Raw genomic sequence first — 115,343 nt, forward strand, 5'->3', positions numbered from 1 at the left:
GGAAAATCATCGAAATCCGGCCGCCGCGGATCGCCCGCATATCAGAACCGGCACGATCAAGCATGGCGATATCAACTCGCGTTCCGGGCTTCTTTGGGTCAGCAAAGATGATCGACCCATTGGTAACCTGTGCAATTTTGGGCAACAATCCCATGATCGCCTGAGAGATGGTGCTTTTGCCCGACCCGGACTCGCCAACAAGTGCCACGGTTTCCTGCGCACCGATTCGAAAGCTTACATTCTCGACTGCCTTGACACGCATGTGCGGCAGGACGAACTCCACTTTCAGATCCTTGATACGCAGAATATCGGTCATCGTTTTTTCAAGCCACCCTCTGTGCGTTCGGACGCTGCTGCCTTGACCAGCGTTTGCGCCTCGTCCATCCGCATCAAGTTTGTTCTTGTGATGTCATCCACAAGAAGCTGGTTATCTTTCGCCCAATCGCGAGAAATTTCAAGGAGATCGTCAAATCCGTCCAGTGTTGATTCTGCGACAATTTTTGCTTCCCCTGCCTGAAGGGTCAGTTCAAACCACCCTTTGTTGCCATCGCGCTTGGTACTGAAGTAACGCAGCCGGAACTTGGAAAGTTCCGGCCAGGCAAAGGCTGTCCCGCCGCGCAGACTGGAAAGACGGATACCGTATTCTGATACGTAAATCTTGGACTGGAACCGGACAACCGTGCGCGCAAAATAGAAAACAAACAGCAGCGCCAGGCCTGCCGAGGTCCACTGGATGATCTCAAGCATCTCGGGGATGAGCGCAATCACACCGCAAATCAGCAAACCGACAACCGATTTTGCCAGATCCGGCGCCATCAGCTTGGATGGGTAGCCCATCGTCTGAACTTCACTTTCGCCAACGCCAACCGGCTTTACAGGATCCACTGCACTGGGCACTGCGCCAGCAACAGCGGCGTCATCCGGCGCCAGGTGTTCTTTTGGACTTACTGCCATGGAAATACTCCGGGTATTCTCAGCCAGTTCAAAGCTGAATGATCCATCGAAAACAGGTTATCAAGAAACTTCGTGGTGGCTTCATCATGCACAAGATGATGGGTCAGAATGCCGGTCGGTTCTTCAGGATCAACTTGGCCTGTCCGTCTGGCTGCAAGATGACCTATCATCGCGCCAAGGGCCACATCTTCACCAACAAAGCTACGGCTCCCGCGCCAATCGATAACATCGACATGCGTGTTAACCTGCATAACACCTTTGTAAGGTTCTGCTGCCTTGCGCGGATTAAAAGTACTGATCCCGCAAAAACCAAGTGAATGCAGGGTAGCGACGACATCATCAGCCACCCGGTTCCACGGCGGCACCAAAACCGGCAGAAAACGATTGCCAAATCTTGATTGCAAGACAGAGAACCCGTTGCGCAGATCGGCAACCACGTCACCCAGATCACGCACGTCATCAAGTTCCTGTTTCTTCCGGCCTTCGGGCATGTGGTTCTGATGCGACCAGCCATGCTGCAAAACCCGGGTATCCAGTGTCTCGACCAGACGTTCGGCCAGATCGTCCTGCAAATCGGCGGGAATAACGGCAAGTGCAAGCGGAACCTGATAGTCCTGCTCAAATGCCAGAAGTGTTTCAAGCTCAGGTGTCACAGAGACGGCATCATCATCACGCCACCATGCCGTGGCGGTCCGTTCCTCGGACTGCCACAGATCAAGCTCCGCGCGCAAACGATCCCAACTGCTCATGCCTGCCCTTTAATCTTGTCTGCGATGATACACGCAGTTCTTTCCGCCCCATCCAGTGCGATATTAATCCCGACCGGATGCCTAGCGTTATCTATTTGTTTTGCTAATGATTGCGCAGACAGGCCATCAAGATCAAGCAGGGAAATAACCCCTGCTTTTGAAAGAAGTTCAGCACGTTCTGTTTGTTCGCTTTCACCACCTTCTGCAAACGGCACCATGACCGCCGGGGTTCGCGTCACCAAAACATCCATCAACGTGTTGTATCCCGCCTGTGAGACAGAAACGGCGGCACGTGCCATTCTTTCGCGAAAATCAGGCAAAAACCGGTGCAAAACGATACCATCAGGCAACTGGCTACGAAGCAATTCGAACTGATCTGAAGGAAAATGCGGTCCGGCGACGATATCCCAAGTCGCTTCTTTGAATTTTTGCGAGTGCGCACGGGCAGAAATGGCAAGCTTGATCAGGTCTGCGCCAACAGCACCACCGCCAGCAGAAACAAGAACACCTTGCCGACCCACCTCAACAGGTTTCGACAAGTCATTGTCCATCGTCGGCGCAACATAGCCGGTGTAGGTTATCAGATCAGCAATATCGTTCGCGAAGTCGAAACTGCGATCAAAACCAAACAGTTTCTGATCTCCATGCACCAAGATGGCATCAAGATATTCACGTGCCATATCGCGCATCCATTGCGCTTTGCGGATGTCCTTTTTACGCACCAAAAGGTCTCTTACAGAACAAATAATCGGAACACCGGCTTCTTTCGCAGCTTCAAACAGCGGGATCAATTCAAACCGAAAGGCCCGACGTCCAAACGGAAACATTTCGATCAAAAGAAGCTTTGGCGAGCTTTCTGCAAACGCTGCCAGCAGCTGTTTCTTGCGTGTTTTCTGCCAGTCATCACCCAATTCGTTTCCCTGTGGGTCAACAAGACCTGAGAAACCGGTATCTGATGTCTTGCACGGCGAAAGCTGGACCACTTCGTCCGCAGCAAAATCAAGATTGTCGTCAGGCACACCACCACTTGCGACGGTAATACTAAGTCCCTGATCACCGAGCGCCTGATTGATCAGCGCCATGCGGCGCACGTGACCGATACCAAGCAAGTGCTGCACATAAACCATGACGTCGCTCATCGCGCGGTCTCCTGCGACGGCACGAGGGGAACATTCACTGCCTCAACAGATAGTCCTGCTTCTTCGGAATATTGAAACACCTGCAAACATTTCCAGTCGAGTTTGTCAGGTATCTTGCCCATCATGTCCCATCCACGTGCAGCGGCATAGACGGCACGAATAACGCCTTTGTGGGTTATCGCCCCAAATTCCTGCATTTCGCAATCCTTCAAGAACGTCGTAACCCGCCCAAGAACGTCGCGCGGGCTCTCACCATCATCGGGACGAAAATCCCAACCACGATCTTCATTCTGACGAAGGCTGTCCCCCATCCTCAAACGAAGGTCAGGCAGCTTTTCGCCTTCCCATGCCCCCCAGTCCATCTCGATAAAAGCGGGCTCGGTGCCAACTGTTCTGATCCCCAAGGCATCTGCGGTTTCACGCGTCCGGGCCAAAGGAGAAGAAAACCAAGGCACGTTGGCCCAGGCAAACGGCAAACGGTGTTGACGATACCAAGTCGCTGTCTCCGGCAGGATTGAGATATCCGTCCGCCCCTGAATGCGTTTTTCGCTGTTCCAGGCGGTTACTCCGTGGCGAAGCAATGCAAAACGGATTTGTGTCATGCCTGTCCCTGCCCGTTTGGTAGTGCTCCGCGATCCAAGAGGATATTATTGATCGTTACAGACAACAGATTGGCTGCGGCTTCAACAGTATGATGCTGCGTGGCTTTCGAGGCGCCTGCTGCACCCATATCGCGTAAAACGGCGATGTCCGCCTTAAGACATTCTCCCAGACGGTTTGAAAAAGCATCAACATAACCAACCGGCACCAGCCACCCGGTCACACCGGATGAAACGATACCCGATACCCCACCTGCGTCCCCCGCCAATACAGGAAGCCCCGCAGACTGAGCCTCAAGCAAGGCCATACCAAAGGCCTCATTAATGGCGGGCCATACAAATAGATCTGAGTTGGCAAGGATGTCATTGGTTTGTTCTGGCGTTTTCAGACCGACAAGTGAGACCGTATGTTCGCCGAGTCCATGTTCTTCAAAAAGGTCCTCGACGTTCTGACGCGCTGGGCCATCGCCGATCACTGTCAGATGCCAGTTATGGACACCTTTGCGTTGCAAGCGCCCGAGCGCCTCAGCCAAAAGCGTATAGGATTTCAGTTTGTCGCCTTCACGCATCATCGCGGTCGTTACCAACCTAACGCATTCGGGATTGATCGCATTCCGCTGGCCTACAGTCCATGCCGCGACACACGTAAAGGGCGGCAGGAAATGCAATCGGTCTGGATGGCAAACCTGTTTGAGGCATTCCATATCGACCCGATTAAGCGAAAAAACGGCATCAGCCTGCTTAAGCGCTGTTTCAACGGCCAGATGGCTTTGCCCCCACGGACCATTTGCGCGCTTGGGGGCGAACGATGCTTCGGCCACCACATAGGGAATATCAAGCGCATCGGCGACAATCGGTCCGATCCAGTCCGGTGCTTTGTAGTAAAGATGATATGTAAACCAGACATCCGGCTTTGGACGAAACCCTGACTGGTATTGACGCAGGAGCCTTGCAGCCAGCTTTGTTCCCAGTTCCGACAACCGCGTTTGTTTAAGAACATTGCCATCGGCAACCCGACTACGAAGACGTGCAGCGATATCAACGTTCATACCCGCCGTTCGCAGAGCCTCGCACAGCATGCGTGCAATAAGCCTGTCACCGGATGGTACGGGATGGTCAATCGGTTTTAACGGGGCGTAAAAGGCAACCTGCAAATGCGTGCCTCCTACTCTGCAGCGGGTTGTTTCGTCTGGCTAGGGCCTTCAGCGTCGAGCTTTTTCTCGATACCAAAGCGCTCTGCCAAATCTGTCATACCACGATAGAAGGAGAAATCACGACGCACGATTTCACTGCCCTTGCGTCCCATGGCATCGCGCAGCTTGGGATCGACAATCATATCTTCCAGTGCCGTTGCAAGTGCAACCGGATCACGTTCAGGCACAAGCTTGCCATTAACGCCATCTTCGATCAGTTCAGGAATGGCAGAAATCGCGGTCGAAACAGCAGCAAGACCGCAAAGCTGCGCTTCCATCAATACGTTTGGCAAGCCATCGCGGTCGCCATCCTTTTCAATCCGGCTGGCCAGCACAAACAGGTCTGCGTTCTGACAGGCGGCAATCACTTCTTTCTGATCGCGGGCCCCTTGCCAGTCGCAGTGGTCTGCAATGCCAAGCTCTGTCGCAAGCTGTTGGTATTTTTCACCACTGCCACCCCCAATATGAACGAACCGCCAGTGAAGACTTTCAGGCAATTTCGCCAAGGCGCGCAGAAGGTCGTCATAGCCCTTTTTACCCACCAGCCGACCGACAGACAGGATTGTCACCGGGGTTTCCGGATCACTGCCCTCTCGCATGGGTCGTTCTGGCAACTCTTCCGGGAAACGCGAAAAATCAAGGCCGTGATAAAGCAGATTGACCTTATCCGGGTCCTCGGCAAGGTTGCGCAGGTAGTCGACATTTGCCTTGGTACAGGTCACCAGCCAGTCCATATCGCGCAGCTTTTCGCGCATATCCCAGTCCTGACTGGTATAGATGTCCTTGGCATGCGCCGAACAACACCAGGGCAAACCACGCATAATGGCGCAATAGCGGGCAACGGATGCCGGTGTATGCAGGAAGTGGGCGTAGATGCGGGTCACGTCATCAGGCAATTCGGCCGCCATGACCATGGCCTGGGCAAATCGGCGTGCACGATTGGCTGTCCGGTCCCGGCGATAATCCTGCCACCAGATATTCACCGCACGACGATAGCCCGGCATTTTTCGCGCCTTGAGCCAGCCGCGCAAAACCCGCTTCGGTTCCTGATAGACATATTCCGGCAGATAATCGACCGTGCCCTTGATGCGGTCATTGATCGGATGGCGTTTTTTATCGGTTGGATGGCGCAGCGAAACAATACGATAGGGAATGCCCGCCTGCTGAATACCCAGGATTTCTTGCGCTATGAAGGTCTCCGACAATCGCGGGTATCCCTTCACCACGATTGCCAGATTGTCGCGTGCCATCAAATTTGTTCCCGATGATTATTCTGCAGCCATCTGCGGCGGAAGCCAGCGATCAACCAATTCGCCAACGCGTTCCAGTCCCCCCATAAGGTTCGGGACGGTTACGTGGGACGGTTTTGGTTGATTGATAAGGCCACGAAGGGCATTTGCCATCTCGCGCGGGTCACGGCCGCCATCGTCAGTCAGCATTCTGACCAGACCAAGCTTTTCAGCCGCCGCGGCACGAACATATTGTTCCAGACGCGGCACCGTGCGCGGCACGATAACGGCCGGCTTGTCAAAGGACAGGATTTCGCAAAACGTGTTGTACCCGCCCATACCAATCACGCCAGCAGATTTATGCATCAGCACTTCGACATTGGCATCAAAGGTAATGACCGACAGCTTGTCGATCTTTTCGGCGCGCTTCATGAATTCATTTTGCTGTGTCGGGCCCATGAATGGTCCAAGAACAATCAGCGACGGTACCGGAATGTCCGGATCAGTTTCATAGGCACTGATCACCCAATCAACCAGATTGACCCCATCCCCACCGCCGCCGGTCGTCACCAGATAGTAGGGTTCTTCAAGACCCAGGGCGCCATGTTCAGGTGCTGGTCTGCGGGTCGCAGTGCGCGGCAGGTATCCGGTATAGGACATCTTTTCTTCAACGCCCTGGGGCAAATCAATCCCTTCGAGCGGATTGCAGATTTCCTTAAGGCCATAGACCCAGATTTCATCATAAAGCTCTGCTAGGGCTGGAACGCATTGCTTGCGATCCCATTCCTCACGAAGGTTGACCGGATCATCCATCACATCGCGCAGGCCCATCACCAGACGGGTGCGCCGATGCCGCAACATCTGCAGCGTAGACTCGACCTCACCGCGCAACCCAAGCGGTTCCTTGTCGACAATGAAGATGTCCGGGTTAAACACATCTGCTGTATGCTGAATAATGGATTCCCGCATCGCCAAAATCTGGTCGACATCGATATTAAGGTTAAGGGATGTGTATTCACCATTAGACAGCTTGATCACGCCCGGAATACGAACGAAGTCGACGCGCGACCGGAACTCGAAGCTGCCAATGATTGGCGAGCCCGACAAAATCAGGACGGAAACATCGTCGCGATGCGACACCAGCGCGTGCGCAATGGTGCGGCAACGGCGCAAGTGGCCAAGCCCAAAGGTATCATGGCTGTAAATCAGAACCCGATATCCGGAATTCCCTACGATTGACATATGCTCGCCCGTCTGCGTAGTGGTCTCACACTCCTGTACAACCCACTAACAGGGTGACAGGTTCTTTGTTGATGGCAAGTGAATCCTTGAATTCGGGATTTGTGCCCTTCTTTCGGCTTCCGGACAATTGCTCTCATACTGAACCGATATCGTGCAAGACTTTTTCGAGCATCTCTTTTCTTTCTTCCGCTGTTTTGAGCGAACGGAGCTTCTCGGAAAGCGCTGTGACCGTACCGGCATAAAGATTGTGCCAGTCATCGCGTGACAGCTCTTCACCCGACAGCCGCGCTTCGGGAACCGCCGGGCGTGCCTTGCCTTTTTTGAGTGTCACCGTGTCATCAAGCATCGGCATGGAGATCAGTTTTTCATCAATACCCTGTCCGAGCAATATTTCACGAAATGCAGTCCGTGCCCCCTGTTCACCATGGGTCAGGAAAATACGCCGCGAAACCGGCAGTCGGCTTTTTGTCCAATTCAATAGCATATCCTGATCGGCGTGCCCGGAATAGACATCAAGCGTTCGAATGCGCGCGCGGACTTCAATCTCTTCGCCGTGGATACGAACATGTTTTGCCCCACCTTGCAGCACGCGACCAAAGGACCCGGCCGCCTGGAAACCGACCAAAAGAACGGTGCAGTTGGATCGCCACAGATTGTTCTTCAAATGGTATCTGATACGCCCGGCATCACACATGCCGCTTGCAGAAATAATGATCGCACCGCTGGAAACTTGCGCCAGCTGTTTACTGGCCTGCACATCCGGCACCATATGGAATTTCGGATGCGATAGCGCTTGTGCATCGCCCCGCTTCAGATGCTTGGCAAACACATCGGTCGCACGTTGGGCCAGTGGACTGTCGACAAACACGTTGGCTGGCGGCAATTCGCCGCGATTAAACAAATGAGCCAGATCAACAAGCAGTTCCTGCGTTCTGGCGACTGCGAAGCTCGGAATAACCAAGTTGCCACCATTGCCAAGCGCATCGTGAACTTCCTTGCGCAACAAGTCGCGGCGCTCTTCGTCAGTGATAACCGGACGGTTTCGGTCGCCGTAGGTCGTTTCGACAAACAGGTAATCGATATCGGTCGGGGCCTCGGGCGCTTCGTTGAACACGGCCTCGCCCGTCCCTACGTCACCTGAAAACAGCAATCGTGTCGGTTTGCCGTCGTCATCGCCGTCTTCAATTTCGACCTCGATCGAGGCAGAGCCAAGAAGATGCCCTGCATCCCAGAAACGAGCACGGACACCATCGATCACTGGCAGCCATTCGTGATATTCGACCGTTTTTAGCTGCGAAAGCGTGTTTTCTGCGTCTTCGCGGGTATAGATCGGCGTGACTTCAGGGCGCCCTCGGCGTGCATTGCGACGATTAAGCCGTTCGACTTCGCTTTCCTGAATGTATCCCGAGTCCGGTAACATATAGGTCAGAAGGTCACAGGTTGGTTCCGTCGCATAGATCGGACCATCAAACCCGGCCTTGACCAGCTTGGGCACAAGACCGGTATGGTCGATATGCGCGTGCGTCAGCAAAACAGCCGATATCCGGTCTGCCTCAAACGGGAACTTTCCGTAGTTCAGTTCGCGCACCGTTTTGCTGCCCTGGAACATCCCACAATCAACAAGGAAATTGCCGCGATCAGTCTGCATAAAATAGCAAGACCCTGTCACACCGCCAGCAGCACCACAAAACGTCACCGATATCGTCATTCTATTCACTTTCGCGGATTGGAAACGATCCAAGAGTCTGGCAAACCATGTTCGTTTGCAATGATGTGGATCATTTTTGATGAAGTCACTGCAAGCCTTGCAGCGGCAGATAAAGAACCTGATCGCCCTTTGCGACCTGGGCACAATTTTCCGGCAATTCAATCAGGCCTTCGGCCCAGACCATTGATGACAACATCCCCGAACTGGTCGAGGAGAAAGCAATTGCTTCAAATTCGCCGTCATCATTCTGCACCAGACGGGCCCGCAGCCATTCCCTGCGCCCTGTGCCGCGCTTGAAGTCAAATCCTGCGCGGATTGGAATACGTGTGGGCGCCAACTGTCCATGCGATGCCCCCATCGCATGACGCAACAACGGCAAAACATACAGCAAACCGGAAACCAGCACAGATACCGGATTTCCCGGCAGTCCGATTACCAGACAATCCCCGATCTTGCCCCGCATCAGGGGCTTACCCGGTTTGATCGCCAGTTTCCATGCCGTAATTTCGCCCAGACTTTCAACAACAGGTTTCAGCAGATCAGCTTTGCCGACTGAAACACCGCCGGATGTCATGATCACATCATGAGACGTTGCCGCATCCGCTAGTGCGCCTTGCAACACATCAAAATCATCGGCAAGCAATTCAAGATCGGTTACCTCGCACCCAATGGATCGCAACATCCCGATCATGGCAAACCGGTTGGAATCATAAATCCCACCCGATGGCAGTGGCTCACCCGGTATGGCCAGCTCATCACCAGTCGAGAAAACGGCGACCTTTAAAGCACGAGCAACCGAAAGCGATCCAAATCCCTGCCCGGCAGCAATTGCGATGTCCTGCGGGCGCAGGATTGACCCCGCCTGCAAGACTGTATCACCGGCTTTTATGTCTTCGCCTTGCCAACGGATATTCTGATGCAGGCTTGTTCGCGCGATCACGTCTTTGTTAATTTCAATGACCGTTTCATCGGCGTTGGCGATGACATTTTCCTGAATGATCACGCAATCAGCCCCATCAGGGATTGCAGCGCCGGTCGCAATACGGATGGCAGCGCCTTTTGGCAAAGTTCCCACATAAGGATGACCGGCGAGTGAAACACCAACCACTGAAACAGGACCGGCAATTGCGGCGAGATCCGCATGGCGTAGCGCATAGCCGTCCATGGCAGAGTTATCGACCGAGGGCACAGAAACATGTGCCTGCACGTCCTGACGCAGGATCGCACCGTAACAATCGCTGATCGGGCGTTCTTCAGCGGGCGTGATCACCGGCACTTCGGCAAAGGCAATGTCGAGCGCATCGGAAAGTTTGGTCAGTCCCGGTTTGGTAGATTGCATCTGGAGAGGTTCCTGCCCGCCTTGATCTTGTTTTGTATTGCGTGTCTCAGATCAGGATAGCCTGATCACGGGGCTTGCGCATCAGGATTGTCCGCTATGCCCCGGACGGGATTTCGAAATCGCGCGGCTCAGCATAATCACCGGAACGACACCAACAAGAACAATGGTCAGCGCACCAAGCGCGGCACGTTCAATCATTTCATCCTTGGCGAACTGATAGACATAGGTCGCCAGCGTATCGAAATTGAACGGGCGCAGGATCAGGGTGGCTGGCAATTCTTTCATACCATCAACAAACACCAGCACCGATGCGGCCAGAATGCCACCACGCACCATCGGGAAGTGAATGCGCTTGAGCGTTCCCCACGGGCTTTCGCCAAGGGTGCGCGCCGCGTCATCCATGCTCGGACGCACCTTGCCAAGGGCAGCCTCGATAGAGCCATAAGAAACCGCCATAAACCGCACCGCATAGGCAAAGACAAGTGCAAATACGGTTCCGCTTAGCAGCAATCCGGTGGATATCCCGAAGGTATCGCGCATGACGGCATCCAATGCATTGTCAAACCGCGCAAACGGGATCAAAACCCCGATGGCCAGCACAGCACCCGGCACGGCGTAGCCGACCGATGATAGTCGTACGCAGAACTTCAAAAGCGGTTGCGGAAACAGACGCAGCGCATAAGCCATGAAGATCGCACAACTGACCGCGACCAGTGTCGCAAGCCCAGACACCAAAAGGCTGTTACCGGCAAACTCAAAGAAATCCGCCGTCCAGCTTTGATCGAAATAGCCGATGGAATAATAAATCAGCACCATCGACGGCACGACAAAGCCCAGCACAATCGGCAGAATACAAACCGCCAGTGCCCCGGCCTTGGCAAGCGGCGCCAACTCATAGCCCGGCAATTCCTGAAAACGACTGGTGGTATCATGGAAACGTTGACGACGACGCGAATACCGTTCGATCACCATAAGTGCGATGACAACAGCCAGCATGGTCAGCGCAATCTGTGCCGCCCCACCGGCATTGCCCATTCCGAGCCAGACATTGAAAATGCCCGCGGTCAGCGTATGCACCGCAAAGAAATCAATCGTGCCAAAGTCATTGAGTGTTTCCATCAGCGCGATCACGACGCCAACAACGATTGCGGGCCGTGCCAGCGGCAAGGCCACGGTAAGAAACGAGCTCCAGGCACTTCGACCCAGAATACGGGCTGCTTCAATCGCGCAGACCGATAGCGACAAAAACGCCGCGCGCGCCAGCATATAGACATAGGGATACAGCGTCAGGCTAAGGACAATAATCGCACCGCCCTTGGTGCGGATGTCTGGAAACCAGTAATCGGCCGCGGATTGCCAGCCAAACAGATCCCTTAGCATGCCCTGCAAGGGACCGGCATATTCCAGAAGGTCGGTATAGACATATGCCACGATATAAGCCGGCACCGCCATGGGCAACAGCATCGCCCATTCAAAGAACCGCTTGCCCGGTATTCGGCACATGGTCACGACCCATGCCGAGCTGACCCCAATCAGGGTCACCCCGATACCAACGCCCAGCATCAGAATACCAGTGTTTTTGAGATACCTTGGCAGCATGGTGGATGCCAGATGCGGCCAAATATTTTCGGTCGGGAACAGGGCAATCCACGCAACCGCAACCACCGGGGCTGCCACCATAGCCGCAACGATAAATGCCCCGATCAGCCAGACGGCGGATTGGCCACGCGGCAGCCACAGCATCGCCGTTCGTCCGGTCGGCGTACGCATCGGATCAAACGTTTCCGCCATGGCACTCGGCCGAATGTCGTCTTCCTGTTGCGTTTGACAAGCGTTGTTCAAGGCTTTTTCCGTTTCATGCGTCGCCGATCATTCCACCCGATACGGGTTATCCGGTCTTGATACCTTGGGGCTGGCTTGTGGTCTACTCGTTAAAGCCGACTTCATCAATCAGGCGGATCGCCGCCCCGCGATTGGCCGCGACCGTATTAAGCGGCAAATCATCCTGAACAAAGGTGCCCCATGCCCGAACCTGTTCGGACCAGGCGACCCCCGGCTTGACGGGATATTCAAAATTAATATCGGCGTACATATGCTGGGCTTCGTCACTTGACAGGAACTCCACCAGTTTGATGGCGTTTTCCTTATTCGGTGCATGCTTCATCAACGCAACACCGGAAATGTTCACATGCGTGCCACGATCACCCTGATTGGGAAAAACAATCCGCACCTGTTTGGCAGCGTCGGCCTTGTTCGGATCATCAAGCATCTTGCCGTAATAGTATGAATTGCCGATTGCGACATCACATACGCCTTGTGACACCGCCTCGATCTGATCGGTATCTGCCCCTTGGGGTTTGCGCGCCAGATTGTCTTTGACTGCGGTCAGCCAGGTTTTGGTTTCATCTTCGCCATGATGGGCAATCATCGAAGCAATCAGGGCGATGTTATAAACATGCATGGCCGAACGCACACAAATGCGGCCTTTCCATTTCGGATCAGCCAGTTCCTCGTAAGTGGTGATGGCATCCGGCTCAACGCGATCAAGTGATGTGTAAAGGACACGCGCACGCGTTGTCATTCCGACCCATAGCTTGTCCTTGTCGCGGAACTGATCGGGAATGTTCGCATCCAAAACAGGACTTTCGATCGGCTGGGCGATGTCAGCATCAACTGCATCCTGTATACGCCCAATATCAACGGTCAGAAGCAGATCGGCCGGTGTATTGCGCCCTTCGTGTTTAATGCGCTCCACCAGACCGCTTTGCGAAAACAGTGTATTGACGCGAATACCAGTTTCCTCGGTAAAGCGCTTGAACATCGGCTCAATCAGGAACGGCTGCCGGAGTGAATAGACGTTGACTTCCTCTGCTGCATGGACGGACGGAACCATGGAAAGCCCGATTGCGGAAACGACAAGACCAAGAACGGTTTTGCGCAGAGAAATCATAAATGCCTCATTTGGATCAGCTGCAAGAGTTACAGCAATTAGGAATGATTTGTATTTGCTGCGGCCGAAATTAAAGGCCCCGCACCGCCTTTTGCAAGCAAGAAAACCACATAAGAGCCATACGAAGGGTCACAAGTGCGAGACCACATTCGTCCCGCGGGCGAAAGCCAAAAATGAAAAAGGGGCGGCATTACACCACCCCTTTTCAAAAATCCGTTCACTGTCAGTCGGTTTGACTATTCGTTATAACCGATCTCATCGACCATCTTGATCGCATCGGGACTAAGGCGCGCGATTTCCTCCAACGACAATTCATCGGCCTTGAACGTGCCCCAGGATTTTACGTTATCGGCCCATTCGACACCCGGCTTGACCGGATACTCGTAATTGACCTCGGCATAGATTCCCTGCGCAACATCATCGGACAGGAATTCCATCAGCTTGATCGCATTTTCACGGTTCGGTGCATCGGCAATCAGGCTCATGCCCGAAATGTTCATCGACATGCCGCGACCATCCTGATTGGGGAAGACAAGGTTGACGGCATCCGCCCACGGACGCTGTTCCTCGTTATCAAGCATCTTGCCATAGTAATAGGTGTTGCCGATCGAAAGATCACAAACGCCTTCCTTGATCGCCTTGACCTGCGCACGGTCATTACCCTGCGGCTTGCGCGCCAGGTTGCTCTTAAGCCCTTCAAGCCATTCCTTGGCCTTTTCTTCGCCATGAACTGCAATCATCGAGGCAAACAGGGCAACGTTATAGACGTGCGTGCCCGAACGGGTGCATATGCGCCCTTCCCATTTCGGATCGGCAAGATCTTCGTAGGAGTTGATTTCACCCTCTGCGACGCGGTCCTTGGAAGCATAAATCGCACGGCCACGCTGAGTCAGGGCAAACCAGTGACCTTCCGGGTCACGCAGATGGCCCGGAATATTTGCAGACAGAGTGTCGTTTGAAACCGCCTCGGTCACACCGGCATCAACTGCCTGTTGGATGCGGCTGATATCGACGGTCATCAGGATATCGGCCGGGCTGTTCGCACCTTCCTGTTTGATGCGCTCCACCAGACCTTTTTCAGCAAAGATGACATTAACGTCGATACCGGTTTCAGCGGTAAACTTCTCAAACAGCGGCTCGACCAGAAAGGCCTGACGCAGGGAGTAGACATTAACTTCCTCTGCCGTCGCTTTTGTCGCCGCCATGGCGGTTGCGCCAAATACGGCTCCGCCAATGAGTTTTTTGATATCCATCTAAACGATCCCTGTTGAATTTAGGTCAGGCGTCAAGCGCCATGTTGTTGCAACTTATTTGCATCTGCAATGCAATTAAGATCAACTCGCATTTAATTCAACAGTTTTTCGCCCTGCCCAACAGCAAGTGTGAACCACTTCACTTATGATAATGCGCGCTTAAATCGGAATAATCTTGTCGTCACAGAACGTTGAACGACCCGTCGCTTGAGTGTCGCCAGGCATCAAGGAATTCCTGATAGGCGGGAATATCCCCTGCCCGTTCTTCAAGCCAACCCACGGTCAGATTGATCGCGTGGTTATAGCCATCATGATCGGTCAGCCCGGTATGCAATGCATGACGCAGATACAACAAATAAGTATTCAGAACATCTGTCTCGCAATAGCGGCGAATGCCATCAATTTCGCCATTGTCATACATGTCTGAAACCTTGCTGCCATCGACCCCGGTCTTGCCCGGAAGGTCAAGGGCGGCACAAACTTCATTCATCTTGGTACGCGCCGACGCACCATAGTCAGACAGGACTTCCGCCAGATCGCAATGCCAGTGCGGCGCGTAGCGCGCGGTGTAGTTTTCCCATTTGTTGGACGCCTGATGTAGCCAGCGTGCCGAAACGCCATGTTTCATCGCGCGGTACTTCAACACTGGCAGATCAAACCCGCGCCCATTGAAACTGACCAAACGCGGATAGAGCTTACCGCAATAGGCGAAGAAGCCATTCACAAGGTCCTTTTCCTCGGACGCCAGTTCCCCACCTGATCGCAGCTCTTCGATCTCGTACATCTCGGTATCGCCGTCACGCTGGATCGTGGCGCGCAGAAAGCTGATCGCCACCACCTTGTGAAACGGCTGCCGCGGAAAGCCATTACGCCCACTGGTGATTTCAAGATGATAGTCTTCCAGCATCTTGCGACCGGCTTCAGGGTCGGGTGCGGTTTCGCCAGTTAATTGCGGCAGCACATCAATATCGGGCACGGTCTCGATATCAAAAACGAACAGGCTGGAATGCATCATGACGGCCTCTGAATATGTGTGCCCGATTAAGTTGTGGACTCAACATAACGATGTTTATCGACAAATTCACGGGCAGAGTTAAACCGATCACGTCGGCAACCGTAAATCACATTACCTGACATCTCCTGCCATTCCTGTCAGGAGCATTCTGCAATGATATCAGGATGAAACCGACATCACGTCGACGTTACATTCCATACCCGGGGTTGCGCCCGTTCGACAGCCATGTCTAGAATTGGCGCACCTGTATCAGGGGCACGGTCATGATCAAGTTGGGACAAATCAACCCCCAACCCTTGCGGTTTATCCGCACGGACCATGCATTTGATGCGATTCCGGACCGCAACAACGAAGGGACAGAAGGATGAAAACCCTGCCTACCGGAGCCGCAATGCTGATGGCCGCTGGCCTCGCATTTACCCAAATTCCGTCAAGCGCGCAAGCACAGGATGCCACTTGCGAAATTGATCGCCCGGTGATGTTTGCCGGGCTCAATTACGACAGCGCGCTTTTTCATAACGCCGTTGCCCGCTTCATCATCGAGAAGGGCTATGGCTGTCAAACCGATGCCCTGCCCGGCGATGTCATTCCACTTCTGACCGGCACAGGCAAGGGTGACATTGATGTCGTCATGGAAATCTGGCGCGACAACGTTGCCGAAGCCTGGACCAAGGCCGAAGAAGCCGGCAATGTCAGCCAGATCGGCGTTAATTTCGATGACGCCGTCGAAGGCTGGTTCGTGCCAAGCTATGTGATCGAAGGCGATGCAGATCGCGGCATTGAACCGATGGCACCTGACTTGAAATCGGTTGATGATCTGGCGAAATACACCGAACTGTTCGAAGACCCGGAAGAACCCGGCAAGGGCCGCTTTTACAACTGCCCGTCAGGCTGGGTCTGTGAAAAGGTCAACTCGGCCAAACTTGGTGCCTATGGGCTTGATGGCGATTTCACCAACTTCCGCCCGGGCACTGGTGCGGCACTTTCGGCTGCCATTGCATCGGCCCATAAACGCGGCAAGCCGGCCCTTTATTACTATTGGGGGCCGACCTGGGTGATGGGTCTTTATGACAGCACACGTCTTGAAGAACCCGCCTATGACAAGGCGATCTTTGATGCACTGAAAACGGAAGAAAACCCGACCAAAGCAACCGCCTACCCGCAAAGCACGATCACAATTGGTGTGAATAACGACTTCAAAGCCGCCGCACCAACCCTGATCACTTTCCTGACCAATTACGAAACCAGCAACGCGCTGGTCTCGGAAATGCTGGCCTATATGCAGGAAAACAACGAAAAGCCCGATGGGGCTGCGATGCATTTCCTGAAATCCAAGCCGGATGTCTGGAAGGCGTGGGTGCCGGGGGATGTCGCAGCACGGGTTGAAAACGCGCTTTAGATCCAGATCCCATCCCACAACACATTTAAGCGGTTCCGGCTCCACTGTGGACCAGAACCGCTTTCGTTTGGTTTCTGATTGAAAACAATCACTGAATGCTTTCGAGAAACTTGTTGGCATTTTTGTGCAGGTTATCTGCCTCGCCGGACAACTCAGACGAGGACTGACGCACACTTTCTGTAATTTCGCTCGTTTGTTTGATGGATGTTGCGACATCGTCAATATCAACATTCATTTGTTCGAATGTCTGATCTGCGCGTTGAATTGTCGCAACAATTTCATTTGCTGCGTCAGATTGACGGTCAACAGCATCGGCGATATCGCCCGAAACGACCTTTACTTCGTCAATGCATTTTCGGATTTCAGCAATCGCGTTGGCTGTGTGACCCGAAATAGACTGAACCGACGCAATTTGACGGGTGATGTCTTCTGTCGCCTTCGCGGTCTGATTGGCAAGTGCCTTAACCTCGTTGGCAACCACAGCAAAGCCCTTGCCTGCGTCACCTGCACGTGCAGCTTCGATGGTTGCATTCAGGGCAAGCAAATTCGTCTGCTCTGCAATATCCTGGATAAGCTTGACCACATCACCGATTTTTTCCGCCTCAGAGGCAAGACTGGTAACCGTCTCATCCGTGTGACTGGTTTGATCTACCGCCGTATCAATCACACCACGCGCCCCAAAAACTTGTTGGGAAACTTCTTCAAGAGCAGACCGCAAAATACCAGATGCCTCGGCAATCGAACGCATGCCGTTCGTTGCCTCAGCGACACATTCCAGCACTTTCTCTGTCTTTTGATGCGATTGCGTTGTTGTTCCGAAGAGCATCTGGGCATCCCCGCTAAGTCCGCTCGCAGATCTGCGAACGCTTTCGACAATTTCCCCAACGGTGCTTCGGAATGAAGAAGAGGTATTTTTAAGTCGCTGCGCATTTTCAGCACGGTTGCGCTCCTCTAGTTCTTCTCGTTCATTGCGCATCCGCTCCATTCGGACGGCGTTGTCTTTGAAGATCAACAATGCATGCGACATTTCACCAATCTCGTCATTGCGACCCGTCGCCGGTATATCAACTTCAAGACGCCCGTCCGCCAGCGTGGACATTACGTTGGACATTGATTTAAGAGGGGCCGCGACGATTTTTTGTACGGTCACAACCAGGACAAGCAACAGAATTGCCAGCAAAACAAATGCAACCGCCGCAAGCTGCAAGGCGTTGTCACGCATATCAGCTTCCAGCGAAGCAAACCCCCAGTAGGAGACAACAACGCCATTCGGTGCATCTGATTTGCCAAAGAATGAGGGAGCAACAACGACTTGAAATCCATCGACCATCGTTTCGCGCATTTCACCATCAGAAATAACATCGCCGACAATGGTCTGAAGGTCTGCCGTAGTTGGTAATGCCTGATCAGGTTGGACAACCCTTGTAATTTCAGCACCACCAGCATCAAAAATCAGCGCAGCAGCCAGACCACTGTTGCTGTTCTCAATCAAAGAACCAAAGCTTCCGACAATCGCATCTTCCTTACGGAATTTAACCGCCCCGCCAATCTGTGAGGCGATAAGATTTGTAATAACACGATTGCTTTCGGAAAGTTTCGTTCGGGCAGAATCAATGGAAAACGCAATTCCCAAATAAATCACAGCCAGAAATGCCACCGTCACAACAGCCGCTACCATCGCCAGTAATTTACCCCGGATAGACCAACCGCTTTTTTTGAACTCCGGCATCCCGGAACCTTGCGCTGCCAAACTCATTATTCCACTCCGCTAGCGTTGCCAGAACCGATGTCAGATGATGCTTGATTGGCCATCCGACACCGGTCAGGCTCATTTCTTATTGCAGTAGTTCAACATTGATTCCGACCGTTACCGCACCAACGACGCTTCCGTCTGCGGGATCGACAACTGGCAAACTCAATTGTGATTGATAGGTTTGAGTCGACTCATCAAGTTCGACTTCACCAAAATGGACGGCATCCGGCCCCACGCTATAGGTCTGCTGCCACTTGGCTTCATCGCCCTGCCAGTAATCACTCGTGACGCCACTTTGCCCAACATTCAGGCCTTTATTGTCCATGACAAATATTTCAGTCATCAGGCCTTCCGACTCTTCGGATTTCTGCATGAGGAATTTTGACAAGTCATTGGCCAAAACTTCATCGATCATTGGCCGGCTTGCAGCGGATGTTTCCGCCCGCCATTGGGCGTCAAGCGCATCAATATCTGCCTGACCAAGACCTGCATTTTCAGCGTTTTGCGCCTTGATCGCGTCAATAACAACCGGATCAGAGATCCAGCCTTTGACATCACCTGCAAACGCCATCAGTTCGGCCTCGTACTCGTTGGCGCTCACTGCATGTACCCCAATGAACGAAGACATAGACAGCGCACACACCGCCGCCATGATAGTTGACTTTAATGACATCAGTTCCTCCCACGTCATTTCACACTCGACGGATCAGCCATTTTTTCTGGCGAAACTTCGGACAGCTTTGACGTGGGCACGCAGCAAAAAAATTCAATCAAAAGTGTTGCCAAAAAAAATAGGATCATCCCTCTTGATTTCGAATGACAACTACCCAAACGAATAGCCGGCAAAAAAACCATTAGCCCAACCCAAAACTGGCATAAAATATGACACACATAGAGATTTACGGGTGCATCCGAAAAACATCTGCGACGCACATATACCATTGTATGATTTGGGCAAACCAGTGACAGCACCAACACATTTCAAGACCATTTGAATGTGCTGTTGGACCTTTGGAACAAAGCGATGCAAAACCTGGCATCCACGATTGTTGCCGCACGCGTTGAAAGTGCGATGTAAGCAACACAGAGCGGAAAGCGATCAAACACCCCGCAGGAGAAATCTTGTGGGGTGTTCTGCGTTTGGGGACAAGCCCGCCACAATTGCCGATTGCAAAGCAGAACCAAGGCACGTTTAATCAGATAAACAGCATAGACCGCCGATGGCATTGGGGAGCCAAATGAATCAGGAAGAAACACTCGCGCTTTGGCAACAGGGCAAAGAGGCATGGAATGCATGGGCCGAAAAGATGCTGGCGGAACGCAAGGCGCTGGAGGACAAAGGCGAGTGGGAAGTCACCATTATGCCTTGGGGAGAAAAACGCCAAAGCGAGACAACCAAGAAATGGCTCAAGAACGCCCGTGCAGTCTTTTCCTCAGAAAAAACGCCACATGTTTTTCCGGACGCGACCACTTTCGAAGGCTGGCTGTTTCCATCCGTCTCTGAATGGAATGTAGCGACCTTTAATGGTGACACGTGGTTCGATAGCGCGACCTTTAAGGACGTCGCGCTGTTCAGTGGTGCGACCTTTGAGGGCGTCGCGAGGTTCAGTGACACGACCTTTAAGGGCGTCGCGGGGTTCAATAGCGTCTGTTTTGAAAAGCCAACCCATTTTTCGCGCACACGATTTAATACCAACGCTTCCTTTAACTCTTCCCAAATCAAACAAGCCTTTGACCTGAGTGGGGCACGGTTCAAGGAAGTGCCCGACTTCCGACAAACCCATTGTGAAGAAGCGCCGTTGCTTGATGATGTCCACATTGACAGCACCATCATCAAGCAACGACAATCTTCTGATGAACCGGACTTCACAGTCACTGCAAATTATCGTGCGCTCAAACGTCTTGCCATTCTGGGGCATGATCACAAACACGAGGTAGAATTCTTTGCTGAAGAACTGCGCTCAAAACGATTAATGGTTGATAGAAACCGGCCTTTGGAATGGATGTTGAACGGTCTCTACCAAATTACTTCAGACTACGGACGGTCCATTTTTCGACCCGTTCTTTGGTGGCTGCCGGTTATGCTAGTCTCAACAGCACTATACTTGTCTTCGTCTACGACCAATACAGCCCCCAGCTCAGCCTTGAATGCCGCAAAATACATGCTTTTAGATACAGCATGGACGATAGCTGACCCTATATTGTGATTGCCTGATATTCCAAAAGCACCAACAGTGCAGTGCCACAATGACCTTGGATCAGGAATATCTGCGGCGTATCAGCTATCGACCAGTAAAGGATTAATCATCCCAGGGTTTGCAGATAGAAAACTGATCGACCAAGCTTATAGGTGCCTTTACGGCAGCAACTTACCATTTGGTATTTCTTGGATTATAGGTATTCAAACGCTGTTTTCCGCGGCACTGCTTTTCCTGTTTCTGCTCGGCATCCGCAACCGCTTCAAACTGAAATAGGCCAAACCGTTCACTGCTCTGGGTTATGCACCGCTGCCAGCTGACAATGCGTGAGGCGTTTGAAGCGCCATGCGGCCCACAGGCGATAAACAAGATTTGCAATCTGTCGAATAATCGGCAGCGCGACGATCGCTGCAAAAACCCGCCATCGGCTAAGCTGCCGCCAGATCAGAATGAAGGCATCAGCACCGGCATGCCATTGCCCATCTGAATCCAAGGCGCGCATTTGTTTTAAGCCTTCGACAAGGGAAATGCCGTGCTTTTCAAGATCACCGGCATGTTCCGTGACGTCCCGCCATTCGAAAACGCCGCTGGGTGCTATGTTGCGGTAGTAATTGATTTCGCGCGAACACAGCCCGCATTTTCCGTCATAGAACACCGTGATCATCGAACCCTCGCAAACGGTCGCGTTTCCATTTTCAATACGATGTCCCCTGCCCTTTAGATTAGAAGCCAAACGGATCGGATCATGTGCGATTAACGGTCGCGCCTGAGGATTGATCTTGTTAGGCTCTTACGCTCATTGATTTTTTGAGCAGATCGGGCCTGTTGCGCCATGTTTCCAGAACAGTTGAATGTGCCGTTGGGCAAGTGGGTCAATCAGTTTGTTGATTGGCTGGTGATCAATTATGGCGCGGCGTTTGAGGCCTTTGCCGACAGTTTACTGACCGTTCTGGTCGCGCTGGAGCAGGTTTTGCGTGGTACACCCTGGTGGGTGGTCTTGATCGCCATTGCGGCCATCACCTGGCATGCCAGCAAGAACTGGAAGCTTGTGGTTGGTCTGGTTGTTGCGATGTTTATCATCGGCACATTGGGCCTGTGGGACAAAGCGATGCAGACCTTGGCGCTGATGATTGTCGCCACATCGCTTTCGGTTTTGATTGGCATTCCGGTCGGCATCGCCATGGCGATGTCCAATCGTCTGCGGGCCGTCATGTTGCCGATCCTTGATACCATGCAGACCATGCCGAGTTTCGTCTATCTGATCCCTGCCCTGATGCTGTTTGGCTTGGGCAAGGTTCCAGCGATCCTTGCCACCGTGATTTATGCCGCCCCGCCCGTCATGCGCCTGACCGATTTGGGCATACGTCTTGTTGATCAGGAAGTGCTGGAAGCATCCCGGTCGTTTGGCGCCAGCCGCAAGCAAATCCTGTTTGGGGTACAGTTACCGCTGGCACTTCCCAACATCATGGCCGGGATCAACCAGACGACGATGATGTCGATTTCGATGGTGGTGATTGCATCCATGATCGGTGCGCGCGGGCTTGGCGAGCAGGTCCTGATGGGTATTCAGCGCCTGGACGTCGGGGCTGGCATGGAAGCCGGCATTGCGATTGTGCTTCTGGCCGTGGTGTTTGACCGGATCGGTCAGGCCTATGGCAAGCGATCCCAACGCAATCCGAATGCGGAGGATGCGTGATGAGCTATATCGAAATCCGCAATATTTTCAAAATCTTCGGCCCCGACCCGAAATCGGCACTTGAACTGGCAAAGGGTGGCGCGGACAAGGATGAAATCCTGTCGAAAACAGGTCACACGGTCGGCCTGCATGATGTGTCCCTGTCAATTGAACAGGGCGAAACCTTTGTCGTCATGGGTCTTTCGGGATCGGGCAAATCAACCTTGATCCGCCATCTTAATCGGCTTATCGATCCGACGGCCGGCAGCATTTCCTTTGGCGGCGAAGACATCCTTGCCATGGATATCCCGGCCCTGAATGCGTTTCGCCGCAAGCGGCTTGGTATGGTGTTTCAACGCTTTGGCCTGCTGCCCCATCGCAATGTGATGGATAACGTGGCCTATGGACTGGAAATCCAGGGCACCGCGCGCAAAGACCGCGAAGCAGCCGCTTCAAAATGGATCGAGCGGGTTGGCCTTGCGGGATATGAAACCAAATTCCCCGATCAGTTATCGGGTGGCATGCAGCAACGCGTTGGCCTTGCCCGTGCATTGGCGACCGATCCGGAAGTTTTGCTGATGGATGAGGCGTTCTCTGCCCTCGATCCGTTGATCCGGTCTGACATGCAGGACGAGTTGATGAAGCTTCAGGCAGAGCTTCACAAGACGATTGTCTTTATTACCCACGATCTGGATGAGGCGCTTAAGATCGGGGACCGGATCGCCATCCTGAAAGACGGCAAGCTGGTGCAGGTCGGACGGCCAGAGGAAATCGTGCTTAAGCCCGCCAATGACTATGTGCAGGCCTTTACCCACGATGTGAACCGGTCGAGGGTCTTGCGCGCCAAATCGATCATGGCACCGATCAGCGAAACCGACAGTGCCGCGACCACACGCGACCTGCCAACCATTCAGGCCAATGCCCTTCTTCGCGATATTCTGCCGATTGCGCTTGCAAATGGTACGGCGATGACGGTGCTCGATACCAACGACACGCCGATTGGCACCCTGTCACCGCAACAGATTGTTGATGCACTCAACGGCTAAAGCGCGCTAGTCGGGCAGTCAGTCCTCAATGATCTGGCAGCGTCGGAAATAGCGGAGCTCGGTATTCTCAGCATTGGCGTCATCTGTATGCTGATGAATGATGCGATACATTCTGCTATCGACCGCACCGTTATGTTCGGTGGCGATGACCAGCCACAGAAAGCCGTTTTCATCAGCACGGGCGCGATCTGTCGGAGATGGCAGCGCCTTGCCATTGGGGTGGGAATGAAAACATCCGACAACCCGCTCGCCCTTATGCCGGGCAGTGCGATGGCACTCAATCAGGGTTTGCGGATCGATCTCGAACGTGGTCAGGGGATCTTCCGCGACGTTGCGGGCAAAGACGACGCGCCTGATCTTGTTAGGCGTATCAATGGCAGCGATCAATAGGCCACAGGCTTCTTGGGGCCATTGCAGGGCGCAGAAATCATGAATTTCGTCACGCAGGGCATTGGCGAGTGCGATTTGGGTCTGGTCTTGCCCACCTGTTGGTCTATCGCTTGTCATCCCCTGCCCATCCCCATCACCGCAACTGTCTTTGTCCTTATCGACTACTTTGCATCCTGATTGAGGATGATGCGTCCGAGAACTTTTTTCTCCGTCAGCGACACAATCACAAGGCGCGCACTTTCACCGTGGTGGCCTTCGATATGAAGGGTTGCCCGATTGCCGTCGACGGTAAAGCCGACAAGGCGTTCATCGTCATCCATGTCGATGGTGATGTCACCGAATGCGCCAAGGGCGGCTTGCGGTGTGTTGCTGTTGGTTCCTGCAACAGGGACAGATGGCGTTACAGTTGGTTCGTTCGTCTCGGCCACGGTGTCCGGGTTGTTCTTGTCGAGTGACAGACCATAGACGACAAGTCCGATGCCCACCACGATCAGAATACCCATGAACGCGACCAAAGCCTTAATTACACGCATCGTATTTCCAACTGACAAAGCTTGATGAAACCTGCATGCTCGCCAAAAGCGCGATCATACGAACCCTAATCCAAGGCCATAGCGACAAGCACGATCAATTGCAAGGCAACAAACACCGCATGATGTCGCAATTGATTGCAATCGCCCGATAAAGCGCTACAAGCTGGCCAGACCAATATGACCCTGATCACTACCGAAACTCCATCGCGATAGCCAAAGATGTCTGACAATCTGAGTTACACTGCAACTGCCGATGACGAAGGTGCGCGCCTTGACAAGGTGCTGGCAACCGCCTGGCCTGAACAGTCACGCTCGCGCATCAAGGCTTTGATCGAAGAAGGTCAACTCAGCGTCAATGGCAAGCCTGCGACCAAGATGTCGGCCAAGGTCAAGGCTGGCGATGTTTTTGATCTGATCGTACCGGAACCGGAAATGGCCGAGCCCCTCCCCGAAGACATCAAGCTTGATGTTCTCTATGAGGACGAAGACCTTCTGGTGATCAACAAGCCCGCCGGTATGGTTGTTCATCCGGCTGCCGGCAATGAAAGCGGCACGCTTGTAAATGCGCTTTTGGCCCATTGCGGCGATAGCCTTTCGGGTATTGGTGGTGTGAAGCGCCCGGGTATCGTCCATCGTCTGGACAAGGATACCAGCGGTGCAATGGTCGTGGCCAAGAACGACACCACCCATCGGGCGCTTTCCAAGCTTTTCTCCGAGGACAAGGAAAATATTGATCGCGCCTACCTTGCTGTTGTGTGGGGTGTCCCCAAACCTTTGAATGGCGATATTGAAGGGAATATTGGCCGTAGTCCGCATAACCGCAAAAAGATGACTGTGGTCAAAAATTCCGGGAAATATGCGCTTACGCACTACAAGACCCTGCAATTTCGAGACGACTCGTTGGCATCACTGGTTGAATGCCGCCTTGCAACCGGACGTACACATCAAATTCGTGTTCATATGAACCATATTGGCCACTCAATTGTGTGTGATCCTGTTTACGGCAGAAATAGAACTGTTCTAAAGCTCAACCCTGAGACGCAGGATATTTTGAACGCATTCAACAAACAGGCCCTACATGCCCGAACGCTAGGATTTCTGCACCCTCGGACAGGAACCTACATATTGACCGAGGCACCCGTCCCGGAAGACCTTTTGGGCCTAATGGACGCCTTGGAACTATACTATTGAATAGTTTTTACTATCCATAAAGTCTAATTTTCCATTGACGGTTTCTAATACCCCCGTATAAGCTCCTAGAAAGTGCAAGGGGATAAATGCACTTTTTGAAAGCAATACGGGAGGCTTCAATGAAACAGGGAAACGCTCTTCCAACTATCTCTCAGGATGGTCTGACGGTATACCTTCAACGTATACGCCGATACCCGATGCTTACCCCGGAACAGGAAACAACCTATGCCTACAACTTCCGGGACAAGGATTGCGACAAATCCGCTGAAAAACTGATTACCAGCCATTTGCGCCTGGTCGCCAAGATCGCGATGAGCTATCGCGGGTATGGCCTACCCATCAATGAACTGATTTCCGAAGGCAATGTTGGCCTGCTGCAGTCGGTCAAACGCTTTGACCCGGACAAGGGCTTCCGCCTTGCGACCTACGCCATGTGGTGGATCCGTGCGGCCATTCAGGAATATATCCTGCATTCCTGGTCGCTTGTGAAAATGGGCACGACGGCCGCCCAGAAAAAACTCTTCTTCAATCTGCGTAAGCTCAAAAGCCAGATGCAGGCAATTGACGAAGGCGATCTGCAACCTGAACAGGTCGAACTGATCGCAACCAAGCTTAATGTATCCGAAGATGACGTCATCATGATGAACCGCCGTCTGGCGGGTCCGGATCACTCGCTTAATGCGCCGGTACGCGTTGAAGGCGATGGTGAATGGGTCGACTGGATCGAAAGCGATGACGAGGATCAGGAAAGCCTCTATGGCAAGCGCGAGGAATTCGTGCAGCGTATGAATATGCTCAAAAGCGCCATGTCGCACCTTAATGATCGTGAACGCGACATCCTGACGCAGCGTCGTCTTCTGGAAAGCCCGGTGACGCTAGAAAACCTAAGTGTCGCCTATGGCATCTCGCGCGAACGTATCCGGCAGATCGAAGTTCGCGCCTTTGAAAAGGTCCGCAAATCAATCCATACGGACCTGCCCCACTAGGATACTGGGCATCTTCTCCCCTCTGAAATGACCTGCGGCGGACAATGTCCGCCGCTTTCTTTTGTGGGGAATGAAGCTATGAGGCTGTCCGGTCAATTTCCGGATCGATCCACTTCCTTGATCAGGCTGTCGCCCCAGGTTTTGATCAATCCACGCTGCTTTTTGCGCAACTCGCTGACACGACGCTGCGCAGAAAGGTTCAAAACGTTCGCGACTATTGGCGGCATCGCAAGATAAAGCAACCAGCCAAGACCTGCGGCACCATACATGATCGACAGTGCGAGTGGCTGAAACACCGCCTGGGTTGCGCCGCCAACGGTTTGTGCCGGCTGCATCCAGACTTCAAGGATGTATGGCGCAACACCGGAAAAATTAAGGCCGAAAACACACCGGGCCATCGTCCTGCCCGGACTGCGGTCAAAGATGAAGGCCACAAGGGATGGCAACAAGCCAACCGTCAGCGTAATGAAGGTCGGCAGGGCCACCATGAACAGCAAAACAGCAGATGCAACAACCGACAAGCCGGAAAATGCGCTGCGTCCGCCCTTGGAGCCTGAACCTTTACCCTTTGCCATGTCTTTCCCTTAAAAGATGTGCATCAAGAACAGTGCTGAAACTGTCAGCAATGCAATCATGGTTGACGCAAATGCAGCCGCCTGCTGGCCGACTTTTTCAGCCAGTTCCATACGCGCGGGACCGGAGGATTCCAGATCAAACACTTCGCTTTCGGCTTCTGAATATTCCGCCACCGCCTCAACAAATTCGGACTGGTCCTTGCGACGTTCCTGTTCGTCATTGATCAGGTTGTAAAGCTCGACCAGATTGCCGCGCTTGGCCAGTTTTGGAATTTCTGTTTCTACACGCTCACGACGTGCTTTGCTGTGGAACACCTTGATCGCGGGCTCCATCAAACGCGCCACCCAGTGTGACAGGTTTTGCAGATTGTCCGGACCATGACGCCACTGGACGATCGCCAGCATGCTGATGATTGCGCGGCTGTATTCCACCTCGTCAGACGGGTTTTGCATGGCCATCAACTGGCCTTCAACGTCATCTTCAAGACGCGTCGCGATAAATGCGGCAATGTGCCGGTCCACAGGCCAGCTTTCTTCAGATGCTGTTTCGGCTGCCTTTTCAAGAGCCGGCAGAAGATCGGCGATGTCGACCACAAACTCTTCTTCGACCATCGGACTTAAACAATGCTGGTTGCGCACTGTCGCATAGAGGCAACGTTCGTAGCCATAACCGGCACTTTGTTGCTGAATATAGTAGCGAAGGTTTTTGTAAAGCTGCTGCTGTTTCTGGACATCCGGGCGATAGCCTTCCTGACGGCCAAACCAGAAGGACGGAATATCGCGGACAATCACATCAGCAAAACGTTGCGGGCCCCGACCATGTTGCACATCGTAGGACAACATAAACCCAAGCCCGTCGATCATTGCCGAGAACCCTTTGAACCGGACGGGTCCGGACGGGTCCAAAATCAGGATCGAACGCGCCACCAGCACATCCTCGGCCGAGCGTTTGTCAGTGCCAGCCCATTGCAACTGGCGCATGGCATCTGAAAGCGCCTTTGCCCGTTCATTATCGCCCAAACCACGCCGCAGCCAGATTTCAACCGTGCCATCACGCAAAGGGCCAAGCGCCGTTACCCAGTTCTTGGAAATCCCTTGCGCCAATGATCGCACGGTATAGTAATCCCGACCGGCAAGGTTCTGGGACCGGGCAGCCCGTTTTTCCGTATTGGCCTGAACGGGCTTCGTTCTGCGACCATCCAGCCAGGCATTCAGTTCGGAAAAGCCCCAGCGTTCTTCCGGATCATCACACAAAAGTCCACGCACGGGTTCAATCAGGACAAGCGGCAGCTTTTCCTGTGAGGCAATTGCCTGAAACGATCCCTTGGAGAGTTTGAGCTCCATGATTTCCTGATCATTGAGCTTCTTGAGCGGTTGACGCCCGATGCCGAGTTCGGCCAGCGTCATGCCAAGCGCGTAAAAGTCATCGGTAACGTTGCCAGATCCGCGACCGGCAGGCTCGGCGCTCATTCTGGCCGTGGTTTCATAGACCGGAGGTTGGTCATAGCCCGGCGGGCCGCTGGCACAGTCGCCAAGAACGATCTTTTCACGCATTGGGTCGGCAAAAAACAGGTTGTCAGCACGAATATTTCGATGCGCCAGCCCTTTTTCACTAAATGCCTGCATGACATTCATCAACGGCTCGACGACAACCGTCGCGATATCGTGCTCGTCAATGGGGAGTTTCTTGCTTTCCTTGGCGATAACTTTACCGCCGGATGGCTTTTCATAGAACAGCACCATTGTCTTGCGCCCAATGGGCGGCCAATAGGCTATTTCGTAATCAAGCAGATCAATCTGCCCGGCCATATGCATGCCGGCAAGAAACGTCAGGTGGTCATGGCGCGTAGGCAAAACCGGGTCGGTGACCAGTGCAAAGGCACTGCCCTCGTCACGGCGCAGATTATCCGCAGAATAGGCCTTGCAATGGCCCATGTCGAATTCCGGCATCCGCAAATCCAGAAAGACACGGAAGTTGCCGATCTCGACACTTTTGCCGCCAGCATTAACCGCGACGTCATCACTATCAGGGGTTTCTACAGGTTCTTCAGGCGCAGGTGCGCCGCCACCCGGTGCATCCATCACCGGCTCGGTCGCAGCACCGTTCGAAACGTCCTGTTCCTGATCTTCTGCTTGCTCTGCCATGATCCCGATATTCTTTATACGTTATCATTCCCTGAGTGACGCGCAGCCCACTGACTGACAGTCCTCCTGACCTATCTACCAGAACGCTATCCTCAAAAGGTTGATAAAACGATACTTGTGATCCCCCTTACGGGCAAGCTGTTATCCGCTGTGCCTGTCAGTGAATGGCCAACAAGCCATTCTGGCACAAACAAAAAAGCCACCAGTACGTAACTGGTGGCTTTTGAAATCGGGAATATTCGGCAATCAGCCGCTAAACGGGTCATGCACCAGAATGGTGTCATCACGTTCCGGGCTGGTCGACAGCAACGCAACCGGTGCTTCAATCAGTTCTTCGATCCGGCGGACATACTTAATTGCAGAGGCAGGCAAATCAGCCCAGCTACGCGCGCCCATGGTCGTTTCGGACCAGCCATCAATGGTCTCGTAAACCGGCTTGGCTTTTGCCTGCAGGCGCTGGTTGGCCGGCAAGTGGTCGTAGATCTTACCATCAATGTCATAACCGGTGCAGATCTTGATTTTGTCAAAGCCATCAAGAACATCAAGCTTGGTCAGAGCAATACCGGTAATACCGTTTACCTTGACCGACTGACGGACAAGCGCCGCATCGAACCAGCCACAACGGCGCTTGCGCCCGGTCACCACGCCGAATTCATGACCACGTTCACCAAGACGGGTGCCATCTTCGTCAAACAGCTCGGACGGGAACGGACCTTCGCCAACACGTGTGGTGTAGGCTTTGGTAATGCCAAGAACATAACCAACACCTGACGGCCCCATGCCGGAACCCGCAGCCGCCTGACCTGATACGGTATTCGACGAGGTCACAAACGGATATGTCCCATGATCAACGTCAAGCATCGTGCCCTGCGCGCCTTCGAACAGAATGCGCTTGCCGGCTTCCTTGAACTGGTTCAGTGACTTCCAGACGGTGTCGGAGAACGGCAGAATTTTGGGTGCAATTTCCTTGAGCTGATCAAGCAGTTCTGCGCCATCTACTTCCGGCTGACCAAGACCACGCAGAAGCGCGTTATGGTGGGTCAGAAGGTTTTCCACTTTTGCTTCGAGCAAATCAACGTCAGCCAGATCGCCAACACGGATAGCACGACGGCCAACCCGGTCTTCATACGCCGGGCCAATGCCACGACCGGTGGTGCCGATCTTGTTGTCACCAGATGCGGCAGCTTCGCGCGCACGGTCAAGGTTGCCATGCAGCGGCAGAATCAGGCAGGCATTTTCCGCCAGACGCAGGTTTTCCGGGGTGATATCGACGCCCTGCTCTTTCAGGCGGTCGATTTCGGCCAGAAGCGCCCACGGGTCAACGACAACGCCGTTGCCAATCACGGACAGCTTTTTCTCACGCACGATGCCCGATGGCAGCAAGCTGAGTTTGTAAGTCTTTCCGTCGATCACCAAAGTATGACCGGCGTTGTGACCACCCTGGAAACGCACAACAACGTCTGCCCGTTCGGACAGCCAGTCGACGATCTTGCCTTTACCTTCGTCCCCCCACTGGGAACCGATCACGGCAACATTGGTCATCGCAAAACTCCTTGCGCGATAAAAAGTTCGTTCGATTAGGCGTTCAGCGGCACAACCTGTCCGCCAATATAAATATGATTGCAGCCCATGCCTTGCGCCTCGATGCGCGCAGCGGCTTCTGTTTTGGCTTCGGCCGCACCTTCAAGTGCGGCGACCGTATAGTGGCCTTCGGTACGCAGTTTACGCGCTTCACGCTGCGGCGTGCCAAGTGGCAAATAAACCCGATCAACAGGCTCCGCATCCGGAAGACCGCGCAGAATGCTGTCCATATAAAGCGACATGCCCGTTGCTGCCTCGCCTGATGCACCACCAGCGCGATAACGACCCCCACGGCCGATCTCGCCGCGGACATTGCGCGCAAACAAGGTAAAGCTGACACCGGTCTGATACCGGAAACCGGCCATCTCGACCGGATCAACGGTAAGGGAAGCATCCAGGCCCGATGCCAGAACCCGTTCTGCGACATCAATCAGACGATACAGTTCTTCTGATGCACCAAGCGGCAGTTCAAGCTTCTTGAGTTTCGGCAAAGCTGAATGCGCCGGGCCTGCGGCCTCAAGCAGTGCCACCAGAACACCGGTCACCTTGCCATCTGCAGCACGCAGTGCCGCAACATCGCGACGCTCAAGCGCCTCGGTAAGTGCTTCGCGCTCATCACGTGACACGCCAAACGCATCAAACAGACGTACAGGCAAAGTCGGCAAATTGAGGTCGACCGACACATCTGCCAGACCGATGCTATCAAGGGCTTCAAGAGCAAGAAGAACGATTTCAGTATCGGCTGCGGCACTTGAAACACCGATCAGTTCTGCACCAACCTGTGCGAACTGGCGTTCCGGACGCAGATGCGATCCTTTGATCCGAAGCACGTCCCCCGAATAGGAAAGGCGTAACGGACGCGGAGCATCAACCAAGCGGGTCGCGGCGATACGACCAACCTGCGGGGTCATATCCGAACGCAGCCCCATCATGCGGCGCGATTCCGGATCCATCAGGCGAAATGTCTGGGTGGCCAGTTCAGGTGCCGCACCTTCAAGCAGGCTTTCTTCAAACTCGACCAACGGCGTTTTTACGCGGTCATAGCCTGCATGCGCCAGACTGGCCATCAGCTTTTCACGGATTTCAGCTTCCCGTGCGGCGGTTCCTGGCAGGACATCCTGCAGGCCGGCGGGCAAAAGAGCTTTCCTGGCGAGTTCGGTCATTATGTATGCTTTCCCGGACGAGGCGCGCAAATTCAAATTGATAATATCCCGAGCAACGCTCAGGGCTCACTATCCGGTAGCGGTTACTACCGCGTTGTGCCGGACAGGGCAACGGGGAAAACCCCTGTAACGCAAATAATACGTACGAATTATTTTCTATCCAGCTTCGAATTCGTCTTTCACCACCGAATACGCCCAATCGAGCCACGGCAGCAACGCCTTGATATCGTTGGGCTCAACGGTAGCCCCACCCCAGATACGAAGCCCTGCAGGTGCATCACGATATCCATTAATATCAAGTGCAACATTTTCTGCTTCAAGCAGCTGCGAAATCTTCTTGGGTAGCGCTGCCTGCTGATCGGACGACAAAGCAAGTGCCCAGGGATCGACAATTTTGATGCACATCGACGTATTTGATGCCGTCACAGGGTCCTCGGCAAGGTCAGCCGCCCAGTCACTGTCGGCAAGCCACGCATCAAGATGCGCACGGCTTTGACGCGTCCGTTTCAGAAGGCCCTCCAGCCCGCCAATATCCCCGGCCCATTTCAAGGTATCAATGGCATCTTCAACCACCAGCATCGAAGGGGTATTGATGGTTTCACCACGGAAAACACCGTCAATAAGCTTACCGCCCTTGGTCATGCGGAAGATTTTTGGCAAAGGCCAGGCTGGGGTATAGCTTTCAAGCCGTTCAACGGCGCGCGGGCTCAGGATAATAACCCCGTGGCCGCCCTCGCCGCCCAGAACCTTCTGCCAGCTATAGGTGACAACATCGAGCTTGTCCCATGGCAACTCCATGGCAAAGATGGCCGAGGTTGCATCGCAAATGGTCAAACCTTTGCGGTCATCGGCAATCCAGTCACCATTGGGTACGCGCACACCGGCCGTCGTGCCATTCCAGGTAAAGACAACGTCGCGGTCAAAATCGACAGCTGCCAGATCAGGCAATTTACCGTAGTCGGCATCAAGGGTTCGAACATCATCAAGTTTGAGTTGCTTGATAACATCGGTGACCCAGGTAGAACCAAAGCTTTCCCACGCCAGCATATCAACACCGCGCGCCCCCAACATCGACCAAAGCGCCATTTCAACGGCACCGGTATCGGACGCCGGAACCACACCCAACAGATAATCTTCTGGCAGGTTGAGGATGGCGCGCGAACGATCAATCACCTCTTCAAGGCGCTGCTTGCCAAGTTTGGAGCGATGAGAACGACCAAGAACTTCCGTTTGCAATGCTTCTGCGGACCAACCCGGGCGTTTTTTGCACGGGCCCGACGAGAAATTCGGGCTGGTCGGACGAAGGGTTGGCTTTGCAAGCGCGGCAGTCTGGGCCATCTGTAAGTTCCTGAGAAAGAAGAATAACCGATAAAGATCACGTCACATCAATTGAGGCCCCTGATCCTATTGCCCAAAAGGCAAAAGTCAAACGCCTTCCACACAGAGATGACAGCCATTTTTGCATGGCTAAACGCGACCGCCGAACGAATGAAACTTGGCAGGATTACTGTGCTTAGAACGGGATATCGTAATACCACGGTGCAAACAGGCTGAACGCGATCCAAAGAACTATAATCAGCGGGCTTCCGGCCTTCAGGAAGTCGATAAAGCGATAGTGCCCCGGCCCCATGACAAGAAGGTTGGTTTGATACCCGACCGGTGACGCAAACGAACAGTTTGCCGCCATGACCACCGCAATCGCGAACACATGCGGCGGCACACCAAGTTGCTGGGCCATGCCAATCCCGATAGGTGTAAACAGAACCGCACAGGCATTGTTCGACAGAACGTTGGTGAAGCCGGCAACAATCAGGAAAAACAGCGACAGAATAACCGGCGCAGGTGCGCCGCTGGTTGCCGCCAGCAACTGATCGGCAACAAATTCTGCGCCGCCCGTCAATTGCAACGCATTGCCAAGGGCGAGTGCGGCTGCAACAAGCAGAACAATCTTTCGATCAATCGCACGCGAGGCCTGACGCAAGTTAAGCGCACCCGATGCGATCATCAGCCCGGCACCGATAAAGCTTGAGACCATGATCGGCACAATCCCGGTTGCGGCAAGCGCAATCACCCCAAGGAAAATCGCGGCAGCCCGGCGGGCATGGAACGGGCGCGGCAAGGTCCGCGTCGACCATTCCAGTAAAACGACATCACGAATGGTGCGAAGTGCTTCGACATCTTCTGATCGCCCTTGCACCAACAAGACATCCCCTGCCTCAAGCCGGATTTCGGTCATCTGGCTGCGGATCATGCGCGAACGCCGCTGAATGCCGAGCACAAGGCACTTGTATTGATAGCGGAAACCGATCTGCTCAAGGTTAAAGCCAATCAGGCGTGAGCCCGGTGGCAACATCACCTCTGCAAGAAGCTGGGTTGATTTCTGTGGACCGTCTTCATTCTCAACTGCGGCAGCATCGGAATGCAGCAAGCCGGGATCTTTTTGCAGGGCTTCGGTCAGCGCCTTACGCGTGGCAGCAACGACCAGAACGTCTCCCGCCTGAATTTCCATATCATCTTCGAACGGCGGCAATTCGGCATGTTCGCGCCGAACAATCATCTGAACGGTGATATTGGGTAGGTTCTTGAAAAACCCGGCAACTGGTTTTGTGCCAATCATGTTGGCGGACGGTCCAACCGTGATCTGGGCGATGAATTGTTTGCCGCTGTTGTCGGGATTGGCAAGCTTGCTGCGCATGGAGGCCAACGCCGGCAGCAGGCGCGGTGCAATCAACAGGACATAGACAAACCCGGTCAGGGCCAGCACGCTGCCAATCGTCGTGAATTCAAAGAACTCAAGTCCTGGCATCCCCAGTTCGATCAACGAGCTCGATACCAGTAGGTTGGTCGAAGAACCGATCAGGGTTGTCATGCCACCGAGGATCGCCGCATAGGAAAGCGGGATCATCAGGGCTGATGGTGAACGTTCAATACGCTCGGCAAGTGCCTGAATAATAGGGATAAAGATAACAACGACCGGCGTATTGTTCAGAAACGCCGACATGACCATCACGACGAAAAGACCAATGAAAATCGCAACAGAGGCGTTCTTGCCGCCGTGTTCGGTAATCAAGCCGGCGATGTAACTGACCCCGCCGGTCAGAACCATCCCTTGCCCCACGACCAGCAACGACAGCACCGTCAGCAAGGCCGGGTTGGCAAACCCCGACATGACAGTTGCCGGCCCCATCAGGTTGTCACCATCGGCATCAAGTAACGGGAAAAATTCAAAGAAAAGCAAAAGCGTTGCGATAAGCGCAATACTGGTCAGTTCGAGCGAAATACGCTCCAACCCATACAGAACAAGCGATCCGGCAACGAGTGCGAGGACCACCCACATCTGCATCGGCGTTGCAGAACTGGCAACAACACTTTCGAGCACGATAAACTTTCCCCTGTAAAGTCTGCATTCTTGCGGTTATCGCGCACCTTTAAGCTGGCGAGATCTGCCCACAATCGTTTCATTTTGTCTTTTACTTAGACGAAAGCCCCATGGCGCGGTCAATAAAAAAACAAAGCAAATCAGATTGAATGCGAATTATTGGGTAGAAGTTCCACTGGCATAAAGCATGTGCAAGCGCACAAAAAATGGCGGGCAAATATCTCATTGCACGCCACTTTCAATTCGTTCCATAGAACTGCCAAGCACCTCAGGCGGGCACTACGATTTCCCCTTTGAGATACTGCACCGCCTCACCTTTGAGGTGGACACGATCACCGTCGATCTTGCAGGCAACAACGCCACCACGCGCGGATGCCTGATAGCCAATTACATTTCCCTGCCCAAGCCTTTCCGCCCAGTACGGCGCAACAACACAATGCATGTAACCGGTAACCGGGTCTTCATCGATACCAAGCGCTGGCAGGAAGTAACGCGACACCATATCAAGTCCGGTTTTATCCCCGGGGGCTGTCACGATCACGCCGCGATCGGCAAGTTTTCCCAACGCCGACATGTCCGGGCGCATATTTCGAACAATGGCAGCATCATCATAGACAATCACGATATCCGTATCGCGGCTAACCACGCCGAATGTTTCGACCGGCACGGCACCATTGAGCACATCAAGGGCGTTCAGCACATCTTGCGAGACAGCTTCGCGCTTGATCGGTTGTTTTGGGAAGTTCAGGACAATCGCATCACCATCGCGTCGGGCAGTCAAAACCCCACTTTGGCTTTGCAGTCTGATCAAATCGCCCGCGAAACCAAGCTGATTGAAAATGACAAACGCACTGGCAAGCGTCGCATGGCCGCATAGCGGCACTTCGACCGTGGGCGTAAACCAGCGAATGTGGAAATCTGCCTCATCCCCCTCGAACGGCAGAAAAAAAGCCGTCTCCGACTGATTGTTTTCCATCGCGATTTTCTGCATCACATCATCGGACAACCAACTCGAAAGCGGCACAACCGCCGCCGGGTTCCCAGCAAACAAAGCATCGGTGAAGGCATCAATCTGGTAGATCGGCAGGGTTTGGAGCGTCATCATACTATCCTGAACTCGGTATATACGTGATGTACAAGGTTATAAGTCGCGCGGGTTCTGAATTGGATCAGCAACTACAAGACCGCTTCAATGGCGTGTTTGATGACCACAAGGTCTTCGTCGCGGGTCCGCCAGTTACTGAATGCTGCCCGGAAACCGAACCGTCCGCCATAGACGGTCGGGGTCAGGAACAGCTTCCCGGTTGCATTGATACGATCAAGCAAGGCACGATTTTCTTCATCACTGCCGCGCGACGCAAACATGGTCACATTGAGTTTGGGCTCACTTAACAGTTCCAGCTTCTCATGGGTTCGAACCCATGCTGCAAGCTCTGCTGCCTGGTCGCAGTTTGCCCGAATAATCGATGCAATCCCGTCGCGACCATAAGCCGTCATCATCATCCAAAGCGGCAAGGCGCGGAACCGTCTGGAATTCTCGACGCCGCGATTGATATAGCTGTTACCGTCCGCTTTGGTATCGAGATACGGCGCAAAAGCCCGACAGCAAGTCTCCAGCACTGAAATATGCCGGGTCAGGAATATCCCGCAATCATATGGGACATTAAGCCACTTATGCCCGTCAGATGTGATGGAGTCCGCCCGTGCGATGCCCTTGGTGAAATGCGCGCGACGATCATCAAGAGCCGCAAAGAACCCGAACGCTGCATCAACATGCAACCACGCACCAAAAGCCGCACACAAGTCGGCAATCGCATCAAGGTTATCAAAGTCTGTCGCATTAACCGTTCCAGCCGATGCTATCACGATCTTGGCGCGCGCATCACTGGCCTCCAGTTTTGCTTTCAAAGCCTCGATATCGGTTTCTTCAGATCCGGGCTTTGTTGCAACCTTGGTGAAATTGTTGCGACCAATACCTGTGATCGACAGATCCTTGACCATGCTGGCATGCGGACTTGCGGCAAAAATTTCAAGATCAGGCAAAACACCGGCGCCATCGGCGTCAACATTCACACCGACCTGCTCGCCACACCATTGCCGGGCCGCAACCAGCCCAAGCAAGTTTGATACCGTCGCACCGGTCGTCAAAACACCATCAAAACGATCCGAAGGTACACCGCCCAGATCACAAAGCCAGTTGATAACCTGTTCTTCGACAGCCGCATTGACCGACCCTTCCGGGCCCGTGGCATTCTGATCAATCGAACTGGCCAACCAGTCCCCGACGAGCGCGGCCGGGGTTGTTCCACCGGTCACAAATCCAAGATATCTCGGACCAATTGATGCGGCGAGCAGCGGCAGAATTTCTTCTTTCGCTGCCCGCAACGCATCAAGTGCACCGCGTCCCTGCCCCGGCATGGGGCGCGAGGGGTCAAAGGCAGAGAAATCGCGGCAGGTTACATCCATGTCATCCGCGCCCTGAATAAAGCTGTGTGCGACATCACCTGTTTCCACAAGAATGCGCCCAAGCTTTTCAAGGTCATCAAACATGAGATGACGTTCATCGACAGTGGGGCTGTCATATGAACGATTTGAAATGCGGTTCATTTGTTTTCTCCCGAGAGGATGCGGGCATAATCCGCGCGATCAATATTAGCCCCGGTCAGAACCACAGCCACTTTCTTACCGATATTGCTTTCACGCTGCGCGATAGCCGCTGCGAGCGGCACAGCCCCCGCACCCTCGGCAATGGTGTGACACGAACTGAAGTAAAGGCGCATGGCATCGGCAATCTGTTCATCACTGACAGCCACGATGTCGGCTGCCCCGTTTTTCATTATCTCAAACGCGCCGGGATCTGGGCTGCGACACGCAACGCCATCGGCAAATGTTGTGGCTGCGGGCGTCTGGATAATTTCACCGGCAAGGAATGACTGCCGTATGGCGTCTGCGCCGGTTGCAACCACACCAATAATTTCGGTTTTAAGACCAAGTGCATCACGTGCCGTGATCAACGAACAAATTCCCGACCCCATGCCAACCGGCACATAAACACGGTCCAGCCCCGCAATATCGTCAAAAAGCTCCAAGCCATAGGAGGCCACACCGCGCACAAGTTCCCGATGGAATGGCGGCACCATCACAAGGTCTTCCTTAGCCGAGAGCATCTTTGCGTATTCGGCCGCCTCCTGGAAATCATGACCATGTTCGATCACCTCAGCACCCCAGGCACGCATAGCGGCGTTCTTTTCAACAGAGTTGCCAAACGGGACGATGATGGTGGCAGGCATGCCAAAACGACTGGCAGCATGGGCAAGACTTTGACCGTGATTTCCGCGCGTCGCCGAAATGATGCCGCGGTTCACATTGACCGACTTTCCAAGATAACGACAAAAGGTCAGCCCACCCCGGATTTTAAAGGCCCCCAACCGGGTATGGTTTTCATGTTTGACATGCAGGGACAATCCGGTCGCGCGATCCAGTAGCGGCCACTGAATTGTCGGGGTTGGCGCAACATATTGATGAACAAACTCCGCTGCCTCCCGCAATTCATTTATATTAAACATGCGCATTGTATCCCTGTAAGACAAAAATTGTGACAATTTAGATTTACAAACGGCTCCCGCCGAACGGAGGCACAATGGGAGCAAAGTGCCTCCGTAAAACGCGACGGTGGCTAGCCGCGCCGGGGGAAGTCCAACAGGAAAGGCTTGGCCAATTCCTGATCAATGTCTGCGCGTGTCACGCCAATATCCTTAAGCATCTGATCATCAAGGTTTTGCAAAGCATAGAGATCACGCGCACGGGCTTGACGCAGTGCAAGATACTCAACCGCAGAGATCACCACGCCAGTGATCGCTGCACGCCAGCTCGCAAGCTTGACGCCCTGCTTGCCATTCGTGGTAGCGCGATCATCGCCATGAATGTTGGGAATCTGGATTGCATCGTTACAATTTACCATTTCCATCTCCTTTCGGTGCATTGTATCGATATTGTTTTGTCATTGACATTATGGTTGTGTCAATTTAAACATTGTCACCATGACAATATGGTTCCCAAAACTTGATGAGGCAGGCGGTCCTGTTTATCGACAGATCGCGCAAGCCATCCGCACAGCAGTCAAAGACGGCTCTCTGAAACCCGGAGACCGCCTCCCCACCCATCGCGAACTCGCCTATCAACTTGGCGTCACAGTTGGGACAATCACGCGTTCCTACCGTGAGGCAGAGAGGTTGGGTCTGGTCGCCGGTGAAGTCGGGCGCGGAACCTATGTTCTTCATAACATTCAGTCGGAACTGGACATGGCGGCGAACGCCCCCATTCCAATGGCCTTCACCAATAATCTGAGCCAACTGGCAAGGCCTGCGCGACCAACATCAGAACCAGCGACTGCCAATGACAGCGAAGAAGAAGAAAACGGTCCGATCAATTTTCGCATGAATTGCCCCCTTCCTCCGCGCGAGAGTGGCATTCGCGAAACCTTGCTGGAGGTCGTTACCACCATGTCGACAGACGATATGGTGTCCTACAAATCTGAATATGGTATCGCCCATCAACGCGCGGCACTGGCCTTTGCAGCCAGCCGACTGGGACTTGATGACAATCCGGATCGCGTTCTGCCAACTGCTGGCGTCCAGCACGGCATGACTGTTTCCCTTCTTGCCACTGTGCGGCCCGGCGATCTGGTTCTTTGCGAAGAACTCACCTATCCCAACCTGCGCAGTCTTGCCAATTTGTTGCAATTCCGCCTGCGTGGCGTTGCCATGGACGAAGAAGGCATTATGCCCGATGCGCTTGAAAACATGTGCCGAACACAAAGCCCGCGCGCCATTTACCTGATGCCGACGCTGCACAACCCGCTTTGCTGCACCATGAGCCAACAGCGACGCATTGAAATTGTCGAAATCCTGCGTAAATACGACCTGACACTGATCGAAGACGGCATCTATCATTTCCTCGATCCAGACGCGCCACCGCCATTGTCCTGCTTTGCGCCGGAGCGCAGTATCTATCTTGATGGCGTTTCCAAAAGCATTGGCGGGGGCTTGCGCGTCGGTTACATCCATGCCCCAGGCGAAATGATTGGCAAGCTCGCCAGTGCCATCCGATCTACCTGCTGGATGGTTTCAACCATCAATCTTGAACTTGTCACGCGCATGATCATGGATGGCAGCCTTGCCCAGTTCGAAGCATGGCATCGCGAAGAAGCAGCCCAACGTTTGGCGATTATTCTGGGCACCCTAAAGGGCTATGACGTTCGCTTTCATCCGACCAACTATCACATCTGGCTGGACCTTCCCGAACATATCGATACAAGTGAATTGGTTATGGACGCCGCAAACAATGGTGTTCTTCTGACCGCGGCACAGCAATTCGCGGTCGGCCACGTACCAAGAGGATTGCGATTGTGCTTCGGCGCCGAACGATCCCCCGAGCGATTGCGCCGTGGCGTACAGATTGTCGACCGACTGCTTCAAAGCAGCGATTTTGGTAATTCGGTTGTCATGTGACACACACTTTTTCCGTTCCGGACCCTCACCTGAAATCCAGGCCAGATCTCGTTTCTTTCTGACTTTTCAATAAATTCCGAACGCAATACTTGACCGCGCGATTGGGTTGCTTCCAAGATATGCTGCAGGGGCAAAATACCCCTGTTTGATACCTTGATCTTGGGCAGCAGAAAGTCAGCAGATGCCAGTTTCCCGCCTTGACGCAGATGATTGCGGTTTTCCGCATTTCCGTATTCGCAGCCCACACAAAGACCAACAGCCGAAGATATTCGATTTTTCATCGCATTACCGCGCCGCAGAGGCGCTTAAATTCGGACTTTCAATGTCCGAACCCGGTTTTAATATTTTTGTTCTTGGTCTGGATCGCGCCGGTCGCATGACGGCGACTCTTGATTACCTCAACAAGGCCATGGAAGAACGCGAAGCCCCCGACGACTGGGTCTATCTGAACAATTTTTCACGCACCAATCGCCCCCGCCCCTATGCGCTTCCTGCCGGTCAGGGACAAAAACTTTTGTCGGCGATGGAAACACTGATCACGCATCTGCGCGAAGCCTTTGCGTCCGCTTTCAACGCCCCGGCCCATCTGACCGAAACACAGACCCAAACCGAAGAAGCCCGGGCACAACTGCGCGAAAAATTCGATGCGCTGCGTGAATATGCGCGTGAACGCGGTCTGGATGTTCAGGAAAACGAAAAAGGCGTGATGATTGTTGCGCTGAACGAAGAAGGTGAGCCGGTTTCACTCGACGAAATTCCCAAGGACCGTCGTAACGAGGCCGAAGACGCCTTTGAAGACGTCGCCGAAGAAGCGCGCAAGACACTGCTTTCAACCCGTGACCTTGAAGAACAGATTGCCGACACACTCGATAGTCTGCGTCGCGGGGCAGCCAAGGTTGTCTTGAAGCCGCGCATCAAGAAACTGCGCGACAAATTTACAAGCCCCGGTCTCAAGGCATGGTTCGACGCCCTTGAAAAAGACATTCTCGACAATATCGACGCGTTCGAGGAAGCAAGCGACCAACCCGCGATCGAAAGTGGCGATGGTAAAATTCCCGAAACCGTCGATGACCGTTATGCGGTCAACCTGTTAATCGACCATTCGCGCGATAACCACCCGGATGTCGTTCTTGAGCCAAGCCCAAGCTATGACAACCTGTTCGGGCAAATTCAGTACCGCCCGATGGGCGGCGGCATGCATCCGCATTTCAGCCTGATCAAACCGGGCGCACTTCATCGTGCCAATGGCGGTGTTCTGGTTCTACGCGCGGAAAGCCTGCTGGAACACGAGGAATGCTGGGGCTTCTTGAAAGCTGCCCTGCGCGACCGTGAAATCCGCATTGAGGAAACCCACAAGGGTGGCCCACCAACCGCAGGCGCGCCGGAGCCCCGCCCGATCCCGCTTGACCTTAAGGTCGTGATCGTCGGGGCACCGAAATTCTATTACACCTTCTTCTCGCTGGATGTGGATTTCCGCAACCATTTCCGGGTCAAGGCCGATATTGATGCCGACATGCCAGCGGCAGGTCGCAACATTTCGATTTATACCGGGCTATTGCGGGACACTGCCCTGTCGCGGTCAGGTATCCCAGTGGACAATGGTGCGATACGACAGTTACTCGGTCAGGCTGCACGCTGGGCGGGCGAACGTGATAAACTGACCGCCCAGATTGAACGAGTTGAGGATGTCGCCATCGAGGCCGGCGCGCTCAGTAAAGCCGAGGGCAGCAAAACCATTCGTGCCGCCGATGTAAGGCGTGCAATTGAGGAACGTCGTCATCGTAATTCACGCCTTGAAGACCGATCCCACGAACGGGTTCAACGGCGAGAAATCCTGATCGACAGTTATGGCTCGGTCGTGGGCCAGGTAAATGCCCTGACCGTTCTTGATTACGGGGATCATGCTTTTGGTCTTCCGGCGCGTGTGTCGGCACGGTCCTATGTCGGAAGCCTAGGCGTCCTGAATATTGAACGCATGGTCGATATGTCCGGCCCGTTGCAGCAAAAGTCGGTCATGATCATCGAAGGTTTCCTGAAGTCCCGCTTTGCGCAGGACTTCCCGCTGTCATTCGCCTGTAATGTCACCTTTGAACAAAACTATGGCGGTATCGAAGGGGATTCGGCCTCGATGGCAGAACTTTGTGCGATCATTTCCGCCGTTTCAAACATCCCGATGCGCCAGAATGTCGGCGTGACAGGATCCATGAACCAGTTTGGGCAGGCCCAACCGGTCGGTGGCATTTCGCATAAGATCGAAGGGTTCTATCGCATTTGTGCTGATCAGGGCTTTACGGGTGATCAGGGTGTGATTATTCCGTCAGCCAATGCGGAAAATGTTGTTCTACGCGAGGAGGTCGTTCAGGCCATTCGCCAAGGAAAGTTCAACATATGGACCGTTGAACACATCAACGATGCGATTGAACTTTTGACGGGAATGGCGACCGGCGACCGTTCGGATGGTCAATATGCTGCTGACACCGTGTATGGCAAAGCCATGGAACGTCTGCGCAGTAACGATCTGATATTGCGCGAACGTCACGCTTACGGTCCGCGCACGGAGATGTAGGAATGCATAAACCACCCCACAAATGCCCGAACGCCGCGCCCCGCGCACAGCGGACGTTCGGCCTTGGCGGAATGTGGGGTGGTGTGCATCTTGTTATGATGCTTGGCATTACAGTTTTCAGCGCAAACATCATAGCGCTGCGTGCACAGGCTCAGACCACCAACCCGGAAATGGGTCCCACAGGTGTCGACATGATCCCGACTGATTTACCTGCGCGCGCCTCAAGTATGCCAGATGGCGACCAGCCTGTAAGCCTTCTGCCTGGGACAGTCCCGACCGATACGGTGATCGAACAAGAAATCGAAGTCCCGTCTTTGGCTGACCAATATCAGCGCACAATCAATGGTAATCCACCGATACGGCCCGTTCGAAAACAATCTTCACAAAAAGCGATCACACCTGTCAGGTCGCCCGCACCACCGGCGAAAATCATGCAACCGACTGCCAAAGTCGACGGCCTGCCCACTTCAGCTCCTGGCGGGTCAACACCAGTTGAAACTGCAGCCCCAACCGGCAATGGCCGCCACCTGATCCAGCTTGGCGCATTTCGCGATACATTTACCGCGGAAACTTATTGGGCAAGTTTCAGAATCCGCTATCCGGAACTGAGCAAATCCCACGAAAAGCGGATCGTACCTGCTGATCTTGGCAGTCAGGGCATTTATCACCGTCTACAGCTTGTGGGGTTTTCTGATGTGGAAGCCGCGCAAAAACAATGCCGCCAACTTAAAGCTGACGGCACCGATTGTTTTGCCACGCATCGCTAGTTTTTACCGGTTAATCGCCCGGTGCGAGCAGCACGATCTTGTCGACGATCAAAGTAGTCGCCTCTGTGCAGGTTGTCATCAAGGCCAAATGCCCCGTAACGCGAACCTTGTCGCCCGGACGGAAACGGCTAGCCTTGTTGGCCAGTGCATAAAGCGTTCCGTCGTCAGCCCGGAACGTGACGCATTCCTGTCCGTGATCGGTGATTTCACCGCCGACCGTAAAGTTTTCCTTTTGCAGGAATGAACAACCTGCCAACGCCAGAGCCACGCCAGCGATTGCGAGTTTTCGCATTATCCCGTTCCCAAATAGGTTTTTCATCCGCCGTGCTCCCTTATATGGCCGACATTAGCCTCGTCACAAATACGCCTCACGCGCGTTAAGGTTCTTGTAACGCCATGAGAGATAGAATGGTTCCACCTCCTTTTAAGGGGTTCGTCATTCAATGTCATTGATAACAAGATCTTCAATGGAAAAGTCGCAGATTGATTTGTTGATGGAACTTGCTGCTGATTTCGAACATCAGACAGCAATCAACAATCGTGCGACCGAAGAATCCGGTGACAAAGAGCAACGCAGTGCGCTCTCGACGTTGGTTGAACTTGCCCGTGACATGCAAACCCGCCTTGATCAGCAGCAAAACCGAATCAGACAGCTTGAGCTCATGGTCGAAACCGATGAGTTGACCGGGCTTTATAATCGACGTGGCTTCATGCGGCGCATGCGCGAGGCATTCGCGCGCGCGGCACGCACATCCGAAACCGGTATTCTGGTCATTGCCGACCTTGACGGTTTCAAGGAAATCAATGACGTGCATGGTCATGCTGCAGGCGATGCAGTTCTGCGACACTTTGGCCAGAACTTGCGTACACATACTCGCTCGGATGATTTTGTTGCACGCTTTGGCGGTGATGAATTCGCTATCCTGATGACCGGTGGCAATCCAGCAGCGGCAGAGAAACGTATCGCCCAGCTTCAAAAGGCCACCGCCCGCTTCCCGTTGATCTGGCAGGGCAAGGCCCTTGCGATCAAGGCTAGTTTCGGTCACGCATCCTATGATGCAAACTGCGATATCGCTGATCTGATCTGCGCTGCAGATGAAGCGATGTACGACCAGAAGCACAGCCGACGTGATGCCGAAGAATATAAAAAAGCTGACCATAACGCGGCCTGATTTTTCAATCTTACCGCACCAAACTTCCTAGCTTTCCTCTTCAATAATGTATTCTGCCGCCCGCAAACCGGTCATGTACGCACCATGGGTCGTGCCAGCATAGTCAAAGATGGTGTGTTCGCCTGCCAACAAAAGACGATCCGCCACCGGTTCGCCAAGATCATCAAAATCGGATTTGCGATTTCCTGGTTGCGGGAATGTATACGCACCAAGCGTATAAGGATCAGTTGCCCAATGGGTCGCCAAAACGTCGATCGGTTCAGAGACGTCGTCTTCCCAAACGGTCCGCAACACTTCGAGCGCATCTTCAACCATTTCTGCATCCGACATTCGATCTGCAATCAGCGCATAGTCGCCAACGCTTAACCCAAGCAGAATATTTTCATCAGAAAACGTCCGGTAACTCAGCCAATAATTCCAGCGCCCTTTTGGCTCGGTCGTGATGCCGAAATACTGGGTTTCGATATCCCAGAACGGCTCATCGAATTTAAGCGCAAGTTTGGTAACACTGCCAAAGCCAAGCTTTTCAATAGACTCTCGATAATCACTGGGAAGTTCAGGCTTGAACGAGATCTTTTTGGACTTAAGCACACCAAGAGGCACCGTACAGATACAATAGTCCGCTTCGACGGTTCCTTGTTCCGTGGTAACAACGACGCCTGCGTCAGCACTATAATCAATCGATGTGACCGCATGAGAAAGCTTGATTTCGAGGCCTTCTTTCAAGGGTTTCAGGATCTCGTCATAACCGGACGTAACAACAACATCGGCACCATCGAATGCTTCGTCCCAGTTAAACAGAGGTGCTGAGAGCTTTTCTATGGCGCCGCCCTTTGAAAACTCGGTAAAGGCCGAGAAGGCCCACATGATCCCCGGGTCTTGAAGATAAGCCGGACGATAGTCCTTGATTGCCTGCAACAAACTGCGGTGATCATTCACCTCGTAAGTTCGATCAATGTGCTCAAGCACCCCTTCCCAAGCGTCGACGATTCGCTCGATTTCATCGTCGTCATACTCGTAGCCATCAATGTCGAAAAAGACGGCATTTTCATCGTCTGTCACCACGTATTGGGCATTGACCGCATCAGCGAGTTGCTTGCTTGGGTTATCCGAGGATGGCCCATGAATCCATCCAGCGCCCACTTCAAACGGTGCTCCCATTGTCCAATCCGTCAAAAGACGCCCACCGGTATGATCCTTCGCCTCCAACACTGTTACGCTCGCACCATTTTTACGCAGCACATTCGCAGCGCCAAGACCCGCAATACCGGCCCCAACGACAACAACGGAAACGTTTTCCAGTGCCCGGGCGTTCTTGATACCGAACTTCGAAACAAAGGCCACGGCGCCACTTGTCATCAAAACGGATTTGATAAACCGGCGGCGATTGACGTTGCGACTGAACACATCGACCTCATAGAGCTGTTGATTACAGATTGTCTGAATAGATGATGGAAAACGCAAGGAACCGCCCCCACTGCGAGTTGATAGAACAATCCGAAAAACATCAAGTCATAATGTCTTAGATACCTGTCTGAGCGAGTGGGACACACCAACAGGAACGGCTTATTTCGGATTGCCTTAAGGGTGTTACGTTTTCAGAAAAAAATGAACTTCTGGAACCAGAATGTTTTTTTTGCCATATCAAGTGCAAATCCTTCATTTCCTTTGTAAGATCGCTATTTAGTAGAGACAGATATAGCTGCGACTTAGAAAAATAATCAGGCGGCTTACGATGACGGTTCATACATGACAGACAACACCGGCTACTCGGCGGAAACGAATGATCAAGATCTTCTGGCAGCGATGGCTTTCTGCTGGGCTGACATGCTTCTTGAGGTCGATGAGAACGGCTATATCCTGTTTGTTGCGGGCGCCACGGAGAGTCTTCTGGGGTGCACGCCAGATCGTCTGATCGGTGAAGCCTTTGAAAAAATTGTCGTAAAATCCGAACGCCCTTTGCTGCGTGCGTATCTTCATGGCGGCACTGGCTTAAAACGTCTCGAAGAACTCGATCTTGATTTTCAGTTGTTTGAATCAGATGGAAACCCCGTTCAGGACGCAGTTCCCCTGTCACTAAGCGGCTATATGATTGCAGATCCGTCCAGCCGCTATTATATCGCCGCCCGCCATCGCGCCATTCGCCCACGTGCAAGATCAGGCATTGATCGCATCATTTTGCAGAACGCGGTCATTCGCCAAAATATGAGCGCCGAGACAAGTCAGAGCAGCGCAGCAGGCGACTTTTCGACCATGAGCTACCACAACGAAGCATTGGTGGTGCTCGAAAATCTGGCGGCATCGCGTTCCCAGGCGGAGACAGCCGCTACCAACGAATTGGCCAGATTGATAGGTATCGGCGCCAAGCAATACAATTCTTCCGTTATCAACGACCAGCAACCGGCGGAACAACCAGCGAAGATGCATCCGGTCGATGAACCGATGATCGAACTGGAACGCCGGATCGTGGCTTATGCCAGTGCGTTGCGTGCCGATCTTGAAGACCTTGATAACATTGATGAACCGACTGCTATTGAAAACATCGGCGGCCTTGTATCGCTTACCAACGGCCCCGGTGCAAAGGGCAAAGGCACCAGCAAATCCAAAACGGATGACCTGTTTGGCAACGACTATGAAAGCGCGCGCAACATCCATCATTTCGATGCCGAGAATGAAGAGAATGATCGCGAAACCAACCTGACACGCGCAGTCGCCTATGCGCTCAACCGCATGCAGCGCAAAGCCCAGAATGACGTGACTGCAGCCCGTCTATCAGCAAGCCTGCCGCATCTGATCAATGAAACACTGAAATCGGTGCGGGCCTTCCGCGAGATTGTTGAAAACGGATCCTTCGCCGTTGCACTGCAACCGATTGTCCATCTGGGCAACCGCGAAATGCACCATTTCGAAGCCTTGGCACGCTTTAACATTGGCGACAGCCCACTTGCTGTCGATCAGATCATTCATTTCGCCGAGGGCACCGGACTGATTACCGAGTTTGATTTGGCAATGTGCAGCAAGGTGCTTGATCACCTGCGCGACAATCCCGACAGCATTCCTTATCCGGTTGCCGTCAACCTGTCGGGCCATTCACTTGAACAGGCGGGCTTTATGCCTGCCCTGATCGAGTTGCTTGATGGTTATGACATCGCATCCAGACATGTCCTTTTTGAAGTCACTGAAACGTCGCGCATTCGTGGTTTGGCCGATGTGAATAATGGCCTTCAAATGCTCCGCGAGCGTGGTCATGAAATTTGCCTGGATGACTTTGGTGCCGGGGCCGCAAATTTTGAATATCTGAGCGCACTTGATGTAGACATCATCAAGTTTGACGGGGGCGCTATGTGCACCGCCCTTGCCAACCCGAAGGGCCGTGCATTCCTGAAAGCAACAGCCCTGCTCTGCAGGGATCTGGGTATTTGCACCATCGCAGAGATGATCCACGATCAGGCCAGCTACGAACTCGTACGTGATCTCGGCATTGATTATGGTCAGGGATATCATCTTGGCCCGCCGATCACGATTGGCAGCGAAGATGACTACCATAAAACCAACATCGGAAGCCCCGCCAACAGTGCAAACACAAATGACCAGAACGCGTCGACCACAACAGGAGGACGCGCATGACTTCCAGTCGTTCAGTTGATTCCCAAAACAAGAACACCAACGGGGCCGAGGATCTGACCGATTACGACGCAGATGTCTTTACCCTTGATCCCAAGGTGATGGCAGAGGCAGAAGCCCCCGTCATCGTTATGGATGCGCATGGCGTACCCCTGTTTGCCAACAAGAATGCCGTTGGCTTTGCAAACGGCATTCGCGATGGTCTGTTCCCGGAAATCTATCAACTGATCCGCCGTACCCTGACGACACCCGGCGGCGTTGTCGAACTGATGACGTTCGAAGTCCAACGCGGCACGGCAACTCTTGAACTCACGGCGCTGCCGACGACACAGAATCAGGTCATGATCCTGCCGCGCGATGTCAGCATGGACCGTAATCTGCGCGAAGCCCTGATTGATTCGCGCCAACGTTATCGAGATATCGTCGAAGTATCCTCTGCCTTTGCATGGGAAACGGATCAGACCGGAAAGTTCATCTTTGTCTCGCCACGTGGTGCACTTGGATATCGCGCCGATGACATTGTCGGTCGGTTCCCGGGGCATTTCCTGCTTGATACTGCAGATCAGGACAGCGAGCACGTATTTCGCAGCCAGAAGGCTGTGCGCGATGTCCCAATCTGGTTCAGGCGCTCAAACGGTCGTGATGCCTGCTTGTCGGTCTCGTCGACACCCGTATATTCCCGTGAAGGGGTGTGGATGGGCACACGTGGTCTGGCCCATGACATCACCGAGCAACGCCGCCGCGAGAGCGAAGTTGCCACGGCCCGAAACCGTGATCGCCTGATGACCTATATCGTGCGCACCATGCGAGACGAAATTGATCCGCTTTTGGTTCTAAAGGGTGCATCAGAAGCCAGCACACGGGCGCTGGCCTGTTCTTCGTGCATTATCTTCAAGCGCAATGATGAAACTGGCGAGATGGAACTGGCGGCTGGCGATGATGACAAGGCTGCCAACGAGATCGCAGAAAAAGCGCTTGAACACCTGCAAAGCACCAATGAAACCTTTGATGCCCAGATCGGCAACTTCCGCATATTCGCGTTGCGCTGCCATTATCATCAGCGCAACAACGGTGCGGTTATCTTCATGTTCGATTCTGATCACCCGGAACCGACAGATGGCGAACGTGCCATCATGATTGAGGTATCCGACCAGGTGGGCATTGCCATCGAACAGGCCATTCAGCACGAACGTATTCTGACCCTGTCACGCACCGATGGCATGACGGGATTGCTTAATCGCCGGGCGTTTTTTGAAGAGCTCAAACGTCGTCACAGCCGCCTCCGACGTGAAAACACGCCAGCGGCGTTGATGTATGTCGATATGGATAACTTCAAGCTGGTCAATGATATCCACGGTCACCAGGCCGGTGACGACGCCATTCTGGCTCTGACCAAGGTATTGCTTGATAACGTCCGGCCTGCCGACCTAGTAGCCCGCCTTGGCGGTGATGAATTCGTGCTATGGCTTGAAGGTGCTGATATCGCAGCAGCTTCAGGACGTGCCAAAACCCTGATGAAAGAAAGCGCAGTTCTTGGGCAATATTCCGGCGATGCAGAACATCCTTTGGGGATATCTGTTGGCATTGCGGTCCATGAACCCGATTCACGAGAATCACTTGAACAACTTGTGCAACGCGCAGATCAGACCATGTATCAGGTCAAGAAACTCGGCAAAGGCCGTTTTGGCATCGCTGCCGCTCCCGGGTCGAAAGACCCGGTGACGATAGAAGATTAGGAGGAATGCCCGATGAAGGGATTTTTGCAGCGGGTATTTACCAAGCGTAGCGAAACGCCGATCACCTATGACGAAGCCAAGGAAATGGCTGCAAGTCCTGACGCAGATGTGCGCGGCAAGCTGGCACAGCGCCACGATACGCGCCCTGAAATCCTGTATTTCCTTGCATCAGACCAAGATTCTTCTGTTCGCCGTCACATTGCTGCCAACGAGGCAACCCCGGTTCAGGCCGATGTGCTGCTTACAGATGACAGTGATGATAGTGTTCGTGGCAGTCTGGCTGAAAAGATTGCGCATCTGTCGGCGGGTCTGACACCCAACGAAACAGACAAACTACGCCGAATGACCTATGACGCGCTTGATAAGCTTGCGCGCGATCAGGCCGTCCATGTTCGGCAGGTGATTTCAGAAACCCTGAAAGACATCGCAGACGCCCCGCAACCCATCATTCAACAGTTGGCCCGCGACACAGAAAGTGTTGTCTGTGGCCCGATCCTGCAATATTCGCCGGTCCTGACCGAAGACGACCTTCTGGAAATCATTGAAGGCAGTTCTGGTCGTGGCGCCCTTAGCTTCGTTTCACGTCGTAGAAATGTTGGCGAAAAGCTTGCCGATGCCATTGCTGCAAGCAGCGACAAGGATGCAATTTCTCATCTGCTGGGGAACAAATCAGCCCAGATTCGCGAAGAAACACTTGATCAACTGATCGACCGCGCGCCGGACTATCCGGAATGGCACGAACCGCTGGTCGAACGCCCTAGCCTCACACCGACTGCCGCCGGAAAACTGGCGCGGTTTGTTGCAGAAAACCTGATCAGTGTTCTCGAACGCCGCAAGGATCTTAAAAAGGATCAGCTTGAAGCCGTCCGCGAAGTTGTCCAGCGTCGGATCGCATCCGGTGAATTCGAGAAGCGCGACGAAGTCGCCACAGATGCGAAAAAGATCAAGGCCGATAAAGAAAAGGCCACAGCAAAGGACAAGGCAGAACCAAAGTCTGACAAAAAGTCCGACAAAAAAGGTGTTGTTGCCGACGAAGAGGAAGATGAAGAAGAACCCGCCTTCGAGAAGGCACTCGCGATGCACGCCAAGAAAAAGCTGACTGACAAGGAAGTCGCAAAAGCACTCGCGGCCAATGATATCAAATTCGCCCGTGCGTCACTTGCGGTTCTGGCTGGTATTTCACCGGATGCAGTTTCCAAGGTCCTTAACACGCATTCCGCAAAAGGTGTGGTCTCCTTGGCGTGGAAAGCAGGCTTGCCGGCCGACCTCGCGGTTAAAATTCAGGTTAAGCTGGGCCATGTTCCGCCCAGCCAGACTCTTAACCCACGTAGCGGCAATCAATATCCGCTCAGCGAAGATGACATGAACTGGCAGCTTGAATTCTTTACCGGCATGGCGACCAGCGGCCTTCGCTGATTTCCGCTGGTCTTGCTTGCTGACACCTATCCCGCCGGGCGCTCCATACTGATGTGGGGAATGCCATCTTCTTCGTATTCGTCGCCAAATTGCACGAACCCGAGGCTCTCGTAAAAGGCCTGCAGATATAGCTGACCGTTCAGGTAAATCGGCTTGCCTGCGAAATTGCGTGTACAAACGTCAATCGCACGCCGCATCACTTCCCGACCAATCCCCTGCCCACGCAGTCGCTCGCTGGTTACCACCCGCCCGATCGCTGGTCGATCACCTTGTTCTGCGTGATCCGGGTCAACACCCGGCGCAACAATACGCGCCGCGGCCAGAACATCAGCACCATCATATGCAATGATATGTCGGCACAGTGGATCAAGGCCGTCTATGTCAGGGAAGATGCAGGTTTGCTCAATGATGAAAATCTGTTGGCGAAGCTGCAAAAGGCTATGAACATGCTGACCAGACAGATCATCGAAATCACACTCTATCCATGTCAGATCAGGTGGGGTTGGCGCCATTCAAGTTACTCTTATTGGGAGGGGCAATGAGAAAGTCGACGTCAGACAAGGGCCTTTTCAATGTGATAGATAAACACATCGCCATCCTGGTCGGAAGAAATCAGGCGGTTTCCGGTCATCTCGCAAAAGGCCTTTATGTCTGCGACCGATCCCGGATCAGTTGCCATCACCTTCAAAACACCGCCGTCTTTCACATCGCGTAGTGCCTTTTTTGCCTTGAGAACCGGCATTGGGCACATCAACCCACGTGCGTCTAGAATTGCATGATGAGGACCACTTGAAGATGACGACATGAGAAACCTTATAAAAAATACGAAACCGGTCCGATATAGCGCCATTTGGCGATTGTTGCATTTGCACAATATGTTAGACTGAAGAACAACAATCAATCAAACGCTGTTAGCCCACCCGCGATGCAAATCTATCTCCCGATTGCCGAGATATCGGTAAATATATTCCTTATTTTGGGACTGGGCGGCGGGGTCGGCTTTTTGTCTGGCCTGTTTGGCGTCGGTGGCGGCTTTCTGATCACCCCGCTTTTGATCTTTTATGGTATCCCCCCGGCTGTTTCCGTGGCAACTGCTGCCAACCAGATCGTTGCATCGTCCGTATCGGGCGTATTTGCCCACTGGAAGCGCGGCAATGTCGACCTGAAGATGGGGCTTGTCCTTCTGGCGGGTGGTATTGTTGGCTCGACCGCGGGTGTTTGGGTCTTTGCCTGGTTGCGTTCGCTGGGTCAGATCGACCTTGTTATTTCGCTTTGTTACGTAATCTTCCTTGGTATCATCGGCGGGATGATGCTGATTGAGGCCACCCGCGCCATTTTCCGCACCCGGCGGCGTGGCGGCCAGATCAGACGATCCAAAAAACATCAGCACAGCTTCATCCACGGCCTGCCCTTCAAGATGCGCTTTTATCGCTCAGGGCTTTATATCAGCGCACTGTTGCCGCTGGCGGTTGGCTTCTTTGTCGGCATGCTGACCGCCCTGATGGGTGTTGGTGGCGGTTTCGTAATGGTTCCGGCGATGATCTATCTGTTGGGCATGCCAACCGGTGTGGTTATCGGGACATCGCTGTTCCAGATCATCTTTGTCACCGCCAACGTGACGTTCCTGCAATCTGTCCAGACGCAAACAGTCGATGTTGCCCTTGCCATCCTGCTTTTGATTGGTGGCGTCATCGGTGCACAGTTTGGCGCGCAATTTGGCGCACGGCTCAAGGCAGAACACCTTCGTGCCCTGCTGGGTCTTTTGGTTCTCTCGGTGTGTTTGAAACTTCTGTTTGATCTGGTGATCACGCCCGATGATCTCTACTCCGTCATGCCGGGGGATCTGTGATGACAGTTTCTTCGCGCATGCTGATATCGATTATGTTGATTGGCCTGCTGCCCATCCTGAGCTTGGGAACAGCTGTAAAAAAAGCCTCTGCCGATCCACTGGTTGTTGACCTGTCAAACCATCTGGTTGCCATCACAACCGGTTTTACCGGTACCAATGTGCTGCTGTTTGGTGCGGTTGAGGATGAAGGCGACGTCATCGTGACAGTACGCGGCCCGGATCAGGATATGGTGGTTCGCAAGAAAGAGCGCAAAGTCGGCATCTGGATAAACAGCAAAAGCGCGCGCTACAAAAATGTGCCAGCCTATTATGCCAGCGCGTCAAACCGGCCGATGGATATCATCGCCCCACCCGAAGTGTTACTTGACTACCGCATCGGGCTGCAAAATCTGCGCTTCGTTGCTGAAAGCGACATGACTGATGAAGACAAGCCAATCTATCGCGAAGCTTTGGTCCGCAATATGCAGGACTCAGGCTTGTTTGGCGAACGTCCGGCAAAAATCAGTTTCCTGTCTAATCAGCTGTTCCGCACCGACATTCATTTTCCCGCCAATACACCAACCGGCACCTACACCATCAATGTCTATCTGATGCGTGATGGCGGTGTTGCCAGTGTGAAAACCACACCGCTGGTTGTATCGAAAACCGGGGTAAGTGCAGAGGTCTATGAATTTGCCCACCGCTATTCGGCACTCTATGGCATTATTGCCGTGATTATTGCAGTGGTCGCTGGTTGGATTGCAAGTGTCGCGTTTCGCAAACGCTAACGGTGCTATGCCCCGCTCACTGCCTGAACGAGCTTTTCTTACCCCTGTAATTTCGCAGGTGCAGCATTTCACCTTAGGGGAATACAACGCATAAATCTTTGGCGTAACTCCCAAAAATCACTTGGAAAGCGGCGACGAGTTGCGGCACAATTTAACCGTCCGCTCGTAACAACAGTCCCACATCTGTTCAGTGCCGCAGCGGTTGAGTGCAACTGTTCAGAGAACCCATATGCCTTCTTTTGACGCCGATCAGGAACTTCGTGCGACTTCCAACAGGACATTTCTTGTTGTCGTGGATGACAGCGATGAGATGACCAAGGCACTGCGTTATGCCTGCCGTCGCGCACAACATACCGGTGGTCGTGTCGCCCTTCTCAGTGTCATCGAACCGGCCGAATTCCAGCACTGGATGGCGGTCGGTGATCTGATGAAGGAAGAAGCCCGTGACGAGGCAGAATCTCGCGTCAACGAACTGGCAGCATATGTTCACGAACAAACCGGCAGCATGCCGCTTTTGTTTATCCGTGAAGGCCGTCTGAAGGATGAGCTACTGAACCTGCTGGATGAAGAAGAACAGATTTCCATTCTGGTTCTCGCTGCGGGCACGACAAGCGATGGTCCAGGCCCTCTGATCACAGCGCTCACCAAAAGCGACACGGTCGGTCAACTGCGTTTGCCACTGACCATCGTACCAGCGGCACTTTCCGAAGCCGATATAGACGCTCTTAGCTAGTTCGCTTTAATCACACCTGCCCTTGAAGAGCAGCACCTTGTGGTACGGAAGTGCAGCTATCAAGAAACTGCATATAGGCATCAAACGAGGACTTCTGGCCAAACAGAATGTGCGACCGGCTCTTGATGGCATGTGAGACCACCGAGCGACGACGCTTGTCTGTTGCCAGCGTCAGCGCAGTATCGACAAAATCGGCAGAATGATAGGCAACACAATCAAAAACCGATATCTGGCGATAGCAGGTATGGCTTCTGCGTGATCGCGCCGCATTGCCCGGCAAGGTGACCAGCGGCACACCAAGCCCCAAACAATCAAATGCCAGCATCGCATCGTTCCAGGCCGGGCTTTCAAGCACGACATCCACAGCACAAAGAAGCGACAGCAAATCGGCCCGGTTCCGCACATTCACAAACCGCATTCGTCCTGCGACATCGGCATGATTGACCGCGAACCGACGCCCCCACGCAGCATCCCAACTATCGCGTTCCGGTGCGATTAACAGAAGTTCCGCCGTTTCATCCAGCCGCAGGATTTCAGCAATCAGCGGATCAAATTCGGCGGTCAGAACATCAAGGGGTTGCGGGCACAGATAGGTATTGCGATCTTGCGCCAGTCGCCAGCGCCGCTGCAGATCTGTTGTCGACATCTCAACGGGCTCTGGCGGGGTCGCGTTCACAAACAATCCGGGAAGGCGCACCAGCTTCTCGCTGAACCGCTTTTCACCGCCGGCTGTTTCCCAATCCTCGGCGATCAGGTGGTAATCGATGTTGGAAAGACCACTGGTCGCCGCAATCCCGCCACCGGAAATCTGAAGCGGCGCCAAACGCCAGCTTGCCAGCAACATCGTATAGGCATCCGCCTGCGGGTCGACATAATGTAGAACATCAAGGCCCAGCCCGGAAATCACCCGCGCGGAATGCAATGGATCAAGCGGCAATGGAACGACAAGGTCGGCATGTTCATCAATGCGCGCCGTAATATCATCCTCGCCCGTTGGTGGACGGATAATGGTGACATCGAACCGGTCACGATCAACCGCCTCGGCAAGTCCGACGATCCAGCGCCCGATTCCGTTGTCACACATATTGGCTGAAACAATGCCGATCCGGGTTTTTCCGGCCGTGCGCGTGGCTGATGCACTGATTTCCGGCACGTCATATCCCGATACCAGACGTTCCCAGTAATGACCAACGGCACGCAATTGTTTATCACCTTCGGGGCGCAATGCTGCACGCCAGACCGGCGGGAACCTGGTCAAAACAATTGGATCGATCCGGTCAGAACCGACAAATTCAAGATCGGGTTCAAGCGCGTCTTCATCAAGCGTATCATCCAGAAGATCGCGAACCACCTCGTCATTCTGCGCAGCAAGATCGGTCGGGACCGGCGCAAATAGCAAACGGCGCGCAGTGCGAAACAGCGCGGTATTTTCGCCGGCAGCAATTTTCCGATCAATCCCGTTTTGCAAGACGGACTGTGCGGAAGCAGTATCCCCTTCCTCAGCCAGTTCAACGGCCAGGCGGAACACAGCGTCATCACCCCCACCTGCACCAATGGCGGCGCCGAACCTTTCGACAGCTTCGCCATGACGGCCAACAAGACTAAGCGCCTCCCCCATCATCAGTAGCAATTGAGGATCTTCAGGGTTATGGGCCAAAAGAGGCTCCAGCGCACCAATCGCCTCAAGCCCCTGCCCGACACGAAGGTTCAGCAACGCAAGTGTCCGGCGCGCCTTTGCATCATCCGGATCCAGTGCCAAAACTTGTCGAAGGCAATGTTGTGCACCGGCAAACTGACCAAGCCGGAATAGCGCATCGCCATAGGCGGTCAAGGCACGTGGATTGCCCGGTTCCAACGACAAAGCGCGCCGTAGCGGTTCGCTTGCCGAAACAGTCCGTCCTTGATCAAGTCGGATCTGACCAATCAGGACCAGCGCATTGACGATGTCATCGCGCATCTTCAGCGCGGTCAGGCAGGACCTTTCCGCCCCGTCAATATCGCCCATAGCATACTGGCAGGCGGCATAATTGGCATGAATTTCGGCCACATCTGGTGCCAGTTCAAGCGCGCTTTCATAGTTCTCGCGCGCGGCATCAAGTTCATCAAGCTGGCGGTATGTGTTGGCGATATTGCAATAAAGGGCTGGCGCATCCGGGCACAAGCGAATGGCACGTTTAAACGCCCCCACAGCATCTCGAAGCTTGCCGACGGCTTTCAGGGCCTGCGCATGGTCATGTTGAATTTCTGCACTGTTGGCGTCCGCGATAGCGGCCCGCCCCATACGTTCTGCCGCCAGCGTCTGGTTCCCGTGGCGCATGGCAACAAGGCCCGCCAGATGCATCGCTTCTGCGGCCTGCGGGAATGAACGGATCATTCGCTGACAGGATTCTTCTGCCTCTGCGTATCGACCTGCTTCATACAAGTTCAATGCAGAACGGTAGATGTCGGCAAAATCAGACAAGGAATACCTATTACCCAAGAGAAACCGGATTTGGTCCACCATACGTTCCAAGCGTTAACAAACCACGTCTTTGCCACATTTTTTCCAGCTACTCCATGCCTGCCAGAACATTACAGATTTGATAGATACTGGTAACACCCCAACCTTAAAAACACGGTCAATTGTCATCCGCTAAGACATTGAAATAGCAAAACCCTCTGAGAAAATTCTCAGAGGGTTTTTAACCTTAAAGTGCGAACTACCTTTACTTTGACGCGCTTAATCCGGTTTACCGAAATAACGCCCGAAACGATTTATCAGAAAATCTTCCAATCGCACTTCTTCCTGACGTACATAGCCTTGCGTTGGCAATTTACCGGTCAGAACCATATCCATTACCGCACACAAACCGGCCGACGTCGTGATCTGGATTGCCGACCAATCCCGGCCGCCGACGCGGGTGCCATGCACCTTCCTGATGAAGCTTTCCTCGCAAAGCGCGCCACGTTGGGTCCCGACGGCATCGGCAAAAATAACGATGACGTCCTGTTTGGTTACCGGCAGGGCATTTTCGAAGATTTCCTTCATCATATCAGGGCGTTCACCCAAACGAAGATCCTCGATCAGGATTTTGAGGATTTCCTGATGGCCCGGATAACGCACTGTTTTGTAATCAAGATTATCCACCTTGCCCTCAAGCATGTCACACAGCGCGCCAACACCACCCGATGTATTGAAGGCCTCATACTCCGTACCGTCGATGGTGAAGCGTTCATACCCTTCAAGCGGCAGCACTTCGACCCGTTTGCCATTCAGGATCGCTTCGCACGGGTTGAGATACTCGTTGATCAAGCCGTCCGTAGACCAGGTCAGATTATACTTCAACCGGTTGGTTGGATTTTGCGGCAATGCGCCGACGCGCAACCTCAACTTATGAACGTGATCAAACCGTTTGAACAGATCGTGTGCTGCGATCGAGATAAATCCTGGCGCCAATCCGCATTGCGGTACAAACGCACACTCTGCCCCCTTGGAGATTTCGCGAATGGCACGCGTGGTTTCGACGTCTTCGGTGACATCAAAATAGGATGCCCCAACCGCACGTGCGACCTTTGCAATCGCGACATTCAAAAAGAAAGGACAGGTCGACAGGATCGCGTCATGCCCCTTGGCGACATCTTTTAATGCGACCTCATCTGTGACATCCACCTTTACCAGTGTCGCAGCGTTATCCTCGGCACAGATTTCAAGCATCTCACCACTGGCATCGGCCAGTGTCACCGCATAGTCGCCACTTTCATTCAACATAACCGCAGCAATACGGCCAATTTTCCCTGCCCCGAGGATCAAAATCTTTTTCATTTTCTCTAACTCCCAAACAAGCAGACATTTTCACTGTCGATGCCACGTCTGCCCTGATCGTGTTTTGTTTTTACCTAATTATGGTCCGCCTCTGGACGAACGCTTTCAACCCGGCAATACTGTCAAAACACAATAAAAACCCGTCATTTTAATGGGCTTTACCGATGAAACGTCATATTGATGAAATTGATCGTCGACTGATCACACGCCTGCAGGAAAACGCGCGCCTTCCGACCGCCGCACTTGCACGCGAAGTAAGCCTCTCACGCAGTGCTGTTCAGGAACGCATGGAACGGCTGGAAAAATCCGAAATTATCAAGGGTTACACCGTTCAGCTTGGCGATCTTGCAAAGCCGGTGTTACTTGCAGAAGTGATGATCCAGCTTGAACAGAAACAGTCGGCAGGTGTGGTTGGAGCGTTGCAGAAAATCCCGCACTGCATTCGCTGTCTTGCGGTTTCCGGTGAATATGACCTGATCGCCGAAGTCGCCGCCGACACACCGGAGGAACTTGATAGTGTTCTGGACCGGATCGGGGGGATGCCCGGGATAAAACGCACATCAAGTTCGATCATCCTTTCAACAAAGTTCGATCGCCGCTAAGATCAAGACGGGGTTGGGGAAAACCTCTTATCTGGAAGAAAACCGCGTGACATCAAAACGCAGATATTCTGTTCTTTCTGTTCTTCTTGCCGGTTTTATCGCCACCAGTGTCTTTGGCGTCGGACTATCCCTTTATGTCGGTCTTGGAACGGCTATTGAAAACACCCGCAATCTGTGGGTGATGCTGGCTGACATTGACCTGACATCGGTGCAGCGCACCATGCATGAACGCATGGACGAAGTCGACCAACGTTCTGACTGGGTTGCAGATCAGGTTGCCAGTGGCGCGCTTGATCCCAGCTTTCAATACGGCTGGACCAGTGCGATGCGTGCCCTTGCCGCGGCCGACATGGGCGTCATGGCCTATGGGCTTGTAACCGGGGAGCGCGAATTTATCGGCTTTGATCCCCAGGATATGAGCGAAATTCGAAGAACCCTGCCTAAGGACGACTTGCTGTTCTCGGAACTGGCACATATCCGCGGCCCCATCAACAACCGCACCGGTTATCCCCGTTGGGACCCCTATTTCGACCGTACCGTCCTGACAAGCTGGGTACCGCTGTTTTATGACGGGCAGTATCTGGGCACGTTCATTCAGTATCTGTCGCTATCCAATCTGTCTGAAAGCCTGATCCGCGGACGCGAAGATTTGCCTGGCACACCCTTTATTCTAATTGGTGGCAATCGTGTAATGGCCCATCCCAAACTACGCGACTGGGGGCAAAACACGGCAAACGAGTTGATCAATGGCGAGGATATCGCACGCAGCCCAATTCCCTTGCCCACCATCCATGATATCGGTGACCCGATTCTTGCCAATATCGGGAAATCGGAAAACATCCGGCTTGACCCTGATGACGAGCGCCACAATAGCGGCATTCGCCTTTCAGGGCTTGAGTACAATGATCGCTATCACCTGATCGTCACGCGCCAGGTTCAAACCGCACCAATTTCGCCGGTCGTGATTGGCATGTATTTTGACCAGGAATTGTTTGATGACGAATGGGACAGGCTGGTTCTGGCGTCCGTTCTTGGTGGCGGCGTCTTTATCCTTTCCGTGATCGTTGCCATCATCCTGTCACGCCACTTCACCCAACCAATTCGCCGGTTTGCCAGCGCCGCGCGCGCCTTTGAAGACGAAGACATCTCGTCTTCGGAAGTTCCGCAACTCAAGGGCAGCCGAATTCGCGAATATGATGATGCGGCCAGGTCGTTCAATCACATGATGCTGGCCGTTCATGACCGCGAACGCATCACCAGTCTGTTTGGTAAATTCGTGCCGCAATCCATCGCCAAGAAGCTTCTGGCATCAGGCAATGATTCCGGGGTCCTGCCGCCGCAACAATCCGAAGCCACCGTGCTGTTTGTCGATATCGCCGGCTTTACATCCATGTGCGAATCCCTTGATCCCGAACAGATCATCGCAATGCTCAATGACTATTTCGATTGTGCTACCCAAATCATTGAAAACCACGGCGGAATCATCACCCAATTCCAGGGCGATGCGATCCTTGCCGTCTATAACGTGTTCAATGATCTGGATAATCATGCGGACGCAGCACTCGACAGTGCCATTGCCCTGCAACAACAAGTCAAAAGCCGAACATTTGAAGGGCTTGATTTACAAGTCCGCTGTGGGGTCAATACGGGTTCAATGGTTGCCGGGAACGTCGGCGCAAAAGCCCGCCTGTCCTTTACGGTTCATGGGGATGCCGTCAACACGGCATCGCGCCTGGAACAGGAAAACAAGATCCTTGGCACCGACATCCTGATTTCGGAAACGACCCGAGATCTGTTGGCAAGGCCGGACAGAGCGACAAAAGCAGGCGAAGTGCTATTGCGTGGCCGTCATGTAAAGACTGCACTGTATACGGTTCATCTAGAACTTAACGATAGCGCCGCCCAATAAGCTACTCTGTCGTGGCGTCTCGATGTGCATTGACAATTGAACACGCCCTTGGGCTTTAGAGAGGCAATAGATGAAACTAAGCAACCAACGCTTTTCCATTTTTGTCGTATTGCTCGCTGGATTGATCATAACCAGCGTGTCGGGTGTAGGGCTCGCGGTTTATTTCGGTCTGAAAACAGCTCAGGAAAACACAGTCGACCTTTGGATATCCAGAAGTGGTGATGACCTTGCCGATGCTCAGCGCGCAGTTGATAAGCGCATGAACAGATTGGCACAACGTAACAACCACATTGTCGAAAAAGTAGCACAAAACCGGCTTGATCTTCGTGATGCAGGGTTTTGGCAAAACCACGCACTATCATATATCACTGGCGAAAGTGATATCGCAGCGATTGGACTTGCATCGCCCGATGGCACCTTTATCGGCTATAACCCTCAATCCAAAAGGCTGATAAAAGGCCCTGCCGACCTGATGGAGACACGTCTGGTCGAGCAGTTACCACTGGCAGGACCGGCAGTAAGTCAGGCAATTTTCCCGTTTTGGCATAATCAGCTCAAACAGGTCGTGATCGGCGAGGCAGCCCCGGTTTATCAAAATGGCCAGTATATTGGCTTGCTGATGCAGTACCTGACCCTTGCCGGGCTATCGAGCGAGCTTCATACCAGCAATACCGGTAACGGCCGTACAGGCTTTATCATGATTGGTGACCGGCTTATCGCCCATCCCGGGTTGATTGCCTGGCAAAACACCAAGACTGGTAACGACACGACCCCGTTTATCGCAAAAACCCTGGAAGAGGCATTGAGTGCCCTGCCCAGCGCAAAAGACATCAATGACCCTGTACTAGCTCAGCAGGATCTTTGGAATGAAATTGATTTTGGTCAGGAGGTGGAAAGTCCGGACGACCGACCGATTGTCATTCATCACGTTAACGTCGAAGACCAAGATCATTTTATCATCACGCAGCCGGCAGACAAATACGCAAGCACCCCGATCACCATGGGCATGCATTTTTCGCCGTCGATCTTTGCTGCCGAAATTCAACGACTGGATCAGCTTGGGGTAATTGGACTGGTTGCATTGGCCGGTGCGATCATCGCCGCAGCTGTCATCGCACATCTCTTTTCCCGACCTCTTAAACGAATATCGCTAGCCAGCCGTCAACTTGAAACTGAAGACATCAATGCCCTCCCGTCCCTTCCGAACAGCCTGATCCGGGAATTCGATGATGCATCAAATTCGTTTAACAATATGGTGGCGACACTAAAGGATCGCGAGCGTATCGGGCGCCTGTTTGGCAAGTTTCTGCCACCGCCCATAGCCCTGAAACTTTTGCAATCAACTGACGACACCGGCGCCATTCCCTCGCGTAAATGCATTGCCAGCATCCTGTTTGTGGATCTGCAGGGCTTTACCAGCATGTGCGAGAATGCTGATCCGCAAAACGTTGTTGATGTTTTAAACGCGTATTTCGCCAAGGCGACAACGATTATCGAAGCAAACAAAGGCATTATCACCCAGTTTCAGGGGGATGCTATTCTTGCCGTCTTTAACGCCGTCGACGATCAGCCGAACCATGCCGACCTTGCCGTAAAGTCCGCCATTGAGATTCAGCAACTTGCCCATAGCCAGACGTTTCTTGGCCAATCACTGAAGTGCCGCTGTGGGGTGAATACGGGCGAACTGGTTGCAGGCAATGTTGGCGCGCCAGACCGCCTCACCTTCACGGTCAATGGTGACGCTGTTAACAGCGCTGCGCGCCTTGAGGCGATGAACAAGGAACTTGGCACCAAGATCCTGATCGGGGAAACCACCCGCGAACAGATGTCCAATTCTGCGGAGACCATTCTGGTCAAGGAAGTCATGTTGCGTGGTCGCAGCACGCCATCATCGGTTTACACCGTGCGCATTGAAGGCGTAGAGGTTGACCTGCCACAGCCCACAAATCAGTCCAAATAAAGCAAAACGCCGCATTGGATAAACCGCTGCGGCGTTTTGTAAACCTTTGAGAACAAGGTACCGGGAATTAACCCTGGCGCGCCTTGAAACGCGGGTTCTTTTTATTGATCACGTATACGCGGCCACGGCGGCGCACGATACGGCAGCCTTTTTCCCGCAGCTTCGCGGATTTCAATGAGTTCCGGATCTTCATAATCTTAAACCTTAGAAACTTGGCCCCTTCGAGGAAGCCGGAAAATAGAAGTACGACATGCCCCTGTCAACACCTAAAACAGGTTGCGGCGACAGAAATTGGTACAAATCCCTTCCGCGTCGCCCGCAGCAGTCTGAAACTTGAGCAGTCAGTTGATTGTTGCGTAGAACCGATAAAAGGCCAGCGATCCATTTTCAAGCATTTTTACGCGATTCATCCACATTTCCATCTCTGGCTCCAGATAATCCATTATATCAGTGTCCAGACCGGAGCTCTGGATATCGGAAAGCATGGTCATCCAGGCCGTCTTGATATGCCTAAGGTGCGTTTCCGACTCATCCTTGGCAATGCGGATATCGAATTTCAGCTGCCCCATACGGGATTTGTATTGTTGCGCTGTCCATGGAAACAGCTCTTCACCTTCGAGCTTTGACCAGTTTTCCAGCTCATCGGCATCAAGGTCACGCGTCAGCACGTAATCGGTTATCAGAATCTGTCCATGTTCACGCAACGTATCTGCCAAGGCACCAAGAAATGCGTCCTTTTCCGGAATTTTGTACAGCTCGCCATAGGAATAGACGACGTTGAAATATCCCTTGCGAAGGTCTGGCTGCAACGGATCAAATGTCTGAACCGGGACCTTTTTCTGGACACCGGCGTGCACCGATCGATCCATCCCCAAAAGGGCCAATTCCCCATCCGGTTCCAATGCTGTGACCCAGACGCCCAGCCGATCAGCCAACAAGCGGGCCACCCCGCCAAGCTTTGCACCGATTTCCAGACAGCTGAGTGTCTCGTCTAGTGCCAGTGGCTTGGCCAGTTCCAGCGCATATTCATGCCCTCCCGGCATCATGATCCCGTGATCAAACAGCTTGTCATAAAGCCGGATACGATCCGGTGGCCAACGACCGATTTCCTCATCAAGGTCAAGCTCGCTAAGTTCCGGCTCTATCGGGCGGGCAAGCCAGATGCGCATTTTGCGCAACCAGTCGGCATAGGCATCAATTTCAAGCTGAAGCAGATAATACTCGACCGGGTCGTCATAACCTTCCCACTTGGCACGCAACCGCGTCCCGAGACTGAGGTGATGTCCCGGCGGCATTTCGAACTCAGGCGCCCCCCCCTCAGCGACGCCAGCGGAAATGCCCTCTTCTTCGGACATATCGTCTTCCGCTTTGGACTTGCGTTGCCAGAATTTCAGTTTCAAGGCGACTACCTGTTTGTTCGCATTTGGTGCTCAAGTGATTCATGAAAATATGGCAATTAGTCAAAAGTGACAACGTGTTAAGATTTCGATCCTATGATTGCACCGCGAAATGCTATTGATAAAATTGAAATTTGCTGATTTCCCGCGCTGGAAAGCATGTCTGACAGGAATTTTCATTCATCATGAACACTGACCACCTCGGCATCTATTATCGCATGCTGAATATTGCGCCCGGCGCGAGCGCGAAGGAAATCAAACTTGCCTATCGCAAACTGGCCTTTGAATTTCACCCCGACCGCAATACTGACCCGGACTCGGAAGACAAGTTCAAAGACATTACCGAAGCCTATGAAATCCTGATTGGTGAACGCAAACCGCCCAAGCAATCGGCCGGTACCACTGGCACAAACAAGTCCAGTGGTGGCCCTAAACAAAACGGCCAATCCACCTCAGGCGCCTATGGCCCCAACGCGGCCGGCGCGCAAAATGCCAACCGCCAGAAACAGGGCTTTGCCGGTTCGGGTCGCAAACAGGAAAAGGCCCGCGAAACGGCAGAAGAAAAAATCGCCCGCGCCAATCAGGCCTACCGCGAACAACAGGCCAAAACCAATGCGCGGAAAAGTAACATTCACCCCGGTGCAAGGCGCCATAACCGCTCAAAAACCGAACCCAACGCACAGGGTTTCATCCAGTGTGCTGTCACCGGCGTCGTCTCAGCCCAGCCCCGCCAGGTTGAATTTAAGGTCGTTCGCGGTTTTCTAAATTCCTGCACTATTGAAACCATTACCGCCAACCTGGCCCCCAAGGGCGCAAAGCGCATGGCGCTTCGGGCAAGTTTCAAGACATGGCTGCGTGGTTTCTGGGGTTGGAAAAGCTTTTTGCCAGCATGGAAGGCTATCCTGAGTAATATGCGCGGGGGCACCTTCCCGCCCGAAGGCAATGCCAAGATGCTGTTTACCCAGGCCAACGCGTTTGAACGGTCTGGCAACAAACCACTTGCACGCGCGGTCTTGATGCAGGCGCTTGATTTTATCGGCACCAACCGTTCTGCGCTTGCCGAACAGGTCCGCGCAAGCCAGCGCCGCCTTGATGACGGTCAGCCAGCACGCCGTGTGCGCGATGAATGGAAACGCGCGGGCATGATGGATGCCTTGCTGCATCTAAGCCCGCTGTTTTTCCTGATCTTTGCGGCCCTGATTGCCTTTGGCCCCGGTCAGGGATTTGTCACCAGAGATATCCCTGAACTGGTTGCCCGCCAGGGCACGGAAATTACCCGGCAGGTCAAGGACCTGATGGGCGAAGATCGTGACCCCTATTATGTCGACCGTGAACTTCTGAACCTGCGCGATGGGCCAAGTGTGAATGACACTATCATTCGCCGCCTGACACGCTTTGAGACGGTCTATGTCGCAGGCGACAGTCAAGGATTCTGGATCGAAATTGAAACCAGCATTGGCGAAACCGGCTTTGTAAATCTTGATGCCTTGGTTCCGGGAAACGGTTCAGAGGCCCGCGACGCCTGGTGCGCTGAAAACAAATGCGACTGACCGGTCACCCGATCAGCCGCATCCATTTGTCTCTATCTGATATCGACCTTATCCCTTGACCGGGATCGCCTTAAGGGCCGCCAGGAGATAATCCCAGAAGCGCGCGACACTTGGCACATGGACGCATTCATCCGGGCTATGCGCACGTTTGATGGTCGGGCCAAATGAAACCATATCCCAATGCGGATATTTCGACCCCAGCACACCACACTCAAGCCCGGCGTGAATAACGCGGATCTCTGGCTCCTTGCCAAACATGTCCTTGTGAACGGATTTCATCAGGCTGACCACTTCGCTGTCGGCATCCGGTTTCCACCCCGGATAGGCATCACCCCAGGCAACAGTTGCACCAATATTTTCAAACACTGCGGTTGCAACTTCGCGCATGGCATCGCGTGCGGAATTGATTGAGCTACGGGCGGACAGCGTAACGTCGGCTTTGCCGTCGGCAAGTTTGACGATGGCCAGATTGATCGAGGTTTCAACAACCCCTTCGACCGAGGTACTCATGGCCTGAACACCATTTGGTGCACCAACACAGGCATTGTTGAATGCAGCGGAATCTTTGGCACTCATGGCATTTGCCGGAACATCCGCATTCGTTGCACGGATGGCAAAGTTGGGTTCAATCGCACCGATTTCATCTTTGACGTCGCTTGCAAATGCGCCAAGCGCCGCCTCGAAATCCGAAACCTTGCCTTCTGGCAGCACAACGGTCGCAAAGGATTCACGCGGAATGGCGTTGCGTGCTGTCCCGGCGTTAATGGCAACAATGCGGGCATCAAAATCGCGAATTGCGGTACGCAGGAACCGCGCCATCAGCTTGTTGGCATTCCCAAGGCCAAGGATAATATCGATGCCCGAATGACCACCTTTCAAACCGGTCAGCGCAATATCACGCGCCACCAGCCCGGCACCAACGGCTTCTTCGGTATATTCATAGGTCGCGACCAGATCGCCACCGCCAGCACACCCGACACAAAGTTCGTACTCGTCTTCGGTATCAAGGTTGAGCAGGATTTCACCCTTAAGGCGCCCCGGCTCCAGGTTCATTGCACCAGTCAGGCCACGTTCTTCATCGACCGTGAACAGAAGTTCTAACGGACCGTGCTCGAGCCCTTCTTCGGTCATGAAGCCCATCATCGCGGCCGCGCCAATACCATTGTCGGCACCAAGCGTGGTGTTATCGGCGGTAATCCATTCGCCATCCATCAGCATCCGGATCGGGTCTGTATCGAAATTGTGCGTCGATCCGGAGTTGGCCTGGGTGACCATATCGACGTGGGATTGCAGGATAACCATCTTGCGGTCTTCAAAGCCCGCCGTCGCCGGGATGGAGATCACAAGGTTCCCACCGCTATCACGGAAATGCGCGGCGCCTTTGCCATCAGCCATCTTTTCGAGAAGCTGCAAGACAGCTTCTTCCTTATTGGACGGACGCGGGGTATCGCAAAGTTTCTGGAAATTGTCCCAGATTGCGACTGGCGCAATTTTACGGATCTCGTTCACGGTGGCGCTCCTGGCAATTTTTTGTCTACGGGTTCTCACTTACCCAGACCTGTTGATTACCCTATTGCCGCGCGAATTTAAAGCTTGCCCAGGGTGATTTTGGTCAAGCTACATACAAATTCGAAAAATCAGCCCTTAGAACGCAGTTATCGCGAACAAGATACAGATATACGCAACATGATTTCGCATTACTCCACACCAACCACCTGACTGCGGCGTTGCAACAGAATCACATCACGCCACTGCCCGGCCATCGGCCCGTAACTCATACGCCCAAGCCCGCGCTTGCGGCCAACCGTTTCAAATCCCATGGAATGATGCAGCGCCAGACTGGCCTCATTTTCCGGGAAAATGCCGGCTTCAAGCGACCATATACCTTGTTCTTCGCTGGCTTTGGTCAGGGCCGCCAAAACTGATTTACCCACACCCTTCCCTTGATAATCCGGGTCGACATAGACCGATATCTCGGCAATACCACGATATACACAGCGATTGGAAACGCCTGACAAGCCAGCCCAACCAATTACGGTATCGCCATCATCGCAGGCAACAAGTCGGCATTCAGCCAGATGCCCCTGATCCCAGTTTTCCCAAGTTCCTGCATCTTCCTGAAAGGTAGCGTGACCTGATTTGATGGCCTTTCCATAGATCTCGATAACTCGGTCGGCATCATTAGGCATCATGGATCGAACACGCATCACGGCCTCACATTACGCATCACAAAGGGTTTGCGATCTTAGCGCACAGGAATGAATTTGTAATGGAGATGATATTCGAAAACCCACCGATCAGCTATCGGCTTCCTGCCCCGCGAAACGGAAGATCAACTGATCACGCCCTGCATCCTTGGCTGCATACATCGCATCATCAGCAATCTTCATGGCCTCGGAAAGCTCGATGAATTTCTGACGCCCCTCGCCACCAACCGTCGCGCCAAAGCTTGCGGTAATATGCACGTATTGCGCTTCACTGCCGGATTTATCAATCGGCACCTTGATTTCGCGGATCATATTCGACAGTCGTTCGCCAATCCGCTTGGTGACTGCGGCGGTCGCAGACGGCAGCAAGACAGCAAATTCTTCGCCGCCCAGACGTACGACAAGGTCATCATCGCGTAGCGCCTGCCGCAGGGTATCGGCGACCTTTTCAAGAACCCGGTCACCCACCGCGTGTCCATGGGTATCGTTGACCTGCTTGAAATAATCCAGATCCAGAACGATCAAGCCAAAGACCCAGCTTTTATCTTTTAGATGGCGAATTTCGCGCAGTCTGCTGACCGCACTTTCGAAACCACGGCGGTTCAGCGCACGTGTCAGCGCGTCGGTGGATGCCAAAGTGTCGAGCATCTGTTCTTTGCGCTTGTGATCAGTGATGTCGGTGGCCGACACCATAACACCGCCGTCATCCATCATATTCATGCGGATATCGGCCAGACGTCCTGACGGTGTTTTCATCTCGTCAATATTGGCGTGACCATGACCGTTGCGCATCATCCTTGCACAGCACTCAAGCAGGGCAGATATCTCAAACTCCGGTTCTGTGCCGTCTGATTTCTCGCCGCCAAACAGGCGCGAAAATTCGTGATTAAAATGAACGACATCAAGTCGGTCATCAAGCATCGCGACAGCCGATGGCACCATTCGGATCACTTCGGTTACCGCCTGCTCAAGGCTGGCCTTGGCACGCACCAATTGCTGATGCATTTCGACTTCGTCACGCACATCATGCGCGGTTGTCAAAATGGCGGGTTTGCCGTCATGCCACAAGATGCGTTCATCGGTCAGATCGCGCCAAACAAAGCTGCCATCGTCTAGAATATCGCGCACGCGATGGCGGTCACCGCGCCGTTCACCATTGAGGATGGCCGCAACGTGCTTGATTGCACGGGGGCGGCTTTCCTCGGGAATGAAACGCAGAATGTTGGGGTTTTCCATGAATGAACTGGCATTTTCCGCCCCCATCAGGCGTGCAAAGCTTTCATTCACATAAAGAGCAGTCATGTGACGATGGACCATCACACCGATAAAGGACCGACCCAGCATATGATCAACCTGCATCGCAGTGGTGCCATTGTCGATCATTTGCGCCGTGGTCAGGACGGCATTTCCGCCTTCCCACTCAACGGTCTCGTCACTGATTTCCATCCAGACCGGGGTCCCGTCGGTTCGGATGTTATAAACCTTCTTCCAACCGTGGAAGCCGCTGCTTTTCTGGAAATTACAGGAGAGTTTATCTGCCTCATGATGGAAGCTTGGCGGGATATACTGGTGCATGTCCGGGTCGCTCATGAAATCCGAGACATCGCGACGGCCCAGCATTTTCGCATAGGCATCATTGACGTACACAGCTTCGAGATCCTTGTGTACAACAACACCTACACGTGACCGCCCATACAGACGTGCGATTTCCGTTGGCTCGAACCGCATCAACGTCCTGTATCCCCCAAGACACCTAAACCCTGAATTAAAGCACAGTTATTTACGACCTATTTCTGCGCCTGCCATATCCGAAAGGTTACACCAGTTCTGGTATAATTGGAACCAAGGGATGCCGCTCCTACCCGATTGAAGGAGACCGCGCCCCCAAAATTTCAACCTCTATACCGATCATAAATGCATTCACGAATACATAAGCATACCAACATATTAAGAACAACGACAATCAACAGAATGACCCCACAAAAAGCGCATCAACAGGGAGAATGACTGTGAAGCACATGGACTTTAAAATAATCGACCGTAAGCGTGCCTGGGACGGTTACTGCAAGATTGACGTCTATCACCTTCAACATGACAAATTTGACGGCGGCCAAAGCCCGGTGCTCCAGCGTGAAGTCCTCGAACGTGGCCATGCTGTTGCCGTCCTGCCCTATGACCCGATCCGGGATGAAGTCGTCCTGATTGAACAGTTCCGTCCCGGCACCATATCAGTAAACGCCAGTAGTTCTGAGATGCCGGTCTGGCTGACCGAGATCGTCGCAGGCATCATCGAAGACGGCGAAAGTGCGGAAGACGTTGCCAGGCGCGAAACCATCGAAGAAGCCGGATGCGAAATCATCGGTTCGCTTGATCTGATTTCGCATTACTACGTCACACCTGGCTGTTCGAGCGAGACCGTCACACTATATTGCGGTCAAGTTGATGCCAGCAATGTTGGCGGGTTGCATGGCTTGGCGGAGGAAGGAGAGGATATTCGTGTCTTTACCGTACCTGCAGAGGAATGCTTTGCGATGTTGCACAATGGACAACTCTGCAATGCAATGACGACGATCGCAGTTCAGTGGTTGATGCTTAATCGGAGCCGTCTGCGGCAGAAATCCGGGGTTTGAGTCAAATAACCTGTACAGGCCAAAAGACAATAATCACACAATATTTACGTGATATATTTTAAACTGCCTTGACTTTTGTGTGCAAAAGGATCAATCAACAATCAATCTAATTTGAAACCACCATTTTTGGAGTCTGTCATGGACATTCGCAATGGCACCATAGAAGCCATTGGCCGCACCCCGCTTGTGAAGCTTAAAAAGGTTTCCGAGCTGACGGGCTGCACCATTCTTGGCAAGGCGGAATATGCAAACCCGGGCGGGTCGGTCAAGGACCGCGCTGCCCTTGCCATCATTCGCGATGCGGAAGCACGCGGTCTGTTGAAACCGGGCGGCGTCATTGTCGAAGGAACGGCCGGAAACACCGGCATCGGCCTTGCCACCGTTGGCAACGCACTTGGCTATCGCACGGTGATCGTCATTCCTGAAACCCAGAGCCAGGAAAAGAAAGACCTGCTGCGGCTTCTGGGTGCGGATCTGCGCGAAGTCCCTGCCGTCCCCTATCGCGATGAGAACAACTATGTGCACGTCTCTCGTCGTTTGGCGGAAGAACTGGCACAGTCCGAGCCGAATGGCGCCATCTGGGCCAACCAGTTCGACAATGTCGCCAACCGCCAGGGCCATATCGACACCACGGCCCCGGAAATCTGGGACCAGACTGATGGCACGGTTGATGGTTTCATCTGTGCGGTTGGGACCGGCGGCACCCTTGCCGGTGTTTCCATGGGCCTCAAAGAGCGCAACAAAAACATCCAGATCGGTCTTGCCGATCCGATGGGGGCTGCCCTTTACAGCCATTACAAGTTTGGTGAGCTGAAATCCGAAGGCAGCTCGATCTCCGAGGGTATTGGTCAGGGTCGCATCACCGCCAACCTTGAAGGCGTTGACATCGACCACCCGTTCCAGATTTCGGACGAGGAAATGCTGCCAATCGTCTTTGACCTGCTTAAGGAAGAAGGCCTTTGCATGGGCGGATCAACCGGCATTAACGTTGCTGGCGCAGTACGCCTTGCGCGCGAACTTGGCCCTGGCAAAACCATTGTTACCATTCTTTGTGACCTTGGTACGCGTTATCAGAGCAAGCTCTGGAACCCCGCCTTCCTTCAGGAAAAAGGTCTGCCAACCCCTGATTGGCTCTAAGCTCTGCGCCAAAGGCCATATGAAATTTAAAACCCCCGTCCAGCTACTGGCGGGGGTTTTGTTTTGATCAGGTTGCCTTGGCAATGCTGGCTTGTGATTGTCGTGCGACCTTTGCCACACGCCCCCAAAGGTAAAGCCCGCACAATAGCGCACAAAGCAAAAGCGACCCGGCAAAACCCGCCACCGCGTTCCAGCCGCCCTGATCCCAGAACCAGCCACCGACCGATCCCATGATGCTTGACCCCAGATAATAAGCCAGCAGATAAAGCGACGATGCATGCCCTTTGGCCTCTTCGGCAAGCCGCCCAACCCAGCCACTGGCAATCGAATGGGCAACGAAAAAGCCACTGGTCAGAACAACAATCCCGCCGATGATCACCGACAGGCTGTCAGTGATGGTCAGCCCGACACCAAGCGCTGCCAACATCAGGCCTGCCACCAATACCGGACCACGCCCGATCCTGTCTGATAGCGCCCCTGCAATGGATGACGTTACCGATCCACACAGATAAACAACAAAGATCAGGCCGATCTGGCTTTGGGACAGGCTATAGGGCGCGTCCGAAAGCCGGAACCCGACATAGTTAAACACGGTGACAAAGCAGCCCATGGCAAAGGCACCGATCAGAAACACAAACGGCAAGCCGGCATGCCTCAGATGCCCGCCCCACGCGCGTAAGTGATAGCGCACCTGAAAACCTGGACGTCGCACAAAGTTACGCGACGCCGGCAACAGAACAGCAAAACCAACGGCTGCGACAAGGCCCAACGCCCCCATCGCCCCAAGGGCAAGGTGCCAGCCAAACAGATCGGTCAGAAAACCGATCACGACACGACCGCTCAGTCCGCCGATCGCCGTGCCACTGATATAAATGCCCATCGCCATGCCGAGGCCCTTGGGATCTATTTCCTCTGCCAAATAGGCCATGGCGACCGCGGGAACACCACCCAGCATCAGGCCTTCAAGCGCGCGCACAACAAGAAACGCATGCCAATCGGACAGAAACGGTGCAATCAGGTTCAGGAGCGACGCGACACAGATAGAAACCAGCATCAATTGCTTACGCCCGGCAGCCTCGGAAACCGCACCTGCCAACAGAATGGCAAAGGCCAGAAACCCGGTCGTCAGCGACAATGCAAGCGAGCTTTCCGCTGGCCCAACCGCATAGTGGCCAGCAAGTTGCGGCAGCAGCGGCTGCACGCAGTAAATCAGCGAAAAGGTCGCATAACCGGCCAGAAACAGTGCGATGCTGATACGGCGAAATGCGGCTGACCCCGGCTTGACCCAAACCGGGTCAGCAGACGCATTTGCGTTGGTGGACGCGAGCGGGCTTTGCGAACGTTTGGGCGGCGTTACATCAGATGACGCCGCATCAGCAGCACTAACGGAATGTTGTTCTGGGTCAGAGCCCCGGGGAACAGACATTTGCGACCTCGTTTGGAGCAGTTCAATCAATGATGCTTATGATTGCATTGCCGCAACCATCCGTCCAATATATGGAAGTGTCTTTTGTGATATGTTTTGGATATATCAAATATGGAACTGCGCCATATCCGTTACTTCCTTGCCGTCGCCCATGAGGGGAATTTTACCCGTGCAGCTGCGCGCGTTGGCATCGGCCAGCCGCCGCTCAGTCAGCAAATCCGTGATCTGGAAAATGAAATCGGCACCGCCCTTTTTCATCGTGTCCCCCATGGCGCAGAACTGACAGAGGCAGGCACAGCGTTTCTCGAGGTCGTTGCACAGTTCCCCGATGTGGCAGAGCGCGCCATTCGTGCGGCCCAACGTGCCGGGCGCGGTGAAGTCGGATCCATCCGGGTGGGATTCACGGCGTCTGCCGCATTCAGCCCGTCTGTGCCGCGCGTGTTTCGTGACTTCCGGCGCAGTTACCCCGGCGTTGAAATGACACTTGAAGAAGCCAACTCCGCCCAGCTTGTCGCGGGTCTCCGCGATGAACGCCTTGATGCGGTGTTTTTGCGTCAGGATGCAATTACGGGCGACGGCATCCGACTGCATGTGATTTCAAGCGAACCGATGGTGCTGGTCCTCCCATCTGGTCACCCGGCGGCTCAACGCGATAAGGTCGCGCTGTCCGAACTTCGTGATGAGGCCCTGATCCTGACCCCGCGTGCTGTCGGCCCGACCCATTACGACAAGGTCGTCACGGCCTGCCGTGATGCAGGGTTTGAACCACAAATGGGCCAGATTGCCCCGCAGCTGGGATCGGTGATCAATTTCGTTGCCGCCGAGCTTGGTTTTTCCCTGGTCCCCGAGCCGATGACACAGCTCCAGGCAAAGGGCGTCGCTTATCGCGAAATCGCGGGCGACGTTCCAATCGCGCAACTCTCGCTGGCCTATCGCAGCAATGACATCTCAGCGACATTGCGTAATTTTGTCAGCCGGACTCTTGCCACCCACCGAAAGCCCTGCATCGATGAATAGGTGAATAGACATTTTATAATTCAGATACTTGCGATCCGATCCCGAACAAACCTGACAAGTATATCAGACGACACATCAAGCGATTGCAACGCCGTATCAATCACCAGATCCGCGTCCGGCCAGGGGTGATATTCCCGATCACAGACCTTTTGCCAGTCGGGAAGTTTCAAGTTCTCGATATCGCCCTGGCGGGTTTCAACGCGGTGACGATGCTGATCACGATCAGAACAAATGAGTTCAATTTGTACAAAGGGTTTATCGGCAATATTTGCGGCCTCACGCCATGCGGCACGGGAAATTTCAATCGGATTGACCGAATCCCCGATCACAAGGTTCCCAAGGCGCAGATTATCCATTGCAACCCGGTTCGCAACGACATACCCAACCGGCCCCATGTCATCCGTTGGCACAACGCCGCAGTCAAGTACTGCCTGCTCTATCGTATCAATCCTTAGATGGATCGCGCCGAGTTTCCGGGCCGCCAATCTGGCAACCGACGTTTTGCCGACACCCGGTAATCCACCAAGAATAATCAACATTATCAATGCTCCAAGATTGGGCCCCCATATGAACACTCCGGTTGGGGACTGGCAAGACTGTGATTTCAAGCTAGATTAATCCCAACTGTGAAATCAGGCGTGCCGCAGAACTTTTATGTCTGCGATGTCTGCGCCAAACCGAAAGTCTGGCCATGCTAAGATATTCTCTTCTTGATCTTTGCCCGGTAAATGCGGGCGAACATCCCTCTGATGCATTGCGCAACACACTTGCACTCGCCCAACATGCCGAAAAGCTTGGTTATCATCGCTACTGGCTGGCCGAGCATCATAATATGCCGGGCATTGCCAGTGCTGCGACGTCTGTGGTCATGGCCCATGTCGCAGCCGGCACCGAAACCATCCGGGTTGGTTCAGGTGGCGTCATGCTGCCCAATCATGCGCCGCTGGTGATTGCCGAACAGTTCGGCACCCTTGATGCCCTTCATCCCGGCCGCATCGATCTGGGCATCGGACGCGCGCCGGGAACAGATCAGCGCACAGCAGCCGCCCTTCGCCGCGACATGCACGGATCCGAGGAACGCTTTATTCAGGACGTCTTGCAGGTTCAGGCATTCCTTGCCCCGCTGGAAGGCAACCCACCAATTCGGGCCGTTCCGGGCTATGGATCACAAGTTCCGATGTGGCTTCTGGGCAGCAGTCTGTTTTCAGCTGATCTTGCTGCACGTCTTGGCTTACCCTTTGCCTTTGCCTCGCACTTCGCCCCGGATATGCTGATGGATGCGCTTTCGCTTTATCGCAGCCGCTTTGAACCCAGTGAGCAACTCGACAAACCCTATGCGATTGCCGCCATGGGCTTCTTTGCCGCTGACACCGACGAGGAAGGCGAATATCTGGCAACATCAATGCAGCAGCAGTTCCTCAACCTTCGGCGCGGGACACCGGGCCAGTTGCCCAAACCGGTCAAGGATATGAATGAAATCTGGAACCGCGTCGAAAAGGCCGGGGTTGATCATGCCATGCGCTATGCCGCCATCGGCGGGCGCGACACGGTACGCCAAAAGCTTCGCGAGTTTGCCTATATGACCAAGGCGGACGAGATCATGGTCACCGCCAACATCTATGATCAGGCTGCACGCCTGAAATCCTTTGAAATTGCTGCCGACCTGTTTTCCGAAATGAACGAAAAGGCTGAGAACAAAGACTGCGCCTAAGGCCGACGGGCAACTCATTTTCCACAAATGCCGGGCTCCACGTGAATCCGGCATTTGCATTTCATCATACGAAATACCAGAACACACCACTTGCGCTTGCATCATAGCTCGGACAATATGCGCGACCCGTTGAGACTTTCGACGATAGCCCCACGTTTCAAAAGGTTATGGTGCGCTCTTCATGACCGACTTCCTGCTGGCAGCACTGCCAATCGCGACCATTCTGTTTCTGATGATCAAGGCCAACTGGGGCGCTGCGCGTGCCGGTGCAGCAGCATGGTTTGTTACCGTCATCCTGGCTGTGTTCTTCTTTGGCGCACCGACTGACATGTTGATCATCGCCCAGGCCAAGGGCGTGATGCTTGCGCTTTACATCCTTTATATCGTCTGGGCCGCACTAATCTTGTATTTCGCGGCCGAGGAAGCCGGCGCTATCAAGACCATCGGGCGCGCCATACGGTCGCTGACCGATGATCGCCCGTTACAGCTTTTGATACTGGGCTATGTTTTTGCCAGCTTCCTTCAGGGCGTTGCCGGATTTGGCGTGCCGATTGCTGTTGTCGCGCCGCTTTTGCTTGGCATGGGTTTCTCCCCGGTATTGGCGGTCGCTGCCCCGATGATCGGGCATAGCTGGTCGGTTTTGTTTGGCAATATGGCGACCTCGTTCGAAGCGCTTATTGGTGTCACCGGCATTCCGGGCACCGAACTGACCCATTATTCGGCCATTCTTCTTGGACTGTCGGGCTTTATGTGCGGGGCAGCTGTTTTGTGGCTTGATGGCGGGTTCCGCACCATTCGACGTCGCATTGTGCCGCTGGTTCTCATTTCCGGCGTCATGGGGGTGGTGCAGTATGTCATGGCCAATTACGGCGTCTGGACTTTGGGGGGCCTGACAGCCGGGATTGCAGGACTTGTGACCTCGATCATCGTGACCCGGTTCTGGAAACCCCATCCCGATGATGTGGCCGAGCAGGTTACTGATGATCATCACCACATGCCCCTGATTGAGGCATTGACCCCTTATCTGGTATTCATCGTGCTGGTCACGCTGGCAACCTTTGTGCCCGCAATCGAAATGCTTTTGGGTAAAATCCGCTTCACGCTGGATTTCCCGGAAACCGCGACCGCAACCGGTTGGGTGATCGAGGCCGAAAGTGCCAAGGCGATTGCCATCTTTGGCCATCCGGGCGCGCTGTTGCTTTATACCGCTGCCATCAGCTTTACCTTCTTCAAGCTGCGCGGTCATTACGACGACGGGATTGGCAAACGTATCTGGCAACGCACGCTCAAAAGTGGCCTTCCGACCAGCATCGGCATGGTGCCGGTGATCGGGCTTGCCATCATCATGGACCACGCGGGCATGACCTATGCCCTGGCTGAAGGCGGTGCTGCGGTCTTTTCCGGGGCCTTTGCCGTTGCTTATCCGGTGATTTCACCTGCCATCGGCGCGCTTGGTGCTTTTATGACCGGCAGCACAAACAATTCCAACGTTGTCTTTGGGATGTTCCAGCGCCACACGGCTGAGCTTTCCGGCCTGTCGACCGCCCTTGTTCTGGCGGCACAGGCGACGGGTGCGTCCCTTGGCAGCATGCTGGCCCCGTCAAAAATTCTGGTTGGTTGTTCAACGGTTGGACTTTCCGGCAAGGAAGGACCAGTCTTGTCAGTGGTGCTAAAAACCGGTGTCATCCTGACCGCACTTTGCGGCTTCATGGCGCTGGGCATACTTCTGATCACGACGATGAACGGAGGTGCTTAAAATGAAACAGAAACTGTTTAATCCGGTCTTCCTCGTCCTGACATCAATCATCCTGCCGATTGCCGCTTTTGAGGCGCTTGTCACAGACAACATCGCTGCAAGCGACATCCTGTTTGCCCTGTTCTGTGCGATTATGGCGCTGATTGTCGTGCGCAAATAAAAAGCCCGCCGACCAAACGGGCGACGGGCACATAACGAATACATTGAACACTCTATGGGCGAAGGGCGGCCAGTTTGACGCCAAAGGCAATAAAGACCGCACCGGTGGTCGCCTTAAGCGCGCGTTGAAAACGGCCACTCCCGGCAAAGCGTGTCAGTCGCGCCAACAACATGACCATGGCGACGAACCAGATAATGTTCATCGCCGCATGCAAGCACACCAGCATAAAGGCCGAGATCACCGCCCCCTCACCCACCGGGATGAATTGCGGGAAGGCCGCGAGATAAAAAATCGAGACTTTCGGGTTCAGCGCATTGGTCAAAAAACCCTCGCCATAGGCCTTTATAAGGGTTCGCTTGCGCTTTGCCGGTGACACTTCAGCAGCCGCTCTGCCGCCGCGCCAAGCATCGCGCAATGCCTTGAACCCGACCCAGCACAAATAGGCCGCACCGAGAAACTTGACGACCATGAAGGCCTGTGCCGATTGCACAAGGATGACCGAAATACCAAGGATCGACAAAGTCCCGTGCAGGTAAAAAGCGCTGACAAAACCCGCAACATTCGCGAAACCTGCTGCACGTCCGGACGTCGGGACAGTCTTGGCAATCAAAACACCATTTGGGCCCGGCGACATCACCAGCAGCGACGTAACAAGCGCGAACGTTAAAACCTGCGTCCAATCCATGAGGCGGTCCCTTTTTGTCGGTCAGATGGTGCGCATTGCTTGATGGCGTTTTGCACTCTTAATCCACTATATCCCGCCTTCATAAACCGACAAGCAAATCATTGTACCGCAACATTAACCTGACCAGGTTCGCTTAATTTTCCCTGGCCGCAACAATGATAATTTTTGAAAAATTGATAAGGAATAGAAGTGGCCGCCAGGATCACGCGCCACTACGGTCGTTCCCATAAAAATCGACATGGCCAAAAGCCATGCAGATATGGGGCACGATACCCCCACGAGCAAAATCTTCTGATGTCTTGGCAATGTGTCAGCGCTCTGCTGACGCACTGTGAGCCCTGCTGACCAGGTTAAAAATGCGCGTCACCCGATTGATCCGTTCTGCAGTTCTTTGCGCCCCCCTTTTGCTTGTTACAACTGTTGGTCATGCCGACAGTGTGACAAGCGGTCCCAAATGGGGCCCACATCTTGATCTGGAAGGCAAAGGCGGAACGGACCGTAATCTTGGTGAAACCGATCTTTTCATTCCACTTTGGCAGGATCAGGACACACTGACATTCACCAGTCTTCGCGCGCGGATGGATGACAACAACAGTCACGAAGGCAATTTTGGGCTCGGCATTCGTCAGATGCTTGATACGGGATGGAATATCGGCGGCTACGGTTATTTTGACCGCCGCCACAGCCCATATGGCAACAAATTCAACCAATTGACCTTTGGTGCCGAAGCACTGTCTCTTGATTGGGATTTTCGCGCCAACGCCTATATGCCGATTGGCACCACACAGTACTTAGAAGACAGCCTGAGCACCGTCGATGTGAGCGGTACCACATTGATGTACAGCCAAGGTGAAGAACGCGCTCTGCGTGGTTTTGACGGCGAAATTGGCTGGCGCATTCCGTTATTTGCAGCTGATGCCGGGCAACAGCTTCGCGCTTATGCTGGTGGATACCGCTTTGCCGAGAACAACGTTGATACCATTCAAGGCCCCCGCGGGCGACTGGATCTGACCTTTGATGAAGTTCCATTCTTGTGGGAAGGGTCGCGCTTCTCGTTGGGGGCGGAAATTCAGCATGATAGTCCACGCGGGACACAGGGTTTTGCCAGCTTCCGCCTTCGTATCCCACTACAAGGTTTTGGCGATGCCCCGAAACCACGACTGACGGCGATGGAACGGCGCATGACAGATCCCATCATCCGCGACATTGATGTGGTCAGTCAGGCCGGACAGTTTTCAGAAGCAAGTGAAGTCACCCAGACAGCGGACGGCGAAACGATCACGCTTTTAAACAGCAATTCAACATCGGCGGGTGATTTTGCCACCGCGATTGCCAATGCAGGAGCCAACTCCACCGTCGTGCTGAGCGGGAACTACACAAATATCAACTCCACCACGACTGTTCAGGATGGGCAAACAATTGTCGGGGGTGGCGCACTCGACATCAAGACCCCGACGGGACGATCGGTTACGGTCGCCATTCCAGATGCATCAATCTCTGGTGAAGGAGCTGTCCCTGGTGGTGGTGCCAACCGTTTCTTTGATATGGCCGACAACAGCAGCCTGATTGGCATCACGGCAAATCTCACCAAAGCAGGAAGCACAGCCATCGCCAAAATCGTTGGAAAGCAAAATGTCACAATTCGGAACAGCAAATTGACAACGACAACGACGGGTGGCTCAACAACCGCATCTATCTTTGAAATCGAAGACAGCCACAATGTCACAATTGAAAACAACAATATTTCCGTTGTTGCCGACGGCAGCACCGCTCAGCTCTTGTCGATTAGAGGCAGCAACAATTCAAACATCAGCATCGATGACAACACGGTTTCCATAACCGGCACAGCGGGTACCAAAAAATATATCGTGCTGGCCGGCAGCGTCGAGATCACCAATCTGTCGGGTACTGGCAATACATCCAACATCACAGCATGTTCGACGGGTGCAAGTGGTTACACCATTACCGGAACGGTTACGACAAGCGGCACAACCTGCCCATGACCGGGGTTCGTGCACGTTTCTGATATTACCTTTTGCTTGAATGTTCTTCTTTTGTTCTTTAATGTCTACACATGAAGAACAACCTCGAACATGCGCACGAGCACGCCCCTACCGCCATTTTTGATGATGGATGGTCAAACGCGAAATGTGATCCAAACATCTTGCCCGCCCGCGGACAAAAGGGGCGCGGTGCCGTATCCAATATCGACGGGCGGTTTGAACGCCACATCCATCAGGCGGTTGATGACGGCTGGACATCGCATCTGCTTGAAGAACAGGAACCGTCGCGCATCAAAACCACCCTCGGCATTGATGGCGCGCGCAGTGTGATTACCCGCAATCAAAGCCCGGATGTGCCATTTGATCGATCAATCAACCCCTATCGCGGGTGTGAGCATGGCTGCGTTTACTGCTTTGCACGGCCGACCCATGCCTATCTCGGCCTGTCACCGGGGCTTGATTTTGAAACCCGCCTTTTCTGGAAGCCAGAGGCCGCAATGCTTTTGCGCAAGCAACTGTCATCAAAGGCCTATCAACCCGCCCCTATTGTCATTGGCACCAGCACCGATCCCTATCAGCCCGTCGATCGCGACAAGAAACTCACGCGATCCATCATCGAAGTTCTTGCCGATTGTCAGCACCCCTTTTCGCTGATCACCAAAAGCGCACTGGTCACCCGCGACATTGATTTGATCGCGCCGATGGCGGCCCAAAACCGGGCATCGGTGGCTGTTTCGGTCACAAGCCTTGATCACCGCCTGTCCAACCTTCTCGAACCGCGCGCCTCTGCCCCACATCGTCGGCTTGACGCCATTCGAAAGCTCTCGGAGGCTGGTATTCCCGTGACGGTCCTGTGTGCGCCAATCATTCCCGGATTAAATGACACGGAGATTGAAAAGATCGTCTCCGCCTGCAAGGAAGCCGGTGCACAATCGGTCGGTCATATTGTCTTGCGCCTGCCACTTGAAATCGCCGATCTGTTTGAAGAGTGGCTTGAGGCTCATTACCCGGACCGCAAGGCCAAGGTGATGTCGCTGATTCGTCAGATGCGCGATGGTCACACCTATCAATCACAATTTGGCACCCGCATGCGCGGCACCGGCCCGATTGCCGATCTGATCGCCAAACGCTTTGATGCCGCTCGCAAGAAACACGGCCTTGTTGGCCGATCTCTTGATCTGGATTGCAGCGGCTTCAAACGCCCCAGCGCGAACGGGCAAATGTCGCTGTTTTGACGGCACAAACAGCGACATTCCTCATATCCCGTAACCGGCACGCCATCTGGCTCAGTCCGCACGCCGGATCAACATCGTGCTTTTGCCGCCAACGATCAGGCGAAGCACTTCACCGTCGTCAAAGGCGTAGCTGAGAATATGATGGTCAGGGTCAGTGATCTGTTTGCCTTCAATTCTAACAGCGCCGCTGACGACAAGATTACAGGCGTCCGAGCTGGTATCGGCAAAACCCGCCATCAGAATAAGCGGCACCACCCCGATCCCGTCTTTCAGGGCATTCGGCGTGAAATCCAGTGTCGGCATGCGATCAGCAATAGAGATATGGGTCATTTTCCGGTTTCCTTATTGGTGGGGCCACCTCGGGCAAACCGGTTCATGGAAAAAACAAAGGCCGCCCTGGGGCAGCCGGTCTTGGTTCACTTTACAAACACATCAACAGGCGCCGCGCTATGTGCACGACGTAAAATAGGCGTTGAAATGTACAATCATGTTTTCCATGGCTTTATGCATATGGCGCTTTTTTCGATCGGTCAAGTCACTTGTTAAACACACTTTCCCGCCAAAGCAAAACCCCCGCCAGCAAGACTGACGGGTGCGATGAAATAGCAATCCTGTGATCTCTTAGCTGACAACGCGATAACGTGCATGCCCTGCCGGTTCGGCAATGATCGCCGGATCGATCATGGCATCCATGGCTTCCTGTGCCTCGCTGGCAGCAAGACCTTCGCGGTCTTTCTCGGCCACATTGCCACCTTCAGAAAGGGCTCTGGCGCGTGCGCTTTCAAAGAACCGCAGTCCGCGTTTTTCCATGACATAAAGGGTTTCACCACCCCACTGCCCGGTCCAGACAAGGCCCGAAAGGCCCTCCATTTCGCGTTCAATCCGGGTTGGCGAAATCGGCATCCCAAGACAGGTGGTCAAAAGGAAGGAAAGCTCGGCTGCCGTAACACCGTCTTCACAGCATTCCTCGGCCAGAACCGACATCACCGCCATGGTCACAACCCGAAGCGATACCTTTTCGGCATCAAGCCCCGGGAAACGGTTTTGCTGAAGTTCGACAATATCGTTGGCGATACGATCAACATCGCCGCGAATGACATACCGGCCACGCCATACCCGACAGCTGCTTCTGACTTCCCACTCACTCATGATTTTGGTCCCACCCGTTTTTGTATGTCCCTGCAAAAAAGATACAACAACCATACATTACGTCAACATCTTTTTCGACTTTTTGTACTATTTCATACACCCGTCACGGAACCACTGAAAGCCATCGCTTGCGACGGTATATCCGTCTTCATTTTCGACGTTCTCAAGATAGCCGCGTTCGACCGCAGTGTGGAAATCCCGACTGAAATTCCGCGGCATCCGCAGATGATCCTGACGGCGCAAAAGTCGGCGCACATCCCCGCGCGTCACAAAACTTCTGCCATCACGATATTGCAGCCAGATTGCAGCCAGTAGAATTGTCTCGGCAAACCCCCGCGGCTGCATACGCGCAACCAGATCGCCAAAGCTGCCGACAAATCCAGTGATAAACATGCCTGGATCGACTGCGCCTGAATGCGCGAGATCCCCGACATTTCCGAACTCGGTATGTTCTGAACTTGCTTTGGGTGCCCTACCCGCAGCCGCAACCCCATGTTCACCCCCTGAACGCTCGACACCTGTATGGGTCGGCGTCGAAAGAATGCCGTGCTCGGACGAACGTGCACCACCAGCAACGGCTTGCGCAGCTCCCTGCACTGCACCGGGCACCATCCCCGACACCATGGACGCCTGCCCAAACAGTGCCGCCATCAAAACAGGCAAACGCGCTGGCGGGATCGCACATTCGAGATCCACCGGTCCGAAGTCCCCTTCACCGGAAAGTTTGACATTAATAACGGCTGGCACGGCTGCTGTACTCCTGAATTACACGGCACCAATACCATACATTTCGTATGTAATTCAACATCAATTCACTATTTATGTATAATTTCTTACATACCAATTCGGGGAATTCTGGCAACTTTGCCCTCGACAATCCCTTGGCCCCGAACGCACCATGGCACCAACAAGCCGATCCTGCACACAGGCCAGTTGCCAATATTGCAGACGGAAAAATCAAGAACGCCACCACACGTGAAGGATGAGAGAAACATGACACGCCTTTTGTTTCGCGAAGACGCCTACGCACAGAATTGCAACGCCACCGTCACCAGCATTTCAGATCGCGGTATCGAACTTGACCAGACGGTGTTCTATGCCACAGCCGGCGGTCAGTCGGGCGACATCGGCACGTTGACACTTGCGGATGGCACAGCATTGCCGGTCGTCACAACGGTCAAGGACCGCGAAACCGGAAGCATCCTGCACATCATTGCCGATGACCATCCCCTACCAAACGTCGGTGACACGATTACCGCCGAACTCGATTGGGATAATCGCCACAAACTGATGCGCTTTCACACCTGCATGCACCTTCTGTGTGCGGTGATTGAGGGCGATGTAACCGGCGGCAATATTGCAGCCCACAAGGCCCGGCTTGATTTCAACCTTCCGGACGCCACGCTGGACAAGGATGAAATCAGCGAAAAACTTAATGAATTGATTGCGCGCAACGCTGATGTCTATGACGGCGAAATATCCGTTGCCGAACTCAAGGCCAATCCGGAACTGGTACGCACCATGTCAGTGCAGCCACCGATGGACGGACATTCCATCCGGACCGTCACCATCGAAGGCATTGATTTCCAACCCTGTGGCGGCACCCATGTCCGCAAAACTGGCGAGATCGGCAAGGTCATGGTTTCCAAGATCGAAAAGAAAGGCCGTCAGAACCGCCGGATCAATGTCGTCTTCGCTGACGGATAATGCGCATGCATGGCAACCGTAAAAAGTGCGGATCCCCCACGATCTGTCATGACTGCCGGTTGCCAGAAGGCGGCAGGATCGCTACAAATTTAAGTAAATACAGGACCAATTCAAAATGATCCCGGATACAACCGGCATCCTGCAATACCCACCATTGCCAATCGGAGCTTGTCCATGACCAACCCACTTTCAGACGCCCTTGTTTCTACAGAGTGGCTTGCAGATCACCTTGATGCGCCGGACGTGCGTGTCGTCGATGCCAGCTGGTACATGCCGGCCGAAAACAAGAATGCCCGCGAGTTTTATGACGCAGAGCATATCCCCGGCGCCGTTTTCTTTGACATTGATGACATTGCCGCCGATGACAGCGCCCCGCTGCCGCACATGATGCCAGATGCGATCAAGTTTTCCGCCAAGGTCCGCAAACTGGGTTTGGGCGATGGCGTACGTGTTGTTGTCTATAGCCAAAAAGGTTCTGCGCTTGCCGCTTGCCGCACATGGTGGATGCTGCGTCACTTCGGGCATAACGATGTGGTTGTTCTGGATGGTGGTTTACCAAAATGGATTGCCGAAGGACGCCCGGTCACGGATGCGCCGACCCAGCCGCGCGAGCGCCACTTTACCGCACGTGCCAACAGCTTTTTGCTACGGGAATATGATCAGGTTCTGTCAAACGTCAAAACCAAACGCGAACAGCTGGTTGATGCCCGCGCAGGTGAACGGTTCCGCGGTGAGGTTGATGATCCTTGGGGCAAATCCGGCCACGTTCCTGGCTCCTATAACCTGCCTTTTACCGAGCTCCTGAATTCGGATGGCACCTTCAAGTCGGCCGACGAAATCAAGGCTGCGTTTGACGCAGCAGGTGTGGATCTCAACAAACCGATCGTTGCAAGTTGCGGTTCGGGCGTCACCGCCTGTGTCCTTGCCATGGGCGCATATATTACCGGCCACAAGCAGGTCGCAGTCTATGATGGATCCTGGGCGGAATGGGCAACGACCGATGACAGTCCCGTTGATACCGGCCCGGCCTGAATATCCGACCCTGCCAGTGTCAGGCATTTGATATGAGAACCCCGATGTCCGCTCCATCCCCCTTTGGTCAGGATTTGACCAACAAAACCGCCGATGGCGCGGGCATCAAACTTGAACAGCTGAAGACACCTTCAAACGAAGACATCGCGGCCATCACCCGGCTTTGGATTGCAACCGGGTTGATCCCGGCAATCCGTGATGCACGGCAGGATATCGAAAGCTGCATTTCTGCGAATAACGGCAGCCTGATCGTCGCCCGAAGACCCGAAGACCAGCAAATATTTGCCACCATGATGACCGGTCATGACGGTGTTTATGGCTGGGTTCATTATCTGGCGATTGCCAAGCACGCCCAAGGCAGCGGCATTGGCAGCGAACTGGTTGCCCTTGCCGAAGATATCCTGCGGCTTTCAGGCCTTGGTGAAATCCGGATCACTATTGAAAATGCCGCAGCGGGTGATTTTTACGCCAAACTCGGCTATGACTTTATTGGAAGCGTCACCGATCAGCATCAACCTGATCCGCAGCAAAACAAGATAATGCGCAAGAGTTTAGTCCAATGACCCCATCCAATCCGCGCAAGCTGGAAGTTGTCGTCAGCTTCCTTGAAATGCAAAGCCCGCCCGACCGGGTTCCGGCCATTGTACCACCGGGCAAGGTTGCGATCATTCGCGCCGAAGACCCCACCCTGTCATTTTATCGCTACTTATATAATACGGTCGGCGAACCCTGGCTGTGGTGGCTCCGCCGCCTGATGAGTGACGAGGAACTGGCACCGATCCTGGCAAACCCCGAAACACACGTCTATGTGTTGTATGTTGCCGGTGTACCAGCCGGGTTTGCCGAGCTTGATCTGACGGAGCTTGAGTCTGACAACGTCATTGATCTGCATTATATGGGCCTGATGCCGGAATTTATTGGCAAGGGCTATGGCAAGTACCTGCTGGATTGGGCAATTGATACCGCCTGGAGCTTCAAGCCAACCCGCCTGACGGTCAATACCTGTACTCTTGATCATCCAAGTGCACTTGGGGCTTATCAAAAGGCAGGTTTTGTTATATACGACCAGCGAACCGATATTGTTGACGATCCGCGCGATACAGGGCTGATCCCGCATATTGATCATCATGTTGATCATGATGGTCATCCGGGTGGTGAAGCGCCAGGTCGCGAAAGTGATCCGGAAAATGCAAATAATGCAGATTCCGACACTTTGGTCGTTGACTTTCCCGACCGCGCACGGTAACAAGCGCGCCTGAGTTTACCCAAGCCAGAGGATGATGACCCATGGCAGTGCCAAAGAAAAAAGTGACCAAGTCCCGTCAGGGCATGCGTCGCTCGCATGACAAGCTCGCCAAGGGCTCGTACCGCGAAGACAAAGAGACCGGCGAACTGCATCGCCCGCACCACATTGATCCGAACACCGGTATGTACCGTGGTCGTCAGGTGGTCGAGCCGAAGATGTAATTCCGCACCGGAGAGCTTTTGCTCTTTGGCGGTTTGCGACGCTATATATTTCCGCGCCAGTCCAATTGGGCTGGCGTCTGGTTTAAAAAGGGATGAAACCGTTTGGTTTCATCCCTTTTTATTTATCCCTACTCAAATCCATCCGTGCCGGTGCCACATACAATCACCCCGACCCGTCCCGGATTGGCATCCCCCAGACGGTCATTCATGACTGCAGCAATACCGGCCGCCGCCGACAGCTCGACCGAAATCCCGAACTCTTTCCAAAGCCATTTGGCAGCCTTTTGCATTTCTGTGTCACTGACCAGCGCGATGCGATCGACATTTTTGGAAATCAGGTCAACGTTAAGCGCCGATGACTGACGCGGGGCCAGACTGGTCGCCGCCGTATTCACACTGGGCAATGTGACGACCTCGTTGGCCTTAAGGCTTTCAAACAGGGTTGCTGCCCCTGTCGGCTCAACACCGATCACCCGGATCGACGGGCGCAACAGGCGGGCGGCCGTTGCAACGCCGGCAATCAGCCCACCTCCGCCAATCGCCACTACCAGCGTATCAAGGTCAGGTTGCTGCTCCAGCAGCTCAAGCGCAATCGTGCCCTGCCCTGCAATCACCTTGGGATCGGCAAAGGGGTGGATATAAGCCATGCCACTTTCGCGTGCGTGCTCCATCGCCGCACGGTTGGCGTCGTCCCAGACAGCCCCTGTCAAAGCCACGTCAACGCCCTGCGCGCGCAGCTTCTTGACCTTGGGGGTGGGTGTATTGGTCGGCAGGAAGATTTTTACCGGGACACCCAGCGTGCGCGCAGCATTGATCACGCCCATGCCATGATTGCCACCCGATGCCGTACATAGCCCGGCACGTCTTTGGTCAGCATCAAGGGCCAGCGCAGCATTCATCGCCCCACGCGCCTTGAACGAACCGCTGACCTGCATGTTTTCAAGTTTCAGGAACATCTCGGGGATATGATCCCGATCCACGAACCCGGACCTATCGCCAAAATTGCTGGCCTTAAACACAGGGGTCAGTCGCACATGATCCGAAATTGCCCTGCGCGCGGCGCGAAAATCCTGAAGTTCAATCACGAGGCCCCCTTGCCATATTCTTTGTAATTCGTTGCTGTTAACGCCTGTAAAAAATAGCCTGATATCAGGGTTTAACAATGGCTTTGACGCAAAAAGCCTTGAATGCCCGCCGCCAAGGTGGTTTGTCTTTGAAGCACAAGACTTCGCGCCCAAGGAGAACCGCCTGAAATGTCATCGCAAAGCCCCAAACATACCGAAACCAAACTGGTCCATGCCGGTCGCCGTTCCAGCGAGTATCACGGCGTGGTCAACCCGCCGGTACTGCATGCCTCCACCATCCTGTTTGACAGCCTGGCAGAGCTTGAAAAGGCCGGTGCGTCGGCACCCGGAAAAGTCACCTATGGCCGCCACGGAACGCCGACGCGCTTCCTGCTGGAAGAAGCTGTTGCCGAACTTGAGGGCGGCTATGGAACGCTGTGTGTCTCGTCCGGTGTTTCAGCGATTACCAATGCGATCCTCGCCTTTGTGAAGCCGGGTGATCACATCCTGATCACGGATAGCACCTATTTCCCGACTCGCAACCTGTGCAATACCTTCCTCAAGAAATTCGGGGTCGAGACGGAATATTATGACCCGGCGATTGGCAGCGACATTGCAGGCCTTATTCGCGACAACACCGCCCTTGTCTGGTGTGAAAGCCCGGGTTCGCTGACTTTTGAAATGCAGGACATCCCGGCAATCGCCAAGGCCGCCCACGCCCGCAATGTGAAGGTCATGCTTGATAACACCTGGGCATCGCCGATCCTGTGCCGTCCGTTTGAGTTGGGCGTTGATGTTTCGGTTCAGGCGGGCACCAAATACATTGTCGGTCATTCGGATGTCATGCTGGGCACCATCACGACTGCGACCGAGGAAGACCTTCTGACCATCAAGAAACAGGTCCTGATTTCCGGTGATGCAGTTGGCCCTGATGATTGCTATCTCGCCCAGCGCGGCCTGCGTACCCTTGCCGTGCGCCTTAAGCAGCATCATGAAAGCGGCCTTAAGGTCGCTCAGTGGCTGCAAACCCGGCCAGAGGTCAAACGCGTTCTGCATCCGGGCCTGCCTGATGATCCGGGCCATGCCATCTGGAAACGCGATTTTTCCGGCGCGTGCGGCCTGTTTTCCTTTGTCATGCAGCCGGTCGAAAAAGCCCAGCTCGCCAATATGGTTGATCATATGGAGCTGTTTGGCATGGGCTTTAGCTGGGGCGGCTTTGAAAGCCTGATCCTGCCATCTGACCCGACCAAAATCCGTACCGCCACCAAATGGGACGAAGATGGTCAGCTGATCCGCCTGCATATCGGTCTTGAAGATACCGATGATCTGATTGCCGATCTTGAAGCCGGGTTTGAACGGCTCAAAACCGTCTGACGCCCAAAGATCATCCCGGAACAACAAAGGGCGCTGAACTTTCAGCGCCCTTTTCTATTCCAGGAATGGAGATCTGTTTTGCGCTACAGCCACGCAAACAAAAGCGTGGAAATCACGATCACCGACAGTATGACGCGCAAGTTTCCATACCAAGACGGGAACTGCCCGCTTTTTACGGCCTGCAAATCAATCAGAAGCATCGCAGCAAAGCTTACCGCCAAGACAGGCAGCGCAATCGCAAGCGGCACAAGAAGTGTGGCCCATCCGACAAGCGACGGGATGACACTGATCCCAAGCGAAACCCACAAGAACCTGTCAGCGCCAACAACCTGATCAAACGCACTGATCGCCCGCCCCCAATGCACGCCACCCAGAAATGACAAGATCACCGCGCCATAGGCGACAAGGGTAAAATAGGCCAATGACTGATGCGCCGCGGACAAGAAGGCCCCGCCAATCGACAAAGTAACAAACGGGATCGCACCGGTTAGCCCGAACCAACGCGCCGGCACTGGAATTGACGCAAAGAAATGCTCATCTCCATCACGGCCAGACGCTGATTGCGGTGTGGTATCTGTTGGTGATTGCTGCTGCACCCCGGCTTCCTTTCACGCAGTTATATTTGCGCTTTACGGAATCTGGCGTACGGCTGATCACCCATCAGCGGCGATATAGGTTTATCCTTGCGAAAAATGGCGTTTTGCGGTCATCACAATGCCACTAGCAACAAAGATCGCTGCTGCTGAAATCACAATACTCGGTCCGGCGGGCGTATCAACGTGCCATGAGAGAGCAATTCCAGCCAGCACCGATGCCGCCCCAAACAACCCGGCACCAATCGCCATTTGCTCCGGCGTGCGTGCAAAGAAACGCGCGCTGGCGGCTGGCACGATCAGCAAAGCCGTAATCAGCAAGACCCCGACAATCTTGATCGCCATGCCGATCACGAGCGCCATCAAAAGCATAAAGATCAAACGCAACCGTTCGACCGGGATGCTCTCGGCCGCGGCAATTTCCGGGCTGACGGTGAGTGCGAGTAATGGCCGCCACATCCATGCAAGGACACAAAGCGCAAACGCCCCGCCAATCGCCAAAAGCAAGATATCCCCGGTATTGACCGCCAGAATATCGCCAAACAGATAAGCCATCAGATCAATCGCCACCCCTTGCACAAATGCAAGGGCGACCATGCCAAGAGCAAGCGTGGAATGGGCCAGCATGCCCAACACCGTATCACTGCCAATCCGCGACTGCCGCTGGCCATAGGCCAGGATCAGGGCGGCCGCCAGACAGGTCGCAATCATGCCGATCCGCACATCCACCCCGATCAGCAGACCAAGCGCCACACCAAGCAAAGCCGTATGGGCCAGCATATCGCCAAAAAACGCCATCCGCCGCCAAACGATAAAGGCCCCAAACGGCCCGCAAACCACAGCCAGCAAAACGCCGCCCAGCACGGCACGGAAAAGGAAATCATCCAACATTAATTCGTTCCTGCCGCTTCCTTGGCGGTTTTGCCATGATCGCCAGCGTGATCGTGGCTGTGGCTTTGACCGTGCGCGTGCGAATGGTCATGGCCGCATCCATCAACAACATGACCGGAAAGATCGTGTTCATGATCATGCTGGTGATGATAGATGCCAATTGCATCAGCCTCACGCGACCCGAACAAGGATCGATATTCCGGATGCTGGCGTACTGTCTCGGGTTGGCCATGGCAACAGACATGGCGGTTGAAACACACCACCTGATCGGTCTTGGCCATCACCAGATGCAAATCATGCGAAATCATCAACACCGCACAATCAAGCTCAGCGCGGATTTCATCAATCAGACGATACAGCTCCGCCTGACCAGAAACATCCACCCCTTGGGTTGGTTCATCAAGAACCAACAGATTTGGGCGCAGCAAAAGCGCGCGGGCCAACATCACGCGCTGGTTTTCGCCGCCGGAAAGCTGGCTCATCTGCGCGTCGATGACGTGCCCTGCCCCGACCTGCCCAAGGACCTTTTCGCAGTCGGCCCGACTGGCGGAACGTGTCAGGGTCAGAAACCGCTTAACGGTCATCGGCAGAACCTGATCAATGGCAAGCTTCTGCGGAACATAGCCGGTCGTAAGCCCACGTTTGCGGATCACTTCGCCGCTATCTGCCTTCTGCAACCCCAGAAGCGTCTTGACCAGCGTTGATTTACCCGCACCATTCGGCCCGATCAGGGTAATGATCTCGCCCGGATAAATCGCCAATGACACCTGATCAAGTACGCGTTCACTGCCAAAGGACAAGACAAGATCACGGCCCTCAATGAGTGGCGCAGTCATGGCACAGCCCCTTGATCTCGACCGTGGTCGCCTGAATGGTAAATCCAACACTGCGTGCGGCCTTGCGGACCGCATTGCTCATATCCTCGTTCACCGCCTCGGCCACGCGCCCGCAATCGGTACAGATGAAATACTGTCCCAGATGCTCGCAATCAGGCCGGTCACAGCCGAAATAGGCATTGAGCGACTCAATTCGGTGCACCAGTCCAAGCTCGGTCAGGAATTCCAGCGCACGATAGACCGTCGGCGGCTGCACGCGCTGCCCCTCGGCGGTCAGCGCATCAAGCAACTCATAGGCCGTCACCGCCTTGTGCGATTGCCAGATCAGGGTAAAAACCTTGCGGCGCATGTCGGTAAAGCGGGCATTTTCGCTGTCACAGACTTTCTCTGCCTGCGCAAGTGCGCTATGCACACATCTGTCGTGATCGTGGCCCTTTTTCGGGAAAAGATCGCTCATACTGTACTGTCTCATATCGACGACACTTTTGTTTTCGGCGGTTTCAGGGGTTTCTGATCAACCGATTTCAAAAAGCCGTGGCATCAGATGAAATGTTATAATATATCATTTTCTGACGCGCCAAACGTCAAAAGTCAACCACCATCGACCGGAGCTTCCCCATGACGGGCTCAAATGCACTGATTGCCGACAAACTGAAATTCAACGAAAACGGCCTGATCCCGGCAATCGCCCAGCAACATGACAGCGGCGAAGTCCTGATGATGGCGTGGATGAACCGCGATGCGGTGCTTGAAACGCTTGAAACCGGCCGGGTGTGCTATTTCTCGCGCTCGCGCGGCAAACTCTGGCGCAAGGGTGAAAGCTCCGGCCAGGTCCAGAAGCTTGTTGATTTCCGCTATGACTGCGACATGGACACCGTTCTGGTCGAAGTCGATCAAATTGGTGTCGCCTGCCACACCGGACGGCGCAACTGTTTCTATTTTGCGGCGCGCGACGGCGAAGAAGTCGTGATTTCCGAACCGGAAATCTCAGCGGAAGAGCTTTATGGCAAGAAATAAGCGCAATCTCCATCGCCCACATGCACAAAGACCCGATTGATCATGTCCCTTGCAAACGAACAGTTTGAACGCATCGCCACCACCGTCATTACCGGCTTTCTGGGCAGTGGCAAGACCACGCTTTTGAATGCCCTGTTGACGCAAGATGGCATGGAAAGCACAGCAGTGCTGATCAACGAGTTCGGTGAAATCGGGCTGGATCATCTTCTGGTGCGCGAGGTTTCCGAAGATGTGGTGTTGCTGAATTCCGGCTGCATTTGCTGTTCGGTGCGCGGTGATCTGATTTCCGGCCTGCGTGATTTGTTTGTCAAACGCACGCGCGGTGAAATCCCGGAATTTGATCGGGTGATCATTGAAACCACCGGCCTTGCCGACCCGGCGCCGATCCTGCACACGCTGATGACCGACCCGCTTCTGACCACAAAGTTTCGCCTTGATAGCGTGGTGACCACGGTTGATGCGGTTCATGGCGCAGGGCAGCTTGATAACCACCCCGAAAGTGTCAAGCAGGCCGCCGTGGCCGACCGCATCCTGATGACCAAGGCCGACCTTGCCGATGAGGCGACGCGGGCCGCGCTTGAAAGCCGCCTGCGTGCCCTTAATCCGGCCGCACCGATCTATCCGGTGGTCAATGGCGATGTCGCGGTGTCCAAGCTGTTTAATGCCGGGCTCTATGACCCGACGACCAAAAGCATGGATGTTCAGAAATGGCTGCGCGATGAAGCCTATGAGCAACATGGCGATGATGATCACAGCCATGACCATTCGCACGACAACCATCATAAACACGATCATGGTCACCATCACGACCACAGCCATGACGTTAACCGCCATGACGACCATATACGGTCATTTTGCATCACCTTCGATGAACCGATCCATTGGGATGCCTTTGTCACCTGGGCGGAGATTTTCACCCAGATGCGCGGCGAAAGCCTTTTGCGCGTAAAGGGCATTCTTAATCTGGTTGGTGAAGACGCCCCGGTCGCCATTCATGCCGTGCAGCATGTCTTCCATCCGCCGGCATCGCTGCCCGCATGGCCAAGTGACGACCACCGGTCCAAAATCGTCTTCATCACCAAGGATCTTGGGCCGCAGGTGATCCGTGAGTCGCTTTATCACCTCAATGCCGCCGTCAGTGAAACCAGTGATGGCAGCACGGTCGAACAATAATCGACCGCGTTTGAGCCACATCAAGGATCACCCCCGCGATTTACGGCAATCTCGTTCTTGGCTTGATACAGCCTCACTCTAAGTCCTGAACTTCGGGCGACCCCATCTTGTTGGTCGCCCTTTTTCTTTGCCCGAACGCAGCCTGCCAAAACGGGGCGTTACCGGGCACCTCCCCCCGATTGCACAGCCTTTACCATCCTGATGTACAGGTTGCGATCTGCGACATGTGCACTAAATCTGGCGCAAATCGGGCAAACTGACACCGGATCGTCATTTGCACATGACACCGCGAAGACCCAAAATCACAACAATCAAACGAAACAAGGGGGTAAACCATCATGATTTACCGGAATTGGCAGGGCGTTGAAATCCCGGCTCTTGGCTTTGGGACATACGAGCTCAACAATGATGACGCGGCGAAAATGATCGATGAAGCGGCCAAGATCGGCTATCGCCATTTCGATACCGCCCAGATGTATCACAACGAAGAAGGCGTTGGTCGCGGCCTGAAGAAATCCGGCCTGGCGCGTGACGACTACTTCCTGACCACAAAGGTCTGGTACGACAAATTCCAAAGCGGCGATTTGCAGACGTCGGTTGTCGAAAGCTTGCGCAAGCTTGATCTTGACCATGTTGATCTGTTGCTGCTGCACTGGCCGACCGATGACGTGCCGCTGGAAGAAACCATGGCAGCCCTCAATGAGGTCAAAAACCTTGGCATGACGCGCCTGATCGGGATTTCAAACTTCCCGACGGCCCTGATTGATCAGGCCGTCTCGCTAACCAATGTGCCGCTGACGGTCAATCAGGTGGAATATCACCCCTATCTTGATCAGTCCAAGGTGCTCGAAAGCCTGCGCGCACACGACATGCTGCTGACGGCCTATTGCCCGATTGCGCGTGGCAATGTCATGCAGGATGCGACGCTTAAGGCCATTGGAGAAAAATACGGCAAGTCGGCCGCACAGGTGACGCTCCGCTGGTTGTTGCAGCAAGACGGCGTCATGGCCATCCCGAAATCGGGATCCCCGAAAAATGCCGCCGCCAATTTCGATATTTTTGATTTCGAACTGTCAGACAATGACATGAAGGCCATCCATGACCTTGCCAACCCCAGTGGCCGCTTGATCGATCCGTCCTTCGCGCCGAAATGGGACAAGGCGGCCTGATCGCCGGTTGACCTCAAAACCAACTGACACACAAAATTACCAAGACCGGTCCGATTTGGGCCGGTCTTTTGCGTTTGGCGTTGCCCACACATCAAAAACGCGCGATTTTCGGCTGCGTCTTGCGCACAGCTTGTTTCGCACCTGCGAAGGGCGTATTTTATATAGTCTGATCAATTAACTGGCAGCACACCGCTTATGAGCACCGAAAACACAACCGACACAGCCTCCAACACCAGCACGCCAAAAAAGGACGATATCGCCCATCGCCCGTATGAGGATGTTCTGGCCCTGTTGCTGGGCACCATGGTGGTGTCGCTGGGTGTCACGCTCTATAGCGAAAGCATCCTTGTCACCGGCAGTACCGCAGGTGCTGCCCTTTTGATCGAACACATGACCGGGCTGTCATTTGGCGTGATCTTCTTCGTGATCAACTTGCCGTTTTACTGGCTGGCGTTTAAACGCATGGGCAAGGCCTTTACGATCAAGACCTTCATCGCCGTAGGTCTGGTCTCGGCCTTCTCGAAACTGACCCCGATGCTGGTCGAGTTCAACAATCTCAACCCGATCTATGCCGCCGTTGCTGGCGGGGCACTGATGGGGATTGGCCTGTTGATGCTGTTTCGCCATCGTGCGGGCCTTGGCGGGGTCAATATCCTCGCACTTTATCTGCAGGAAAACTTCAATATCCGCGCCGGCTATTTCCAACTTGCCGTGGATCTGGTGATCCTCATCTGCGCCTTCCTGACCCTGCCGTTTGACAAGGTCCTGCTCTCGATCCTGGGTGCGGTTATACTCAACCTGATCATCGCGCTGAATCATCGTCCAGGGCGCTATTTCTCTGCTCGTTAAATCGGCTGGGTAAAGAAAAAATGGCGATCCCTGCAGGACTCGAACCTGCAACCTACAGATTAGAAGTCTGTTGCTCTATCCAGTTGAGCTAAGGGACCGCTGGGTGGGGTGGTTACGACCCCTGGGGCACGGCATTGGACGCCTGCCCGATATGGTTTCAGGGTTTACCGTCCCCTGTCAGACGAAACGGGGCGGAAATCCGCCCCGAGAATTGGTCAATTGCCAGTGGCCGTTGGCCAGATCAGACGACGCGTTTGAACGCGAAGTTATCGGCATAGGCCTTGAGCTGCAGTTTACGCGGTTTGGGCATTTCGATATCCGCGATCAGCTTGTGCTTGGCGGCAAAGGCCTGCGCTTCTTCGAGGGTTTCGAACTCCATACGGACCTGACCACGGGTGTCGGTCGATCCGATCCAGCCCATCAGTTGATCGGCAACCTTTTTCGCACCCGGTTCAAATTCCATGACCCAGTGCTTGGTCGCAGCCTGACCGGACTGCATGGCGTTCTTGGCAGGTTTGTAAACACGGACCTTCATCGGGACCCTCGTCTTGACCTTCGGGATAAGATGGTGATGGCAGTATAAACGGGTCTCTCTAACCCCTGCTATCTCTTCATCTTTTACACCTTTTATCGTGACTTGGAAATCCCGTTGGGCATCCGAAAAACGATAAAAGGGGAAAATGGTCGGGAAGGCGAGATTCGAACTCGCGACCCCCTGCTCCCAAAGCAGGTACGCTACCAGACTGCGCTACTCCCCGACGCGGATGTGGATTTAGCACCATCTTGCTGGGTGGGCAAGACCGCATTGTGCGTTTTTATCGAAAAAATGACGCAAGAAGTTGCACAAAAACCAAAGGCCGCAGATATCCCCTGCGGCCTTGCTATTGCTGATTGATCATTTGCCTGTTGGCGAAATGCCGCCTGCCCGGCTTAACGCGGCAGGCCTTCAACCTTTTCACCGACCTCAAATCCCATCCGGTCTGCCGAACCCCCATTAAGTTCGAGCACAAAACGCACAGGCTTTGGCGACGGAATGATGGTTTCTGATTGCGGCACGGTGCGCTTTTCAATGCCGACAATCGTGCCCTTGGCATCGATAAACAGCATATCAAGCGAAATGAAGGTGTTTTTCATCCACATCGAAATGTCGCGGGCGCTGCCGAAATCAAACAGCATGCCGGCATCCTTGGCCATTTCGGTACGGAACATCAGGCCGCGCGATCGTTCTTCGGGTGTTATGGCCAGTTCAACATTAAACACCTCGCCATCAACAAGAAGACGCGAACGATCAAATCCGGTTGCCTTTGCATTCAGCCCGGCAACAACCGCCGCGCTGATAAAGCACACAACCAAAGCCATCTGAAAGAACGACTTCATACCCCATATCCTCTTAGTCTTTTGACGCGATCCCGAACCTCGTCCCGGATGACGCCACCCCGCCATGGATCTGCAAGTGTGGTAAACAATTCACTTGCTGGCTGCCTGCCACGACTATGCGACCACTTTATGACACGCAGGATATTTTCCGCTGTTTTGGGTAGCACATCAGGTATTTCGATCCCGTTAACGGTTGCCCACACCCCGGACCAACAGCGTGCCACGCCATATGGACTATATCCTCCGCCCCCCAAAACAAGGCTTCTGGGTGCCAATCGGGTCATCGTCCCCACGACTTCCCAGATCGACTGATTGCCCAAAAGCTGTTTGGACAATGGATCTTCTGCAAGAGTATCACATCCGCATTGTAAAACAATAGCTTGAGGCGCAAAACTTAATCCAAGAGGAATCAAATATTCAAACAGGACGTAGCGCATCTCGTCATCATGCATGCCCCCCGGCATCGGAAGGTTGCGTGCCATGCCCCCGGCAATATCATCAATCGCCCCGGTCTTTGGCCACAGGTCTTCCTGATGCATGGACACGGTCAGAACCCGCTCGTCCTCGGCAAAGGCAATCTGTACCCCGTCCCCGTGATGGGCATCGACATCGACATACAAAACCCGATCCAACCCACTATCGAGCAAGGCATAAATCCCCAAAACAGGGTCGTTGAAATAACAGAACCCGGACGCCCGATCGCGCAAACCATGGTGGGTGCCGCCTGCCGGGTGATGAATAATGCCGCCGTCCCGGATCAGATTGGCGGCCATCACCGACGATCCGGCCGCAGTCGCCGGGCGCCGGAAAATTTCCGGATAGATCGGATTGCCATTCTTGCCCAATCCGAACCGTTCCATCATGTCGTCGGGCAAGAATTGGTCGCGTTCGGCCTGCATGACAGCCGCGATATATTCGGGATCATGGAACCGCGCGAGTTGATCGGGTGTGGCCACCGGCCCGGTCAGATAGGTGCTTTCGTCCACCCACCCCAACGCATGCACCATATCCACCACCAGGGACACCCGGGGGATCGCCAGCGGATGTTTCGGGCCATAGCTTGAGCCACGATAAATCTCGGCCGCGATCATGCGGCTGGGAATGCTCGGCGTTCTGTAATCAGGCAGTTTCATCATTTCAGACCGGACAATGATGCAGGCACATCTGCGAGAAGTGCCGGGTTTCGCAGCCTTGTGCAAGCCCGGATTTGCTCAATTTTCCTCGGAAAAATGCCTTTATCACGGACGATTTCAATCTGTGACGCGCAAAAGTTGTAAAAATATGTCCCTAAATGAGGATGGCGCCCCTTATACACGCAGATAGTCTCCCCATATCAATTTTGTCGATCCATTTTTCCGGTCTTTTAGACGCTAGAGAGACTTGCCTTGCATATTTCCAAAACGGATCAGATCAATATTCTGGTCATTGATGACGAAACCGATATGAGCGAGTTCGTCGCTGATGCGGTAACCGCCATCGGCCACAATGCGGTCGCGGTGTCGGATGCCGACGATTTTGTCCGCGCCTACTCCACCGCATTTGACGTGATCATTCTTGATCTGTTCATGCCCAAGCTGGACGGTATCGAGATCATTCGCTTCCTGCATGAAAACCGCTCGCACGCTTCGCTGGTCCTGATGAGCGGCAAGGACAAATCAATTTTGCATTCGGCGTCCGAACTTGCATCTGAACGCAACATGGAAGTGCTTGGCGTTCTTGAAAAGCCATTCACCATTGATCAACTTGAAGCCATTCTCGACAAGTTCATCCCGCATGCACACCGCCAGAAAGCCCCACCCTCAGATATACCGACTGAACAGGGCTTGCGTCGTGGCATCGCCGATCACGAATTCTTTCTTGTTTATCAACCTCAGTTTGACCTCAATACGGGTATGATTTCCGGGGTCGAAGCCCTGTTGCGCTGGCAACATCCAGTACGTGGCCTGATCCATCCCGGGCTTTTCATTCCACTGGCCGAGCAATCCGGCCTGATCAACAATCTGACCGAATATGTGCTTGAAGAAGCCATGTCCCAAATGGCGAGATGGCGTGATCACGACATCACCATGTCGATCAATGTCTCGCCGACCACGGTTGTCGATCTTGATATGCCCGAAAAGCTTGATGAAATGATCAAGGCTCGTGATATCGCCCCTGAAAAGATCATCATTGAACTGACCGAAACGGCGATCATGGAAAATGTCGGGTCCTACATGGATATTCTGACCCGGCTTCGGATGAAGAACTTTGGTCTTTCGATTGATGATTTTGGCATCGGCTACTCATCCATGCAGCAATTGGTGCGTGTGCCGTTCAATGAATTGAAAATCGATCAGTCGTTTATCCGTCAGGCCGTGACAGATCGCGAATGTCAGGCCGTTACGCAGATGTCGATGTCACTCGCCCATGGCCTTAACATGCGTGTGGTTGCCGAAGGGATCGAAAACCAGGAAACCTATGATTGGCTCAAGAGCATGGGCTGTGAAATCGGTCAGGGCTTTCATATGGCCCGGCCCACTTCGCCGGTCGAAATCGAAGAACGGTTCCTGTCCTAGGATCCACACCAAAATGGCGGCACATTGATGAAAAAGCCCCTGCTCCTTGTCAAAATCCTGACACCGATGATCCTCGTCGCACTGGTCATCGGTATCGGAAGCCTACAGGTCCTTTACAAGGATATGGTCAAGGCGCGCAGCGCATCAATGCTCAGCCTCGCAGAGACCAATGCCGAACTGATCAATGCAGTTGCGGCCTATGATTATCGCGAAGCACCAAGCGACCACAAGGAAGATGCTTTTGCCGCAACCATGTCGCAGGTCGAGGATGCCTTCAATTCACTTTCGGCTCTGGAAGGCACCGAAGAACTGTTGGTCGTTCGGCGTATCAATGACGCCCTTGAAATTCTTGTTCATCAGGAAACCAAGGTCAAAGAACGCAGCCACAGCGAAACAGTCCCGGTGAATTCCGACTACGCAAGACCAATGCTTGAAGGCTTGGCGGGAAAATCCGGCCTGATGTGGGTTTTTGACGATGCCGACAACGAGCTCCTTGTCGCCTATGCACCCGTTCCGAAATTGGCAGTGTCCGTTATCGTCGAAGCCACCTGGGATGACATGATTGCGCCTTTTGTTTCTACCGCAATCATGCTGATAACACTGGGGATTGGAGCAATTGGCGTCGCCACCGCCTACACCTACACGCAGATCATGCAACTGTTCAAAGGCACGCTACGGGCGCAAGATCAGGCCCAACAGGCCCTGAAAGAAGCCGAGGCGGCCCAGAATGTCCTTGAACATGCCCTGAAATCGTCCGGCGAAGGCTTTGCCCTGTTTGATGCCGAAGATCGACTGGTGATCTGTAACGATGTCTATCGCGATATTTACAAAACCCATGCCGACGCAATCAAGAAAGGCAACAGTTTCGAAGAGATCCTGCGCACAGGATTATCACGTGGTGCGTTCCCCGATGCGATTGGGGTCGAGGAAATCTGGCTGGCCGACCGCCTGCAACAGCACCGCCTCCCCACAAGCCGTGTCGAACAACAGGTTGGCGACCGATGGCTTCTGATTTCCGAACAACGCATTGAAGGGGGTGGCACCGTTGGTGTGCGCACGGATATTACCGAGCTCAAGAACAAGGAACGCGAACTTCGTGATAGCGAACGGCGTTTTCGCGATTTTACTCAAACTGCTTCTGACTGGGTCTGGGAAACGGATGCAAACCATCGCATCAAGGATACAAGCATCCGCGCAGCCGATGTGCCAAACTTCGATATTGATAATTTGCAGGGCAAACGTCGCGACGAATATGCCGCCGAACCAACTGACACCCCGAAATGGCGGGAGCATTATGAAACACTTGAAGCCCGTCAGCCATTTCGGGACTTCCAGTATCAGGTCCAACTCAATGATCGCACGGTGCTGACAATTTCGATTTCCGGTGTTCCGGTGTTTGACGATGTTGGAAATTTCCTTGGTTATCGCGGAACGGGACGCGACATCACTGCGCTTATTGAAACCCGGGAACGTTTCCGCGTGGCATTCGAAAGTGTCACAGTCGGGATTGTGTTTGCCGATGAAGAAGGAGTGATCGAAGGCTTCAACCCCAAGGCCGAGAACATATTTGGCTACAGTGCAGAACAGGTCATTGGCCAGAACGTATCGATGCTGATGCCCAACCCGGATAGTTCGCGTCATCACACCTATATCAAAAACTATCTCAGCACTGGCGAAGCGCAGATCATTGGGATCGGCCGGGAAGTCAAGGGCAAGAAACAGGATGGCACGATCTTCCCGATGAACCTTGGCATCGCCGAAATGAACGTACAGGGTCGCCGCCACTTCATTGCATCCATTACCGACCTGACCGCTGAACATGCGCTTGAACAACAGTTACGCCGCTCCCAGAAGATGGAGGCCATTGGGCAATTGACCGGTGGTGTTGCGCACGATTTCAACAACCTGCTTGGCATCATTGTCGGCAACCTTGATCTTGCCCGGCGCAAAATTGATGACGACTCACCGATCTCCAAATTCGTCAGCAAGGCCATGACGGCGGCTGAGCGCGGGGCGACACTGACCCGGCGGCTGTTGAATTTCTCCCGCCAGGCGCCAGAGGAAAACGCAGCCGTTGTGATCAACGACATCCTTGCCGAACTGCGTGAACTGATCGGCAAATCGATCACCTCAAAAATCGGCTTTGAACTGAAACTGGCGGATAATCTTCCAGCCGTTCGACTGAATGTCGGCGATTTTGAAGATGCGATTATCAATCTTGCCATCAATGCGCGTGATGCAATGCCCGATGGTGGACAACTGACCATTGAAACCCGCGTTTCCCATATTGACGCGATCACCGTGCCCGCCGTGCAAAAAGTCCCCGAAGGCGATTATGTCGAGCTGATCGTCAGCGACGATGGCAAAGGCATGACGCCCGAAATCGCCGAGCAGATTTTCCAGCCCTTCTTCACCACCAAGGAACGCGGCAAGGGTACGGGGCTTGGTCTTGCGATGGTCTATGGCTTTGTCAAACGTTCGGGCGGGTATATCTCGCTTTATTCAGAATCTGGCCTGGGCACCACGTTCCGGATTTATCTGCCATTTGCCGATGAGGACGGACAAAAGGTTCCCTACAGCAAATTCAATATCGAGGCCGAGGCGGAGCCAGAACACGGCAACGAGACCGTCCTGATCGTCGACGACGAGCAGCAACTGGCTGAAATCGCGGCCTCGGTACTTGCCGAGTATGGCTATACGACCATCACCGCGCACAGCGGCAAGGAAGGCTTGGCGATCGTTGAAGAACGCGACGACATCGACATGGTCTTTACCGATATTGTCATGCCCGGCGGGATTAACGGGTTGGAACTGGGCGACAAGGTGCGCGAAATCCGTCCAAACATTGCTGTTCTGACATGTTCGGGCTTCACTGCAGGTGTCCTGCATGAACGGGCCGGGGACAAGCCGGTCTATCCCCTGGTCAACAAGCCCTACACCAACCGCGAACTGGCGAACGCCGTGCGCAAGACGCTTGATCAGACGTCCAGTGATCAGACGGGTGCGTTCTGAAGATCAAGATGCATGGTGGTTGAGGACTGGAAACCAAACAGATGGCGGAAGGGTCCGATGTGATTGGTTTCAATTGCGCGAAAGCCGCACCGTTCATAAAGCGCCCGTGCACGTGGATTGATATCAATAACATCCAGCCTGACCTTCGCAAGGCCGCGCTCCCGGGCGGATTGCGCCACCGCATCAAGCAAAGCGGTTCCAACACCGCGCCCGCGCGCGACCGGATCGACAAAGATGCCATCCATCAAAAGGATATCATCTGCCAAATCGCGATCCAGCATATCCAACAACAATCCACGCCATAACCCGCCCCACCATCCATAGATCAGGCTCAAGTCTTCAAGATCGCCACCAATAAATGCGCCATGCTGCGTTTTGAAACCGGCAACGCCAAGCAACTGGCCGTCGTCGGAAACGGCGCTGATGGCGTGATCTGTCCCGATGACACGCTTGATAAAGGCCAAGGCCTTGTCTTCAGGCTTCATAATCAATGAAAGTTTTTGACGAAACGCTTCCCAGAAAAGATCACATGCCAGATCAATATGCTCCGCCGCCAAACCCGGTCGAATGGTGAACCCCTGATGCCTCATACCCGTCTTTCTGTTTAATGGCCCCGACAGATAGATAGAGGAAACCATCAAATTCACAAATCAAAGATATGTTTCACTTTACGGCAAAGGTTCAGCTGGCACTGGCGCGCGGCCGAATGATCTTGCCGCTTTTGCGCTGTTCAAACAGATGCGCGATCCAGCCCGCCATCCGCCCGACGGCAAAAATGCCAAGCCCAGCCCCCTTCGGCAAACCAAGTTCGCGTTCGATCAAGGCCAATCCGAAATCAAGACTGGGGTGCTGCCCGGTATTTTGCGCCACCTGACGTGCAATTCGGGCCCAGAAGACATCACCGGTTTGACCACAGGCCTGCATAAGGGCACGGGTGCGCGGATCGCCATCGGGATAAAGCGGATGCCCAAACCCCGGCGGCACATGATCTGGATCGATCTTGCCGTCCGCTTTTTCGACCTGATCCATCCAGGCCCGACATTTCGGTGTCAGGCCGCCATGACGCGTACCCGACAGGGTCGACAAACCCGCCATCAGGGATGCCGGTATGGTTGCCCCGGCTGATGCCGCGACGCGCACGGCATACGCAGACGCATTAAGCTCATGATCCGCACAAAGCACCAGGGCGCGACGCAACAGATCCGGTGCACTCTCATGATCTGACCACGCATCTGCCAACAGCAAATGCATCGGACTTTGCCCGTCATCCGATACCCCTGCCGCAGCCAGCGCACCAAGCCGAACGATTCTTGCTGCGATCGGGCGACCATCGCCGCGCGGCGATCCGGTCATAAGGTCGGCCATCATCGCCACCATACGCTGAAACGCCAGATCATGCTTGGCAGATACAAAGTCCGGCACGGCATTCAATGCAGGATCACATCGAAGCCCGGCCAAAAGTCCGGCCACGTCCTCAAGCGTCATGGTATGCGACAGCTCGACCGCATTTTGACCGCGATAGTAAAACTGCCCATCATTGATTTGGGTGATGTCCGAAACCAGGATCGGCTCCCCCCAATCAATGGTGGAGGCGGCAACAGATTGCCGCGACCGGCCACGTCGTTTTCGATCATGCAGTTTGGCGACATCGCGCCGGTCATACAGGCTTTTGCGCGCATCACCGGGATGGGCAATCGCGCGCACTATCCCCCGGCTGACATAGGCGTAAAGCGTGTCGCGCGATATGCCGACCTGCGTGCAAACGTCTGCTGCCGACAATGTGCAGAATGATCCGTCATCGATTTTTTTCATATTGATTATCTTGATCAAGATTGACGGTTTGTCCAGTCCGGGATGATGCTTTGGGTCTTACTGGTTCCGCCCCCTGAACAAGGAAACGCCATCATGCCCAACCGTTTCACGCCCCAAATCGCCAATGCCCTTGGTCTTTCTGAAACACCTGAAATCACAACCATCCGCACAGACGCCTTGCCGTCCTATTTCGCAGTATCGGAACTGGCCAGCGCAAGTATCGGGATGGCGGGCGCGATGATTTCAAACTGGCGCGCGCTTGAAACCGGATCGCTTGCACCGGTAACGGTTGATCAGCGGCTGGCGTCGAAATGGTTTGATATGACGATCCGTCCACAGGGCTGGAAATTGCCAAGCATCTGGGATCCGCTGGCAGGCGACTATCAAACCCGCGATGGCTGGATCCGTTTGCATACCAACGCACCGCACCACCGCGCGGCCGCACTTTCTGTTCTGGGCGATTACCAAACCCGCGATGACCTCGCCATGGCGGTACGGGATTGGCAAAGCGACGCGCTTGAAACCAAAATCGTTGCGGCCAATGGCTGCGCTGCGGCGATGCGCAGCCTTGCGGAATGGCAGGCACACCAGCAAGGAAAAGCCATCGCCACAGACCCCCTGATCAGTTGGCAGCAGCATGCAAAAACCATTGTCACGCCTGCATCAATTGACTCGACCTGCCCGCTGCGTGGCATCCGGGTCCTTGATCTGACACGTGTCTTGTCCGGGCCGGTCGCCGGGCGTTTTCTGGCCGCCTATGGTGCGGATGTGCTGCGCATTGATCCGCCGGGCTGGGATGAAGGTGCGGTCATTCCCGAAGTGACACTCGGCAAACGCTGTGCGGGACTTGATTTGCGCGAAGCTGAAGACCGAAAGATATTTGAAGATCTGGTTTCGAATGCGGACATCTTGCTGCACGGCTATCGCCCGGCTGCCCTGCCCGCATTGGGCTATGACGCCAAAACCCTGCGCACCATTAACCCGGCGCTGATTGACGTGACACTGTCTGCCTATGGTTGGACCGGGCCATGGGCAAAGCGGCGCGGGTTTGACAGCCTTGTTCAAATGAGCTGCGGCATAGCCGATTGGGGCATGATGCAGGCGAGTGCGGAGAAGCCCATTCCGCTTCCCGTTCAGGCCCTTGATCACGCGACGGGATATCTGATGGCGGCCAGTGCCGTTCGCGCCCTGATCCGCCGCGCCACGCATGGCGAAATCACAACCGCCCGCCATTCATTGGCCAGAACGGCACATATGCTCAGCAAGACAGCGACGCCCGATTGCATTGGCAGGGTTGCTGCGGAAACAGACGCGGATATTGCCGCAAATCTGGAAGAGACGGACTGGGGTCCAGCCCGACGCATCGCCTTTCCCGTCAACATCGCAGGCACACCCCATCGCTGGGATCACCCGGCAGGAAAGCTGCATCGTCATGCTGCGCGCTGGTAAGGTGTGATCAGGATCAAGTTCAAGAATTGTCACAAACCTTGACGTCGCCGATTTGTCTGCGCATAGTCGCCTGATCTCCGGGGGGGCCGATCGTAAATCGGCTGAGAGGTTCGGTGTTGCCGAACGACCCTTTGAACCTGAACCGGTTAAGACCGGCGTAGGAAGGATCGTATGCGCAGCACAGAACACGCGCCCGACATGGCGCAAAACAATCCAGCCCGTTTCGACATTGCCCTGCATGCGGCCCGTGTGGCCTTTAACGGTGCGGACGTTTTCCATGATCTTGATCTGACATTGCCCGCTGGCAGCTTTACTTGCCTGCTGGGACCAAGTGGTGTGGGCAAAAGTACGCTTTTGCGCTATTTCGCGGGCCTCGTCGAAGGCGATGTTAGCGGTACCATCACCTGTTCGGACAATACCCCGCTCAAAGACCGGGTCGCCTATATGGCGCAGCAGGATTTGCTGCTGCCGTGGCGCACAGTGCATGAGAACGTCGTGCTGGGCGCTGTCCTGCGCGGCGAAACACCCAAACATGACAAAGCCTCACATTTGCTGACCGAAGTTGGATTAAGTGATGCGGCAAACCTGCGCCCTGCTGAACTGTCTGGCGGCATGAAGCAACGCGCGGCCCTTGCCCGCACCCTGATGGAGGATCGCCCGGTCGTTCTGATGGACGAGCCGTTCTCGGCTCTTGATCCACTTAACCGTCTTCGCCTGCAGGAACTTTCCGCCCGCATGCTGCGCGGCAAAACGGTCCTTCTGGTCACCCACGACCCGCTTGAAGCCCTGCGCCTTGGCGATCGCGTTCATGTCCTGTCAGGCAGTCCGGCACGATTGCAGGATGCCATCACACCAAAGGGCCAAAGCCCGCGTAACATTGCTGATCCCGATATCCTGGCACAGCAGGCCGAATTGCTTGGTCAACTTGGCGCAGACGCGTCGGAGGGTGCGGTATGACGGGTCAAAATAATCCTCATACAAAATCCATCCCGCTGTCGGAGCGTCGCTGGCTCAAGCTTGCGCGGCCGCTGATCATTATCGTTGCGCTGATTGCCACTTGGCAGGTCCTGGTGATTGTCACCGGCGCGCCGAAATACATGCTGCCGCCCCCGGCCGATGTCTGGTCAACGCTAAACGAACGTCATGCAGTCCTGCTTGATCATGCGCAATACACCATCGCCGAAACCGTGATCGGCCTCTTTGCCGGCGCCGCGCTTGGCACCCTTGCGGCTATTCCGATGGCGCTGTTTTCACCGGTGCGGTTCTGGTTGATGCCGATCCTGCTGGTATCGCAGGCCATTCCGTTCTTTGCGCTGGCGCCGCTTCTGGTGTTGTGGCTGGGCTTTGGCTTGGCGTCGAAGATCGCCATGGCGGCACTCATCATTTTCTTCCCCGTGACGGTTGCGTTCTTTGATGGGCTGTCACGCACCGAGACCGGCTGGCTTGATCTGGCGCGCACCATGGGGGCCAGCCGTTGGCGGCTTTTGACCCATATCCGCCTGCCTGCGGCCCTGCCCGCCTTTGCATCGGGCTTTCGCGTTGCCACCGCCGTCGCGCCGATTGGGGCTGTGATCGGTGAGTGGGTCGGGTCCAGTCACGGGCTGGGATATCTGATGCTGCATGCCAATGCGCGGGTTCAGATCGACATGGTTTTTGCCTGTCTGCTGATCCTGTGCGCCTTTTCAATCACGCAGTATTTCATTGTCGACCGCATCCTGCGCGCGGCCCTGCCATGGCAACCCGACAGCCTGAAACCGGTTCGATAACACCATTCACCGCCGTCAGGTTGGCGGCGAAACCAATCATCGCATGACTAATGCATGGCGCATAAATACGGAGGTCCTTCCATGTCACGCCTGAAATCCATGCTTACCGCCGCCACCCTTGGTGCTGCTGTTCTGGGAACATCCAGTACGGCCTTTGCTGCGGACAAACTGACCATTCTTCTTGATTGGTTTGTGAACCCCGATCATGCCCCGCTGATCGTTGCCAAGGAAAAGGGTTTCTTTGCCAAGCATGATCTCGACGTCGAACTGATCGAACCATCCGATCCATCCGCTCCGCCGCGCCTTGTTGCCGCCGGTCAGGGTGATGTGGCCGTAAACTATCAGCCACAGCTTCACGTTCAGGCCGCCGAGGGCCTGCCTCTGACGCGCATCGGCACCCTGGTTGCAACCCCGCTTAACAGTCTGATCGTGCTTGCTGATGGCCCGATCAAGGAAATCGCGGATCTTAAGGGCAAAAAGATCGGCTATTCCCTTGCGGGGTTTGAGGATGCGCTTTTGGGCACCATGCTGGGCAACCATGGGGTATCAATTGACGATGTCGAGCTGATCAATGTGAACTTCTCACTGTCGCCTTCACTTTATTCCGGTCAGGTCGATGCGATCATTGGCGGGTACCGCAATTTCGAGCTCAATCAGATGGAGATCGAAGGTAAACCGGGCAAGGCATTTTACGTCGAGGAAGAAGGCGTTCCACCCTATGACGAGCTGATCCTGACGGTGCGCAACGATAAAACCGATGATCCGCGTTATGCCCGCATGCTGGCCGCACTTGAAGAGGGCGTGCAATACCTGATCAACCATCCTGATGACAGCTGGCAGGCTTTCATTTCGGCTTATCCGAACCTTGATGATGAACTCAACATCAAGGCATGGGCCGATACCCTGCCACGCTTTGCCCTGCGTCCAGCCGCCCTTGATAAGGCCCGTTATGCGCGCTTTGCCGATTACATGGTCAAACAGGGCCTGATCGAAGAAAGCCCGGCGCTTGAGACCTATGCGACCGTAATCGAATAACTTTCAGTTCCCCCCTGCTTTCGTAAGGGCTGCCTCAGCACCTGCGAAAGCATTGGTCTGCCTCCGCATGGGCAGACCACCCCGAAGGCCGAAATGTGTGTCCCGCATTTCGGCCTTTCCCTTGCGCGGGTTGATTTGGCCGTTACCTTATAGTGGGTCGTATAAAGGACAGCAGATTGGTCAAACCAACACCGGATCAGGACATCAACGTGCAGCAAGAAAACAAACCCGACCACCACACAGAAACCGGTTTCGAGAACCATCACCCCCTGCCCGATACCGTCAAACGGTCTTTCTGGCATTTCTTGCGGCGGCGTTATTTCGGCGACGACAACTGGCCCAAGGCCAAACATCAGATCGGCAAGATCCCGACCGAAACACCTGATCATGACGCCATCCACAATCCAGACCCAAGCCGCCTGCAGGTCACGTGGGTCGGTCATGCCACGGTTCTGGTGCAATATAGCGGGCTGAACATCCTGACCGATCCGGTATTTTCGGATCGCGCATCGCCATTCAAGCGCCTTGGCCCGAAACGCTATACCCAACCCGGCCTTCACATTGATCAGTTGCCCAAGCTTGATCTGGTGTTGCTGTCACACAATCACTATGACCATTTCGATCTTGCCAGCCTGACACAACTTGGCAATGCGCCGTGCTATATCCTGCCGCTTAAAAACGGTGCGCTTTTGGAAAAGGCGGGAATCACTGCTGATCGCTATGTCGAACTTGATTGGGATGAAAGCCATCATCATGACGAGTTGAAGATCACGCATGTGCCGTCGAACCATTGGTCAAGCCGCAGCACCAAGGACCGCAAGGAAATGCTGTGGGGTGGGTATGTCCTTGAATTTTCTGATGGCTACCGGTTCTATTTTGTCGGCGACACCGGCTGGAACGAAGCACTATTTACCGAAATGGGTGCGATCCATGGCGGAATTGATTTTGGCCTGATCCCGATCGGGGCCTATGACCCGCGCGACTTCATGCGCAATTCGCACTGCAATCCCGAAGAAGCCATTCAGATCATGCAGAAAATGGGCGTCAAACAGGCGCTTGCCATTCACTGGGGCACATTTGTTCTGACTGCCGAACCGGTTGATGAACCGCCCGTCAGACTGGCGTCTGCCCGCAAGGATGCCGGAATTGCACATAGCGATTTCATTGCCCCACCTATTGGTGCGACCCGGTTCTTTGATGGCAAAAGCACTGCATCATCGACAACCTCGCAAAAGGTCGAGCATACGGCGTCTAGCTCATAGCAGCCCTTGCAAGTTCGGTTTGGTTGTTTTTCAATCTGCGTGCTAAGCATCAATGATTACGTCACAAAACCGTAACATTGATGGCCCGCCATGAGTTTGACTGTCTTTCTTGCCGTAATGGGTGCTGCCCTGATGCATGCCGTGTGGAATGCATTGGTCAAGGGTGGCTCGGACAAATTGATGAACATGACAGCGATTGTGCTGGGCCATACGCCGATTGTTCTCGTCCTGCTGCCCTTTGTTGAACTTCCGGCACGTGAAAGCTGGCCCTATCTGATTGGTTCCATCGGGCTTCATATCGGCTATCAGTTGTTTCTGATCCTGGCGTATCGTTTGGGTGATCTCAGCCAGGTTTATCCGATCGCACGCGGGTCTTCGCCGCTGATTGTCGCCGCTGTCTCGGTCCTGATCATGGGCGCAACCCTGCATGTCAGCGAGTGGCTGGCGATTGTCGTGATTGGGGTTGGCATCATCAGCATGTGCATCACAAGGCAGGCCGATGGTTTACACAACCGCAATGCAGCCGTTGCTGCCATCATCACCGGCTGTTTTATCAGCAGCTACTCACTGGTGGATGGCACCGGTGCACGGCTGGCTGGAACAGCGCTTGGATATTACAGCTATCAGACCATCGGTAATATTGTGATCTTTGCTGTGATTGTGACCCTCATGCGCCCGCGCATTCTTGCCGATATCGCGCAGTCAGGCAAAAAGGTCTTTTTCGTTGGTGGGACCGCGTCCTTCGGGGCCTATGCCACGGTGATGTGGGCCTTTACACAGGCACCGATTCCGCTTGTGGTCGCACTGCGTGAAACCGGCATTATCTTTGCCCTTCTGATCGGGGTGTTCTTCATGGGCGAAAAGCTTAATCTTGTGAAGATATCCTCGACCATGATGACGTTGGGCGGGGCGATTATCCTGCGTCTGGCGCGCAGCCTTTAGCGCTTTCCACCATGAGAAAGACCGGCAACACCAAATGGTATTGCCGGTCAGTCTGGTGCATCTGTTTGGGCGACAGATCGTCCGGCCCAATGCTATAACTGCGACCCTCATGAAGCCGTCACAACACAAAAGTTACGTTATAACATTGCAATTTTTCGCGTGAGAACCCGGTAAAGTCAAGTCCGCATATGGGAAATATGTGGACCCGACTGAAGCCGCAAAATACCTGCGCGCGTAAAAGCAATCAGACACGTGTGCGCGGGGTGCGACGCGTGCCGTCCTCGAACCGGCCAAGTTCCATGCCCTTTAGCGTGATGGATGGCTGTCCGGTGGTGATCCAGTCGGCCAGCACCTTGCCCACCACCGGCCCCATGGCAAAGCCGTGGCCAGAAAAACCTGATGCGACAAAGAAGTGTTTGGGGTTATCGAATTGATCAATCACCGGCACCGCGTCCGGGGTGACATCAATATCGCCCGCCCATGTATCGACAATGCCAACCTTCTTGATCTGCGGCAGGACCTTTTGCAGGTTGCGCATCGCATTTTTGACACGCACCTCATAGGGTTCCGCCTGATTGGTGCGTCGACCGATCATCGGTTGTTTGGCAGCATCCGAGCCCGGCATGCGATCGACCAGATCATCAAAGAACCGCTTGTTAAAGTGGAACTTGAAGGTCGCCCAATTATCAAACAAGCCCGGCATGAAATCGCGCGCGAACTTAAGACGCCCCATAGTGACATCAATGTCGGTCATGAATTCATCGGCGATGTTCAACGACCCGTCAGCGCGCTGACGAAACGCCAGCCCTGCTGCCAATGTACCCGCGGCCGAGATATCAGGAACGGGCGTTGTCCGGATCACCGTCCCGCGTGTGGTTTGCTGCGGCATACGACGCCCGAACTTGGCAACAAATTTATGGGTCGCAGCCCCAGCAGCGCAAATGACGTACTTGCATTTGATTTCGCCCTGCTCGGACACGACTGAGCTGATCGCGCCTGCCTCGGTCTCAATCGACAGCGCACCGCACCCCTCGGCAATAACTGCCCCCATCTCACTGGCGCGCTTGGCAATCGCAGGTGCGGCCTTTTTTGGTTCGGCCTGCCCATCGGACGGTGTGTAGATACCGCCAACACCCGGTGCTGTGATCCCCGGGGTCAGCTTTTCGACACCCTTGGGATCAAGAACCTGGGTTTCGATGCCAAAGTGTTTGGTGTCGCTAATCCAGTCTTCGAACTCGCTCATTTCCTTGTCATCGCGCGCAACGAACAGAACCCCGCCCTGACGCCATTCGAGATCGGCATTCAGTTCCTTTTCAAGGCCTTGCCAGATCTTGTTGCCTTCGATCATCAAGGGCAATTCAACCGGATCACGCCCCTGCTGGCGGACAAAGCCCCAGGCACGACCGGACTGATGGGAAGCAATTGTATCCTTTTCCAGAAGCACGACTTTCATGCCGGCCTTGGTCAGGTAATAGGCGCTTGAAGACCCATGAATGCCGCCGCCGATAACAACGACATCGCATTCCTTGGGCAGAGTGATTTTGGGATAAACAGTCATGTGGGGACCTAAAGATCAGTGTTTGGTGGCAATTCAATTTGGTGTGTGGCGGGAACCACGTTATGTTGCGCGGCAACAAATCTCAACCAAATCAGGTGCCACCATGTCTGATCATGCAAAAAAACAGTCCCCTGCCACCGTGAGCGCACAGGCGCTTGGCTGGGTCGACGAGGCTACAAAGTCCGTTACACCGCCGCTTTATCCCTCGACAACGTTCGAACGCAACACCGATCTCAGCTACCATGACGGGCGCTGCTACACCCGTGCAGACAACCCGACCTATGATCAGGCCTCCGCTGTTCTGAATGAACTTGAAGGCGGTTCTGAAACCCGTCTTTTTGCGTCGGGCATGGCGGCGGCCGTTGCGGTTTTGCATGCGCTGAACCCGGGTGATCATGTTGTCGCCCCAAAAGTCATGTACTGGGCGCTTCGCGGCTTCATGCTTGATAGTGGTGTGCGTGCCGGATTGACGTTTGATTTCGTCGATAACGCTGATATCGCCGACTGGGACAAGCACATTGTTGCCGGCAAGACGAAATTGGTCTGGCTGGAAACCCCGGCCAACCCGGACTGGCAGATCACGGATATTGCCGCCGTTGCCAAGCTGGCCCAAGCTGCAGGTGCAATTGTTGCCGTCGATAACACCGTTGCCACCCCGCTTCTGACCCGCCCGATTGAATTTGGGGCCGATATCGTCATGCATTCGGCAACCAAATACCTGAACGGCCACAGTGACGTCCTGGCAGGATCGCTGACCACGGCCAAAGACAGTGAATTCTGGCAGCGCGTCTGCAAACAGCATGCATCAGGTGGCGCGGTTCTGGGCGTGTTTGAAACCTGGCTTTTGCTGCGCGGGATGCGCACGCTTTCGGTGCGTGTCGAACGTGCCAGCGCCAATGCCATGGCAATTGCCAAGCATTTTGAAAACCATCCTGAAATCGAACAGGTACAGTATCCAGGGCTTGAAAGCCATGTCGGTCACGACATCGCCAAAAAGCAGATGACAGGCGGCTTTGGCGGAATGCTGTCGCTGCGGGTCAAGGGGGGTGAAAAGCGTGCGGTTGATTTCCATAACCAGTGCAAACTCTTCAAACGCGCGACCTCGCTTGGCGGGGTCGAAAGCCTGATCGAACATCGATCCTCGGTCGAAGGCCCGACCAGTCCTGTTCCGGGTGACCTTTTGCGTCTTTCGGTCGGGATTGAAGATTGTGATGATCTTGTTAACGACCTTGAAACAGCCTTGCGCTTAAGCAAATAACACCCAGACGTTTTCAATCCGGAACCAACTGATCGATGCCCAGGTCGATGCCAATACAAAACACAGTCAGTTCATATGCCTGCAAAGCACTGCGGGCCGTCTCTGTGTTGGTTCTGGCATCGGCTGTTTTACCTGTCCTGATGGCGGAACCCGCTGCGGCGCAGGATGACGGGAATGCCAACGGAACGCTGGACGTAAACGCCCTGCCCCCCGCACCGGGACTGATTTTTGATGTGCAGGCGGGCGAATACATCCTGTTTGATGGTCTGGTCGATCGTCTTTCGG

At 54.0% G+C, this 115,343-nt stretch carries 106 protein-coding genes, 2 tRNA genes and 1 riboswitch (2 of these 109 cut by a window edge); of the genes, 49 read left to right on the forward strand and 59 right to left on the reverse strand.

Annotated elements, in window-relative coordinates; translation table 11 throughout:
• The 14 genes from HED22_RS02645 to HED22_RS02710 all read right to left on the reverse strand — a co-directional run.
• Window positions 1–316, reverse strand: partial view of an ABC transporter ATP-binding protein gene (locus HED22_RS02645; RefSeq protein ID WP_167718571.1) — the start only. The gene continues 1,613 nt to the left of window position 1, outside the view; only the first 316 of its 1,929 coding nucleotides appear in the window; its start codon is at window positions 314–316; the stop codon falls past the left edge of the window.
• Window positions 313–954 (reverse strand): hypothetical protein, encoded by a 642-nt coding sequence (locus HED22_RS02650; RefSeq protein ID WP_167718572.1) that lies wholly within the window; start codon window positions 952–954, stop codon window positions 313–315. Before HED22_RS02650 ends, HED22_RS02645 begins: the two co-directional genes overlap by 4 nt.
• A complete protein-coding gene (locus HED22_RS02655; RefSeq protein ID WP_167718574.1) occupies window positions 945–1,703 on the reverse strand; it encodes a polysaccharide deacetylase family protein in 759 nt (252 codons plus the stop codon). The genes HED22_RS02650 and HED22_RS02655 overlap by 10 nt, the downstream gene beginning before the upstream one ends.
• Complete coding sequence (locus HED22_RS02660) at window positions 1,700–2,842, reverse strand: glycosyltransferase family protein (protein ID WP_167718576.1); 1,143 nt, start codon at window positions 2,840–2,842, stop codon at window positions 1,700–1,702. Before HED22_RS02660 ends, HED22_RS02655 begins: the two co-directional genes overlap by 4 nt.
• The gene (locus tag HED22_RS02665) at window positions 2,839–3,444 is read right to left on the reverse strand and encodes a histidine phosphatase family protein (protein WP_167718578.1); all 606 of its coding nucleotides are present in this window, start codon (window positions 3,442–3,444) and stop codon (window positions 2,839–2,841) included. Before HED22_RS02665 ends, HED22_RS02660 begins: the two co-directional genes overlap by 4 nt.
• Window positions 3,441–4,595 carry a glycosyltransferase family 4 protein gene (locus HED22_RS02670; RefSeq protein WP_167718580.1) on the reverse strand — a complete coding sequence of 385 codons (1,155 nt, stop codon included), beginning with the start codon at window positions 4,593–4,595 and terminating at the stop codon, window positions 3,441–3,443. Before HED22_RS02670 ends, HED22_RS02665 begins: the two co-directional genes overlap by 4 nt.
• Window positions 4,596–4,606: 11 nt before the next feature.
• Complete coding sequence (locus HED22_RS02675) at window positions 4,607–5,884, reverse strand: glycosyltransferase family 4 protein (RefSeq protein WP_167718582.1); 1,278 nt, start codon at window positions 5,882–5,884, stop codon at window positions 4,607–4,609.
• An 18-nt stretch (window positions 5,885–5,902) separates the two neighbouring features.
• The gene (locus tag HED22_RS02680) at window positions 5,903–7,105 is read right to left on the reverse strand and encodes a glycosyltransferase family protein (RefSeq protein ID WP_167718585.1); all 1,203 of its coding nucleotides are present in this window, start codon (window positions 7,103–7,105) and stop codon (window positions 5,903–5,905) included.
• Between the two features lie 133 nt (window positions 7,106–7,238).
• Window positions 7,239–8,813, reverse strand: a complete 1,575-nt coding sequence (locus HED22_RS02685) for an MBL fold metallo-hydrolase (protein WP_167718587.1) — start codon at window positions 8,811–8,813, stop codon at window positions 7,239–7,241.
• Between the two features lie 85 nt (window positions 8,814–8,898).
• Window positions 8,899–10,152 (reverse strand): gephyrin-like molybdotransferase Glp, encoded by a 1,254-nt coding sequence (glp, locus tag HED22_RS02690; RefSeq protein WP_167718589.1) that lies wholly within the window; start codon window positions 10,150–10,152, stop codon window positions 8,899–8,901.
• Between the two features lie 81 nt (window positions 10,153–10,233).
• Window positions 10,234–11,994, reverse strand: a complete 1,761-nt coding sequence (locus HED22_RS02695) for an iron ABC transporter permease (protein ID WP_254869689.1) — start codon at window positions 11,992–11,994, stop codon at window positions 10,234–10,236.
• Window positions 11,995–12,076: 82 nt separating this feature from the next.
• The gene (locus HED22_RS02700; RefSeq protein ID WP_167718590.1) at window positions 12,077–13,102 is read right to left on the reverse strand and encodes a Fe(3+) ABC transporter substrate-binding protein; all 1,026 of its coding nucleotides are present in this window, start codon (window positions 13,100–13,102) and stop codon (window positions 12,077–12,079) included.
• Between the two features lie 236 nt (window positions 13,103–13,338).
• Window positions 13,339–14,355, reverse strand: coding sequence for a Fe(3+) ABC transporter substrate-binding protein (locus tag HED22_RS02705; RefSeq protein ID WP_175581086.1), 1,017 nt, complete (start codon window positions 14,353–14,355; stop codon window positions 13,339–13,341).
• Between the two features lie 181 nt (window positions 14,356–14,536).
• Window positions 14,537–15,370 (reverse strand): 3'-5' exonuclease, encoded by an 834-nt coding sequence (locus tag HED22_RS02710; RefSeq protein ID WP_167718592.1) that lies wholly within the window; start codon window positions 15,368–15,370, stop codon window positions 14,537–14,539.
• A gap of 364 nt (window positions 15,371–15,734) precedes the next feature.
• Here HED22_RS02710 and HED22_RS02715 point away from each other — a divergent pair, with 364 nt between their 5' ends.
• Window positions 15,735–16,769, forward strand: a complete 1,035-nt coding sequence (locus HED22_RS02715; protein ID WP_167718594.1) for an ABC transporter substrate-binding protein — start codon at window positions 15,735–15,737, stop codon at window positions 16,767–16,769.
• Between the two features lie 88 nt (window positions 16,770–16,857).
• Here the strand turns inward: HED22_RS02715 and HED22_RS02720 are convergent, their stop codons facing one another.
• Both HED22_RS02720 and HED22_RS02725 read right to left on the reverse strand, forming a co-directional pair.
• Window positions 16,858–18,525, reverse strand: a complete 1,668-nt coding sequence (locus tag HED22_RS02720) for a methyl-accepting chemotaxis protein (RefSeq protein WP_167718596.1) — start codon at window positions 18,523–18,525, stop codon at window positions 16,858–16,860.
• Between the two features lie 79 nt (window positions 18,526–18,604).
• On the reverse strand, window positions 18,605–19,213 hold the full coding sequence (locus HED22_RS02725; RefSeq protein ID WP_217701846.1) for a PDC sensor domain-containing protein: 609 nt from the start codon (window positions 19,211–19,213) through the stop codon (window positions 18,605–18,607).
• A gap of 547 nt (window positions 19,214–19,760) precedes the next feature.
• Between HED22_RS02725 and HED22_RS02730 the strand changes: the two genes are divergently transcribed.
• The gene (locus HED22_RS02730) at window positions 19,761–20,729 is read left to right on the forward strand and encodes a pentapeptide repeat-containing protein (protein WP_167718598.1); all 969 of its coding nucleotides are present in this window, start codon (window positions 19,761–19,763) and stop codon (window positions 20,727–20,729) included.
• A complete protein-coding gene (locus tag HED22_RS02735; protein WP_167718601.1) occupies window positions 20,730–20,996 on the forward strand; it encodes a hypothetical protein in 267 nt (88 codons plus the stop codon).
• Between the two features lie 10 nt (window positions 20,997–21,006).
• Here HED22_RS02735 and HED22_RS02740 read toward each other — a convergent pair whose 3' ends face one another.
• Window positions 21,007–21,384 (reverse strand): thiol-disulfide oxidoreductase DCC family protein, encoded by a 378-nt coding sequence (locus HED22_RS02740; protein WP_167718603.1) that lies wholly within the window; start codon window positions 21,382–21,384, stop codon window positions 21,007–21,009.
• Between the two features lie 168 nt (window positions 21,385–21,552).
• On the opposite strand from HED22_RS02740, the gene HED22_RS02745 reads away from it, so the two are divergent.
• The gene (locus HED22_RS02745; protein ID WP_167718605.1) at window positions 21,553–22,416 is read left to right on the forward strand and encodes a proline/glycine betaine ABC transporter permease; all 864 of its coding nucleotides are present in this window, start codon (window positions 21,553–21,555) and stop codon (window positions 22,414–22,416) included.
• Window positions 22,416–23,441: a glycine betaine/L-proline ABC transporter ATP-binding protein gene (locus HED22_RS02750; RefSeq protein ID WP_167718606.1), complete on the forward strand. Its 1,026-nt coding sequence runs from the start codon at window positions 22,416–22,418 to the stop codon at window positions 23,439–23,441. Before HED22_RS02745 ends, HED22_RS02750 begins: the two co-directional genes overlap by 1 nt.
• 18 nt (window positions 23,442–23,459) lie before the next feature.
• Here the strand turns inward: HED22_RS02750 and HED22_RS02755 are convergent, their stop codons facing one another.
• Complete coding sequence (locus HED22_RS02755) at window positions 23,460–23,948, reverse strand: Mov34/MPN/PAD-1 family protein (protein WP_167718608.1); 489 nt, start codon at window positions 23,946–23,948, stop codon at window positions 23,460–23,462.
• Between the two features lie 44 nt (window positions 23,949–23,992).
• Window positions 23,993–24,364, reverse strand: coding sequence for a hypothetical protein (locus HED22_RS02760; RefSeq protein ID WP_167718610.1), 372 nt, complete (start codon window positions 24,362–24,364; stop codon window positions 23,993–23,995).
• 219 nt (window positions 24,365–24,583) lie between these two features.
• Between HED22_RS02760 and HED22_RS02765 the strand changes: the two genes are divergently transcribed.
• On the forward strand, window positions 24,584–25,555 hold the full coding sequence (locus HED22_RS02765; protein ID WP_167718612.1) for an RluA family pseudouridine synthase: 972 nt from the start codon (window positions 24,584–24,586) through the stop codon (window positions 25,553–25,555).
• Window positions 25,556–25,674: 119 nt separating this feature from the next.
• Window positions 25,675–26,541, forward strand: a complete 867-nt coding sequence (rpoH, locus tag HED22_RS02770) for an RNA polymerase sigma factor RpoH (RefSeq protein WP_167718614.1) — start codon at window positions 25,675–25,677, stop codon at window positions 26,539–26,541.
• 92 nt (window positions 26,542–26,633) lie between these two features.
• On the opposite strand, the gene HED22_RS02775 is transcribed toward rpoH, so the two are convergent.
• The 10 genes from HED22_RS02775 to HED22_RS02820 all read right to left on the reverse strand — a co-directional run bounded on the left by HED22_RS02775 (window position 26,634) and on the right by HED22_RS02820 (window position 39,345).
• A complete protein-coding gene (locus tag HED22_RS02775) occupies window positions 26,634–27,116 on the reverse strand; it encodes a hypothetical protein (protein ID WP_167718616.1) in 483 nt (160 codons plus the stop codon).
• 9 nt (window positions 27,117–27,125) lie between these two features.
• Complete coding sequence (locus tag HED22_RS02780) at window positions 27,126–29,261, reverse strand: protein kinase family protein (protein ID WP_167718618.1); 2,136 nt, start codon at window positions 29,259–29,261, stop codon at window positions 27,126–27,128.
• Between the two features lie 246 nt (window positions 29,262–29,507).
• Window positions 29,508–30,803, reverse strand: a complete 1,296-nt coding sequence (locus HED22_RS02785) for an adenylosuccinate synthase (protein WP_167718620.1) — start codon at window positions 30,801–30,803, stop codon at window positions 29,508–29,510.
• A 35-nt stretch (window positions 30,804–30,838) separates the two neighbouring features.
• Complete coding sequence (locus tag HED22_RS02790) at window positions 30,839–32,005, reverse strand: ATP phosphoribosyltransferase regulatory subunit (RefSeq protein WP_167718622.1); 1,167 nt, start codon at window positions 32,003–32,005, stop codon at window positions 30,839–30,841.
• 156 nt (window positions 32,006–32,161) lie between these two features.
• Window positions 32,162–33,343 (reverse strand): phosphoserine transaminase, encoded by a 1,182-nt coding sequence (locus tag HED22_RS02795; protein WP_167718624.1) that lies wholly within the window; start codon window positions 33,341–33,343, stop codon window positions 32,162–32,164.
• Window positions 33,344–33,518: 175 nt separating this feature from the next.
• Window positions 33,519–35,384, reverse strand: a complete 1,866-nt coding sequence (locus HED22_RS02800) for an SLC13 family permease (protein ID WP_167718626.1) — start codon at window positions 35,382–35,384, stop codon at window positions 33,519–33,521.
• A gap of 268 nt (window positions 35,385–35,652) precedes the next feature.
• Window positions 35,653–36,486, reverse strand: coding sequence for a PhzF family phenazine biosynthesis protein (locus tag HED22_RS02805; protein ID WP_167718628.1), 834 nt, complete (start codon window positions 36,484–36,486; stop codon window positions 35,653–35,655).
• A gap of 74 nt (window positions 36,487–36,560) precedes the next feature.
• Window positions 36,561–37,991: a pyridoxal-dependent decarboxylase gene (locus HED22_RS02810; protein ID WP_167718630.1), complete on the reverse strand. Its 1,431-nt coding sequence runs from the start codon at window positions 37,989–37,991 to the stop codon at window positions 36,561–36,563.
• Window positions 37,988–38,950: a threonine dehydratase gene (locus HED22_RS02815; RefSeq protein ID WP_167718632.1), complete on the reverse strand. Its 963-nt coding sequence runs from the start codon at window positions 38,948–38,950 to the stop codon at window positions 37,988–37,990. The genes HED22_RS02810 and HED22_RS02815 overlap by 4 nt, the downstream gene beginning before the upstream one ends.
• Window positions 38,951–39,060: 110 nt before the next feature.
• Window positions 39,061–39,345: a DUF1127 domain-containing protein gene (locus HED22_RS02820; protein ID WP_167718634.1), complete on the reverse strand. Its 285-nt coding sequence runs from the start codon at window positions 39,343–39,345 to the stop codon at window positions 39,061–39,063.
• Between the two features lie 79 nt (window positions 39,346–39,424).
• On the opposite strand from HED22_RS02820, the gene HED22_RS02825 reads away from it, so the two are divergent.
• From HED22_RS02825 to HED22_RS02835, 3 genes are all read left to right on the forward strand, one after another.
• Complete coding sequence (locus tag HED22_RS02825; RefSeq protein ID WP_167718636.1) at window positions 39,425–40,894, forward strand: PLP-dependent aminotransferase family protein; 1,470 nt, start codon at window positions 39,425–39,427, stop codon at window positions 40,892–40,894.
• A 181-nt stretch (window positions 40,895–41,075) separates the two neighbouring features.
• Complete coding sequence (locus HED22_RS02830) at window positions 41,076–43,460, forward strand: Lon protease family protein (RefSeq protein ID WP_167718639.1); 2,385 nt, start codon at window positions 41,076–41,078, stop codon at window positions 43,458–43,460.
• A 95-nt stretch (window positions 43,461–43,555) separates the two neighbouring features.
• A complete protein-coding gene (locus HED22_RS02835; protein WP_167718641.1) occupies window positions 43,556–44,227 on the forward strand; it encodes an SPOR domain-containing protein in 672 nt (223 codons plus the stop codon).
• 10 nt (window positions 44,228–44,237) lie between these two features.
• Here HED22_RS02835 and HED22_RS02840 read toward each other — a convergent pair whose 3' ends face one another.
• Window positions 44,238–44,519 (reverse strand): DUF5818 domain-containing protein, encoded by a 282-nt coding sequence (locus HED22_RS02840; protein ID WP_254869691.1) that lies wholly within the window; start codon window positions 44,517–44,519, stop codon window positions 44,238–44,240.
• 175 nt (window positions 44,520–44,694) lie between these two features.
• On the opposite strand from HED22_RS02840, the gene HED22_RS02845 reads away from it, so the two are divergent.
• On the forward strand, window positions 44,695–45,399 hold the full coding sequence (locus tag HED22_RS02845) for a GGDEF domain-containing protein (protein WP_167718646.1): 705 nt from the start codon (window positions 44,695–44,697) through the stop codon (window positions 45,397–45,399).
• Between the two features lie 27 nt (window positions 45,400–45,426).
• On the opposite strand, the gene HED22_RS02850 is transcribed toward HED22_RS02845, so the two are convergent.
• Entirely contained in the window at window positions 45,427–46,758 is a 1,332-nt protein-coding gene (locus HED22_RS02850) for an FAD-dependent oxidoreductase (protein WP_167719039.1), read from the reverse strand.
• Window positions 46,759–47,148: 390 nt separating this feature from the next.
• Here HED22_RS02850 and HED22_RS02855 point away from each other — a divergent pair, with 390 nt between their 5' ends.
• The 3 genes from HED22_RS02855 to HED22_RS02865 are packed head-to-tail and all read left to right on the forward strand — an operon-like array spanning window position 47,149 to window position 52,175.
• Window positions 47,149–49,026: an EAL domain-containing protein gene (locus HED22_RS02855; RefSeq protein WP_167718648.1), complete on the forward strand. Its 1,878-nt coding sequence runs from the start codon at window positions 47,149–47,151 to the stop codon at window positions 49,024–49,026.
• Window positions 49,023–50,759 (forward strand): diguanylate cyclase, encoded by a 1,737-nt coding sequence (locus tag HED22_RS02860; RefSeq protein ID WP_167718650.1) that lies wholly within the window; start codon window positions 49,023–49,025, stop codon window positions 50,757–50,759. Before HED22_RS02855 ends, HED22_RS02860 begins: the two co-directional genes overlap by 4 nt.
• A gap of 12 nt (window positions 50,760–50,771) precedes the next feature.
• A complete protein-coding gene (locus HED22_RS02865; RefSeq protein WP_167718652.1) occupies window positions 50,772–52,175 on the forward strand; it encodes a DUF2336 domain-containing protein in 1,404 nt (467 codons plus the stop codon).
• 26 nt (window positions 52,176–52,201) lie between these two features.
• On the opposite strand, the gene HED22_RS02870 is transcribed toward HED22_RS02865, so the two are convergent.
• Entirely contained in the window at window positions 52,202–52,687 is a 486-nt protein-coding gene (locus HED22_RS02870; RefSeq protein WP_167718654.1) for a GNAT family N-acetyltransferase, read from the reverse strand.
• 41 nt (window positions 52,688–52,728) lie between these two features.
• On the reverse strand, window positions 52,729–52,980 hold the full coding sequence (locus HED22_RS02875; RefSeq protein ID WP_167718657.1) for a sulfurtransferase TusA family protein: 252 nt from the start codon (window positions 52,978–52,980) through the stop codon (window positions 52,729–52,731).
• Window positions 52,981–53,100: 120 nt separating this feature from the next.
• Here HED22_RS02875 and HED22_RS02880 point away from each other — a divergent pair, with 120 nt between their 5' ends.
• The 3 genes from HED22_RS02880 (at window position 53,101) to HED22_RS02890 (ending at window position 55,524) form a co-directional block, all read left to right on the forward strand.
• Entirely contained in the window at window positions 53,101–54,024 is a 924-nt protein-coding gene (locus HED22_RS02880; protein ID WP_167718659.1) for a sulfite exporter TauE/SafE family protein, read from the forward strand.
• Window positions 54,024–54,791 (forward strand): TIGR02186 family protein, encoded by a 768-nt coding sequence (locus tag HED22_RS02885; protein WP_254869692.1) that lies wholly within the window; start codon window positions 54,024–54,026, stop codon window positions 54,789–54,791. The genes HED22_RS02880 and HED22_RS02885 overlap by 1 nt, the downstream gene beginning before the upstream one ends.
• Window positions 54,792–55,020: 229 nt before the next feature.
• Window positions 55,021–55,524 (forward strand): universal stress protein, encoded by a 504-nt coding sequence (locus HED22_RS02890; RefSeq protein WP_044828764.1) that lies wholly within the window; start codon window positions 55,021–55,023, stop codon window positions 55,522–55,524.
• A 10-nt stretch (window positions 55,525–55,534) separates the two neighbouring features.
• Here the strand turns inward: HED22_RS02890 and HED22_RS02895 are convergent, their stop codons facing one another.
• A complete protein-coding gene (locus tag HED22_RS02895; RefSeq protein ID WP_254869693.1) occupies window positions 55,535–58,027 on the reverse strand; it encodes a tetratricopeptide repeat protein in 2,493 nt (830 codons plus the stop codon).
• A 216-nt stretch (window positions 58,028–58,243) separates the two neighbouring features.
• Window positions 58,244–59,326, reverse strand: coding sequence for a saccharopine dehydrogenase C-terminal domain-containing protein (locus HED22_RS02900; RefSeq protein WP_167718663.1), 1,083 nt, complete (start codon window positions 59,324–59,326; stop codon window positions 58,244–58,246).
• A 164-nt stretch (window positions 59,327–59,490) separates the two neighbouring features.
• On the opposite strand from HED22_RS02900, the gene HED22_RS02905 reads away from it, so the two are divergent.
• The 3 genes from HED22_RS02905 (at window position 59,491) to HED22_RS02915 (ending at window position 63,797) form a co-directional block, all read left to right on the forward strand.
• A complete protein-coding gene (locus tag HED22_RS02905; protein WP_167718665.1) occupies window positions 59,491–59,928 on the forward strand; it encodes an Lrp/AsnC family transcriptional regulator in 438 nt (145 codons plus the stop codon).
• Between the two features lie 46 nt (window positions 59,929–59,974).
• Complete coding sequence (locus tag HED22_RS02910; protein WP_368484460.1) at window positions 59,975–61,837, forward strand: adenylate/guanylate cyclase domain-containing protein; 1,863 nt, start codon at window positions 59,975–59,977, stop codon at window positions 61,835–61,837.
• A 70-nt stretch (window positions 61,838–61,907) separates the two neighbouring features.
• Entirely contained in the window at window positions 61,908–63,797 is a 1,890-nt protein-coding gene (locus HED22_RS02915) for an adenylate/guanylate cyclase domain-containing protein (RefSeq protein ID WP_167718669.1), read from the forward strand.
• A 67-nt stretch (window positions 63,798–63,864) separates the two neighbouring features.
• Here the strand turns inward: HED22_RS02915 and ykgO are convergent, their stop codons facing one another.
• A complete protein-coding gene (ykgO, locus tag HED22_RS02920; RefSeq protein ID WP_007090004.1) occupies window positions 63,865–63,990 on the reverse strand; it encodes a type B 50S ribosomal protein L36 in 126 nt (41 codons plus the stop codon).
• Window positions 63,991–64,138: 148 nt separating this feature from the next.
• Entirely contained in the window at window positions 64,139–65,152 is a 1,014-nt protein-coding gene (locus tag HED22_RS02925) for a methyltransferase domain-containing protein (protein WP_254869694.1), read from the reverse strand.
• 227 nt (window positions 65,153–65,379) lie between these two features.
• Between HED22_RS02925 and HED22_RS02930 the strand changes: the two genes are divergently transcribed.
• Window positions 65,380–66,744 (forward strand): DnaJ domain-containing protein, encoded by a 1,365-nt coding sequence (locus HED22_RS02930; protein WP_167718673.1) that lies wholly within the window; start codon window positions 65,380–65,382, stop codon window positions 66,742–66,744.
• A 48-nt stretch (window positions 66,745–66,792) separates the two neighbouring features.
• Here the strand turns inward: HED22_RS02930 and HED22_RS02935 are convergent, their stop codons facing one another.
• The 3 genes from HED22_RS02935 to HED22_RS02945 form a co-directional block, all read right to left on the reverse strand.
• Entirely contained in the window at window positions 66,793–68,253 is a 1,461-nt protein-coding gene (locus HED22_RS02935) for an aminoacyl-histidine dipeptidase (protein ID WP_167718675.1), read from the reverse strand.
• A 188-nt stretch (window positions 68,254–68,441) separates the two neighbouring features.
• Window positions 68,442–68,951 (reverse strand): GNAT family N-acetyltransferase, encoded by a 510-nt coding sequence (locus HED22_RS02940; protein WP_167718677.1) that lies wholly within the window; start codon window positions 68,949–68,951, stop codon window positions 68,442–68,444.
• A gap of 90 nt (window positions 68,952–69,041) precedes the next feature.
• A complete protein-coding gene (locus tag HED22_RS02945) occupies window positions 69,042–70,679 on the reverse strand; it encodes a diguanylate cyclase (RefSeq protein WP_167718679.1) in 1,638 nt (545 codons plus the stop codon).
• Window positions 70,680–70,969: 290 nt separating this feature from the next.
• On the opposite strand from HED22_RS02945, the gene HED22_RS02950 reads away from it, so the two are divergent.
• Both HED22_RS02950 and HED22_RS02955 read left to right on the forward strand, forming a co-directional pair.
• Complete coding sequence (locus tag HED22_RS02950) at window positions 70,970–71,581, forward strand: NUDIX domain-containing protein (protein WP_167718681.1); 612 nt, start codon at window positions 70,970–70,972, stop codon at window positions 71,579–71,581.
• 138 nt (window positions 71,582–71,719) lie between these two features.
• Entirely contained in the window at window positions 71,720–72,718 is a 999-nt protein-coding gene (locus HED22_RS02955) for a cysteine synthase A (RefSeq protein ID WP_167718684.1), read from the forward strand.
• A gap of 67 nt (window positions 72,719–72,785) precedes the next feature.
• Here the strand turns inward: HED22_RS02955 and HED22_RS02960 are convergent, their stop codons facing one another.
• Window positions 72,786–74,144: an MFS transporter gene (locus HED22_RS02960; RefSeq protein ID WP_167718686.1), complete on the reverse strand. Its 1,359-nt coding sequence runs from the start codon at window positions 74,142–74,144 to the stop codon at window positions 72,786–72,788.
• Window positions 74,145–74,255: 111 nt separating this feature from the next.
• Between HED22_RS02960 and HED22_RS02965 the strand changes: the two genes are divergently transcribed.
• A complete protein-coding gene (locus HED22_RS02965) occupies window positions 74,256–75,161 on the forward strand; it encodes a LysR family transcriptional regulator (protein WP_167718687.1) in 906 nt (301 codons plus the stop codon).
• Window positions 75,162–75,181: 20 nt separating this feature from the next.
• Here HED22_RS02965 and HED22_RS02970 read toward each other — a convergent pair whose 3' ends face one another.
• Window positions 75,182–75,700, reverse strand: a complete 519-nt coding sequence (locus tag HED22_RS02970) for an AAA family ATPase (RefSeq protein ID WP_167718689.1) — start codon at window positions 75,698–75,700, stop codon at window positions 75,182–75,184.
• 152 nt (window positions 75,701–75,852) lie between these two features.
• Between HED22_RS02970 and HED22_RS02975 the strand changes: the two genes are divergently transcribed.
• The 3 genes from HED22_RS02975 to HED22_RS02985 all read left to right on the forward strand — a co-directional run bounded on the left by HED22_RS02975 (window position 75,853) and on the right by HED22_RS02985 (window position 78,788).
• Complete coding sequence (locus tag HED22_RS02975) at window positions 75,853–76,872, forward strand: LLM class flavin-dependent oxidoreductase (protein WP_167718691.1); 1,020 nt, start codon at window positions 75,853–75,855, stop codon at window positions 76,870–76,872.
• A 181-nt stretch (window positions 76,873–77,053) separates the two neighbouring features.
• The gene (locus HED22_RS02980) at window positions 77,054–78,628 is read left to right on the forward strand and encodes an L-lactate permease (RefSeq protein WP_167718693.1); all 1,575 of its coding nucleotides are present in this window, start codon (window positions 77,054–77,056) and stop codon (window positions 78,626–78,628) included.
• Window position 78,629: 1 nt separating this feature from the next.
• The gene (locus HED22_RS02985; protein ID WP_167718695.1) at window positions 78,630–78,788 is read left to right on the forward strand and encodes a hypothetical protein; all 159 of its coding nucleotides are present in this window, start codon (window positions 78,630–78,632) and stop codon (window positions 78,786–78,788) included.
• A 52-nt stretch (window positions 78,789–78,840) separates the two neighbouring features.
• On the opposite strand, the gene HED22_RS02990 is transcribed toward HED22_RS02985, so the two are convergent.
• Entirely contained in the window at window positions 78,841–79,473 is a 633-nt protein-coding gene (locus HED22_RS02990; RefSeq protein ID WP_167718697.1) for a LysE family translocator, read from the reverse strand.
• Window positions 79,474–79,877: 404 nt separating this feature from the next.
• On the opposite strand from HED22_RS02990, the gene HED22_RS02995 reads away from it, so the two are divergent.
• Entirely contained in the window at window positions 79,878–81,476 is a 1,599-nt protein-coding gene (locus tag HED22_RS02995; RefSeq protein WP_254869698.1) for an inverse autotransporter beta domain-containing protein, read from the forward strand.
• 71 nt (window positions 81,477–81,547) lie between these two features.
• Complete coding sequence (locus tag HED22_RS03000) at window positions 81,548–82,711, forward strand: PA0069 family radical SAM protein (RefSeq protein WP_167718701.1); 1,164 nt, start codon at window positions 81,548–81,550, stop codon at window positions 82,709–82,711.
• A 51-nt stretch (window positions 82,712–82,762) separates the two neighbouring features.
• Here HED22_RS03000 and HED22_RS03005 read toward each other — a convergent pair whose 3' ends face one another.
• The 3 genes from HED22_RS03005 to HED22_RS03015 form a co-directional block, all read right to left on the reverse strand.
• On the reverse strand, window positions 82,763–83,041 hold the full coding sequence (locus tag HED22_RS03005; protein WP_167718705.1) for a tyrosyl-tRNA synthetase: 279 nt from the start codon (window positions 83,039–83,041) through the stop codon (window positions 82,763–82,765).
• Between the two features lie 291 nt (window positions 83,042–83,332).
• Window positions 83,333–83,860, reverse strand: a complete 528-nt coding sequence (locus HED22_RS03010) for a hypothetical protein (protein WP_167718707.1) — start codon at window positions 83,858–83,860, stop codon at window positions 83,333–83,335.
• An 87-nt stretch (window positions 83,861–83,947) separates the two neighbouring features.
• Window positions 83,948–84,607, reverse strand: a complete 660-nt coding sequence (locus HED22_RS03015; protein ID WP_167718709.1) for a DUF4194 domain-containing protein — start codon at window positions 84,605–84,607, stop codon at window positions 83,948–83,950.
• A 246-nt stretch (window positions 84,608–84,853) separates the two neighbouring features.
• Here HED22_RS03015 and HED22_RS03020 point away from each other — a divergent pair, with 246 nt between their 5' ends.
• The 5 genes from HED22_RS03020 to rpmF all read left to right on the forward strand — a co-directional run bounded on the left by HED22_RS03020 (window position 84,854) and on the right by rpmF (window position 88,066).
• Window positions 84,854–85,567, forward strand: a complete 714-nt coding sequence (locus HED22_RS03020) for an alanyl-tRNA editing protein (RefSeq protein WP_167718711.1) — start codon at window positions 84,854–84,856, stop codon at window positions 85,565–85,567.
• Between the two features lie 174 nt (window positions 85,568–85,741).
• Entirely contained in the window at window positions 85,742–86,599 is an 858-nt protein-coding gene (sseA, locus tag HED22_RS03025) for a 3-mercaptopyruvate sulfurtransferase (protein ID WP_167718713.1), read from the forward strand.
• A 44-nt stretch (window positions 86,600–86,643) separates the two neighbouring features.
• On the forward strand, window positions 86,644–87,162 hold the full coding sequence (locus HED22_RS03030; RefSeq protein WP_167718715.1) for a GNAT family N-acetyltransferase: 519 nt from the start codon (window positions 86,644–86,646) through the stop codon (window positions 87,160–87,162).
• Window positions 87,159–87,845, forward strand: coding sequence for a GNAT family N-acetyltransferase (locus HED22_RS03035; RefSeq protein WP_167718717.1), 687 nt, complete (start codon window positions 87,159–87,161; stop codon window positions 87,843–87,845). The genes HED22_RS03030 and HED22_RS03035 overlap by 4 nt, the downstream gene beginning before the upstream one ends.
• 41 nt (window positions 87,846–87,886) lie before the next feature.
• The gene (gene rpmF / locus HED22_RS03040) at window positions 87,887–88,066 is read left to right on the forward strand and encodes a 50S ribosomal protein L32 (RefSeq protein ID WP_007090029.1); all 180 of its coding nucleotides are present in this window, start codon (window positions 87,887–87,889) and stop codon (window positions 88,064–88,066) included.
• A gap of 128 nt (window positions 88,067–88,194) precedes the next feature.
• Here the strand turns inward: rpmF and HED22_RS03045 are convergent, their stop codons facing one another.
• Window positions 88,195–89,151 carry a threonine/serine dehydratase gene (locus HED22_RS03045; RefSeq protein WP_167718719.1) on the reverse strand — a complete coding sequence of 319 codons (957 nt, stop codon included), beginning with the start codon at window positions 89,149–89,151 and terminating at the stop codon, window positions 88,195–88,197.
• Window positions 89,152–89,319: 168 nt separating this feature from the next.
• Here HED22_RS03045 and metC point away from each other — a divergent pair, with 168 nt between their 5' ends.
• A complete protein-coding gene (gene metC / locus HED22_RS03050) occupies window positions 89,320–90,504 on the forward strand; it encodes a cystathionine beta-lyase (RefSeq protein ID WP_167718722.1) in 1,185 nt (394 codons plus the stop codon).
• Window positions 90,505–90,587: 83 nt separating this feature from the next.
• Here the strand turns inward: metC and HED22_RS03055 are convergent, their stop codons facing one another.
• The 4 genes from HED22_RS03055 to HED22_RS03070 all read right to left on the reverse strand — a co-directional run bounded on the left by HED22_RS03055 (window position 90,588) and on the right by HED22_RS03070 (window position 93,281).
• The gene (locus HED22_RS03055; RefSeq protein ID WP_167718725.1) at window positions 90,588–91,100 is read right to left on the reverse strand and encodes a DUF3429 domain-containing protein; all 513 of its coding nucleotides are present in this window, start codon (window positions 91,098–91,100) and stop codon (window positions 90,588–90,590) included.
• 81 nt (window positions 91,101–91,181) lie between these two features.
• Window positions 91,182–91,988 (reverse strand): metal ABC transporter permease, encoded by an 807-nt coding sequence (locus tag HED22_RS03060; protein ID WP_175581087.1) that lies wholly within the window; start codon window positions 91,986–91,988, stop codon window positions 91,182–91,184.
• Window positions 91,988–92,824: a zinc ABC transporter ATP-binding protein ZnuC gene (znuC, locus tag HED22_RS03065; RefSeq protein ID WP_167718727.1), complete on the reverse strand. Its 837-nt coding sequence runs from the start codon at window positions 92,822–92,824 to the stop codon at window positions 91,988–91,990. The genes HED22_RS03060 and znuC overlap by 1 nt, the downstream gene beginning before the upstream one ends.
• Window positions 92,805–93,281 carry a Fur family transcriptional regulator gene (locus HED22_RS03070; protein WP_008890884.1) on the reverse strand — a complete coding sequence of 159 codons (477 nt, stop codon included), beginning with the start codon at window positions 93,279–93,281 and terminating at the stop codon, window positions 92,805–92,807. The genes znuC and HED22_RS03070 overlap by 20 nt, the downstream gene beginning before the upstream one ends.
• A 161-nt stretch (window positions 93,282–93,442) precedes the next feature.
• Here HED22_RS03070 and hisI point away from each other — a divergent pair, with 161 nt between their 5' ends.
• From hisI to HED22_RS03090, 4 genes are all read left to right on the forward strand, one after another.
• Window positions 93,443–93,841, forward strand: a complete 399-nt coding sequence (gene hisI, locus HED22_RS03075; protein ID WP_167718729.1) for a phosphoribosyl-AMP cyclohydrolase — start codon at window positions 93,443–93,445, stop codon at window positions 93,839–93,841.
• 42 nt (window positions 93,842–93,883) lie between these two features.
• A complete protein-coding gene (locus HED22_RS03080; RefSeq protein ID WP_167718732.1) occupies window positions 93,884–95,014 on the forward strand; it encodes a GTP-binding protein in 1,131 nt (376 codons plus the stop codon).
• Window positions 95,015–95,352: 338 nt separating this feature from the next.
• The gene (locus tag HED22_RS03085; RefSeq protein ID WP_167718735.1) at window positions 95,353–96,183 is read left to right on the forward strand and encodes an aldo/keto reductase; all 831 of its coding nucleotides are present in this window, start codon (window positions 95,353–95,355) and stop codon (window positions 96,181–96,183) included.
• 195 nt (window positions 96,184–96,378) lie between these two features.
• On the forward strand, window positions 96,379–97,032 hold the full coding sequence (locus HED22_RS03090; RefSeq protein ID WP_175581088.1) for a YitT family protein: 654 nt from the start codon (window positions 96,379–96,381) through the stop codon (window positions 97,030–97,032).
• A 21-nt stretch (window positions 97,033–97,053) separates the two neighbouring features.
• Here the strand turns inward: HED22_RS03090 and HED22_RS03095 are convergent.
• The 5 genes from HED22_RS03095 to HED22_RS03115 all read right to left on the reverse strand — a co-directional run bounded on the left by HED22_RS03095 (window position 97,054) and on the right by HED22_RS03115 (window position 99,542).
• Window positions 97,054–97,130: transfer RNA gene (locus HED22_RS03095), tRNA-Arg, on the reverse strand.
• Window positions 97,131–97,273: 143 nt separating this feature from the next.
• Window positions 97,274–97,567: an ETC complex I subunit gene (locus HED22_RS03100; RefSeq protein ID WP_167718737.1), complete on the reverse strand. Its 294-nt coding sequence runs from the start codon at window positions 97,565–97,567 to the stop codon at window positions 97,274–97,276.
• Between the two features lie 146 nt (window positions 97,568–97,713).
• Window positions 97,714–97,790, reverse strand: a tRNA-Pro gene (locus HED22_RS03105).
• Between the two features lie 172 nt (window positions 97,791–97,962).
• Window positions 97,963–98,409: a DUF192 domain-containing protein gene (locus tag HED22_RS03110; RefSeq protein ID WP_167718739.1), complete on the reverse strand. Its 447-nt coding sequence runs from the start codon at window positions 98,407–98,409 to the stop codon at window positions 97,963–97,965.
• The gene (locus tag HED22_RS03115; RefSeq protein ID WP_254869699.1) at window positions 98,406–99,542 is read right to left on the reverse strand and encodes an acetoin utilization protein AcuC; all 1,137 of its coding nucleotides are present in this window, start codon (window positions 99,540–99,542) and stop codon (window positions 98,406–98,408) included. Before HED22_RS03115 ends, HED22_RS03110 begins: the two co-directional genes overlap by 4 nt.
• A 252-nt stretch (window positions 99,543–99,794) precedes the next feature.
• On the opposite strand from HED22_RS03115, the gene HED22_RS03120 reads away from it, so the two are divergent.
• Window positions 99,795–100,964 (forward strand): EAL domain-containing protein, encoded by a 1,170-nt coding sequence (locus HED22_RS03120; protein ID WP_167718743.1) that lies wholly within the window; start codon window positions 99,795–99,797, stop codon window positions 100,962–100,964.
• Between the two features lie 27 nt (window positions 100,965–100,991).
• Window positions 100,992–103,976 carry a PAS domain S-box protein gene (locus HED22_RS03125; RefSeq protein WP_167718746.1) on the forward strand — a complete coding sequence of 995 codons (2,985 nt, stop codon included), beginning with the start codon at window positions 100,992–100,994 and terminating at the stop codon, window positions 103,974–103,976.
• Here HED22_RS03125 and HED22_RS03130 read toward each other — a convergent pair.
• On the reverse strand, window positions 103,958–104,566 hold the full coding sequence (locus HED22_RS03130; protein ID WP_167718749.1) for a GNAT family N-acetyltransferase: 609 nt from the start codon (window positions 104,564–104,566) through the stop codon (window positions 103,958–103,960). The two genes, HED22_RS03125 and HED22_RS03130, sit on opposite strands and share 19 nt — an antisense overlap.
• Window positions 104,567–104,657: 91 nt before the next feature.
• Window positions 104,658–105,788 carry a citrate synthase gene (locus tag HED22_RS03135; RefSeq protein WP_167718752.1) on the reverse strand — a complete coding sequence of 377 codons (1,131 nt, stop codon included), beginning with the start codon at window positions 105,786–105,788 and terminating at the stop codon, window positions 104,658–104,660.
• A 93-nt stretch (window positions 105,789–105,881) separates the two neighbouring features.
• On the opposite strand from HED22_RS03135, the gene HED22_RS03140 reads away from it, so the two are divergent.
• The 6 genes from HED22_RS03140 to HED22_RS03165 all read left to right on the forward strand — a co-directional run bounded on the left by HED22_RS03140 (window position 105,882) and on the right by HED22_RS03165 (window position 112,242).
• On the forward strand, window positions 105,882–107,237 hold the full coding sequence (locus HED22_RS03140) for a CoA transferase (RefSeq protein ID WP_167718756.1): 1,356 nt from the start codon (window positions 105,882–105,884) through the stop codon (window positions 107,235–107,237).
• 69 nt (window positions 107,238–107,306) lie between these two features.
• A riboswitch (TPP riboswitch) is annotated at window positions 107,307–107,418 on the forward strand.
• Window positions 107,409–108,194 (forward strand): ABC transporter ATP-binding protein, encoded by a 786-nt coding sequence (locus HED22_RS03145; protein ID WP_167718759.1) that lies wholly within the window; start codon window positions 107,409–107,411, stop codon window positions 108,192–108,194. Its footprint overlaps the riboswitch before it by 10 nt.
• On the forward strand, window positions 108,191–109,003 hold the full coding sequence (locus HED22_RS03150) for an ABC transporter permease (RefSeq protein WP_167718762.1): 813 nt from the start codon (window positions 108,191–108,193) through the stop codon (window positions 109,001–109,003). Before HED22_RS03145 ends, HED22_RS03150 begins: the two co-directional genes overlap by 4 nt.
• 81 nt (window positions 109,004–109,084) lie before the next feature.
• Complete coding sequence (locus HED22_RS03155) at window positions 109,085–110,038, forward strand: ABC transporter substrate-binding protein (RefSeq protein WP_167718764.1); 954 nt, start codon at window positions 109,085–109,087, stop codon at window positions 110,036–110,038.
• A 176-nt stretch (window positions 110,039–110,214) separates the two neighbouring features.
• Window positions 110,215–111,300 (forward strand): MBL fold metallo-hydrolase, encoded by a 1,086-nt coding sequence (locus tag HED22_RS03160; protein ID WP_175581090.1) that lies wholly within the window; start codon window positions 110,215–110,217, stop codon window positions 111,298–111,300.
• A gap of 90 nt (window positions 111,301–111,390) precedes the next feature.
• The gene (locus HED22_RS03165) at window positions 111,391–112,242 is read left to right on the forward strand and encodes a hypothetical protein (RefSeq protein ID WP_167718767.1); all 852 of its coding nucleotides are present in this window, start codon (window positions 111,391–111,393) and stop codon (window positions 112,240–112,242) included.
• A 244-nt stretch (window positions 112,243–112,486) separates the two neighbouring features.
• On the opposite strand, the gene HED22_RS03170 is transcribed toward HED22_RS03165, so the two are convergent.
• Window positions 112,487–113,800, reverse strand: coding sequence for an FAD-binding oxidoreductase (locus HED22_RS03170; protein ID WP_167718769.1), 1,314 nt, complete (start codon window positions 113,798–113,800; stop codon window positions 112,487–112,489).
• 103 nt (window positions 113,801–113,903) lie between these two features.
• Between HED22_RS03170 and HED22_RS03175 the strand changes: the two genes are divergently transcribed.
• Together HED22_RS03175 and HED22_RS03180 are read left to right on the forward strand one after the other, a co-directional pair.
• On the forward strand, window positions 113,904–115,058 hold the full coding sequence (locus tag HED22_RS03175; RefSeq protein WP_167718772.1) for a PLP-dependent aspartate aminotransferase family protein: 1,155 nt from the start codon (window positions 113,904–113,906) through the stop codon (window positions 115,056–115,058).
• A 47-nt stretch (window positions 115,059–115,105) separates the two neighbouring features.
• A protein-coding gene (locus HED22_RS03180; RefSeq protein ID WP_254869703.1) for a ChaN family lipoprotein crosses the window boundary here: on the forward strand, window positions 115,106–115,343 show its beginning. The gene runs 800 nt beyond the window's last position; 238 of the gene's 1,038 nt are visible here — the first part of the coding sequence; the start codon lies at window positions 115,106–115,108; the stop codon falls past the right edge of the window.

The organism is Thalassospira sp. HF15, assembly GCF_011806525.1.
GTDB lineage: Bacteria > Pseudomonadota > Alphaproteobacteria > Rhodospirillales > Thalassospiraceae > Thalassospira.

Bases quoted from the DNA above. Each gene is read 5' to 3' on its own strand.
- HED22_RS02820 (WP_167718634.1), bottom strand. From the start codon at position 39,345: ATGGTAAATTGTAACGATGCAATCCAGATTCCCAACATTCATGGCGAT.
- metC (WP_167718722.1), top strand. From the start codon at position 89,320: ATGTCATCGCAAAGCCCCAAACATACCGAAACCAAACTGGTCCATGCC.
- HED22_RS02985 (WP_167718695.1), top strand. From the start codon at position 78,630: ATGAAACAGAAACTGTTTAATCCGGTCTTCCTCGTCCTGACATCAATC.
- HED22_RS03000 (WP_167718701.1), top strand. From the start codon at position 81,548: ATGAAGAACAACCTCGAACATGCGCACGAGCACGCCCCTACCGCCATT.
- HED22_RS02785 (WP_167718620.1), bottom strand. From the start codon at position 30,803: ATGACCAATGTTGCCGTGATCGGTTCCCAGTGGGGGGACGAAGGTAAA.
- rpmF (WP_007090029.1), top strand. From the start codon at position 87,887: ATGGCAGTGCCAAAGAAAAAAGTGACCAAGTCCCGTCAGGGCATGCGT.
- HED22_RS02815 (WP_167718632.1), bottom strand. From the start codon at position 38,950: ATGTTTAATATAAATGAATTGCGGGAGGCAGCGGAGTTTGTTCATCAA.
- HED22_RS02865 (WP_167718652.1), top strand. From the start codon at position 50,772: ATGAAGGGATTTTTGCAGCGGGTATTTACCAAGCGTAGCGAAACGCCG.
- HED22_RS02740 (WP_167718603.1), bottom strand. From the start codon at position 21,384: ATGATCACGGTGTTCTATGACGGAAAATGCGGGCTGTGTTCGCGCGAA.
- HED22_RS02890 (WP_044828764.1), top strand. From the start codon at position 55,021: ATGCCTTCTTTTGACGCCGATCAGGAACTTCGTGCGACTTCCAACAGG.
- HED22_RS03140 (WP_167718756.1), top strand. From the start codon at position 105,882: ATGCCCAACCGTTTCACGCCCCAAATCGCCAATGCCCTTGGTCTTTCT.
- HED22_RS03080 (WP_167718732.1), top strand. From the start codon at position 93,884: ATGTCCCTTGCAAACGAACAGTTTGAACGCATCGCCACCACCGTCATT.
- HED22_RS02835 (WP_167718641.1), top strand. From the start codon at position 43,556: ATGATGCTTGGCATTACAGTTTTCAGCGCAAACATCATAGCGCTGCGT.
- HED22_RS03170 (WP_167718769.1), bottom strand. From the start codon at position 113,800: ATGACTGTTTATCCCAAAATCACTCTGCCCAAGGAATGCGATGTCGTT.
- HED22_RS02725 (WP_217701846.1), bottom strand. From the start codon at position 19,213: ATGACGTGGGAGGAACTGATGTCATTAAAGTCAACTATCATGGCGGCG.
- HED22_RS02830 (WP_167718639.1), top strand. From the start codon at position 41,076: ATGCCAGTTTCCCGCCTTGACGCAGATGATTGCGGTTTTCCGCATTTC.
- HED22_RS03125 (WP_167718746.1), top strand. From the start codon at position 100,992: ATGAAAAAGCCCCTGCTCCTTGTCAAAATCCTGACACCGATGATCCTC.
- HED22_RS02980 (WP_167718693.1), top strand. From the start codon at position 77,054: ATGACCGACTTCCTGCTGGCAGCACTGCCAATCGCGACCATTCTGTTT.
- HED22_RS03005 (WP_167718705.1), bottom strand. From the start codon at position 83,041: ATGACCCATATCTCTATTGCTGATCGCATGCCGACACTGGATTTCACG.
- HED22_RS03020 (WP_167718711.1), top strand. From the start codon at position 84,854: ATGACACGCCTTTTGTTTCGCGAAGACGCCTACGCACAGAATTGCAAC.
- HED22_RS02870 (WP_167718654.1), bottom strand. From the start codon at position 52,687: ATGGCGCCAACCCCACCTGATCTGACATGGATAGAGTGTGATTTCGAT.
- glp (WP_167718589.1), bottom strand. From the start codon at position 10,152: ATGCAATCTACCAAACCGGGACTGACCAAACTTTCCGATGCGCTCGAC.
- HED22_RS02665 (WP_167718578.1), bottom strand. From the start codon at position 3,444: ATGACACAAATCCGTTTTGCATTGCTTCGCCACGGAGTAACCGCCTGG.
- HED22_RS02975 (WP_167718691.1), top strand. From the start codon at position 75,853: ATGCTAAGATATTCTCTTCTTGATCTTTGCCCGGTAAATGCGGGCGAA.
- HED22_RS02655 (WP_167718574.1), bottom strand. From the start codon at position 1,703: ATGAGCAGTTGGGATCGTTTGCGCGCGGAGCTTGATCTGTGGCAGTCC.
- HED22_RS02965 (WP_167718687.1), top strand. From the start codon at position 74,256: ATGGAACTGCGCCATATCCGTTACTTCCTTGCCGTCGCCCATGAGGGG.
- HED22_RS02685 (WP_167718587.1), bottom strand. From the start codon at position 8,813: ATGACGATATCGGTGACGTTTTGTGGTGCTGCTGGCGGTGTGACAGGG.
- HED22_RS02905 (WP_167718665.1), top strand. From the start codon at position 59,491: ATGAAACGTCATATTGATGAAATTGATCGTCGACTGATCACACGCCTG.
- HED22_RS03010 (WP_167718707.1), bottom strand. From the start codon at position 83,860: ATGAGTGAGTGGGAAGTCAGAAGCAGCTGTCGGGTATGGCGTGGCCGG.
- HED22_RS02765 (WP_167718612.1), top strand. From the start codon at position 24,584: ATGTCTGACAATCTGAGTTACACTGCAACTGCCGATGACGAAGGTGCG.
- HED22_RS02680 (WP_167718585.1), bottom strand. From the start codon at position 7,105: ATGTCAATCGTAGGGAATTCCGGATATCGGGTTCTGATTTACAGCCAT.
- HED22_RS03070 (WP_008890884.1), bottom strand. From the start codon at position 93,281: ATGAGCGATCTTTTCCCGAAAAAGGGCCACGATCACGACAGATGTGTG.
- HED22_RS02810 (WP_167718630.1), bottom strand. From the start codon at position 37,991: ATGAACCGCATTTCAAATCGTTCATATGACAGCCCCACTGTCGATGAA.
- HED22_RS02745 (WP_167718605.1), top strand. From the start codon at position 21,553: ATGTTTCCAGAACAGTTGAATGTGCCGTTGGGCAAGTGGGTCAATCAG.
- HED22_RS02750 (WP_167718606.1), top strand. From the start codon at position 22,416: ATGAGCTATATCGAAATCCGCAATATTTTCAAAATCTTCGGCCCCGAC.
- HED22_RS02825 (WP_167718636.1), top strand. From the start codon at position 39,425: ATGACAATATGGTTCCCAAAACTTGATGAGGCAGGCGGTCCTGTTTAT.
- HED22_RS03135 (WP_167718752.1), bottom strand. From the start codon at position 105,788: ATGAAAAAAATCGATGACGGATCATTCTGCACATTGTCGGCAGCAGAC.
- HED22_RS03145 (WP_167718759.1), top strand. From the start codon at position 107,409: ATGCGCAGCACAGAACACGCGCCCGACATGGCGCAAAACAATCCAGCC.
- HED22_RS03090 (WP_175581088.1), top strand. From the start codon at position 96,379: ATGAGCACCGAAAACACAACCGACACAGCCTCCAACACCAGCACGCCA.
- HED22_RS03060 (WP_175581087.1), bottom strand. From the start codon at position 91,988: ATGTTGGATGATTTCCTTTTCCGTGCCGTGCTGGGCGGCGTTTTGCTG.
- HED22_RS02675 (WP_167718582.1), bottom strand. From the start codon at position 5,884: ATGGCACGCGACAATCTGGCAATCGTGGTGAAGGGATACCCGCGATTG.
- HED22_RS02970 (WP_167718689.1), bottom strand. From the start codon at position 75,700: ATGTTGATTATTCTTGGTGGATTACCGGGTGTCGGCAAAACGTCGGTT.
- HED22_RS02885 (WP_254869692.1), top strand. From the start codon at position 54,024: ATGACAGTTTCTTCGCGCATGCTGATATCGATTATGTTGATTGGCCTG.
- HED22_RS02940 (WP_167718677.1), bottom strand. From the start codon at position 68,951: ATGCGTGTTCGATCCATGATGCCTAATGATGCCGACCGAGTTATCGAG.
- HED22_RS02880 (WP_167718659.1), top strand. From the start codon at position 53,101: ATGCAAATCTATCTCCCGATTGCCGAGATATCGGTAAATATATTCCTT.
- HED22_RS02775 (WP_167718616.1), bottom strand. From the start codon at position 27,116: ATGGCAAAGGGTAAAGGTTCAGGCTCCAAGGGCGGACGCAGCGCATTT.
- HED22_RS02955 (WP_167718684.1), top strand. From the start codon at position 71,720: ATGGACATTCGCAATGGCACCATAGAAGCCATTGGCCGCACCCCGCTT.
- HED22_RS02875 (WP_167718657.1), bottom strand. From the start codon at position 52,980: ATGTCGTCATCTTCAAGTGGTCCTCATCATGCAATTCTAGACGCACGT.
- HED22_RS03130 (WP_167718749.1), bottom strand. From the start codon at position 104,566: ATGAGGCATCAGGGGTTCACCATTCGACCGGGTTTGGCGGCGGAGCAT.
- HED22_RS02900 (WP_167718663.1), bottom strand. From the start codon at position 59,326: ATGAAAAAGATTTTGATCCTCGGGGCAGGGAAAATTGGCCGTATTGCT.
- znuC (WP_167718727.1), bottom strand. From the start codon at position 92,824: ATGACTGCGCCACTCATTGAGGGCCGTGATCTTGTCTTGTCCTTTGGC.
- HED22_RS02855 (WP_167718648.1), top strand. From the start codon at position 47,149: ATGACAGACAACACCGGCTACTCGGCGGAAACGAATGATCAAGATCTT.
- hisI (WP_167718729.1), top strand. From the start codon at position 93,443: ATGACGGGCTCAAATGCACTGATTGCCGACAAACTGAAATTCAACGAA.
- HED22_RS02705 (WP_175581086.1), bottom strand. From the start codon at position 14,355: ATGGATATCAAAAAACTCATTGGCGGAGCCGTATTTGGCGCAACCGCC.
- HED22_RS02845 (WP_167718646.1), top strand. From the start codon at position 44,695: ATGGAAAAGTCGCAGATTGATTTGTTGATGGAACTTGCTGCTGATTTC.
- HED22_RS03175 (WP_167718772.1), top strand. From the start codon at position 113,904: ATGTCTGATCATGCAAAAAAACAGTCCCCTGCCACCGTGAGCGCACAG.
- HED22_RS02930 (WP_167718673.1), top strand. From the start codon at position 65,380: ATGAACACTGACCACCTCGGCATCTATTATCGCATGCTGAATATTGCG.
- HED22_RS02805 (WP_167718628.1), bottom strand. From the start codon at position 36,486: ATGACGCTCCAAACCCTGCCGATCTACCAGATTGATGCCTTCACCGAT.
- HED22_RS02925 (WP_254869694.1), bottom strand. From the start codon at position 65,152: ATGTCCGAAGAAGAGGGCATTTCCGCTGGCGTCGCTGAGGGGGGGGCG.
- HED22_RS03100 (WP_167718737.1), bottom strand. From the start codon at position 97,567: ATGAAGGTCCGTGTTTACAAACCTGCCAAGAACGCCATGCAGTCCGGT.
- HED22_RS02860 (WP_167718650.1), top strand. From the start codon at position 49,023: ATGACTTCCAGTCGTTCAGTTGATTCCCAAAACAAGAACACCAACGGG.
- rpoH (WP_167718614.1), top strand. From the start codon at position 25,675: ATGAAACAGGGAAACGCTCTTCCAACTATCTCTCAGGATGGTCTGACG.
- HED22_RS02895 (WP_254869693.1), bottom strand. From the start codon at position 58,027: ATGGTGGACCAAATCCGGTTTCTCTTGGGTAATAGGTATTCCTTGTCT.
- HED22_RS02780 (WP_167718618.1), bottom strand. From the start codon at position 29,261: ATGGCAGAGCAAGCAGAAGATCAGGAACAGGACGTTTCGAACGGTGCT.
- HED22_RS02760 (WP_167718610.1), bottom strand. From the start codon at position 24,364: ATGCGTGTAATTAAGGCTTTGGTCGCGTTCATGGGTATTCTGATCGTG.
- HED22_RS03155 (WP_167718764.1), top strand. From the start codon at position 109,085: ATGTCACGCCTGAAATCCATGCTTACCGCCGCCACCCTTGGTGCTGCT.
- HED22_RS03150 (WP_167718762.1), top strand. From the start codon at position 108,191: ATGACGGGTCAAAATAATCCTCATACAAAATCCATCCCGCTGTCGGAG.
- HED22_RS03035 (WP_167718717.1), top strand. From the start codon at position 87,159: ATGACCCCATCCAATCCGCGCAAGCTGGAAGTTGTCGTCAGCTTCCTT.
- HED22_RS03085 (WP_167718735.1), top strand. From the start codon at position 95,353: ATGATTTACCGGAATTGGCAGGGCGTTGAAATCCCGGCTCTTGGCTTT.
- HED22_RS02715 (WP_167718594.1), top strand. From the start codon at position 15,735: ATGAAAACCCTGCCTACCGGAGCCGCAATGCTGATGGCCGCTGGCCTC.
- HED22_RS02710 (WP_167718592.1), bottom strand. From the start codon at position 15,370: ATGATGCATTCCAGCCTGTTCGTTTTTGATATCGAGACCGTGCCCGAT.
- ykgO (WP_007090004.1), bottom strand. From the start codon at position 63,990: ATGAAGATCCGGAACTCATTGAAATCCGCGAAGCTGCGGGAAAAAGGC.
- HED22_RS02990 (WP_167718697.1), bottom strand. From the start codon at position 79,473: ATGGATTGGACGCAGGTTTTAACGTTCGCGCTTGTTACGTCGCTGCTG.
- HED22_RS02960 (WP_167718686.1), bottom strand. From the start codon at position 74,144: ATGTCTGTTCCCCGGGGCTCTGACCCAGAACAACATTCCGTTAGTGCT.
- HED22_RS02700 (WP_167718590.1), bottom strand. From the start codon at position 13,102: ATGATTTCTCTGCGCAAAACCGTTCTTGGTCTTGTCGTTTCCGCAATC.
- HED22_RS03115 (WP_254869699.1), bottom strand. From the start codon at position 99,542: ATGAAACTGCCTGATTACAGAACGCCGAGCATTCCCAGCCGCATGATC.
- HED22_RS02650 (WP_167718572.1), bottom strand. From the start codon at position 954: ATGGCAGTAAGTCCAAAAGAACACCTGGCGCCGGATGACGCCGCTGTT.
- HED22_RS02730 (WP_167718598.1), top strand. From the start codon at position 19,761: ATGAATCAGGAAGAAACACTCGCGCTTTGGCAACAGGGCAAAGAGGCA.
- HED22_RS02795 (WP_167718624.1), bottom strand. From the start codon at position 33,343: ATGGCCCAGACTGCCGCGCTTGCAAAGCCAACCCTTCGTCCGACCAGC.
- HED22_RS02950 (WP_167718681.1), top strand. From the start codon at position 70,970: ATGGACTTTAAAATAATCGACCGTAAGCGTGCCTGGGACGGTTACTGC.
- HED22_RS03110 (WP_167718739.1), bottom strand. From the start codon at position 98,409: ATGAAGTCGTTCTTTCAGATGGCTTTGGTTGTGTGCTTTATCAGCGCG.
- HED22_RS02720 (WP_167718596.1), bottom strand. From the start codon at position 18,525: ATGAGTTTGGCAGCGCAAGGTTCCGGGATGCCGGAGTTCAAAAAAAGC.
- HED22_RS03165 (WP_167718767.1), top strand. From the start codon at position 111,391: ATGAGTTTGACTGTCTTTCTTGCCGTAATGGGTGCTGCCCTGATGCAT.
- HED22_RS02850 (WP_167719039.1), bottom strand. From the start codon at position 46,758: ATGACAAGTGGCGCCGTGGCCTTTGTTTCGAAGTTCGGTATCAAGAAC.
- HED22_RS02790 (WP_167718622.1), bottom strand. From the start codon at position 32,005: ATGACCGAACTCGCCAGGAAAGCTCTTTTGCCCGCCGGCCTGCAGGAT.
- HED22_RS02945 (WP_167718679.1), bottom strand. From the start codon at position 70,679: ATGCGGTTCGAGCCAACGGAAATCGCACGTCTGTATGGGCGGTCACGT.
- sseA (WP_167718713.1), top strand. From the start codon at position 85,742: ATGACCAACCCACTTTCAGACGCCCTTGTTTCTACAGAGTGGCTTGCA.
- HED22_RS02915 (WP_167718669.1), top strand. From the start codon at position 61,908: ATGAAACTAAGCAACCAACGCTTTTCCATTTTTGTCGTATTGCTCGCT.
- HED22_RS02755 (WP_167718608.1), bottom strand. From the start codon at position 23,948: ATGACAAGCGATAGACCAACAGGTGGGCAAGACCAGACCCAAATCGCA.
- HED22_RS02660 (WP_167718576.1), bottom strand. From the start codon at position 2,842: ATGAGCGACGTCATGGTTTATGTGCAGCACTTGCTTGGTATCGGTCAC.
- HED22_RS02840 (WP_254869691.1), bottom strand. From the start codon at position 44,519: ATGCGAAAACTCGCAATCGCTGGCGTGGCTCTGGCGTTGGCAGGTTGT.
- HED22_RS03030 (WP_167718715.1), top strand. From the start codon at position 86,644: ATGTCCGCTCCATCCCCCTTTGGTCAGGATTTGACCAACAAAACCGCC.